The following is a 114138-nucleotide window of genomic DNA, read 5'->3' on the forward strand; positions in this document are numbered from 1 at the left end:
GGTGTTCTTCACCCCCGACGTGCCCTACTGGCTCGAGCCCTACCTGCCCATCGCCGTCGTCGCCGCCCTCGACGCCGTCTTCGGCGCGCTCCGCGCCTTCCTCGACGGCATCTTCGACGACAAGGTCTTCCTCATCTCGTTCGTCAGCAACGTGCTGATCGCGGCGCTCATCGTCTACCTCGGCGACCAGCTCGGCGTCGGCGGCCAGCTCAGCACCGGCGTGGTCGTGGTCCTCGGCATCCGGATCTTCTCCAACGTCGCGGCGATCCGCCGTCACCTGTTCCATGCCTGACCCGACACCGGCCACCACGCCCCCGACCGTCGCCCCGGCCGGGCCGGAGGAGCCACGCCGCCGGGCGCTGCGCGAGCTCCTGCACCCGCGGTGGTCCCGCGGGCAGGCGGTCGCCGCGATCCTGCTGGCCGGGCTCGGCTTCGCGGCGGCCGTGCAGGTGCGCAGCAACGACCAGGACCAGAACTTCACCGGCGCCCGCCAGTCCGACCTCATCGCGCTGATCAACTCGCTCAGCCTGGCCGCGGAGCGTGCGCGCGACGAGATCGACCAGCTCACCCGCACCCGCGACCAGCTGCGGGGCAGCACGAGCAGCGACAGCGCGGCGCTCCGGCTGGCGCGGGAGCAGGAGCGCACCTGGGGGATCCTGGCCGGCACCCTCGCCGTGCGCGGCCCCGGGGTGCGCATCACGGTCGACCCTCGCGGCGCCGGCGTCGGCACCGACCAGATCCTCAACGGCCTGCAGGAGCTGCGCGACGCCGGGGCCGAGTCGATCGAGATCAACGACCGGGTGCGCGTGGTGGCCCAGACCGCGATCACCGACACCTCGGGCGGCGGCGGCCGGGTCGCGGCGATCCGCGTCGACGGCGTGACGCTGCAGCCGCCGTACGTCATCGACGTGATCGGGGACCCCGACACCCTGTCCTCGGGCGTGGACTTCCAGGGCGGATTCGTCACGGAGGTCGAGGACGTCGGGGGCGCGGTCCGCGTCGAGCGGGCCCAGCGCATCGAGATCACCAGCCTGCACGCCACGCAGCGGCTGCGCTACGCCACGCCCGACCCTCAGGACCCGGAGGGCTCGGGGGAGTAGCCTGCGGCCACCACCGATCCGACCCCACCACCCCGCCAGGAGGACCCGACGTGTTTCCCGACGACCTGAGGTACACCGCCGAGCACGAGTGGGTCCGCGGCCCCGAGGGCGACGGTGACGTCGTCCGGATCGGCATCACCGACTACGCCCAGGAGCAGCTCGGCGACATCGTCTACGTCTCGCTGCCGGCGGTCGGCGAGCAGGTCGAGGAGGGCGCGTCGGTGGGCGAGCTGGAGTCGACCAAGTCGGTCTCCGACGTCTACGCACCGCTGTCCGGCGAGGTGGTCGCGGTCAACGAGGCCCTCGACGACCACCCCGAGATGGTCAACGCCGAGGCGTTCGGCGCGGGCTGGCTGTTCGAGCTGAGGCTCGCCGACCCCGCCGCCCTCGACGGACTGCTCGACGCGGCCGCCTACCAGGCCGGCGTCGAGTCCTGACCCGAGGCGGGCCCGGCGGGCCCGGTGGGCCCGGTGGGCCCGGTGGGCCTGCGTGGGCCCGGCGCGGGTTTGCCAGGACGGTTGCCCCGACTGGTAGATTCGCCGAACCATCAACCTCGACCTGTACGTGAAGGTTGAGGCCCCGGTGGTCGCAGGCAGGACCCCCGTCCGAACCCCGTACGAACAGCGCCATCCACCCCCGTCGTCCCAGGAGGACCTCGATGCCGTTCTGCACCGCGTGCGGTCGCCAGAACCCCGACGACGCCCGCTTCTGCGCCCAGTGCGGCACGCGTCTGGTGCAGCTGGACGACACCGGCAGCCAGCCGGCGGTCGGAGGCGGCTCGGGGTCGACCAGCGACTCGACGATCACCTTCCGTGCGCCGGTCAAGGGCGACGCGGAGGAGCGGGCGCTCAACCCGGGCGACGCCGCCGCGGTCGACGCGCTGCCGTCCGGGCACGCGCTCCTGGTGGTCCAGCGCGGCCCCAGCGCCGGGAGCCGCTTCCTGCTGGACACCGACACGGTGACCGCGGGGCGCTCGCCCGACAGCGAGATCTTCCTCGACGACGTCACCGTCTCGCGCCGGCACGCGGAGTTCCGTCGCACCGGTGAGGGGTTCACCGTGCGCGACGTGGGCAGCCTCAACGGCACCTACGTCAACCGCGACCGCATCGACGCGGTGCTCCTGCAGGGCGGCGACGAGGTCCAGATCGGCAAGTTCCGTCTGGTCTACTTCGCCAGCCAGGCCGGTTTCGGCGGCCAGTGACCCGCCCGGGAACCAGCGTGACCGAGGCCGGCGCCGCCCAGGCGCGGATGAACATCGGCGAGGTGCACGCCGCGCTGCGCGAGGAGTTCCCCTCGCTGCTGCTGAGCAAGCTGCGCTACTTCGAGGCCGAGGGCCTGGTCGTGCCCACGCGCACCCCGTCGGGCTACCGCAAGTACTCCTCCGACGACGTCGAGCGGCTCCGCACGGCCCTGGTGCTCCAGCGTGACCACCACCTGCCGCTCAAGATCATCAAGGAGCACCTCGACGCGATGGACCGCGGCCTCGAGCCGCCGGCCCTCTCGTCCGGTCCGCGGGTGCCACGGCTGGTGCTCGCCCCCGACGGTGCCCCCTCCTCGGAGACCTTCGCCACCGACGGCTCGACGCTGCGGCTGACCCGCCGCGAGCTGTGCGCGGCAGCCGAGGTCGACGAGGCGCTGCTCGACGACCTGGAGTCCTACGGCCTGGTCGTCCCCCGGCCCGGGTCGGCGCCCTACGACAACGACGCGATCGTGATCGCCCGGACCGCGGCAGAGCTGGCCTCGTTCGGCATCGAGCCGCGCCACCTGCGGGCCTTCAAGACGGCCGCCGACCGCGAGGTCGGGCTGGTCGAGCAGGTCGCGGCCCCCATCCGGCGCAGCCGCGAACGCGGTGCGGAGGGCCGCGCCGAGGAGGTCACCGGCCAGATCGCCGCCCTCTCGGTGCGCCTGCACGCCACGCTCGTGCGCGTCGGCCTGCGCCGCCTCCGGTGAGTCCTCGCGGCTGGTGCACCGGGGGAGCGAAACCCCGACGTCCGGCCTGATCGCCGGGAGTAGGCTGGCCAGGTGCGCGAAGTCGATGTGGTGGGAGTCCGGGTCGAGATGCCGGCCAACCGGCCGATCGTGCTGCTGCGCGAGTCCCACGGGGACCGCTACCTGCCGATCTGGATCGGCGCGGGGGAGGCGACCGCGATCGCCTTCGCCCAGCAGGGCGTCGTACCCCCTCGCCCCCTGACCCACGACCTGCTCAAGGACGTCCTGGGGGCCACCGGCAACGAGCTCACCGAGGTGCGCATCACCGAGGTCAGCGACGGGGTCTTCTACGCCCTGCTCGTGCTGTCGTCCGGCGCCGAGGTCAGCGCCCGGCCCTCGGACTCGATCGCCCTGGCGCTGCGCACCGGCTCGCGCATCGTCTGCGCCGAGGACGTGCTCGACGAGGCCGGCATCGAGGTGCCCGAGGAAGAGGAGGAGGAGGTCGAGAAGTTCCGCGAGTTCCTCGACTCCGTCTCTCCCGAGGACTTCGAGTCCCCCGACGACGACGCCCCGTCCGACCCTCCGCCGGGCGCCCCACCCGCCTGATCCCGGCGCACTCCGGGCGTGGTCCGGGCGTGATCCGGGCGTGATCCGCGCCGGGTCTCGCGCTCCCGGCGATTAACCTTCACGTTGAGGTTGAAGGTTGCGACACGCCGGGCGCAGACCTTCAAGGTCTTTGACCACGCGAGGGTTCGCGCGTACGGTCGATCTCACTTCGTCGTAGTTCCACCGCTGTAGCCCACTCCGGGCCCCAACGGCTTCCCCTCGGGACTACGCACGACGGAGGCACAGAGCGGAGGACACCGTGACTGGCACGAGCGATCAGGCGCCGGGCACCGACGAGAGCGTGGCGCAGGCGCAGGTCGCCGCCGGGGAGCAGGGTCTGCTCTTCGACGACGAGCTGTCCCCGCTGCCCGGTGACGTCGGCTACCGCGGCCCCACCGCCTGCAAGGCCGCCGGCATCACCTACCGCCAGCTGGACTACTGGGCCCGCACCGGCCTCGTCGAGCCCACCGTCCGCGGCGCCTCCGGCTCCGGGTCCCAGCGGCTCTACTCCTTCCGCGACATCCTGCTGCTCAAGGTGATCAAGCGGCTGCTCGATGCCGGCATCTCGCTGCAGCAGATCCGCACCGCCGTCCAGCACCTGCGTGCGCGCGGCACCGACGACCTGACCCGCGTGACGCTGATGAGCGACGGCGCCAGCGTCTACGAGTGCACCTCCAGCGACGAGGTCATCGACCTGCTCAGCGGCGGCCAGGGCGTCTTCGGCATCGCGATCGGCGGCGTCTGGCGCGAGATCGAGGGCTCGCTGTCCGAGCTGCCCTCGGAGAAGGCAGGGGAGGAGCCGGGCGAGGGGCCCGACGAGCTCTCCAGCCGCCGCGCGGCCAAGCTCACGGGCTGACCGCTCCCCGTCCACACAGCGAGGGCCGGGTCGACCAGGTGGTCGACCCGGCCCTGGTGCGTTCCGGGGTGTCGGCGCTCAGGCGTCGGTGGTCTCCGCGGAGTCCGCGCCGTGGTGGGCGGCCTCGAGCAGCGAGGAGATGAACGCCGGCAGGTCGTCGGGGTTGCGGCTGGTGATGAGGTTGCCGTCCACGACGACCCGGTCGTCCTTCCACTCGCCACCGGCGTTGCGGATGTCGGTCTGCAGGCTCGGCCACGAGGTGAGGGTGCGGCCCTTGAGGACGTCGGCCTCCACGAGGGTCCACGGGGCGTGGCAGATCGCCGCCACGGGCTTGCCCGAGCGTACGAAGTCACCGACGAAGGCGACCGCGGTCTCGTCCATGCGCAGGGCGTCGGGGTTGGCCACCCCGCCCGGCAGGACCAGGACGTCGAAGTCGTCGACGGACACGTCGCCGACGAGCTCGTCGACCGGGCGCGTCTCGGCCTTGTCGAGGTGGTCGAAGGTCTGCACGTCGCCCTCGGCGGTGCTGAGCAGCACGGCCTCGTGACCGGCGTCGCGCACGGCGTCCCACGGGTCGGTCAGCTCCACGCGCTCGATGCCCTCGGGAGCGACGAGGAACGCGAACCGCTGGGTGGACTGCTGGCTGGGGCTGGACTGGTGCTGGGTCTCGGTCATGACCTCATCGTTCCCGGACGGTTGACACGTCATTCCCCCCCGAGGGGGTGGTGCCCCCGCTCGTCGGTGGCCCGTCGGTGGCCCGTCGGGGGCACGGCGGGCTGGTAGCCTGACGGTGCCGTGATGCTGTGCGCGAGAGTCTCGCCGGGCCACGCTCGGTGGGCGCCGAAGGGGCAATTCCTCCCCGGAACCTCTCAGGCACCAGGAGCGCACAGTCAGGCACTCTGGAGCGACGGGTCCCCCTGCCGTGACAGAGGGGGAGGCTGACCGACACCCGCATCCACAGGGAGCCAGCCTCGTGACCCAGATCCCGTCCGCCTCCGGCCGCCTGCCGTTCGTGGCCCGTCACATCGGGCCGTCCGAGGACGAGCAGCGCGCGATGCTCGCCGAGCTGGGCTACGCCTCCCTCGAGGAGCTCATGGACGCAGCGGTGCCCGGTGGCATCCGCTCGGCCGACCAGCTCGACCTCCCGCCTGCGGCCGACGAGGAGGAGGCCGCCGCCGACCTCCGTCGTCTCGCGGCGACCAACCGTCCGCTCGAGCCGATGATCGGCCTGGGCTACCACGGCACCGTCACCCCGGCGGTCGTCCGGCGCAACGTGCTCGAGGACCCCGCCTGGTACACCGCCTACACGCCCTACCAGCCCGAGATCTCCCAGGGCCGGCTCGAGGCGCTGCTCAACTTCCAGACCATGGTCGGCGACCTCACCGGCCTGCCCACCGCCAACGCCTCCCTGCTCGACGAGGGCACCGCGGCGGCCGAGGCGATGACGCTGGTGCGCCGCGCGGTGCGCGGGGCGACCGGCCCGTTCGTCGTCGACGTCGACGCGCTCCCGCAGACGATCGCGGTCGTGCGCACCCGGGCCGAGGCGATGGGCATCGAGGTGGTCGTGGCCGACGTGTCGGCCGGGCTCCCCTCCGACCTGGAGTCGGTGAGCGGGGTGCTCGTGCAGTACCCCGGCGCCTCGGGTGCCGTCCGCGACCCCCGCCCGGCCATCGAGGCCGCCCACGCCGCGGGGGGCCTGGCCGTCGTGGCTGCCGACATCCTCGCCCTCACGCTGCTCGAGTCGCCCGGCGCGCTCGGCGCCGACGTGGTGGTCGGCAGCACCCAGCGCTTCGGCGTCCCGCTGTTCTACGGCGGCCCGCACGCCGGCTACATGGCCGTCCGCGCCGGGCTCGAGCGCCACCTGCCCGGTCGCCTGGTCGGGGTGTCGGTCGACGCCGAGGGCCGTCCGGCCTACCGCCTGGCTCTGCAGACGCGCGAGCAGCACATCCGCCGCGACAAGGCGACCTCCAACATCTGCACCGCCCAGGTGCTGCTGGCCGTCGTCGCCGGGATGTACGCCGTCTACCACGGTCCCGACGGGCTGCGCGCGATCGCGCAGGCGGTCAACCGGCGGGCGGTCGGGTTCGCGGCATGGCTGCGCACCGGCGACGTCGAGGTCGTCAACGACACCGTCTTCGACACCCTGACCGTCCGTGTCCCCGGCCGTGCGACGGAGGTCGTGGCTGCCGCGCGCGAGGGCGGGATCCACCTGCGCCTGGTGGACGAGGACCAGGTCGGCGTCGCCTTCTCCGAGACCACCACCGACGCCCACGTCGCGACGCTGGGACAGGTCTTCGGCCTGGCGCCGACCGGGTGGTTCGGCTACGCCGGGGTGCCGGGCGACCTGGAGCGCACCACGCCGTTCCTCACCCACGAGGTGTTCAACAGCCACCGGTCCGAGACCTCGATGCTGCGCTACCTCGGGCGGCTCGCCCGGCGCGACTACGCCCTGGACCGCGGGATGATCCCGCTCGGCTCCTGCACCATGAAGCTCAACGCCACCACCGAGATGGAGCCGATCGGCCTGCCGGGCTTTGCGAACCTGCACCCGTTCGCGCCTGCCGAGGACGCGCTCGGCTACACCGAGCTGGTCCACCAGCTGCAGCGGTGGCTCGCCGAGGTCACCGGCTACGACGAGGTGTCGATCCAGCCCAACGCAGGCTCCCAGGGCGAGCTGTCCGGGCTGCTCGCGATCCGCGGCTACCACCACGCCAACGGGGACACCGAGCGCGACGTCTGCCTGATCCCGTCCTCCGCCCACGGCACCAACGCCGCCAGCGCGGTGATGGCCGGCATGCGGGTCGTCGTGGTCAAGGCCTCCGACGACGGCTCGGTCGACCTCGACGACCTGCGTGCCCAGTGCGAGAAGCACGCCGACCGGCTCGCCGCGATCATGGTCACCTACCCCTCGACCCACGGCGCCTACGAGGACGGCATCGGCGAGCTGTGCCGCATCGTCCACGAGCACGGCGGCCAGGTCTACGTCGACGGCGCCAACCTCAACGCCCTGCTCGGCTACGCCAAGCCCGGCGAGTTCGGCGGCGACGTCTCCCACCTCAACCTGCACAAGACGTTCTGCATCCCCCACGGTGGTGGGGGACCCGGCGTCGGGCCCGTGGCGGTGCGGGCGCACCTGGCGCCGTACCTCCCGAGCCACCCGGGCCACCCCGAGGAGGACCGGCGCGACGGCATCGGCCCGATCAGCGCGGCGCCCTACGGCTCGGCGGGCATCCTGCCGATCAGCTGGGCCTACGTCCGGATGATGGGCGCCGAGGGTCTCACCCGGGCGACCGCGGTCGCGGTGCTCAGCGCCAACTACGTCGCCCACCGGCTGCGCGAGCACTACCCGGTGCTCTACCGCGGCCACAACGACCTGGTCGCGCACGAGTGCATCCTCGACCTGCGCGAGCTGACCCGCAGCAGCGGCGTGACCGTCGACGACGTCGCCAAGCGGCTGGTCGACTACGGCTTCCACTCCCCGACGATGAGCTTCCCGGTCGCGGGCACGCTCATGGTCGAGCCGACCGAGTCCGAGGACCTCGGCGAGCTGGACCGCTTCGTCGAGGCGATGATCGCGATCCGTCGCGAGATCGAGCGGGTCGAGGCGGGGGAGTGGCCGGTGGTGGACTCGCCGCTGCGCAACGCCCCGCACACCGCCGACGCCGTCCTCTCCGAGAAGTGGGAGCGGCCCTACTCCCGCGACCTCGGCGCGCAGCCGACCGGTCACGACCCCGACAAGTACTGGCCGCCGGTCGCCCGGATCGACCAGGCCTACGGCGACCGCAACCTGGTGTGCTCCTGCCCCTCGCCGGAGGCCTTCGCCCAGGACTGAGCACGTCGGGCCGGTGCGCACCGGGGCGCGTGCCATCCTGGCCGGGTGCCCGTCACCGAGCCCACCGCCCGACGCCTGCGCGTGACCCTCGCCGAGGAGCAGGTCCGCGGCCGGGTGCCGTCGCTGGTCGCGGCGATCACCCGCGACGGCGTGCTGGAGTGGCGCGGCTCCTACGGCGAGGCCACGGGCGCCGCCGACACCCCGGCGGTCGACCTGCAGTACCGCATCGGCTCGATCACCAAGACGATGACGGCCGTGCTGGTCCTCCAGCTCGAGGACGAGGGGCGGCTGTCGCTGTCCGACCCGCTCGGCAAGCACCTGCCCGGCACGGCGTACGCCGACCGCACGCTGCGCGAGCTGCTCGCCCACGCCGGCGGACTGCCGGCCGAGCCCCCGGGCGACTGGTGGGAGCGGGTCGACGGCGGCCCGTTCGACGCCCTGGCCGAGTCGCTCGGCGAGGGCTCGGCCGCGTTCGCGTCCGGGGAGACCTTCCACTACAGCAACCTGGGGTTCGGGCTGCTCGGCGAGGTGGTCGCCCGGCAGCGCGGCCGGACCTGGTGGGAGGCGCTGTGCGCACACCTGCTCGAGCCGTTGGGCATGCTGCGCACGACCTACGACCCGTTCGAGCCCCACGCCCAGGGCTGGTCGGTCCACCCGGGCACGGGAGAGCTGGTCCAGGAACCGCACACCGACACCGGCGCGATGGCCGCGGCCGGCCAGGTGTGGAGCACCGTCATGGACCTGGCGACCTTCGCCGACCTGCTCGTGCGGGGGCACCGGGAGGTGCTGCCGTCTGCGGCGCTGGAGCGGATGTGCACCCCGCAGTCCGGCACGGCCGCGGGTGGTCTCGCCTCGGCGTACGGACTGGGCGTGCGGCTCTTCGCCGGTGGCTCCGGGACCCTGGTGGGCCACACGGGCTCGATGCCCGGCTTCCAGGCCACCCTGCTCGTCGACCGTCCGCGACTCACCGGCGGGGTGGCGCTGACCAACAGCACCACCGGCGCCCGCCTGCCGGCCCTGGTGCTGGCCCTCCTCGACCGGCTCCACGACGAGGAGCCTCGGCTGCCCGAGCCGTGGCTGCCGAGCGTCGAGGTCCCCGACCCCGTGCGCGAGGTGGTCGGCACGTGGCACTGGGGCAACACCCCGCTGGACCTCGTCTGGCAGGGCGACACGCTGGTCTCGCGCTACCGCACCGGCGAGGTGCACGGCACCTGGCGGCTCGAGCAGGGTCGGTTCGTGGGCGCCACCGGCTACCACCACGGCGAGGCGATCGAGGTGGTCCGGCGGCCCGACGGCTCGGTGAGCCACCTGGTCGTGTCCACCTTCGTGCTCACGCGCACGCCGTATGACCCCGCGGCGCCGATCCCCGGTGGCGTCCCCCCGACGCACTGAGCGGCCTCAGAGCGCCGCGCTCACCGAGCTCATGTGGAAGTCGGGGACGCGGAGGGCGGGCGTCGCGGTGCGGCTGAACACGTCGCCCCACTCGCGACCGAACGACGGCACCGTGGCGCCGGCGGCGGAGAAGCGCGCGAGGAGGTCGAGCGGGCTCTCGTTGAACCGGAAGTTGTTGACCGCGCCCACCACCTCGCCGCCCTCGACGAGGTAGACGCCGTCCCGGGTCAGGCCGGTGAGCAGGAGCGTCTGGGCGTCGACGGTGCGCATGTACCACAGGCAGGTCAGCAGCAGGCCGTGCTCGAGGTCGCCCACCAGCTCGGCCTCCCCGCCCGTCGCACCGTCGACCGAGAGCAGCAGGTTGTCGATCGCGGGCGTGACCGGCTGCCCGGTCAGCGCCGCGGTCTCGCGGGTCTGCAGCAGCGAGGTGAGCCGGCCCTCGCTGATCCAGGAGGTCTCCTCCAGCGGCAGGCCGTTGTCGAACACGCTGCTGACCTCGCTGCTGGAGGACGCGACCACGAACGGGCGTGACTCGAGCCCGGGGTGACGCGGGTCGCTCCACAGGTGGACCGACGGGTGGGCCAGCTGCTCGCCGATGCGGGTGCCGCCACCGGGCCGGGCGTAGGCCGAGCGACCGTCGTCCGCAGCGCGGGCCGAGGAGTCCCAGTAGGCATGGATCATCAGGTCGGCCACCGCCCCGGGAGGCAGGACCGTGTCGTAGCGTCCGGCCGGCAGGTCGACCCGGCGCTGCGCCCAGGCCAGCCTGCGCTCGAGGGTGCGCTCCATCGCGTCCACGTCGACGTCGCTGAAGTCGCGGGTCGCGCCACCGACCCAGGCGCTGGCCGAGAGGTCGTCCGGCTTGGCGGTGCAGCCCCAGTGACCGCTGGGCTGCACGTGGCGCAGCCGCAGGCCGGTGGAGGAGCCGAGGTAGGTGGTGGTCACCTCGTGGTCGACGAAGCCGTAGAGCACCCGCCCGCCGCTGGTCGCGCGTGCGAAGGCCTGTCCGAGCGCGGGCGCGACGTCGCGGTAGACGTCGATGTCGGTCTGCTCGGGCAGGTCGTGCCAGTCGAGCGAGGCCGGTCCCTGCACGAGAGGCGCCGCGTCGGGCGCGGCCTCGGACTGCGCCGCGGCGGCGTCGGCCTGCGCGACCAGGGCGAGCACCTGCTCGGTGGTCGCCGCGGTGCCGGTGACCGACGCGGAGGCGACGCCCTCGTCGCGCTCGACGAAGGACACCACGGTCACGTCGCTGCGGCCCATCACGCCGTTGGTGGTGAGGGTGCTGTTGGCCCAGCGCAGGTTGGCGCTGGTCGAGGCGTCGACGACGACGAGGCAGTCGTCAGCGGTCGAGGCGGCCAGGGCGTCCTCGACGAGGTGCTGGGGGACCCACTGCGCGGGCGGAGGGGTGGGGGAGGTCGTCATCGCGTGTCTCCCGGCCTCAGTGGGCCGACTCGTCGTTGGTGTTGAGGATGCGGACCCCGCGGAAGAGCGCGGCGGGGCAGCCGTGCGAGACCGGGGCGACCTGCCCGGGTTGGGCCTTGCCGCAGTTGACCGCGCCACCGAGCTCCCAGGTCTGCGGTCCGCCCACGGCCTCCATCGAGCCCCAGAAGTCGGTGGTGGTGGCCTGGTAGGCGACGTCGCGCACCTGGCCGGCCAGCCGGCCGTCCTCGATGCGGAAGAACCGCTGCCCCGTGAACTGGAAGTTCTTGCGCTGCATGTCGATCGACCACGACTTGTCGCCCACGACGTAGAGCCCCCGCTCGACCTGCGCGACGAGGTCGTCGACGTCGGGCCCGTCGGGCGCGGGCTGCAGCGACACGTTGGCCATGCGCTGGATCGGCACGTGACCGGGGGAGTCGGCGTAGGCGCAGCCGTTGGACCGGCCACCCTCCAGGCCCGGGTTGAGCTCGGGGTGCATCGCGGCCATCGACCGGTCGAGCTGGTAGCCCACGAGCACCCCGTCGCGCACGATGTCCCACGACTGCGTCGCGACGCCCTCGTCGTCGTAGCCGATCGTGGACAGGCCGTGCTCGACGGTGCGGTCGCCGGTGACGTGCATGACCGGCGAGCCGTAGCGCAGGCTGCCGAGCTGGTCGATCGTCGCGAACGACGTGCCGGCGTAGGACGCCTCGTAGCCCAGCGCACGGTCGAGCTCGGTGGCGTGGCCGATCGACTCGTGGATGGTGAGCCACAGGTTGCTCGGGTGGATCACCAGGTCGTGCCGGCCGGCCTCCACGGTCGGGGCGTGCAGCTTGTCCTCGAGCAGGCCGGGCAGCGAGGCGAGGTCGGCGACCCAGTCGTGGCCGGTGCCGGAGAGGTACTCCCAACCGCGGCCCGCGGGCGGGCCGATCGTGCGCATGGTGTCGAACAGGCCGCGCCGGGTGTCGCTGCCCGAGACCTCGACCTCGGGGTGCACGCGGATGCGCTGCTGGGTGGTGCTGGTGCCGTGCAGGTCGGCGTAGAACTTCGCGTCGCGCCACATCCCGAGCGACCCGTGCGCGTGGTCGACCCGCGGGTCGGCGGACAGCTCACGGGTCCAGTCGGCGAGCAGGCCGACCTTGTCGCGGACCGGCACGTCGAACGGGTCGACCTCGTAGGAGGACACCCAGAACGCGTCGGCGTGCACCGGCTCGTCGGCCAGGTGAACGGCCCTGGTGGTCATGGTCGAGGCGACCTCGGCGGCCCGGACCGCTGCCGCGGCGAGACGCTCGGCCTCGACGGTGTCGAGCACGACGCCGGAGGCGAAACCCCACGCGCCGCGATGGACGACCCGCACCGCCATGCCGAGGTCGACCGAGTCGGCGACGCCCAGCACCTGTCCGTCGCGCACGGAGACGCGCTGGAACCGGTTGCGCTCGAGGCGGAAGTCGGCGTGCTGCACGCCCAGGGCGCGCGCCCGGTCGAGGGCCGCCTCCGCGAGCCGGTGCCGGGGGAGCGCCAGGAGGTCGGGGTCGATCAGGTCCTCAGCGTCGGCCATGGGCCGACCCTATGCGTCGGCGTGGGCGATGGCGACGTGTGAGCCCGTGCGCGTCGGCTGGACGTGGAGCTGGGTGGTGATGCGGGTGCGCAGCTCGCTGACGTGGCTGACCACCCCGACCGCGCGGCCGCCGGTGCGCAGGTCGTCGATGCGGTCCATCACCTGGTCGAGGGTCTCGGGGTCGAGCGTGCCGAAGCCCTCGTCGATGAACAGGGTGTCGACCTCCACCCCGCCCGACTCCTCGCCGATCACGTCGGCCAGCCCCAGGGCGAGCGCGAGGGAGACCACGAAGCACTCGCCGCCGGACAGCGAGGAGGGCGCACGCACCTCGCCGGTCCACTCGTCGAGGACCTCGAGATCGAGCCCCGCCTGGGAGTTGGCCCGTCGACCGCGCTGGGTGCGTCGCAGGAGGTAGCGGGTGTCCCGCATGTGGGAGAGCCGCGCGTTGGCGGCGTCGAGGACCTGGTCGAGGCGGGTCGCCAGGACGTAGGAGGACAGCCTCATGTGCAGACGGTTGCTGCCGGTGCCACGGACGAGGCTCGCCAGGTCGACCACCGTCGCGGCGTCGGCCTCGACGGGGGCCCACCTGTCGACCGCCACCGCGAGCTGGTCGACCTGGGCGCGCAGACCGGTGAGCTGCTGCCGGGCGTGGTCGCGCAGCGCCGAGACCCGGGCGTGCTCGTGGCGGGCCTGGCGCGCAGCCGCCTCGACGAGCGCGAGGTCGAGCCTGGTGGGGGCGGCGCCGGGGTCGGCGGGGTCGGCGGGGTCGGCGAGTTCGGCGGGTTCGTCGAGGTGGTCGGGGAGCGCGGCGACGTCGGGCTCGGCCAGGACCCCCTCGGCCTGCAGCCGGACGGACTCCCGCTCGCGCGCGGCGCGTTCGAGGGCGGCGCGCGTGGCCGGCTCGAGGAGAGCCGCCCGGGCCTCGTCGAGGTCGGCGAACCCCGCGGCCCACGCCGCGTCCTCGGCCTCGTGCTGGGCCTCGGCCAGCGCGGCACGGGCCGAGGCGTGCGCGGCGGTCGCCTCGACCAGCGCCCGGGTGAGGGTCGAGGTGCGGCTCACCGCGGCGAGGCGGTGCTCGAGGGCGGCGGCCAGCTCGTCCGGGCTCCTCGGGTCGGCCGTGTCCTGGTCGAGATCGGCAGCACCGGGGTCACCAGCACTGGGGCCGGAGGACGTGGAGCCGGCGGAGGCGGGGTCGGCGGGGTCGGCGGGGTCGAGCGCGCGACGCAGGTCGGCCGCCGCCGCGTCGCGGTCGCGCCGCAGCCCGTCGAGCCGTGCCGTGAGACCGGCGACCTCGGCGGTGGCGGCGTCGTGGTCGAGGGCTGCCTGGTCCAGCCGGTGGCGCAGGTCGTCGAGGCGGGTGGCGAGCGAGCGCCGTGCGGACTCCGCCTCACGGGCCACGTGGACGGCGCTGTCGGCCTCGCGGAGGGCGCGCTCGGCCTCGTCGCGGTCGAGACCGCCGGAGGCCTGCCGCGCGGTCGAGACGCGGGAACGCAGCTCCTCGGAGGTCCGCCGGGCGCTGTCGTGGAGCAGTCGCGCTCGGTCGGCCGCCGCCTGCGCCTCGGACTGGTCGGCCTCGGTGACGGCCGCCTGGGACGGGGCCGCCGGGGCGGGGTGGTCCGTGCTCCCGCAGACCTGGCAGGCCTCGCCGTCGACGAGGGCGCCGGCGAGCTCGGCGGCGATGCCCTCGAGCCGCCGGGCGACCAGGTCGAGGGCGTGGCCACGGGCGTCGTTGGCCGCGCTGTGAGCGTCTCGTTCGGCCTGCTCCGCGGCCTCGAGCCGGGGCAGGAGCTCGGCGTGCTGGATGGCCGACTGCAGCTGCCGGGTGGCCTCCTCGTGCCGCTCGAGGGCGGTGGGGAGACCGGCGGCGACCACCGTGACCTCCGCGAGCCGGCCCTCGAGGTCCGCGCGCTCGGCGGGCAGCGCGCCCCGCTCCTCGGCGACGGCGGACAGGACGGCCCTCGCCGCGTCGAGCGCGGACTCGGCCTCCTCACCGGCCTCCGACAGGCGGCGCAGGTCCTCCGCGCGCGAGCGCAGCCCGCGCAGGTGGTGCTCCTGCTCGGCGAGCCGTGCCAGGAGGGCGGCAGCGTCGCGGGCGCCGTCGAGGCTCTCGTCAGCCGGGAGGTCGTCGGCGAGCGCGTGGTCGGGGAGCAGGGCGGGAGCCGCGGCGAGCACACGACGCGCGGAGTCCTCGGCGACCCCGGCCGCGGCCGCCCGGGAGAACGCACGGTCGCGGGGGGCGAGCAGCGGCGCGACCAGGCGGGCCCGGCGGTCGGCGTCGAGGGTGGCGGCGTCGCGGTCCGCGGCGTCCGCACCGGCCTCGAGCGCCGCGAGGTCGGCGCGGGCCCGGTCGCGTCGCCGCAGGAGCACATCGGTGCGCCGGGCGTCGTCCGCCTCGCTCTCGGCGGCGTCGGCAGCGAGGGCGGACGCCTCGGCCTCGACCCCGAGCTCGTCGACCCGGGCCGCCGCGGCCGCGACGAGGGACTCGGCCCACTCGTGCAGAGCAGGTGCGTCCTGCGGAGCGAGGTCGCCCTGCAGCGCCTCGGGCAGCTCGGCGCCGGACCGGTCGCGGAGGACGGCCAGCAGCGTGCGCAGCTCGGCCAGGGAGGTCTGGGCCTGGTCGCGGACCGTGCGGGCCCGGTCGTGCATCCACTGCTCGATGCGGCTGAAGCGCTGGGTGGCGAACAGTCGCTCGAGGACGTCCCGGCGCTCGTCGGAGCGCGCCTTGAGGAACGTCTGGAAACCGCTCTGGGGCAGCAGGACCACCTGCATGAACTGCTCGGAGGTCATCCCCAGGAGGAGACCCAGCTCGTGTCCGACCTCCTGGGCCCGGTCGGAGACCAGCCGCTCGGTGCCGTCGGGCTCGATCTCGAACAACCGCGCCGAGGCCTGCTCCCGGGTGGTGCCCTCTCCTCGCCGCTTGGGACGGCGCCACTCCGGGGTGCGCACGACGCGCAGGCGCCGGCCGCGGAGGGTGAGCTCGAGCTCGACCCGGGGGGTCCGGTCGGCCGGGGCGTGGTCGGAGCGCAGGCCCCGGACCTCGCGGTCGCCGGGCACCACGGAGTAGAGGGCGAAGCAGACCGCGTCGAGCAGGCTGGTCTTGCCCGCGCCGGTGGGGCCGGTGAGCAGGAAGACCCCCGCCTCGTTGAGCGCGTCGAAGTTGACGACCTGGGTGTCGGCATAGGGACCGAAGGCGGTGACCTCGAGCCGGTGCAGCCGCATCACGCCACCCCGGTGTCGGGTCGCCCGAGCGGGTCGGCGTCGGGGTCCTCCTCGCGCAGGGCGCAGGTGCAGGCGAGCTGGAGCAGGAGCTCCTCCTCGGTGGTGGGCTCGAGGTCGCGGACGTCCTGGACGAACCCCAGGGCGACGTCGAGGTCGGACCGGCCGGTCACGTGCGGCACGACCGGGGCCCGGGTCACCGCCACGCCCTCGGGGTCGAAGTCGAGGGTCAGGGTGTGGGGGAAACGAGCGCGCAGCCGCTCGAGGGGAGCGGCCGGCCTGGCGGGGTCGGTGAGCGTGACCGCGAGGTAGAGCTGCTCGGCCGCCGCCAGCGACGGGTCGAGGAGCAGGTCGTCGAGCCGCCCGCGCACCCGCTGCAGCCCGCGGTGGACGGGCGCCGGGACGAGGTCGACCCGCTCGACCCCGTCGCGGCCCAGCTCCACCAGCCAGGACCCCTTGGCGTGGCCCTCCTCGGAGAAGGAGTAGGCCACCGGCGACCCGCTGTAGCGCACCGTCGGGGTCAGCTCGCGCGCTCCGTGGAGGTGGCCCAGGGCGACGTAGGACGGACGGGTGAACAACGACGTCGGGGCGATCGCGAGCCCACCCACGGCCAGCTCGCGCTCGCTGTCGCTGCGCATCGCGTCGGCCGACTCGGCCGACCCGGCCACGAACGCGTGGGCCATCACCACCGACCGGCCGCCGCGCCGGTCGAGGTCGGCGTGGACGCGCTCCATCGCCTCACCCAGGGCGGCCGCGTGGGTGCGCTGCTCGAGGCCCCAGGCCTGCCGCACGGCGTCGGGCTCGAGGTAGGGGATGCCGTGCACCGCGACCGTGCCCCAGTCGTCCTCGACCAGGACCGGTGTGCCGACGTCCTGCCACCGCGTGCGCAGGTGGACGCCCGCGGAGTCGACGAGCCGGGCGTTGCTGCCGAGCCGGATCGCGGAGTCGTGGTTGCCGCTGGTCACCACGACGCGGACCCCGAGACCGGCCAGCCGGCCCAGCACGTCGGAGGCGAGCTCGACCGCGCCCACCGGGGGCAGCGCCCGGTCGTGCACGTCGCCGGAGACGACGACGAGGTCCACCTGCTCGACGCGCACCGTCTCGACGAGGTGGTCGAGGTGGGCCGCCTGCGCCGGGAGCAGGTCGACCCCGTGGAACGACCGGCCCAGGTGCCAGTCGGAGGTGTGGAGGATGCGCACACCCTGACCGTAGGAAAGGGCTCCGACAGAACCCCGTCACCACGCCGGGCGCCTGTGGAGCAGCCGGTGCGGGCCGGGTCACACCAGCCGGGTCACACCAGGCGGTGCGCGCCGGCGTACGCCACGAAGCGCTCGTCGCGCGTGAACCCGACCAGGGTCTGACCCGCCTCGCGCGCCAGGCGCACGGCCAGGGAGGTCGGCGCGCCGACCGCGACCACCACGGGGATCCGCGCGGCCACGGCCTTCTGGACGACCTCGAAGCCGAGCCGCCCGCTCACGCAGAGGACGGCGTCGGGGTGGGTGCGAGGGTCCACGCCGGCGAGCAGCCGGTGGCCCACCACCTTGTCGACGGCGTTGTGGCGACCGACGTCCTCACGGACGACCACCGTCGCGCCGTCGACGGCGAAGAGGCCCGCGGCGTGCACGCCGCCCGTGCGGTCGAACAGGCCCTGGGACGCGCGCAGCGCCTCCGGCAGCCGGCGTACGACGGCCGGGGAGACCGCGACCGCGTCACCACCGGGGGCGTCGTGACCGCAGACCGCCAGGTCGAGCACGTCGCGCACGCTCTCTGCCCCGCAGACCCCGCACGCCGAGGACGCGGCGGTCAACGTGCCCCGCCGGGCCATCGGGGAGCGCGGAGGTGGCGAGTCGAGGTGGACGGTGACGACGTTGAGCTCCTCCTCGGGGGCGAGCGTCTCGTCGGTGCAATAGGCGATCGTGTCGACGTGGCCGGGCACCAGCACCCCCTCGGCGTGCAGCAGGCCGGCGGCGAGCTCGAAGTCGTGCCCAGGGGTGCGCATCGTGACGGCCACGCGCTCGGCGGGCCGGCCGGGCCAGGCCAGCCTCACCTCGAGCGGCTCCTCGGTGGCGACCTCGTCCTCGTGACGGCGGGTCCCGTCGGTCAGGTGCTCCTGGACGCGCAGGCGCGCGACCCGCCCGGGGCGGCGGGGTCGGATGCCCGAGGTGCTCACGTCGCCCAGGCTAGTCTCACCACGTGCAGGGCAATGGCGCAGGCGCAGGTGGGTCCGACGACCTGCCCGTGGTCTCCTACCGCGACTTCGGGGAGCAGTTCTTCTCGCGCGTGGTCACCCAGGAGCGCGTGGTCGGCGCCGTCGACGTGCTGGCGGGCCAGCCGATCGCCTTCGGCCCGATGGGCGTCGGCCCCGGCCGCCTGGTCAAGGTGACCGTCGACGGGGCCATCGGCGCCGCGACCAGCCGACCGGTCTTCGACCCCGAGCTCGTCGTCCACCGCGTCGAGCTGCCCGTGGACCTGCGCTTCGACCTCGACCTGGGGCTCGAGGTCCACACCTTCGAGGGGTCGCTGCAGGTGCCCCTCACGCTGACGGTCCGCGCGATCGACGGGCTGCGGGTGTTCATCGACGTCACCCCACCGCGCCCCAGCGAGGTCGGCATCCGGCTCAAGGCCCAGGGGCTGCGCGCCTCGGTGCTGCAGCGGGTCGCCGGGGTCGAGGGCGAGGTCAAGCGCTTCGTGGCGAAGTACGTCGCCCAGGAGGTCGAGAAGCCCCACATCCGCAAGGCGCGGGTCTTCGACGTGGGGGAGCAGGTCGACCGGGCCTGGGCGAGCATCGCCCCGTCGGGCTCCTCCCCGACGGTGGAGGCGATCCGCGGCGACTTCGTCGACGCGCTCGAGGAGGAGATCCTCGTGACCGCCGCCGGCACCGACGGGGCGGAGCGCGAGCCGTGAGCGGGCCGGCGTACGCCCCGGAGCAGGACCGCGGCGAGATCACCTACGAGGAGTTCGGCCGGCGTCTCTTCCAGCAGGTGCTGCACGCCGAGCGCATCGAGGACTCGATCGCCACCGTGCTGGGCGACCGCATCGAGCTGGGTCCCTTCGGGGCCGGGCCGGGCCGCTTCCTGGCCAAGGTCCGCGCGCTGGGCACCATCGGTCGCCCGACCGCCACGCCGCTGCCGGGTCCGATGGTGGCCTACCGCGTGGACCTGCCGATCGACGTCGCCTTCCACCTCGACCTCGCCGTCGACGTGCACACCTTCCACGCGGCGCTGGGCGTCCCGCTGGTCCTGACCGCGCGGGCCGCGGCGCCGCTGACGATCGTCTGGGACATCACGCCGCCCGAGCTCGACCAGATGCGGGTGCAGGTGCAGGTCGAGCGTCGCAGCAGCGAGCTGCTGCGACGCGTCGCGGGGATCGACGAGGAGCTGCGGCGCTTCATGCGGCGCTACGTCGTCAGGGAGCTGGCCAAGGAGCACGTGGAGCGCGCGACGCACATCCACCTCGGTGAGGTGATCGACGCGTCGTGGCCGATGATCGCAGCGGTGTTCCTCGAGCCGGGACCACGGGTCTGAGGGGGCGGGATGGAGCGGAGCAAGGCGGTCCTCAAGCGGGTCGCGCTGGAGACGGTGGGCTGGGTCCTCGTGGTGGTCGGCATCGCGGCGATCCCGCTGCCGGGGCCCGGGCTGCTCTGTCTGTTCGCGGGGCTCGCGGTGCTGTCCCAGCAGTACGAGTGGGCCGAGAAGCGCGTGCGGCCGGTCGAGAAGGCCGCGATGAAGGCCGCGGCCGACAGCGTGCAGACCTGGCCGCGCATCGTCCTGTCGTTGCTCGGGGTGGCGTGGCTGCACGCGATCGGCACCCTGTGGATCGTCGACCCCGACGCGCCGGGCTGGTGGCCGGTCGACGACAAGTGGTGGCTCTTCGGCGGCTTCTGGACCGGCGTGACGCTGGTCGGGTCCGGGCTGCTCGCGCTCGGCATCATGGTCTACAGCTTCGTGAAGTTCCGCGGGCAGGACGACCCGCGCAGCGCGGCCGGGGACACCGTGGGGTCGAGCAACTAGCCTGCTGCGCGTGAGCCCCTCACCGACCGGGCGCGTCCGCCCCGCGATCAAGGCCCTGATCGTGCGGGACGGTGCCCTGCTGGTCACCGTCAACAGCCACTGGACGCCGTTGTTCTACCTCCTGCCAGGGGGCGGCCAGCAGTTCGGCGAGTCGATGCGGGAGGCGTGCGCCCGGGAGTGCCGCGAGGAGGTCGGCGTCGACGTGACGGTCGGCGAGGTCGCGTTCGTCCGCGACTACATCGGGTCCCGGCACGAGTTCGCCGCCCAGGACAGCCACTACCACCAGATCGAGATCGCGTTCTGGGCCACCCTCGCGCCCGGTGCCGAGCCGGTGCAAGGTCCGGTGGGGGACTCCTTCCAGACCGGCATCCGCTGGCTCCCGCTCGACGAGCTCGACGACGCCCCGCTGTGGCCGCAGGCCCTCAAGGGCTGGCTCGCCGCCGACCCGGCCGACCGGCCCGTCTACCTCGGGGACGTCAACTGACGGTCGCGATCGAGCGGGGCGGGGCACCCAGGCGTCGCCTGACCTCGCCGGCGACCAGCGCCATGGTCCGCCGGGCGCGCGCAGGGTCCTCGGTCAGGAAGTAGTGGTCGACGTGCGGCGTCTCGTCGTAGACCACCTCCACGCCGGCCTCCCGCAGCCGGTCGGCGTAGCGCCGCCCGTCGTCGCGGAGCACGTCGAGCTGCCCGGTCAGCACGACCGCCGGCGGGAGCCCGGCCAGCGAGTCGGCCAGCACGGGGGAGGCGTACGCCGAGCCGCGGGTCAGTGGGTCGGGGAAGTAGACGCGGCGCACCATCCGGCGCAGGGCCGGCGAGATCATCCCGGGGTCGCCGTCCTGCGGCTCCTGCGCGAGGTCGAGGGCGGGACAGCCCAGCACCTGCAGGACCGGCCGGAAGGACCGCCGGTCCCGGGCCTGGAGCGCCACCGAGGCGGCGAGCCCGCCCCCGGAGGAGAAGCCGCTGAGCCCGACCCGGTCGTGCTCCAGCGCCAGCGACGCCGCCACGTCGTGGCACTGCTCGTGCGCGACGGGGAAGGACGTCCGCGGGGCCACGTCGAAGTCCACGTTGACCACGGTCACCCCGGTCTCGGCGACCAGGTAGCGGCACCACCAGTCGTCCATCTGCGGGCGCCGCATGAGGAACGCGCCGCCGTGGAGGTGGACCAGCACGCCCGCCCCGGGACGGCCGGCGTAGACGTGGACCGGCACCCGTCCGTGCCGGGTGTCGATGCGCCGCCGGAGGGGGCGGGGAAGGTCGCTGCCCGCGAAGCGCAACGGCTCGCCGTACCTCACGGTGCGCGCGGTGGCACGCATCGCCCAGACGGCGACGTGGTCCCGAGCGCGCATGCCCGGGGTTCGCGCGTGGGCGGAGGCGGGACGGGTCGACCGACGGGACGCTCAGTCGTCCTGGGCAGGTCGGCCCGTAAAGTCCTCCATCGTGCGGTGCACGCCGATGAGCCGTCCGGCGATGAGGTCGCGGGCCGGCAGGGGCAGGATCCCCTTCATCGTCTCGCCGAGCAGGACTCCCTTGGGCAGCACCAGCATCGGCTTGCCCTTGCGCATCGCCTTCCAGACCTTGGCGCAGACGTCCTCGGGCTCGAGCAGCGGCAGCAGGGGTGCGGACCTGGCGCCCTCGAACATGCCGGTCTTGATGTAGTAGGGCGCGACGGTCGTGATCCGCACGTGGTCGATGCCGGCCTGCTCGAGCTCGAGGCGCACCGAGTCGGAGAAGCCGATCGCCGCCCACTTGGACGCGGCGTAGACCGACATGCGCGGGTTGGCGGTGAACCCGGCGGCCGAGGCCACGTTGACGAGGCGGGCCTCCTCGCCCTGGTCGATCATGGCCGGCAGGAAGGCACGGGTGACGTACATCGGCGCCAGGCTGTTGATCCGCATGGTCAGCTCGGCGTCGACGAGGTCGGCGGGGGTCTCCCAGAAGTAGTCGTTGCCTCGGACGATGCCGGCGTTGTTGATCACCACGTGGGGGACGCCCACCTGCGCCAGGACCTGCTCGGCGACGGAGGTGACGAGCTCCTTGTCGGAGACGTCCACGGCGTAGTCGTGGACCGTTCCGCCCATCTGGCGCAGCTCCTGGGCGGTCTTCTCGAGGGCACCCTCGTCGAGGTCCCACAGGATGACCGCGGCGGCGCCCTCCTCCACGGCGATGCGTGCGTAGATCCTGCCCATGCCCATCGCGCCCCCGGTGATGAGCACCCGCTTGCCGGCCACGTTCTTCACGGTTGGTCCTCTGCTGTCGTGCGGTCGTCGGTCTGGTGGTCCTACCCCGGCGCGTCCCCGCTAGGCCTGGGCGTGCGGCAGGCGCCGGAGGGTCAGGCGACGAAGATGCAGAACGGGTGGCCGGCCGGGTCGACGAGCACGAACAGCGGCTCGTCGGGGTCGTCGCGGCGGTCGTACATCGTGCGGGCCCCGAGCTCCTCGGCCCGCTCCCGCTGACGGTCGAGCTGCTCGACGGAGTCCACGACGGTGTCGAGGTGCATCATCTGGGGCCGCGTCGGCGAGCCCCAGGTGGGCGGGGCCCAGCCCTCGGAGCGCTGGAAGGCGAGCTGGACGCCGTCGGGGTTGCGCAGCACGAGCCAGTCCTGACCCCGCTCGTCCGGCTCCCCGGCCGGCGGCGGCTCGTCGCCGTCGCGGTAGGTCAGTCCGAACAGCTGCCGGTAGAACTCCGCGAGGGCACGCGGGTCGTCGCTGTCGATCACCGTCTGCGCGATCCGGGGAGGGGTCTGGGGGTCTGAGGTCATCGCTCCACCGGTGTCTCGTCGTAGGCCCGGACCACGGTCGGCTCGAACGCGTCCGCGAGGGCGGCGTAGCCCTTGTCGTTGGGGTGGAAACGGTCGGCCGCGACCTTGCCGATCCACGTCCGCGGACCCTCGGCGGTCATGTCGACCACGCGGATCCGGCCTGCCCCCTCCGCCGCACGGATGTGGGCGTTGGAGCGCTGCGCGGCCGCTCGTGGCTGGGGGAGCGTGGAGACCACGCTCCCCTCCGGGAGTCGCGGGAGGAGGTCCTCGAAGCGCCCGGGCAGGTGGGGCCGGTGCGCCTTGTTGAAGAGGTCGTTGCTGCCGACCAGGACGGTGACCACGGCGCTCTGCGCGAGCGGGTCCGACGCCAGGAGCGAGTCCAGCAGGGGGACCTGCTGGTCGAGCACGTCGGAGAGGACCGCGCCCGTGGCCGACAGGTTGACCACGACGAGCCCCCGTCCAGAAGCGGTGAGGCGCTCGTGCAGCTGGTGCACCCAGCCACGGTCCCAGCTCGTGGCCCCCACGCTCTGGGACATCGAGTCACCCAGGACGTACCACCGCCGGCCGGGCTGCGCGAGGGCCGCGCGGTTGTGCGCGACCCACGCCTCGGCGTACGGCGCGACGTGCCGCTGCACGCGGCGCACCCCGGGCAGGACCAGGCCCAGCGCACGCAGCACCCGCCCGGGCTCTCGGCCCGTGCGGTTGTCGTAGGTGAACGGATCCACGCGGCGAACCTACGCGAGCAGGGGAGAGGTCAGGGTGCCGAGCGCGACCCGCTGCCGCCCTGCCTGGTCGAAGTTGTCGGGACCGAGCCACGCCTCGAGCGCACGGCGTACGGCGGGCCAGTCGCGGTCGACGACCGCGAACCAGTCGGTGTCGCGGTTGCGTCCCTTCATCACGAGGTGCTGGCGGAAACGGCCCTCGTAGGTGAAGCCGAGCCGGCGCGCGGCCGCCCGTGACGGCTCGTTGAGGCTGTCGCACTTCCACTCCACCCGGCGGTAGCCGAGGTCGTCGAAGGCGTGGCGCAGCAGGAGGTGGACGGTCTCGGTGGTCGCCGGGGTGCGCTGCACCGGCCGCGCGTGCAGGACGCCGCCGATCTCGACGACGCCGGACGCCGGGTCGGGCCGCATGAGCGAGACGAGACCGCGGGCGTCCCCACCCTGTGGGCACACCGCGAAGGTCTGGGTCGTCGGGTGCTCGACCTCGGCCAGCACCAGGGACAGCAGGTCCTCCTCGCTCCGTGGCCGGTCGACGGACCGGTAGGTCCACAGGGGCTCGTCGTCCGGCGAGCAGACGTGCGCGAGCAGCGCGGGCACGTGCTCAGGACCGAGTGGCTCGAGCCGCACGTGCCGGCCGTGCAGCAGCGTCGGAACGGGCAGGGGGCGGGGCGACCAGTCGGGGACGGGGTCCCCGACCGGCTGCTGCTGGGTGTCGAGAGGCACAGCCGGCACGCTAGCCGTCGGGACGGTCAGCGCATCCGGCGCTCGCCGTCCTTGATCGCTTCACGGATGCGCTGGTAGGTCCCGCAGCGGCAGATGTTGCGGATCTGGTCGAGGTCGGCCTCGGTGATCGAGCGACCCTCGCGACGGGCCCGGCGCACGAGGGCGACGGCCTGCATCACCTGGCCGGGCTGGCAGTAGCCGCACTGCGAGACGTCGTGGTCGATCCATGCCTGCTGCATCGGGTGCAGGTCGCCCGAGCCGCTGTCCGGGGCGTGGTCGGCGAGGCCCTCGATGGTGGTCACCTCGTCGCTCGGGTCGAGCTTGCCGACCGGGATCGAGCAGGGGTTGACCGCCTTGCCGTTGACGTGGGAGGTGCAGGCCTTGCACACGTTGATGCCGCAGCCGTACTTCGGCCCGGTGACACCGAGCCGGTCGCGGAGCACCCAGAGCAGGCGCTCGTGGTCGGGGGCCTTCACGGTCACCTTGCGGCCGTTGAGGATGAAAGTCTGGTCAGGCATGTCGATCTCCTCAGTGGGCCTTGTCGAGACCGTCGGTGGGGGACGGCGGGACAGGGGGCACGAACGACTTGGGCGTGAACGGGAGCGGGTCCCGGTGGTTGATCGGGAAGTACGTCGGGATGCTGCCGGTCGCTGCGCCGTACGCCGAGGCCACCGCGGCGAAGGTCGCCGCGACCCCGGCCTCGCCGGCCCCGCCGGGCTCGGTGCTGTCCGAGGGCATGACGTGCACGTCGACGCGGAGCGGGGTGTTCCACTGGCGCGTGTAGAAGTAGTTGTCCCAGCTGGCCTCGAGGAAGCGGCCGTCCTGCAGGTGGCAGCTCGAGGTGAGCGCGAGCGCGATGCCGTCGTTGATGCCGCCGAGCATCTGCGCCTCGAGCCCGCGCGGGTTGACCACCAGCCCGGCGTCGACGGCGAAGGTCACGCGCCGCACCCGCGGGCCGGTGACCGCCTCCTTCTGCACGTAGCGGCTCACCGTCTCCGGGCGGCAGTCGATCTCGACCAGCGCGGCCGTGACGCCCTTGTACTCCTTGTGGATCGCGATGCCCTGCGCGACGCCGGCGGGCAGGGACCGGCCCCAGCCGCCCTCCTTGGCGACCTTCTCCAGCACCGCCCGAGTGCGGTCGTCCTTGACGAACTTGAGCCGGAACGCCAGGCGGTCCATCTTCATCGCCTTGGCGAGCTTGTCCATGGTGAGCTCGACGGCAACCCGGGAGTCGGGGGAGTAGATGTTGCGCATCGAGCCGGTGTTGAACCGCTCGTCGGTCTCGTTGATCACCTGATCGACGACGCCGAAGTTGAACGGCACCTCCTGCGTGAGGTTCCAGACCGTCTGCGCGTAGCCGAGGTTGCCGAGCGCGCCCGGGGGGAGCTCCGCGGCGTACGCCGAGATGATCTCGCCGAGGCCGTGGCGGAAGTCGGTCTCCACGCTGGTGTGGCGCTGCTCGAGCGAGAGCACCTCGCCGTTGGCGTAGGACGCCCGCACGCGCGAGATCGCCATCGGGTGGCCGCGCCCCTGGCGGGGCTCGTCGGCGCGGTGCCACATCAGCTTGACCGGCTTGCCCATCGCCTTGCTGATCGCGGCGGCCTCGAGGCCGGCGTCGTAGAAGAGCTTGCGGCCGAAGGACCCGCCGCCCTGGGTGACGTGCAGCGTCACCTGGTCCGGCGTGAGGCCGAGCATCGTGGCGATGCGCTCCTGCGCGGTGACCGGCGACTTGAAGGAGCCCCAGATCTCGGCGCGATCGGCGCGCACGTCGGCGATCGCGCAGTTGGGCTCGAGCGAGGAGTTGCTGCGGAAGTAGAAGACCAGCTCGGTCTCGACGGTCTTCGCGATCGGCAGGGCGGGGGCGAGCGGCAGCTGGGCGGCGCGGAGCTCGGCGAGGATCTCCTTGTCGGACTCGCCCTTGACCGGGCCTGCCTTCCACTGCACGTCGAGCGCGCGGACCGCGTCGATGCACTGGCCGAAGGTCGTCGCGCGGACGGCGACGCCGGTGTCGACCATGACCACGTGCGTGACGCCGGGCATCGCCAGGACCGCGGCCCGGTTGTTGATCCGCACCGGTGTGCCGTTGAGGGTCGGCGGCCGGCAGACCATCGTCGGCAGGGCGCCGGGGACCTCGAGGTCCATGGCGAACTTCTTCTGGCCGGTGACGATCGCGCGGGCGTCCTTGCGACCGCGGGCCGTGCCGATGACCGTGAAGTCGGCCGGGTCCTTGAGCGCCACGCGGACGCCCTTGGTGGTCGAGGTCGCGCCGGCCTTGGCGAGCTGGGCGTAGGTGAGGCTGCCGGACGGCCCGGTGACGACCCCGTTGCTCACCGAGAGCTTGTCGATCGCGTCGCCCAGCTGGGCCGAGGCAGCGGCCAGGAGCGCGCCCCTGGCGGCGGCTGCGGCGACCCGGATCGGCGTGAACGTCGAGATCGTCGTGTTGGACCCGCCGGTGAGCTGGTTCCACACCAGCTCGGGTCGCGCGGGCGCGAGGGTCACGTGGACCTTGCTCACCGGGAGGTCGAGCTCCTCGGCGATGATCATCGCCGTCGAGGTCGTCACGCCCTGCCCGACCTCGGCGCGGGGGAGCTCGAACGAGGCGGTCCCGTCCTCGTGGACGACGACCGTGATGAGGTTGGCGGTCGGCCGCGCGGCGTCGGTGAGCAGGTCGTTGAGGTCGTACTGCTCGGGGATCTGCGGCGGGCTCGGGACGACCGCGGCGGCCGGGCGGAACCAGCCCTGCCCGAGGTCGGCCGCGGCCGCGACGGTGGTCGAGGCGACCAGCCAGGCGAGGAAGGTACGGCGGCCAAGGCCACCTCCCACCTCCTCGTCCAGGTGGTCGGTCGGGGTGGGTGGGTTCTCGTCCAGCACGCTGGCTCCTCCTGCTCCCTGGCCGGTGGGGGACGGCCTGACTCACCAACGACCGGGTGTGGCGCCGGTCACGGCTGGTTCGGCCACGATCTGTGACGGGATGGGTGCGAGTTCCTCCCGGAGTGGGACGGTCCCGAAACGGGTAGGTAGGTGACATGTCATCCCAGCTCACCGTCGCCGTGGTCGGCGGCCACGGACAGATCGCCCGCCTCCTCCACCCCCTGCTGCTCGAGGCCGGCCACACGCCGGTCGCCCTGGTCCGGCGCGACGACCAGGCCGAGCGCCTGCAGGCCGAGGGGGTCACCACCCGCCGCCTCGACCTCGAGGCCGACGACGTCGAGACCTTCGCCCGGGCCTTCGAGGGCTGTGACGCCGTCGTCTTCGCAGCCGGGGGAGGGGCCGACGGCAACGCCGCGCGCAAGCGCGCGGTCGACCTCGAGGGCTCGACGAAGTCCGCGGACGCGGCCCGGCAGGCCGGCGTACGACGGTTCGTGCAGGTCTCCGCGATCGACATGGACAAGCCGTTGCCCGCCGACACCGACGAGGTGTGGCGGGCCTACGTCGAGGCCAAGCGTGACGCCGACGCCCACCTGCGCGGCACCGGCCTCGACTGGACGATCATCCGCCCCGGGCGGCTGACCGACGACGGCGCCACCGGCCTGGTCGCCCTCGGCGACGACGTCGCCCGTGGCGACGTCGCCCGCGCCGACGTGGCCGCCGTCCTCCTTGCCGTGCTGGAGGACGACCGGTCGGTCCGGCACCAGTGGAACCTCGTGGGCGGGGACACCCCCGTCGCCGACGCGGTGGAGCACGCCCTGGGCTGAGGGCCTCGGGACCGAGGTCCCGACTTCGGGAGCAGTCGGCAGGAGGTGCAACCTCCTGCGCGGGCGCCGCGTCCTGGGTTCGCAACGGTCACCCGAACCCGAAAGAGGCACTGCCATGACCAGCTCCCGCTCCACCCGCTCCACCCGTCGTACCCCCCTGGCCGTCCCGCGCTCGCGCGCCCTGATGCTGAGCACCGCCTCGGTCGCCGGTGGCGTGGCGCTGATCGCCGGTGGCTACGCCCAGGCCGCAGAACCGACGCGGGCTGCGGCTCCGTCCACCACCTCGGCGGTGTCGACGTCCTCGATGTCCACCACCTCGACGTCCACCGCCGGCCCCGTGCAGGTCGAGCACGAGGTCGGCACCGTGCTCGAGGGATCCGCCGACGCGGGGATCCCCGTCGCGGTGACGCTCTACGAGAACAACCTGCACGGCTCGTCGATCCAGGTGGTCCTCGGTGACCCCGACGCGGACGACATCGGCTACGTCGAGCAGGAGGGCGCCTTCGTCCACGACGGCGTCCTCGACGTGACCGTCGACGTGCAGGGCACTCCGGTGCGCCTCCACGGCACGGTCACCCCGAGCGGCCGCCCGGCCAGGCTGGTCGACCCGATGCAGGACAACGGCGAGCAGATCGTCGTCAAGGGCACCAACACGGCCCTGGCGACCGACGTCGACGTGACCGTCCGCGGCACGAGCGCCCCGGTGCAGTTCGCCCCGGCGTTCTCCTTCGACCTCGAGTCCCGCACGGTCACCCTCTACGGGCGCTGAACCCCAGCCCCCACCCCCGGCAGGGCGGCACCACCGGTGCCGCCCTGCTCGTTTCTGCGGTCCGGCTGCGGGGGTGCGCGCTAGTTTGCGGGGTGGAGGTGGTCCCATGCAGGAGCCGGTTCGTGGTCCGAGGTTGTTGGAGAGCGACGGCGCGACCGCGATCGCCTGGGTCTGGCCGCAGGCCGCCGGGCCCGAGCTCCTGTGGGTCCGCGCACGGAGCCCCGAGTCGCTCCTCACCCCTGCGGCCGCCGTGGCCGTCGCGCGCACGTGCCCGGGGCAGGTCGTCGCCACGGAGGACGTCGCCCTGTCCGCCGCCCTCGCCGACGCGGGCCTGCCGCTCGTGCGGCACCTGCACGCCATGGCCGCCGACCCCCGACAGGTGGCCACCGCCCGGGTCCGCGACGACCTCCGTCTGGCGCCCTTGTCCGAGGCCCCGCTCGACGCGCTCGCGCGACTGCGCCTCGCCGCCTTTCCTCCCGGGCACCCCGACCACAGCGAGGAGACCGTGGAGCAGCGCGTCGCGGCGTTCGGCCACGAGCTGGCCGATCCCGACAACCTGGTCCACCCCTCGAGCCGCTCGGCCTGGCTGGGCGACGACCTGGTCGGCTGCTGCGTGGTCACCGACTCCCGGCACATGCCGGGGTTCGTGGGCCCGTGGGTGATGAACGTGTCGCGCCTGCCGGGGAAGCGGGCCGGGGGAGCGGGGGCGGCGATGCTGGTCGACGCGGCCCGAGCGGTCTCGGACGCGGGTGGCGACTACCTCGGCCTCGCGGTCACCGACACCAACCCGGCACGACGGCTCTACGAGCGGATGGGCTGGTCCGGCCTGGAGATGTGGCTGCACCACGTGCCCGAGGGACAGGGGTGAACCCTGCCGAGCAGTGGGACCTCGACCCGGTGGCGATGCGCGAGCAGCTCAACGCGTGGCCGACCTTCGCGGCCCAGCGCATCGTGGTGGAGGAGATCGCGGCCGACTGGTCGCGAGTGGTGGTGTCGATGCGCGTCGGGTCCGACAACGCCAACTACTTCGGCACGGCGTTCGGGGGGTCGATGTTCGCGATGGTCGACCCGTTCGTCGTCGTGCTGGCCGCCAAGCAGCTCGGGCCGTCGTACGCCGTGTGGGACCAGGCGGCCGAGATCGACTTCCTGCGGCCGGGCACGGGCACGGTGACGGCGGTCGTGGGGATGCCCGCCGAGGTGGTCGGCTCGCTGGCCGACGAGGCGCGGGGCGGCACCAAGGTGCTGCGGTGGTTCGAGGTGCCGGTCCTCGGCGAGGACGGTGCTCCGGTGGCCGTGCAGCGTCGGCGGCTCTACGTCCGGGAGCGCCGCTGACCCGCCTCGGAGGTGTCGGTGGACCGCGACCGGCTGACAGCAGAGCATCATCTGTCATGATGCTATGCTGTCACCATGCGCACGACGGTGACCTTGGACGCCGATACGGAGGCTGAGGTGCGGCGGTTGATGGCAGAGCGGGGAGTCTCGTTCAAGCAGGCCCTCAACGACGCGATCCGGGCGGGGGCCCGGCCCCGACGTGCGGCTCGCTTCGCCACCCGCACGCGCGCCATGGGCACTCCGTCGCTCGACCTCGACAAGGCCCTCGCACTGGCGGGCGAGATCGAGGACGACGAGCTCGTCCGGCGACTGCGCCAAGGGCAGTGACTCCGCTGTGAAGGTCGTCGACGCCAACGTCCTGCTCTACGCGGTCAACTCCGACGCCCCGCAGCACGACGACTCCCGGACGTGGCTGGACGCAGCGTTGAGCGGAGGCGACCGGGTCGGCCTCAGCTGGGTGGTGCTGCTGGCCTTCCTCAGGCTGTCGACGCGGAGCGGCCTCTTCAGCTCGCCCCTGACGCCGACGGAAGCCTTCGACCAGGTCGGCGACTGGACCCAGGCGCCGGGCGGTGAGGTGATCCATCCGTCTCCGACGCACGTCACGACGCTCCAGGGTCTGCTGGCACCGATCGGCCTGGCGGGCAACCTGGTGAACGATGCCCACCTGGCCGCCGTGGCGGTGGAGCACCGGGCCGAGATCGTGTCCTACGACAACGACTTCTCGCGATTCCCCGGCGTGCGCTGGTCGACGCCGGGGGCGCTCCTGGCGTGAGCCTCAGCGCTCGACGACGGCCTTGATCCGCTCGAGGGTCTGGCGCATGCCCTTCTCGTTGGTCCTGCCGCGTGCCCAGCCGAGCAGCGCCCAGTAGACCTTGGTCGGCCCGCTGTCGGACAGACGGAAGGACTCGGTCACCTCGGTGCCGCCCTCGACCGCCTCGAGCGCGTAGTGCCAGTTGTTGATCGGCTTGCCGCCGGCGTACACCGAGAAGCCGAACTCCTTGCCGGGCACGCAGGCGGTCACCTTGCAGGGGGTCCAGTAGACCGGGCCGACGCCGTTGCGCTTGACGTGCCCGCGGAAGCGCGCACCGACAGCCGGGCCGGTCGCGCCGTCGACCCACTCGGCCTCGAACGTCTCCGGGCTGAACTCGCCGATCCTGGTGACGTCGCTGACGAGGTCCCAGACCTGGTCGGCAGGGGCAGCCATGAACACCGTGACGGATCCGCGCATGAGGCCGAACCTATCCAGGGCACCGATAGCGTGGCCGGATGCCTCTCCTGCGGACGCTCGCACGGATCCTGCTGGGCTCGTTCCTGGTGCTCGCCGGGGTGGCTCACCTGACCTTCGGACGCGAGGACTTCCGCGCCCAGGTGCCGAGCTGGTTCCCGCTCGACGTGGACGCCACGATCGTTGCCTCCGGAGTGGTCGAGGTCGTGCTGGGGCTCGCGTTCGTGCTGCTCCCGCGCCACCGCCGCGTGCTCGGCCTCGTCCTGGCGCTGTACTTCGTCGCCGTCCTCCCCGGCAACGTCGCGCAGTACGTCGAACACCGCGACGCCTTCGGCCTCGACACCGACCGCGCCCGCCTCATCCGGCTGTTCTTCCAACCGGTGCTGGTGATCTGGGCGGTCTGGGCGGGGGAGACGCTCGCCGCCCGGCGGTCGACCGACCGCGGTCCCGGGTGACGCGCACCGGACCGCTCACCACCAGCCCTGCCGCTTCGCCCACACCAGCAGGAGGAACGACATCGCGCCCATGAGGAGCACCGCGACTGCGAGCTCGGCTGGTTGGGTCGAGCCGTTGACGATCAGGTTCATCCCCAGGATGGACGAGACCGCGGTGACGGGCAGGGTGACCGCAGCGATCACCGCCAACCTCTCCGCGGCCAGGGTCAGCTCCGTGTTGGTGCGCGCCTGGTAGAACTCGATGGTGCCCTGCAGGTTGTCCTTCTCGACATCGGCCAGCGCACACAGGTGGCCCAGCTGGTCGGCGATGTCCTCGATCCGCTTCTGGGCGGCTCCCTCGCCGAACGCGCCGACCTGCTGCATCCGGGTGAACACCTCACGTGACGTGGCCGCCTGCGTGCGAGCCACGAGGAAGCCGTGGCGCGCGCGGAAGAGCTCGTCCAGGAACTGCTCCGGCTCGCGAAGACGTGCCGACGGGCCTCCTGACACCACCGCCTGGAAGCGGTACTCGAGGTCCCACAGCCCAGCCGTCAGCTCGGCGATGAAGGCACCCAGTCGTTGGGCCACCGTCGAGGTGAGGGCGTAGCACAGCTCGTAGCCGTCCTGGGGGGAGAGGTCGCCGGCTGCGAGCAGGGCGGCGAGGGCGGTGACCTCGACCTGGGCGGCGGCCGGGTCGGCCGCGCTGCTCAGTGGACCGTGCACCGTGACCAGGAACCGCTCACCGACGAACTGGTCCAGCTCGATCGAGTGGACGTGACCTGGCGCGCCGGCGTGGGGGGAGTGCAGCACCAGGAACACGTGGTCGGCGTACACCTCGAACGTCGGCACCCGGTTGCGTTGCGCGCACTGGCTGAGCGCCCGCGGGTGGAAGCCGAACACCTCGCGCAGGAGGTGTTCGGCCTCACCGTCCCACCGCGGGAGGTCCAGCCAGACCACGCCGTCAGGACGCCGGAGCAGCTCCGACACCGCGTCGGTGGGATGCTCTGCGAGCCCGTCCGGCCCGATGAACCGCAGCTGCATGGCTGACTCCTTGCGTAGGGGCCCGCGGGGGGCTCACCTGCTGCAGGATTTTCCCACCTCGTGGCACCAGCGAGCGAGGTGCACGTCTCGGTGTGGCGGCTCACCCGGTGACCGGGGTGAGCGTCCACGTGTAGTGGGTGGTGTTGTCGTGGTCGCCGACGACGTCACGGGTGCCGCCCAGGGTGCCGTCGGCCGGGTCCGGCTCGAAGGGCAGGCCGTCGACCGGCCCGGGCGGTCCCGCGGATCGTCACGGTGAGGCCGTCGCAGGTCAGCGCCGCGGCGTCGGCGGACGGCCCGACGAGTCCCGAGACGACGGCCGACGAAACCAGGACGAGTGCAGCGCCGTTCAGGCGCGTCAGGCGGGTCAGGCGGGTCATGGGGAGATCACCTCCGGTCAGGGCCGCACGGTCGCGGCCGGTGATCTGACTCTGGGTGGTCCCTCTTGCGCTCCACTTGCCCCCGACTTGACCCGGGGAGGGGCTCAGGCGGCGCTAATTGACATAATGTCGATTATCGGCGCAATACTCACGCCTGGGAGCCCCTCTCAGAAGGGGTTGCTGTCGCGCCCCGCTACTGCCGCACGACCTGGCGAGGGACGGGATCGTGCTCGTGGTCCGGGTCGGCGGCGAACATCTTCTCGTAAAGGTCGTAGATGACGCCCGCCTTCTCGTTGTTGTAGAGCATCACGTCGGTGAAGCCGCGCGAGGCGGCGGCGCGCTTGGCCTCGGCGTACTGCTCGCGGTCGTCCTCGTGGGTGCACAGCCAGTCGCGGAAGACGACGTGGCGGCGCGGCTCGACGGCGCTGACCGGCCAGACGTGCACGTTGGCCGGTGGGTCCTCGCCGCGCACGAGACGGTGGCCCTGCCAGTCCGGCTCGCGGACGCGCAGGACGAACCCGGCGTCCTGCAGCGCCGGCAGCCACGAGTCCTCGTCCTCGACGTCGGCGACCGTCACGTCGACGTCGACGACGGGCTTGGCCCACAGGCCGGGCACCGCCGTGGAGCCGACGTGCTCGACCGTCAGCGCCCGGTCGCCGAGGGCGCCCACGACCCGGTCGCGGACGGCCGCGAACCACTCCGACCACGCGCGATCAGGCGGGACGACCTCGACCGACTCCGTGGACCAGCTGTCGTGGTCGACGCGAGCCGCGGCCACCTGCTCCTGCGTCGGCTGCTCGTACGCCGTCCAGAGCGGGTGCCGCCGCGTCACGAGGCGTGGTCGATGCTCTCGGCGAGCTCAGCGAGTCGGTCGATCGAGGCCATCAGCTTGTCCGAGGTGGTGGACCGGGCCCGCTCGAACCGGTGCTCGTCGCTCAGGTTCGTCCAGTCGTAGGTGTGCCGGACCCGCGTGGCCCCGCCCTCCAAAGGCTCGAGCTCCCAGCGCCACTCGTGACCGAGCGGCACTCCTCCGGGCTCCGCGGGACGCCAGGCGATGCGTCGGCCCTCCTCGAAGTCGACGACCTGGTTCTCCCGGACGTTGCCCGAGGTGTTGGTCATGACGAACAGGTCGCCGGAGGACCGGACCCGCTGGCCCGTGGCCGCCTCGGCGAGGTTGTCGTTGCCGTCCCACCGCGGCTGCTGGGCGGGGTCGGCGATCAGCTCGAAGATTGTGGCCGCCGTCGCGTCCACCTCGCGCTCGGCGCTGGTCACCTTGGTCTCGTCGTCAGGTGCGCTCATCACCCCATCGAACCAGACCTGCGGCCTCGACCTGGGCGACGAGGTCGTCGACAGGCCGGACCGTGAACCCCTGCTGGGCGAACGGTTGCGCCGCCATCCACTCCAGGTCGGCGGCACCGATCACTCCTGTCCCGCCCGGGGACAGGACGCGGGCCAGCTCGGCCAGCGGGGACCCCAGGTCGTCGATGAAGTAGACGGTGTTGAGGCTGATCCAGCCGTCGAGCCCGCCGTCGTCGAACGGCAGGCGGTCCATCGCGCCGTGGTGGAGGGTGAGTCGGCCGCTCGCCAGCTCGGTCCTGAAGCCGCGGCGCGCCCGCGCGATCATCGACTCCGAGGGCTCGACCCCGTGCACCCGGGCCGTCGGGCTCGCGTCCAGGAGGAGCCGCAGTCCGATCCCGCCGCCGAAACCGATGTCGGCGACGTTGCCGCCCTCGACTGGACCAAGTGCCTGGACCGCCGCGGCGGTCGGGCCACGGTTGCCCTTGTTCAGCTGCCGCACCACGATGCCGCCGAGGAGGCCGGACGGGTTGCCGAGCTGTGCGGAGAGGGTCCGGAGCCAGGCCGACCTCACGGTGCCACTCATCGTCGCATCAGCCCAGGTAGGTCTTCAGGTGGCGACCGGTGAGCGTCGAGGCGTCGGCGACCAGGTCGGCCGGCGTGCCCTCGAAGACCACGCGACCGCCGTCGTGACCGGCGCCCGGACCGAGGTCGATGATCCAGTCGGCGTGGGCCATCACGGCCTGGTGGTGCTCGATGACGATGACCGTCCTGCCCGCATCGACCAGCCGGTCGAGCAGGGCGAGCAGGTTGGCCACGTCGGCGAGGTGGAGACCGGTGGTCGGCTCGTCGAGGACGAGGACGTCGCCCTTCTCCCCCATCTGCGCGGCCAGCTTGAGTCGCTGGCGCTCGCCGCCCGACAGGGTCGTCAACGGCTGGCCGAGCGAGAGGTAGCCCAGTCCCACGTCGACGAGCCGGTCGAGGATCTTCACCGCCGCGGAGACGTCGGACTGCCCGCCGGCGAAGTGCGCGCGCGCGTCGACGACCGACATCTCGTGCACCTCGGCGATGTCCTTGCCGCCGAGGGTGTGCTCGAGCACCTCGGCCCTGAACCGCCGGCCCTCGCACTCCTCGCACGGCGACTCCACGGTCGCCATCGGGCCGAGCTCGGTGAGGATCACCCCGGCGCCGTTGCAGGTGGGGCACCCGCCCTCGGAGTTGGCGCTGAACAGCGCGGGCTTGACCCCGTTGGCCTTGGCGAACGCCTTGCGGATCGGCTCGAGCAGCCCGGTGTACGTCGCCGGGTTGCTCCGGCGTGAGCCCTTGATCGCGCCCTGGTCGATCACCACCACCTCGTCGCGCGAGGCGAGCGAGCCGTGGATCAGCGAGCTCTTGCCCGACCCCGCGACCCCGGTGACCACGGTCAGCACGCCCAGCGGGACGTCGACGTCGATGTCCTGCAGGTTGTGGGTGGACGCGCCCCTGATCTCCAGGGCGCCGCTGGCCGTGCGGACCTCGGACTTGAGGGCGGCCTTGTCGTCGAGGTGGCGACCGGTGGTCGTCTCGCTGCGACGCAGCTCGTCGACCGTGCCCTCGAAGCAGATGGTGCCGCCGCCCGAGCCGGCCCCGGGTCCGAGGTCGACGGCGTGGTCGGCGATCGCGATGGTCTCGGGCTTGTGCTCGACGACGAGGACGGTGTTGCCCTTGTCGCGCAGCTGGAGCAGCAGGTTGTTCATCCGCTCGATGTCGTGCGGGTGCAGGCCGATCGTGGGCTCGTCGAAGACGTAGGTGACGTCGGTCAGCGACGAGCCGAGGTGGCGGATCATCTTGGTGCGCTGCGCCTCGCCGCCCGACAGCGTGCCGGCCGGACGGTCCAGCGAGAGGTAGCCGAGCCCGATCTCGGAGAACGAGTCGAGCAGGTGCTGCAGCCCCTGGAGCAGCGGCGCCACCGACGACTCGTCGAGCTCGCGCACCCACTCCGCCAGGTCGCTGATCTGCATCGCGCAGAGGTCCGCGATCGACTTCCCGGCGACCTTCGAGCTCCGGGCTTCCTTCGTCAGGCGCGTGCCGTCGCAGTCGGGACACGTCTGGAACGTCACGGCCCGCTCCACGAAGCGGCGCACGTGCGGCTGCATCGCCTCGGGGTCCTTGGAGAGCATCGACTTCTGGATCCGAGGGATCACGCCCTCGAAGGTCAGGTTGACCCCCTCGACCTTGATCTTGGTCGGCTCCGCCCAGAGCATCGTCTCGAGCTGCTTCTTGCTGAACGAGCCGATCGGCTTGTCCATCGGCAGGCCCATGCCGGCGAAGAGTCGGCCGTACCACCCGTCCATCGAGTAGCCCGGCACCGTCAGGGCACCTTCGGACAGCGACTTCTGGTCGTCGTACAGCGCGGTGAGGTCGATGTCGTTGACCCGCCCCATGCCCTCGCAACGGGGGCACATGCCGCCGAGGTAGACCTCCTGGCGCACGACCCTGCGCTCGGTCCGGCCGCCCTTCTCCGTCGTCATCATGCCGCTGGCCTTGCGAGTCGGGACGTTGAAGGAGTACGCCGTCGGCGGGCCGACCCACGGGTCGCCGACGCGACTGAACAGGATCCGCAGCATGGCATTGGCATCGGTCGCAGTGCCGACCGTCGAGCGCGGGTTGGCGCCCATGCGCTCCTGGTCGACGATGATCGCCGTCGTCAGGCCTTCGAGCCGGTCGACGTCGGGACGGGGCAGCGTCGGCATGAAGCCCTGCACGAAGGACGGGTAGGTCTCGTTGATCAGTCGCTGCGACTCAGCGGCGATCGTGGCGAACACCAGCGAGCTCTTGCCCGAGCCGGAGACCCCGGTGAAAACCGTGAGACGCCGCTTCGGCAGGTCGACCGACACGCCCTGGAGGTTGTTCTCCCGGGCTCCGACGACGCGGATCAGGTCATGCGAGTCGGCAGGATGGGTGCGGCTCATGAGGCCATCCTGCCCAACCCGCCGTCAGTCGTCCTGCCCACGGCCGGTCGCCGACTGGAGCCGCTCGATGTGCTCCGAGGCCTCGGCCTTGGTGAGGTCGGCCGAGAGCTCCTCGCCGGCCTGGCGGGCGAGCGTGTCGAGGTAGCTGCGCTGGGCCCCGGTCATCGGCTCGTCCCCGGTGACCCACTCCCCCGGGTCCTTCTCGGTCGTGGTGGGGGCGGGGCCGCCGAGGATGTCGTTCGAATGTGTGTTCGATGCGGTCATGGTGGAGGAGTACCACCCGTGCCGGCGTCGAAACCTCACTCGGCCGTCAGCGTCACGTCCATCCCGAGCCGTTCGGTGCCGCGGCGCCACAGGTGGTCCGCGCCGAGGGCATAGGTGACGTCCACCCGGTCGACCTTGACCTTGCCGGGCCGAGTCGGAGTGACGGTCAGGACGAGGTAGTCACCGCGAGCGCCGTGCTCCTCCGCCCGCCACTGCTCGAGCCGGAAGTCCATGCCGTCGCGCAGCGGCTCGAGGTCCCGGCAGTGGTCGCCGATGTCGCGGATCGCCATCACCGGATCCTCACCCTTGCTCAGGTGGCACACGGAGAACGATGTCGTCGCTGCCGCTGTGTCGATCGCGAAGTGCGCCTCGGCACCGTGGAGCGTGAGCGAGGCGGTGTCACCGTCGCCGGTCTGCGGCAACGTCACGGCCATGGAGGTCGCGGCCCGCGCCACCGGCTGCGAGTGCATGGCCGCACCGCCGTTGTGGTCGTCGAACACTCGTGGGTGCGACCACCACCAGAAGGCGGCCACGAGCGCGGTCGCCGTCGTCAGGGCGAGAGCGGCGCGCCTCGCCCGTGGTGCGCCGTCGCGTGGGGACTGCGCGGACGCGTCGGCCGCCAAGGTCTCGCTCACGGTCGCGCAACGATCCTTCACCGTCCCCAGTTATGCGCGGTTCGGTTGGTGAACCTGGGCCTCGAGGTCAGGATCGCGACCAGCTGACGCCGTACGGACGCGGCCTATCTGCGGCGGTGGAAGCGGATGTCGCCGTTGGGGAGGCGTTGGCTGGTCCAGGTGTGGTCGTGGTGGATGCGGTGGTGGTGGAAGCTGCAGAGCAGGACGCCGTCGTCGATGTCGGAGTCGCCGAGCTTGCCCCAGGGGATCCAGTGGTGGGCCTCTGCCCAGGTGCCGGGGATGGTGCAGCCCTCGGCGCGGCAGGTGCGGTCGCGCAGCAGCATGGCGCGGCGTTGGGCGGCGGAGAACAGCCGTCGGTCGCGGCCGAGGTCGAGGATCTCGGACTTCCCGCCGAGCACGACGGGCAGGATGCGGGCGTTGCAGGCCAGGCGCCGGACCTCACCGGCGGTGACCCGGTCCACGGTGCCGGTCGGGCCAGGGGGCCCGGGGATCGCGGCGGTGGTCAGGATGGTGCCGGCGGCCAGCTCGGTGCAGAGCTCTCGGTAGCCGAGGGTGATCTGCAGCAGGGTCTGGTCCCCGCCGTGTCGGGGCAGGTCCTGGGGGTCCACGCGCTCCAGGAACGCGCGGAGGGCGTGACCGAGCTGCCGCCCGCGCGGGAGTCGTTGGACGGGGTCGGGGTGGGAGGCCAGCGACCCGTCGTCACCCGCCCCGGGATCGACCCCGTCGGCCGGGTCGGCCGGGTCGGTGCCGGCCTCGGGCTCGGCGGACTCGTCGTCCGTGCGCGTCTTGCGGGGGTTGGTGAAGGCCTCGAGGATGACTGCGAAGCGGGTGCCGGTGATCTTGTCCATGGTTGCGTTGAGGCGGATCGAGCCGTCCGCGTGGTGGCGCAGCGTGGCGGTGATCTTGTCCTCGACCGAGGCTTCCTCCTGGGCCAGGCGGCGGGCCTCGACCTCGTCGGCCAGGTCGGGGGCGACCACGGCCAGGATCCGCCCACCCAGCGCGGCGAGCTGACGAGGTCCGTGCTCGGCGGCCAGCTCGACCAGGGCGGTCTCGGCCTCGACCAACACCTCCGGGTCGACCCACCTGGCCAGCGCGTGCAGCGAGCGGGCGATCACCCGGGCCTGGGCCAGGGACACCTCCCCGGTCCGCATCCCCGCCGCCACGACGGTCCACCGCCGGTCGAGGTCGACCGCCAGGGCAGCGTCGACCTTCGCGGTCGCGGGGTCGGTGCGGGTCTGCTGGGCGTACCAGCCGCCGATGTCACGGGCGGCCGCCTCTGCGGCCACGTCGTCGGCATCGGCCATGACCCGCATCCGCAGCTCGACCACCTGCGCCTCGGCCCGCGCCAGCCGGGTCAGGGCCTCCGCCTTGGTCTCGGTGCGCATGAACGAGGGGTTGACCTGCGCCACCGACCCCAGCGCGCCCTCGATCGCCTCCAGCGCCACGAGCACCGGATGCACCGGCACAGCAGACGGGGGCGGAACGGGCAACGACTGAGTCACGAGAGCCCCCTTCGAGTCGACGACGAAGCAGAGGCACGGACGTGCGCATCTGCCGGTCGCCGATCCGGGGCCCCTCACCGGGGCAAGATCACCATTGCGGACCATCACGGCTCGAGCTCAGCACCCCGCGAGGGTCGGCAGGTCACGGGGGACCCTGGGTCGTTCGCCGTTCTCATCGTGTCGAGAGCTCTGCGAGCATCCTACCACCGCCACGCAAATAAGCAAACACCAGTTCGAACAAGGTGGGGACCTGTGAGCCGCGTTCCGGCGCCACCCAACCGGCCAGGGACCCCCGCGCATCTACTGTGCGTGGAGACCGCACTGACGAGCTCGGGGACGGGGGTGGCCGTGGCGCGGACCGGTCCGGACGGCGGCGGCGCGGAGGGGTTCGAGACGTTCTTCCACGCCACGTGGCCGCGCCTGTTCCGCACGACGTACGCCGTGGCCGGTGACGTCGCGAGCGCCGAGGACGCGTTGCAGGCGGCGTACGCCAAGGCCTATGCGTCCTGGCGCCGCGTGCGGTCGGCCGACCACCCCGAGGCCTACGTGCGCCGCATGGCGGTCAACGAGGTGCTCGGCGCGCGGCGTCGGCCGGCCTTCCGGCGCGAGAGGTACGTCGACGCGGAGCCCGACCCCTCGCCCTCCCCCGAGCCGTCCCTCGCCGACCGTGACGCGGTGTGGCGGGCCGTCTCCGCCCTTCCGCCCCGGCAGCGGGCCGTCGTGGTGCTGCGCTACTACGAGGACCTCACCGAGGCGGAGATCGCCGAGGTGCTGGGCTGCAGCCGCGGCACCGTCAAGTCCCAGGCGTCCGACGCCCTCGCGCGGCTGCGCGCCCTCTCGACCAGCGGAGGCCTCTGATGAACCTCACCGACGGGCTCACCGAGCACCTGCACGACCTCACTCCCCCTCCCCCGGACCTCGATCGCGTCGTCCGACGGGGCCGCAACCTGCGACGGGCCCGCCGCACCGCGCAGGTCGCGGCCGGCGTCCTGGTCGTCGTCGTCGTCGGCGCCCTCGGCAGCACTGCGGCGCTGCTGCGGGGCGGCGGCGGGGAGGACCGGGTCAGCGTGCCGCCGATCGCCACCGGCCCGATGGACCTGTCCCACGGCCTGCGGGCGTACGGCGACCTGGGGGGCCAGGTGCGCATGGGCGGCCGGTCGTTCCCGGCGAAGGACATGCAGTGGCTCGACACGGATGCGGCCGCGACCTCGGCGGGACTCGTGTTCTTCCAGGACGGGCGGCCCTTCCTCCTCGGCGGTGACGGCCACCCCAAGGCGTTGTGGGACGGACCGGTCGACGACCCCGAGGGCTGGCACCCGACCGCGAAGAACGACGCCACCTCGCCGGCCGTGGCGTTCGCGGTGCGGGACGGCGACACGGTCACGCTGGTGGTCCGCAACCCGCTGGCCGAGCGCTGGACCACCCTGCCGGTGAGGTGTGACGGCTCGGCCGGCTGCGACGGGCTGGTGGTCGACGGGATCGACTCAGGCGTGGTGTTCGTGCGCACGAGCAGGGGCACGTTCGTGTGGCGCCACACGTCGGAGGAGGCCAAGGGGCTCGAGCCGTTCGCCGGCCCGCGGACGCGCGTGGCCGACGTACGCCACCGGACGGTGCTGTACGACGGGCCGCGGCCGACCGTGACCCTGCCCGGCTGGACCTACGTCGCGGGGGCGATCGACGCCCAGCTGACCTTCGACGGGAAGCACGTCCTCTCCTGGTCCCCGGTGCTGAAGTCGATCGGCAACGACGAGGCGATCACGCTCGACCTGCCGAAGGACGCGCAGTTCTTCACCGTCGACACCGACGGGTCGATCCTCGCCGCGACCACCGGCGACCCCGCGCGGTTCTTCGACTGCGCGCTGCCCGACGGGGTGTGCGAGCCGATCGGTGACCTGCAGATGACCGGCGGCGATCCGCTGTTCATCGGCAACGACATGTGAGCCGGACCCGACGATCGGGCCACGGGACCCGGGCCGGACGGCGGAGGCCGGACCACCCGCCCGTGCCACCCCGTCCGGGCGCCGCCCGCGGACTGCGGCTGGCCCCTGCGTGCCAGGATTAGACCAGTCAGGACTCGTCATGGTTGACCGGGACCTTCGTCGGGGAACATTGGGACCAACGGACGCCTGATTGGGAGGTCGGGCCCGGATTCTGGGAGGCAGAGATGTGTGGATGTGGACGGTGCCCTGAGGCCACCGACGAGCGTTGCTGGACTGCTCACGTGGTGAGCGACCACTCCGAGCAGGGCTGGACCAAGCTGTGCAACGGCGTGATCGTCTTCGACGACGGCTTCTACCTGGCCCCCGACGGCCACAGCGAGCCGATCCTCTCGATGGCGGCCTGACGCACGACAGCAGACCCCGCGCGCGGACCCCTGGTGGGGCCGCGCGCGTCGTCGTTCCGGAGGTCGCTCAGCGGCGGGCGAGGAGGAAGGCCCGGACCGCTGAGGTGAACGCCTCGGGCTTCTCCGAGTGCACCCAGTGGCCGGCGCCCTTGATCGTGACCGACGTGGTCCGTGGGAAGAGCCGCTTCATCACCTCGACGTGCTCGGGCCGCACGTAGTCCGACCGCTCCCCCGCGACCCACAGCACCGGGTGGTCGAAGGTCGCGTCGAGGTCGGGGAACCCGCCGATGATCCCCAGCTCGCGCCGTAGCAGTGCGAGGTTGGCCTGCCAGGTGAAGCCGTCCTTGGTGGTCCGCAGGTTCTGCAGCAGGAAGCCGCGCACGCGCTCGTCTCGGACCCACTGCGCGAGCTGCGCGTCGGCCTCGGCCCGCCGCTCGATCGAGTCCAGGTCGATCCGCGCGAGGCTGTCCAGCAGGTGCTCGAACTCCCCCGCCCCCTCGCTCACGGCCGGCGAGATGTCCGCCACGACCAGTCGGTCGACGAGCTCGGGGCGGCGCAGCGCGAGCACCATCGCGACCTTGCCGCCCATCGAGTGGCCGACCAGGTGGCTCGGGCCGTCGTACGCCGTGGAGAGCCAGTCGGCCACCGAGTCGGCGACCGCTTCGTAGGACGGGTCGTCGGTCCAGGCCGACTTGCCGTGGTTGGGCAGGTCCACGAGCACCGAGCGGAGGTCGGGCGTGAGCGCCTTGGCGATCTGCGTGAAGTTGCGCCCCTGGCCGAACAGGCCGTGCAGCCACACGACGCGGGCACCCGACGTGCCGACCTCCTTCGCGTGGATCGTCGGCGTGGTCACGGGGGTCACCCTAGGACGTGCGCGGCAGCGGGTTCGGCCGGGTGGGAGGGGGTGATCGGTGAGGCCACGGCGGTGGGAGGTGGTCGGGCCAGAGGTCGCGCGCCTCGTCGAGGGTCGCGTAGCCCGGGCTGTTGACGGCGATCCTCGCCAGCACGTCGCGCACGAGCGCCTCGTGGTCGTCGGGGGTCAGCGTGCCGTCCCGAGCGGCCTCGGCGAGAGCGGCCCGGTCGACGTCGTACGACGGGGAGGCGAGCTCGCGCTCGACGATGCGCAGCGCGTGGGCTGCGACCCTGGTCTGGAACGCGTCCCGGCCGGCCAGCGTCGGGAGCAGGTCGTGCTCCAGCCACGCGGCGACCGCGCCCACGAGGTCGGTCGAGGTCGTCATGCCGCCTCCTCCAGCAGGACCAGCAGGTCGAGCTCGCTCTAGGTGACGCGCCGCCCGATCGCCGCGTGCTCGAGCGACGGATGCTCCGGGGTGTGCCGGGCGGCCTGCACCTGGCAGATCACGCCCCACTTGAGCGAGGCGAGCACCTCCCAGAAGTGCAGGCGCTCGGGGTCGACCCCACTCCCGCCGGCCGAGGCGTACGCCGAGAGCAGCTCGTCCCGGGACCCGAGGCCGGCCGCCTCCCCCGGACCGCCGAAGCGCCACGGCCGCGCGCACAGCCAGCCCAGGTCCTCGGCCGGGTCACCGAGGTGGGCAAGCTCCCAGTCGAGGACCGCGACGCGCCCGTCGGGAGCCACGAGCAGGTTGCCCAGCCGGAAGTCACCGTGGACCAGGGCCGGCTCGACCGCCGCCGGCACGTGGCCGCGCAAGCCACCGCAGCGCCAGCTCGAACGCCGGCACCGGGACGCCGAACGACCGGTGCACCCCTTCGAGCAGGTCGAGCTGGTCGGCCGCGCCGAGCACGGGGACGCCCGGATCCCCTTGCACGGCGTGGATCCGGGCGAGAGCCGCTGCCGCCTCGTCGACCAGGGTCGACCGGGCACTCGCGTAGGCCTCGTCGCGCAACAGCCGCCCCGGCAGGGCCTCGCCGTCCAGCCGCTCCATGAGGTAGCCCGCGTCGAGGCCGCCCGTGCCCGCCACCTCGGCCAGCACCCGGGGTGCGGGGACGCCGGCCGCGGTCGCGGCCCGCAGCACGCGTGCCTCCGCCCCGGCGCCGATCGCCATGCCACCGGACTCGGCCCGCGGGCAGCGCAGCACGGCCTCGCCGGCGGGCAGGATCACGTGCCACATCCGGGCGCTCGCCCCACCGCCGGCCGGTGTGGCCGACAGGGCCTCGATCCCCTGTGCACGCAGGGTCTCCGCGACCGCCGCGCTCACCAGTCGCGTCCGGTGGGGCGGCCGTCGACGAGCTGGTCGAGGTACTCCGCCATGCCGACGCCCTCGTGCCCCTCGCAGGTGAACCGGGTCATCGCCTCGGTGATGCGGGTGGTCCGGCCGTCGCGCCGGTTGCGCAGCGGCACCAGCGACATCGACTCCCCCTCGACCACGTAGGTCCGCTCGGCGGTGTCCACCTCGATCCGCTGCCGGCGCGGGTAGTCGCGCTCGTCATACTCGCTGGTGAGGCGCACGTCCTCGATCGGCACGTAGCCGCGGCTCCCCTCCGGGGTCGTCCGCAGCACCATGCCGCCCGCGTGCAGGCCCCCGTCGTGGTCGCCGATGAGCACCGCGCTCATCGCGAGGTCGTCGGAGAAGACCAGCGGGAGGAAGCGGTACCACGACAGGTTCTGCCACAGCCGCGGTCCCCACGAGTGGTCGCGCAGGCCCAGCGCGTCCAGGGAGTACGACGTCCCGTCGACCGTCACGGTGCCGGTGCCGCGGACGTGCTGCTCGTAGTGGCCGCGGGCGAACCCGGCGAGGACGCTGTCCTCCACGCCGTCCACGGGCTCACCACCGAAGGGGGTGACCAGGCCGCGCAGGTCGAGGTCGACCCGTCCCTCCACGAGACGGTTGGTCTCCATCGCCCGGCCGGGGTCGGCGAGCGCGAGCGGGTCGTCGAGCAGGAGCAGCGGGCCGTCGTACGTCATCCGGAGGTGCTCGAAGGGCTCGACCACCTCGAAGGCCGCTCCCCCGGCGGCCAGGGCGTCGTTGGAGTCGCAGGCCGGCCGTCCGAACCCGAACGCCACGCGCCCGTCGGGCAGGTAGACGCAGCACGAGACCTCGCTGTGCCCCTCGTGCGGCCGGTTGCCCACCCGCACCCAGACGCCCAACCTGGCAACGGGATCGAGCACGTTGGCGTACATCGACTCCTGGAAGGTCGGGGCCTCCTCGATCGGGTGGCAGTGCTCGTCGGACGGGCTCAGGCGCAGCTCGGGGGTCACCGGACCAGTCGACCACACGCGTTGTCACTCGACCAGCGCCTCGCCCCGGATCGCCCCCTGCTCGACCGGAGGGGGCGAGGTTCAGAGCAGGTCGAAGGCCTTGACCGCGGTCTCGTAGACGCCGTAGGCCAGCGCGAGTCCGGCGATCCCCCAGGCGATCGGCAGCAGCGCGCCGGAGTGCTCGGTGTGGTCGCGCGTCGCCTTGCCGTGGGTCTCCTTCGACGCGGTGTCGGCGTGGTCGCCGCTCTCGTGGAACTTCTCGGCGACCGGGCGGATCATCAGGTTGGCCACGAAGCCCACGGCCAGCACCGCGACCATGGTGAGCAGCGCGGGGTGGTAGTCGGCAGCGGTCAGCTTGCCGACCTCGCCCTGCGAGTCGAGGATCCCGTTGACGATGAGGGGACCGGCGATCCCGGCGGCCGACCACGCGGTCAGCAGCCGGCCGTGGATCGCGCCGACCTGGAAGGTGCCGAACAGGTCGCGCAGGTAGGCCGGGGCCGTCGAGAAGCCGCCGCCGTAGAAGCTGATGATGATCCCCGCGAACAGCACGAACAGCACGATGCTGCTCGACCCGACGAAGGCGAGCAGGAGGTAGAGCGCGATCCCGGCGCCGAGGTAGAGCGTGTAGTTGTTCTTGCGGCCGAGGTAGTCCGAGGACGTGGACCAGACGAAGCGCCCCGCCATGTTGAACAGCGACAGGACCCCGACGAAGCCGGCTGCGGCCGCGGCGTCGACCGTGCTGTTGCCGTTCGCGCCCCGGAAGAAGTCGCCGACCATCGGAGCGGCCTGCTCGAGGATGCCGATGCCGGCGGTGACGTTGCAGAACAGCGCCACCCACAGCAGCCAGAACGCCGGGGTCCGGAGCGCGTTGGCCGCCGAGACGTTGGCCGTGGTGACGAGGTCCTTCGTCTCGGTGCGGTCGGGCACGAAGCCCTCGGGGGCCCAGCCCTCCGGTGGGACGCGGACCAGCCACGCGCCGAAGAGCATGACGACGAGGTAGACGAGGCCGAGGGTCACGAACATCTTGGCCACGGCCGACCCGCTCGCGATGGCGGACGGGCCGGCGAAGTCGGCGTCGAAGACGCGCAGCAGCTTGCTCTCCAGCGGGCTCGCGATCATCGCGCCGCCCCCGAAGCCCATGATCGCCATGCCGGTGGCGAGGCCGGGCCGGTCGGGGAACCACTTGATCAGCGTCGAGACCGGCGAGATGTAGCCGATGCCGAGACCGATGCCGCCGATGACGCCGTAGCCGAGGTAGAGCAGCCACAGCTGCCCCGTCGCGATGCCGGCGGCGCCGACCAGGAAGCCCACCGACCAGCACGCGGCGGCGGCGGCCATCGCGCGGCGCGGGCCGCCGGTGTCGACCCACGTGCCGAACAGCGCCGCGCTCAGCCCGAGCATCACGATCGCCAGCGAGAACACGAAGCCGACGGCGGTGAGCGAGGAGTCGAAGTGCTTGACCAGGGAGGACTTGTAGACGCTGGTGGCGTAGGCCTGCCCGATGCACAGGTGGACCGCGAGCGCGGCCGGGGGAATGAGCCAGCGGTTGAAGCCGGCGCCGGCGACGGTGCGCTCGCGCTCCAGGACGGCGAGGGACATGGGGGACCTCCCGAGATGTCGTGTGACCCGGGCCACGACTTACCCATCCCGTGACGTCTCAACCAGATCGGTCCTGGAGACCACCGGGGCCTCGCGCCGCGACGTACGCCGCCGGGGTCGTCCCGTGCCACCGCCTGAACGCGTGGATGAAGCTCGACGCCTCGGCGTAGCCCAGCCGCAGGGCGGTGTCCTCGACCCCGAGCCGAGCCCGGGTGAGCAGCTCGGTCGACAACGAGGCGCGCACCTCGTCGAGGAGCTCCTGGTAGGTCGTGCCCTGCTCCGCCAGCCTCCGACGCAGGGTCCGCACGCTCAGGCCCAGGTCGCGCGCCACCCCCTCCATCGGCGCGCCCCGGGCGAGGTGCTGGGTGATGAGCACCCGGGTCTGCTGGGTGACGCCGGTGCGGGCCCGGCGGCGCGACACCACGTCCTCGCACAGCGCCTCGCTCATCGCGCGCGACTGCGGGTTGGCCTGCGGCAGCGGCAGGTCGAGGTGGGCGGGGTCGAGGACGAGCGCGCTCCGCGCCGCGGCGTACGACGGCACGCGGCCGAACACCTCGCGCGCGGCCTCGTCGGTGGTCGGCGACGAGGGGCCCTCGGCGGCGAGGTCGAGGCCGAGCAGCGGGAGCCGGCGCGCGAGCAGCTCCCCCGCCACGCTGTGGATCGCGGCCAGGTCGCGCTCGACCAGGAAGGCCCGCACGTCGGTGGGCAGCCGGTGCTCGTCGACGGCGAGCACGAGGCGACCGTCCTCCAGCGTGGGCTGCGGGATCGCGAAGGTGAAGCTCAGGTCGAGGTAGCGCAGCGCCACGTTGAGCGCGTCGACCAACGTCGGGCTGGACAGCAGCGCGAAGCCGAGGATCCCGAACGTGCTGACGTGGTAGCCGCGCCCGACCGAGACCCCGCTGACCCGAGGGGCCGCCCGCCGCAGGTTGCGCACCACGCGCAGCTCCTGCTCGGCGGTGACCAGCCGCTCGTGGTCGGCGAGCTCCCCGACGCGCAGCCCGGTGCCCGCGAGCAGCGTCGACGAGCCGACCCCCGCCGCGGCCCCGGCCTCGAGCAGGACCGCGATGCCCGCGACGCCGCGCGCGAACGCCCAGTCGTGCGCCGCCGGGCGCTCCAGCACCATGAGCCCCAGTCTGCCGCGGGTTGGCCGGAATTGTGGATCGACTGTCCGCGGAAGACTCCGCACGGAGCCCCCGCGTTCCCTAGGTTTCCTCCCATGACCTCGCACCAGAGCCCCCGAGTGATCGTGATCGGCGCCGGCTTCGGCGGCCTCAGCGTCGCCGCCGAGCTGCTCCGCCGCGGCCACACCGACGTCACCGTGCTGGAGAAGGCCGACGACGTGGGCGGGGTGTGGCGCGAGAACGACTACCCCGGGGCGGCCTGCGACGTCCCCTCCTCGCTCTACTCCTGGTCGTGGGCGCCCAACCCCGACTGGCCCCGCCGCTACTCCGAGCAGGCCGACATCCTCGATTACATCCGTGGTGTCGCCGACCGGGCGGGCCTGCGCGGGCTGGTGCGCACCGGCGTACGCGTGGTGTCGGCGGCGTGGGACGAGGACCGCGCGGTCTGGCTGGTCAGCACCGAGGCCGGCGAGGTGCTCGAGGCCGAGGTACTCGTCCCGGCGCTGGGCCAGCTCTCCGAGCCCGTGGTCCCGGCACTGCCCGGCGCCGAGGAGTTCACCGGGCCGGCCTTCCACTCCGCGCTGTGGGACCACGACGTCGACCTGGCGGGCAAGCGCGTCGCCGTGATCGGCACCGGCGCGAGCGCGATCCAGTTCGTGCCCGCGATCGTGGACCGCGTCGGCTCGATGACCGTCTTCCAGCGCTCGGCGCCGTACGTCGTGCCGAAGCCGGACCGTGCCTACACCTCGCTGCACACCCGCGCCTTCAACCGGCTCCCCCGCACCCAGCAGGCCGGCCGCCGGCTCACCCGTGCCGTGTCGGAGCGGTTCAACGAGTCGCTGATCCAGGGCGGCGACTGGATGACCAAGGTCCAGGAGCAGATCTGGCGGGCGACCCTGCGACGCCAGGTGCCGGACAAGGCGCTGCGCGACAAGCTGCGCCCCGACTACCCCATCGGCTGCAAGCGGCTGCTGTTCTCCAACGAGTGGTACCCCGCCCTCGCCCGCGAGCACGTCGACGTGGTCACCCACGCCGTCACGGGCCTGACCGAGGACGGCGTCCTGGCCGGCGACGGGACCGTGCACCCCGCCGACGTGGTCATCTACGGCACCGGTTTCGCGGCGACGGAGTTCCTGCGCTCGATCGAGGTCACCGGCCGCGACGACGCCGACCTGCACACGGTCTGGAAGGACGGGGCGTTCGCCCACCTCGGCCTGACCGTGAGCGGCTTCCCCAACTTCTTCTGCGTCTACGGGCCCAACACCAACCTGGGCGGCTCGTCGATCATCCAGATGCTCGAGGCACAGGCGGGCTACGTCGGCCAGGCCGTCGACCTGCTCACCTCGGGCCGCGCCGCCGCGCTCGACCTCCGCGAGGAGGTCGGCAAGGCCTACGACGACGAGATGCAGACCCGGCTGGCCGACAGCGTCTGGACCGGCTGCGGGTCGTGGTACGAGGACTCCTCGGGCCGGGTGAGCACCAACTGGCCCGGCCTGGTCGCGGAGTACGAGGAGCGCTGCGCCCACCTCGACCCGGCCGACTTCGACCTCCTCCCCTCCCGGGCGCCGGTCACAGCCTGACGGAGCCCGTCACCACGGTCACGACGTCGCCGCCGACCCAGATCCGGTCGGCGGACTCCGCCTCGACGTGCACGCGGCCGTCGCGGTGGAGCGCGTGTCCCTGCCCCGCGACGTACGACGAGGGGAGGCGTCCGGCGCCGATGAGCCACTGGGCGAGGCCGGCGTTGAGGGAGCCGGTGACCGGGTCCTCCCAGGCGCCGTCGCCGCCGTCGAAGAAGGCGCGGACCTCGACGTCCTTGCCGAGGGCGGGCGCCTCGGCCCAGCGCCCGACGAGCCCCCACTTGAGGCCGCCGGACCGTGACTGGTCGACGCGTGCGGCCAGCACCGCCTGGGCCGAGACCAGCTCGAGGGCCACCCAGCCCGGGCCGTTGTCCACCCAGGCCGCCCCGACCACGTCCTCGCGGCGGATCCCGGAGGCGGCGACGACCCGTTCCAGCGTCACGTCGTCGACCTCGCCCGACCGGACCAGCGGCGGCGCGGCGAACGCGAGCCGCTCGCCGCGGCGTACCTCCACGAGCCCGACGCCGCACTCCTGCACCACGACGTCGTCGCGGGCCGGCACTCCCCCGGCCTCGAACCACGCGTGGGCGGTGCCCAGCGTCGGGTGCCCGGCGAACGGCAGCTCGGTGCTCGTGGTGAAGATGCGGACCGCGTAGTCGGCCGCGGGGTCCGTCGGCGGCAGCAGGAACGTCGTCTCCGACAGGTTGGTCCAGCGGGCGAAGGCCTGCATCGCCTCGTCGTCGAGCCCGTCCGCGTCGTGCACCACCGCGAGGGCGTTGCCGAGACCGGGCACGGCGGAGAAGACGTCGACCTGGCGGAAGGGGCGCATGGGCCGAGTATCCCGCCGGTCCGGTTGGCCGCGATCGAGGAGTAACGTCCCGACCTCGTGACCTCCCCGCTCTCCCGTGCCGTCGACCGGATCGTCCCGCCCCGCCTGGGCCGCGACTTCCGGCTGCTGCTCGGCAGCTCGTGGGTGAGCAACCTCGGTGACGGGATCGCCCTGTCCGCGGCTCCGCTGCTGGTCGCGTCGGTCACGCGCGACCCGCTGCTGGTCTCGCTCGCCGCCCTGCTGCAGCGGCTGCCGTGGCTGGTGGTCGGCCTGTACGCCGGGGTGCTGGCCGACCGCCTCGACCGCCGGGTGATGACCGTGGTCGTCGAGCTCGCCCGGGCCGCGGTGCTCGGGGTCCTGACGCTGAGCATCGTGACCGGCACGGTGCAGGTCTGGCTGGTGCTGGGGGCCTCGTTCCTGCTCGGCGTCACCGAGACCTTCGCCGACACGGCGGCGCCGGCGATGCTGCCGATGCTGGTGGAGCGGCGCGACCTCGGGATCGCCAACGCCCGGCTGATGTTCGGCTTCCTCACGCTCAACCAGCTGGCCGGGCCGCCGATCGGCGCGTTCCTGTTCGCGGCCGGCACGGCCTACCCGTTCGTCGTGCAGGCCGTCGCCGTCGCGCTCGGTGCCCTGCTGGTCGCGCGCCTGCGGCTGCCGGAGCTGCCGGCGCGCCAGCCCAGCCACGTGCGCCGCGACGTGGCTGAGGGGTTCCGCTGGCTGCTCGCCCACCCGCCGGTCCGGACGCTCGCGCTGACGATCCTGGTCTTCAACGTCACCTGGGGATGCTCGTGGGCGGTCCTCGTGCTCTACGCCCAGGAGCGGCTCGGGCTGGGCGACATCGGCTTCGGCCTGCTCACCACGGTCTCGGCCGTCGGCGGGCTGCTGGGCACCGCGTCGTACGGCTTCATCGAGCGGCGCGTCCACCTCGGGGTCGTGATGCGCGTCGGACTCGTCATCGAGACGCTGACCCACCTCGGTCTGGCGCTGACCACCTCGCCGGTGGTGGCGATGGCGATCATGTTCGTCTTCGGTGCGCACGCCTTCATCTGGGGCACGACCTCGCGCACGGTCCGCCAGCGCGCGGTGCCGACCGCGTTCCAGGGCAGGGTGTCCAGCGTCTACATGCTGGGCCTGATGGGCGGCCTGGTGATCGGCCAGGCGCTGGCGGGGCCGATCGCGCGCCTGGGCGGGATCACCGCGCCGTTCTGGTTCGCAGCGGTCGGGTCCGCGCTGATGCTGGTCCTGGTGTGGCGCCGGCTGATGCTCATCGCCCACGCCGAGGCGGACTGACCTCGACAGGCTCGTCCACCGTCAGGAGGATGCCTCCATGGCCCGTCTCGTCGTCGCCCACCTGAGCGACACCCACTTCGGGGTCCCGGGTGCCGCCCGACGCGTGCGCCTGGCGCTCGACCACCTGCACGGCATGTCGCCGGTGCCCGGCCTGCTCGTCGTCTCGGGTGACGTCACCGACCACGGCCTGCCGGAGGAGTACGCCGAGGCGCGGGCCGTGCTCGACACGTGGAGCGGCGTGCTGGCCGTCTGCCCGGGCAACCACGACGTGCGGGCGGCGTACGTCGAGGCCTTCGGCCCGACCGAGACCGTGGTGACCCACTCCGGGCGGCGCTTCGTGCTGCTCGACAGCCTGGTCGACGCGGTCGACGGGGTGCGCACCGACCCGGGCCACCTCGCCGAGGGATCCCTTGCCTGGTTGGAGGAACGGCTCACCGAGGACGACTCCCCCACGTTCGTGGTGCTGCACCACCCGCCGGCCGACCTGGGCCTCGGGCTGATGGACCCGATCAAGCTCGACAACGGGCCGGCGCTCGCCACGGTGGTCGCCCGGCACCCGCACGTCGTCGCGACGCTGGTCGGTCACGCCCACACGATGGGCAGCGCGTCGTTCGCCGGCCGGCCGTTGCTGGTCGGCGGCGGGTGCGTCTCGACGGTCACTCACGACGCCGAGGCGCTGCCGGTGCTCTGGATGGACGCGCCGGTGAGCCTCGCGCTGCACCTCCACGCCGACGACGGCTCGCTGGTCACCCACTGGCGGGCCCTCCCGGCATGAGGCACGACGGTGCCGTGCCCCTCTCGGGTGGCAACGCCTCGGGCGAGGTCGTGCGCGTCGGCGACGAGGTGCACAAGCCGTGGCTGCCCACCTCGGACCGCGTGGTGGCCTTCACCCGGCGGCTCCGCGAGCGCGGTCTCGACGTGCCCGAGCACCGGCGGGGTGACGACGGCTGCCTGGTGCTCGACCACGTCCCGGGCACCCTCGCGCTCGACCTCGCTCCGCTCGACCTCGACACCGTCCGCGCCGTCGGGGCCCTGGTCAGGTCGCTGCACGACACGAGCGAGGGCCTCGAGGTGCCCGACGACTGGGAGGTGCTCCTCCCCGCCGACGACCCCGACCTGCTGTGCCACCACGACGTCGCGACGTGGAACCTCCTGGTCGACGGCTCCCGGCTCGTCCTCGTGGACTGGGACGGGGCCGGGCCGTCCACGCGCCTGTGGGACCTGGCCTACGCCGCGATCTCGTTCGCCCACCTGTTCCCCGGCGCCGACCCGGCCGCCTCCGCCGAGCGGCTCGCCGCGCTCGTCGACGGCTACGACGCGGACGCCGCCCTGCGGACCGCGCTCCCCGATGCGATGGTGCGACGGGCCGGGGCGATGCACGAGCTGCTGCGGTCCTCGCACGGGTTGGGGCGCGAGCCCTGGTCGTCGATGTACGCCGACGGGCACGGCCGGCACTGGCGCGACACGACGGCGTACGTCGCTCGGCACCGTGACGACTGGGTCCGTGCCCTGCGGCCGGCCCCGACGTGCGCCTGCGACCCGTGGAGGACGCCGACCTCGACGTCCTCTTCGCGCACGAGTCCGACCCCGAGGCCGCCGCGATGGCGGGCTTCCCCTCGCGCGACCGGGAGCGGTTCGAGGCGCACTGGGCCAGGCTCCGCAGCGACGAGAGCCTGGTGACCCGCACGGTCGTCGCGGACGGACGGGTGGCCGGCAACATCGGGAGCTGGCCCGACGACGGGCAGCAGATGCTCGGCTACTGGATCGGGCGCGAGTGGTGGGGCCGCGGCGTCGCCACCCGGGCGGTCGCCCTCGTGCTGGAGGAGGTCCGCGTGCGGCCCGTGCGGGCCCACGTCGCGGTGCACAACGTGGCCTCGGTGCGGGTGCTCGAGAAGTGCGGGTTCCGGCGCGAGGAGGAGGGCGAGGAGGAGCTCGTCCTGGTCCTCGACGACTGAGGTCACCCCCGGCGCAGCACCATCCACGTCGCCCCCGACTCGGTCCGCATGGCGCTGACCAGCGTGAGCCGTCGCAGGTCCGGGAAGCCGTCGAACAGCCGTCGGCCCACGGCGACGGGGTCAGCCCGGCCGAGGACACCACGACCTTGTCGACCGAGCTGATGAAGTCGGCGAACGGCTGCTCGCGGAGGTCCGAGGAGCACCGTGCCCGGGCTCGCGACCAGCGAGGCCTCCAGGCGGCGCACCTCAGGAGGCCCGCGACAGGCAGCGGCCGTCGGGCAGCGTGCGTCCCGCGAGCAGGGCGACCGCCGTGCCCGCGTCGTCCCCAGGGCGTACGCCGGCAGGGTCGACCCCGAACCACGTGCCGCCCGAGGCGATGAGCAGCTCAAGCACGGCGGCGAGGGCCTCCGGCGGCGCGACCGGGTCGAGCGCGACGGCCAGCGTGACGTCGAGCGAGTGGATCACCGCGTGCGAGAGGGCGCCACCCGCCCCGCCGCCCGGGGGCTGCCACGCGTGGAGGTCGGGCGATCGCAGCCGGCCCAGCAGGTCGGCGGTGGGCAGGGCCCCGTCGCGCTCCGCCACCGTGTTGGACAGCACCGTGAAGTCGCCGCCGGCCGCGGCCATCTCGGCGCCGTACTGCTCCGGGGTGAGGCGGGCCGGCATGGTGACGTGCGCGACCACGTGCCGGACCTGCCAGAGCTCGCACAGCGACGGCTGCTCCCACAGGTCCGGCGACCCGGACAGCAGGTCGGCGAGGCCGGTGCACGTGGGTGCCACCCAGGACTGGAGGTCGGTCATGCGGGTTCTCCTTGCAGGCGTGCCAGATGGGCGTCGAGCTTGTCCAGCGAGGACAGGAAGCCGGCCTGCGCCTCGGGCGTGCGCATCCACTCGGGGACGTGCCGCTGGTGGATGACGACCTCGGTGGTGCCGTCGCCGAGGTCCTCCAGCGTGCTGGTCGTCTCGACCCCCGACGCCGGGTCGACCCAGACCAGCAGCGAGGGCGCCTGGACCTGGGTGAAGGTGGCGACCATGCGGTGGCTGCCGTGCTCCCCCACCATCAGCGTCTCGAAGCGGCCGCCGGGCCGCAGCTCCACGACGATGCCGTCGAGCGGGGTCGACATGCCGGCCGGCCCCCAGAACTGCGCCAGCTCCGCGGGCTCGGTCAGGCAGCGCCACACCAGCTCACGGGGGGCGCGGAACACCCGCCGGTGCACCAGCTCGCTCACGCTCTCGCTCACCGGTCCTCCTGCAGCCGCTCGAGGTGGGCGTCGAGGCGGTCCATGCGCTCGGCCCAGGTCCGCCGGCTCTCCTCGATCCACGACAGCGCGGTCTCCAGCGCCTCGGGCTCGAGCCGGCACGGGCGCGTCTGCCGGTGGCGTCCCTGGCTGACCAGGCCGCAACGCTCGAGCACGCGGATGTGCTGGGAGACGGCCTGCAGGCTCATCGGGTAGGGCTCGGCGAGCTCCTTGACGGTCGCCTCCCCGGCCCCCAGCCGTCGCACGATGTCGCGCCGGGTGCGGTCGCCCAGCGCGGTGAACACGGAGTCCAGGTGCTCCTCGGTCATCGTCGCCATGCCATTAATCAAGCAGACTCTTGATCAAGCGTCAACTGGAACATCCGGACGCGGGCAGGCCGACGAGGTGGCCCGCGGGCCCACGGACCACCTCTCATCAGGGGCCGGTGCCGTGGGGGGACGGCTCGGCGAACCTGACCTGCCGGACGCCGTCGCGGGTGGGGGGATTTCTGCGAACGGCGCCCTCGTCGGCGCCGGATCCGCCGTCGCGAGACGGGGACCGGCGGCCACGCCCTGTCACCGTAGAGGCTGGTTCGTCCCGGTTCCAGGTGAGATGCCCCGTTCAGGCGAATGTGTCGTGCTCACTCACCCCGAGGGGTGACCCCGGCGGCTCGAGCCGCCGCGGCGTACGCCCTCGCCAGCGAGTCCAGCGTCTCGTGCGCATTGAGCCCGCTCGGGTTGGGCAGCACCCACAGCTCGGCGCCGGCGAGGTCCTCCGGCTGGCGTCCGGCCGTGGCCCGTCGGCGGCCGAAGGCCGTGCGGTAGGCCGTCACCCCGGCCACCGCGACCACCCGCGGACGGCGCTGCGCCACGAGCCGCTCCAGCCGCTGCCCGCCCTCGCGCAGCTCCTCGGCACTGATCTGGTCGGCACGCCGGGTCGCCCTCGCCGCCAGGTTGGTGATGCCGATCCCCCGCGCCTCGAGGTCGGCCAGGTCGCGCTCGTCCATCCCGCACGAGGCGTCGACCAGGCGCGCGGTAAGACCGGCTCGATGCAGCGCGGGCCAGAACCGGTTGCCGGGGCGCGCGAAGTGGGCGTTGACCGCCGCTGTCCACAGCCCGGGGTTGATCCCCACGAACAGCAGGCGCACGTCGGCGGGGAGCACGTCGTCGACCACCTGGTCGGCCGCGGCCTCGAGGGCGGCCGCGTCCGGACGGGTCACGGGGGGTCGCCGGGCAGCGCGCCCACCGACCCGTCGGGCTTGACCAGCACGGTCACGACGCGGTGCAGCTCGGGACGGTCGTGCCGGCCGCCGTGGACCTCGCCGCGCGCCCACCACATCTCCAACCCCTCGGGCTTGACCTCGAGGGTGGCCAGGTTGTTGTCGAACCACGGACCCTCGACCTTGTCCCAGCGGAACGGCGGGTCCTGGACCCCGGCCCGGCGGGCGGCCCGGCGCCACAGGTGCGCACCGATGCCGTGGGACAGCGCGGCGGCGCCCATGCGCACGACGCGGGGCAGCGGGTTGCGGATCGGGGAGCAGACCGCCTGGACGATCGTGCCGGGCCCCGGGCAGTCGCGGACCTGGGAGACGTAGGAGTTGTGCACGTCCCCGGACAGGAAGGTGACCGTGCGCGGCGCGGGGCCGCGACGGCCGACCGCGACCTCGGCCGCCATGTGCGCGACCTGCTGGAAGCCCTGCTGGAAGGCCGCCCAGTGCTCCAGGTCGATGCCCTGCCGGACCACCTCGGCGGCGCGTCCGGCGCGACCACCCCACGCGCCCTCGGCGACGGCCTCGTCGAAGGCCTCGAGGTGGTGCAGCGACTCGGGCAGCAGGAAGGGCAGCGAGGTGCCGATCAGCAGGTGCTCGAAGCCGCCCTGCATCTGCTCGTCGAGCCAGGCCATCTCGTCCTCGTCGAGGATGTTGCGCCGGCCGGGCTCGAGCACGCGCGCGGCGCGCGAGTCGACCATGACGACCCGGCTGCCGTTGAGGTCGCGCGTGAACGACCAGCGGTAGGTGTCGGGCTCGCGGTCGACGCGGTCGGCGAAGTCATCGAGCACCTCGCTCAGGTCGAGCTCGACGTCGCCGTCGTGCTCGAGCACCCGGCGGTAGATCTCGTCCTCGGCGCGCTCGGCCGGGCTGAGGTTGCCCAGGTGCTGGTAGACCCAGTACGACGCGAGGCCGCCGACGATGCGGTCGTGCCACCACGAGGTCTCGGCCATCTGGCGTCGCCAGACGTCGGAGGTGTTCCAGTCGTCGCGGATGTCGTGGTCGTCGAAGATCATCGAGCTGGGCAGCGTGGAGAGCAGCCACCGGTTGACCGGGTCGCTCCAGGCCAGGCAGTAGAGGTGGGCGTACTCCTCGTAGTCCTTGAGCTCCTCCCCCGGTGGCTCGTCGAGCGAGCGCCGCGTCTCGATGAACTCCTGCATCGCCTCGGAGGTGATGTCGGCGTAGACCTGGTCGCCGAGGAAGAGCACGAGGTCGGGCCACGGCAGCTCGTCGGGGTCGAGGGTCACCCCGCCCATGGCCAGGGCGTAGGCCCGCAGCGCGTCCACGCCGTGGATGGCGTTGCCCTTCGCGTCGTGCGGCACGCTCGTGCGGCACGAGCCGAAGGCGATCCTCGGCGGCTTGCCCGGCTTGACGGTGGTGATGACCGGCTCGGGGAGGTCGAGCCCGTCGTAGTCGGCCGGCGGCCACGCGTGCTCCCCGTCGACGTCGAGGGCGTAGGGCGTGATCGTGCCGGGCTCGAGCCCGGTGCACTCCACGAGCGCGTAGTGGTGGTCGTGCACGCGGAAGGTGCGCGCGGACCACGACCCGGCGGCCGTGGTGACGGTGACCGTGCCTGCCGACTCGGTCTCCACCCACACGGCGGCGGAGGTCTCGTCGACGTGGCGCATCAGCGGACCGAGGCGCAGCGGGGTGCTCAGGGCCCCACTCATGGGCGGAGCAGCACCTTGATCGAGCGGCGCTCGTCCATCGCGCGGTAGGCCTCGGCGACGTCGTCGAGCGGCATCGTCGCGTCGAACACCGGGCCGGCGTCGACGGTCCCGGCCAGGGTCCGCTCGAGCAGGTCGGGGAGGTACTTGCGCACCGGCGCCATGCCGCCCGACACGCCCACGTTGCGGCCGAACATCGCGTTGATCGGCAGGTTGACGCCGTGCGGCACGCCGACGTACCCCACCATCGCGCCGGGTCGCGCGGAGCGCAGCGCCTGCTTCATCGAGGAGTCCGTGCCGACGCACTCGAGGACGGCGTCGGCGCCGATGCCGTCGGTGAGGTCCAGGACGCGGGCGACGCCCTCCTGGTCGCGCTCCTCGACGACGTCGGTGGCGCCGAAGAGCCGGGCGATCGCCTGGCGCGGGGCGTGCCGCGACATCGCGATGATGCGCTCCGCCCCGAGCTCGCGCGCGGCGAGGACGCCGCACAGCCCGACCGCCCCGTCGCCGACGACGACGACGCTCGAGCCCGGCTCGACCCGTGCCGAGACCGCGGCGTGCCAGCCGGTGGGGAGCACGTCGGCCAGGGCCATGAGGGCGGCGATGGTGCCGGGGTCGGCCTCCTCCGGCGAGACCGGGATCGTCACCAGGCTGCCGTCGGCCTGGGTGGCGCGCACGACCTCGCCCTGGCCGCCCTGGGTCATGCCGAGGTTCTGGCAGCCGGCCTGCATGCCCTTGAGGCACACCAGGCAGGTGTTGTCGCAGTGGCAGAACGGGATGACGACGAAGTCGCCGGGCGCGACGTGGGAGACCGACGAGCCGACCTCCTCGACGACGCCGATGGTCTCGTGCCCGATCGGGTTGCCCACGGTGATGTCGTTCTCGCCGCGGTAGGGCCACAGGTCCGAGCCGCAGACGCACGCCGCGACCGTGCGGACCAGGGCGTCGGTGGACTGCTGGATGGTGGGGGCGGGGCGCTCCTCGAGACGGATGTCGCGGGTGCCGTGGATGGTGGTGACGCGCATGACGTCAACGTAGCCCCGGGCGGCGGCCCGGCGAGCCAGGAGGCGTTTATCTCATATGTGGCATATAGTGCTACCCGTGCCTGACGCCTACCTGGTCCGCATCGGCGGCATGATCCGCGACGCCCGCAAGCACCGCGGGTGGACCCAAGCCCAGCTCGCCGAGGTCCTCGCGACCAGCCAGAGCGCGGTCAACCGCATCGAGCGCGGCCACCAGAACATCACCCTGGAGATGGTCGCCCGCATCGGCGAGGCCCTCGACTCCGAGCTGGTCACGCTCGGTGCCGCCGGCCCGACGCACCTGCGCGTCCAGGGCCCCACCACGCTCTCCGGCGAGATCGCGGTCAAGACCTCCAAGAACGCCGGGGTGGCGCTGCTCTGCGCGACCCTGCTCAACCGCGGTCGCACCACGCTGCGCCGCGTGGCCCGCATCGAGGAGGTCAACCGCCTGCTCGAGGTGCTGCAGAGCCTGGGGGTCGAGACCCGCTGGCTCAACGCCGACGGCGACCTGGAGATCGTGCCCCCGGCCGAGCTCGACCTGTCCCGCATCGACGAGGAGGCCGCCCGGCGCACCCGGTCGGTGATCATGTTCCTGGGCCCGCTGCTGCACCGTGCGGCGGAGTTCCAGCTCCCCTACGCCGGTGGCTGCGACCTGGGCACCCGCACGGTCGAGCCGCACCTGACCGCACTGCGGCGTTTCGGCCTGGAGGTCAAGGCGACCGAGGGCTTCTACCACGCGATCGTGGACGCCTCGGTCGAGCCGGGCCGCCCGATCGTGCTGACCGAGCGCGGCGACACCGTCACCGAGAACGCCCTGATGGCGGCCGCCCTGCACGACGGCGTGACGGTGATCCGCAACGCCAGCAGCAACTACATGGTCCAGGACCTCTGCTTCTTCCTCGAGCGGCTCGGCGTGCGCGTCGAGGGCATCGGCAGCACCACGCTGACCGTCCACGGCCGCCCCGAGATCGACGTCGAGGTCGACTACGCCCCCTCGGAGGACCCGATCGAGGCCATGTCGCTGCTCGCGGCCGCGATCGTCACCGAGTCCGAGATCACGATCAAGCGTGTCCCGATCGAGTTCCTCGAGATCGAGCTCGCCGTGCTCGAGGAGATGGGCTTCCGCTACGACCGCAGCGAGGAGTACGTCGCGGCCAACGGCCAGACCCGGCTGGTCGACCTCACCACCAAGGTCTCGCCGCTGCACGCCCCGCTCGACAAGATCCACCCGATGCCGTTCCCGGGCCTCAACATCGACAACCTGCCGTTCTTCGCGGTCATCGCCGCGATGGCCGAGGGCAAGACGCTGCTGCACGACTGGGTCTACGAGAACCGCGCGATCTACCTCACCGAGCTCAACCGGCTCGGGGCGCGCGTGCAGCTGCTCGACCCCCACCGGGTGAGCATCGAGGGGCCGACCCGCTGGTCCGGGGCCGAGATCGTCTGCCCTCCGGCGCTGCGGCCGGCGGTGGTGATCCTCCTGGCGATGCTGGCCTCCAAGGGCACCTCGGTGCTGCGCTCGGTCTACGTGATCAACCGTGGCTACGAGGACCTCGCTGCCCGCCTCAACGACCTCGGCGCCTCGATCGAGACCTTCCGCGACAGCTGACGGTGACCGACCTCAGCCACGTGCGCACCGGCTTCGCCTACCTCGACGAGCCTCGTGAGGCCGGTGGGGTCCTGGCGCTCGCCCACCGCGGCGGCGCACGCCACCCCGACCTGCACGGGCTGGAGAACACCCTCACCGCCTTCCGGCACGCGGCAGGGCTCGGCTACCGCTACCTCGAGACCGACGTCCACGCGACCGCCGACGGTCACCTGGTCGCCTTCCACGACGACCGCCTCGACCGGGTGACCGACCGGGTCGGGCCCGTGCTCGGGCTGCCGCTCTCGGAGGTCCTGGGGGCGGTCGTGGGGGCGCGCGCCGGGCTCGACGAGCGGATCCCCCGGCTGACCGACCTGCTCGAGGACCTGCCCGAGGTCCGGTTCAACATCGACCTCAAGGCCCCCACCGCGGTCGAGCCGCTGGCCGACCTGGTGCGTCGCACGGGTCTGCACGACCGGGTCTGCGTGGCCTCGTTCACCGAGCGCACCCTGCGACGGTTCCGCCGGCTGCTCGACCGTCCGGTCGCCACCGCGACCGGACCCGCCTCGGTCGCCGTGCAGGTCTACGCGCCCTTCCCCCTGAGGGTCGGACGGCTGCTCCGCGACGGGGGCGCGGTCCTCCAGGTGCCGCACCGCTTCCGCGGACGCACGGTCGTGGACCGCCGGTTCGTCGAGCTCGCCCACGCCTCGGGTCGGCATGTCCACGTCTGGACCGTCGACGTCCGTGCTGAGATGGAGCACCTGCTCGACCTCGGGGTCGACGGCCTGGTCACCGATCGCACCGACGTGTGCAAGGAGGTCCTCGTGGAGCGTGGGGTCTGGTACTCCGGAGCGGCGACGTGAGCGAGCCGTCGAGCAGCGGGGTCACCGGGATCGCCGACCTCGAGCCGCTGGCCCGGGCCAAGGAGCAGAAGGCGTGGTACTGGTACGACTGGGCCAACTCGGCCTACGTCACCACCACGGCGGCGGTGCTCTTCGCGCCCTACCTCACCTCGGTCGCCACCCGCGCCGCCGGCTGTGCGGTCGGTGACGGCGCCCCCGACTGCACCAAGGACCTCTCGGTCCTCGGGCTCACGGTCTCCCCCGAGTCGCTGGTCTTCTACCTCGTCACCCTCGCGACGATCCTCTCCGCGCTCGTCCTCCCGGTCGTGGGGGCCGGCGCCGACCGGTCGGCCCACAAGACCCGGCTCCTCGGCCGCTACGCCTGGGCGGGCTCGGCCTTCGCCGCGCTGATGTTCTTCGTCACCGGCACCAGCTGGCAGCTCGGCGCGGTGCTGCTGGTCGCCGCGACGCTCTGCCTGGGCGCGTCCCTGGTGGTGTACGACGCGATCCTGTGCGACATCGCCCTGCCCGACGAGCGCGACCGGGTCTCCAGCCGGGGCTGGGCCCGGGGCTACCTCGGCGGCGGGCTGCTGCTGGCGGTCAACTTCGGCCTGCTCAGCGTCATGAGCGACACCGAGCTGGCCGTGCGGATCTCGCTGCTCTCCGCCGCGATCTGGTGGGCGGCGTTCACGATCATCCCGGTCCGCGGCATCCGCGACCGGGTGCCGTTCCACCCCGAGCCCGAGCGGGGCGGCCTGGTCAGGGCGAGCTTCGGGCAGCTGTGGGCGACGCTCAAGGACCTGCGCCACTACCCCCAGACGCTGCTGTTCCTCGTGGCCTACCTGTTCTACAACGACGGCATCCAGACGGTGATCTACGCCGCCTCCGTCTACGGCGAGCGCGAGCTGAAGTTCGAGAAGTCCTCGGTGCTGCTGGCCTTCCTGCTCGTGCAGTTCATCGGCGTGGCCGGGGCGCTCGGCTTCGGCCGCGTCGCGGAGCGCCGTGGGGCGCGGTCGGTGATCATGGCCGGGCTGGTGATCTGGGTCCTCGTGGTGGCGGCCGGCTACCTCACCCCGGCCCGCAACTTCCCGCTGTTCCTCCTCCTCGCCGCCGCGATCGGCATCGTCCTCGGCGGCACGCAGGCGCTCTCGCGCTCGTTCTACAGCCAGCTCATCCCCCAGGGCCGCGAGGCGGAGTACTTCTCGCTCTACCAGGCCGCCGAGCGCGGCACGTCCTGGCTGGGCACGTTGGTCTTCGGCGTCGTCCAGCAGGTCACCGGGTCCTACCGTCCCGCGCTCTTCGCGCTGGCGGCGTTCTTCGTGGTCGGTCTGGCCCTGTTGTCGCGGGTCGACGCGCGCCGTGGCATCACCGAGGCGGGCAACACCCCGCCAGCCGTGGTGTAGGCGCCCAGCGAGGGTGTGACGTGCACCCCGAAGGAGGGGTGGGGAGGTGTATCTCAGGTACCTCCGGGCATGCTTCATCTCGTAGGCGCGCAGCGGAATGATCTCGCCCACCCGATCGTTGGGATGCTGGGCGGTCAGGTGGCGTCATGAACGCCGCCGTGGCACGTCTCACTGATGCCAAGGCCTCACGAGGGCGACGGACACTGAAGGACAGAGGTGAGTACCCATGGCGGAACGCACGCTTCGCGGCGCTCGGCTGGGTGGACAGAGCTTCGAGGACGAGCGCGGCATCGAGTTCGCCGCCCGTCAGCGAGTGGTCTACGTGTGCCCGCAGGGCCACACGTTCGACATCCCCATGGCCGCCGAGGCAGACATCCCGGCGCTGTGGGAGTGCCCGCGCTGCGGCGCCGAGGCGCTGATGAAGGACGGCGAGCGTCCTGAGCCCAAGGCCGAGAAGCCCGTCCGCACGCACTGGGACATGCTGCTCGAGCGTCGCTCGGAGAGCGAGCTGGAGGAGATCCTCGCCGAGCGGCTCGAGATGCTGCGCGGTGGCGAGATCGGCCCGGCCCACCTGCACCGCGGCTCCAAGAGCAAGTCGGCGTAGCGCTCCTACTCCACCACGTCGCCCCGGACCACTTCGTGGTCTCCGGGGCGTCGCTGCGTCCGGGGGTCCTGCGGGTCGTGGGCGTCGGCGTACGACGGCCGCTGCGTGCCCGCCACGCTGACGGTCAGGCGACGCGCGACCATCCGCGCGAGGACGCGGCGGGCCAGTGGCCGGGTCACGGGGAGGATGCAGAACAGCCCGAGCACGTCGCTGAGGAAGCCGGGCGTGATGAGCAGGACGCCACCGACGAGGACCAGTGCCGCGTCGGCCAGCTCGCGGGAGGGCATCCGGCCCGACTGCAGCGCCTCGCTGAGCGCGCGCCAGGCGCGGGCCCCCTCGCGCTTCATCAGCCACGAGCCGAGCGCCCCGTCGGCGATGAGGATGAGGATGGTCCACCAGGGTCCGACGACCTGGCCGAGCTGGATGAGCAGGGAGAGCTCGGCGAGCGGCACCACGACGAACAGCGCCGCGAGCACCCACCACGGGATCCTGCGTCTCATGCCCTCGAGCGTACGCGTGCCATCCCACGGCGGACCTGGGCCCGCCGGCGCTCGACGCCCCAGGCGGTGATGCGGCGCAGGGACTCGGTGGCGATGTCCGGGTTCATCTTGGACTCCCCCCGCTCCCGCTCGAGGAACTCGATCGGGACCTCCCGGACCGTGAGCCCCGCCTCGAGGGTGCGCACGGTGAGGTCGGTCTGGAAGCAGTAGCCGACCGACTCCACCGTGGTCAGGTCGATGGCCCGCAGCGTGCTCGCCCGGAACAGCCGGAACCCCGCGGTGACGTCGCGCACCGGCACCCCGAGCAGCGTGCGGGCGTAGAGGTTGCCGCCGACCGACAGCGCCTTGCGGAACAGGCTCCAGTTGACGACGCTGCCACCTCGGACCCAGCGCGAGCCGATCACCAGGTCGGCGGTCTCGAGGGCCGCCCGCAGCCGGTGCAGCTGCTCGGGCTGGTGGGAGCCATCGGCGTCCATCTCCCCCACGACGTGGTAGCCGCGCTCCAGCGCGACGGCGAACCCGTGGAGGTAGGCCGCGCCGAGACCCGCCTTCTCGGTGCGGTGCACGACCCGGACCCGCTCGTCCTGCGCGGCCAGGCGGTCGGCGATGTCGCCGGTGCCGTCGGGGGACCCGTCGTCGACGACGAGCACGTGCGCGGTCGGCTGAGCTGCGAGCAGCCGCCCGACGATCCACTCCAGGTTGTCGGCCTCGTCGTAGGTCGGCACCACGACCACCATCGGTGCGTCGGGCCCGAGGGGTGCCGGCGCCGGCAGGACCTCGCTCACCGGGGGCTCACCGGGGGCTCACCGCTCGCTCCCGACCCTCTCCCGCTCCGTCTCGTCCGGGTGGTGCGGGGCCACGGCGCGCCCGCGGCCGGAGGCGGCCGGACGTCGCCGGCGTACGACGGCCCCCGCGAGCGCGGTCAGCAGCGCCACGCCGGCGAGGCCCCAGGCGATCGCGTCCCCGGCGCGCACGGCGGGGGTGATCGCGGTCAGCTCCGGCACGTCGGCCTCCCAGGTGCCGGGCTCGCGGACGGGCAGGCGCCGCAGGACCTCGCCGGTGGGCGCGATGAGCCCGGAGACGCCGTTGGTCGCCACCACGGCGACGTAGCGGTCGGTCTCGAGGGCCCGCAGCCGGGCGATGGCGAACTGCTGCTCGATCTGGCCGGTGCCCATGTAGGTGGCGTTGTTGGTCTGGACGACCAGCACCCGGGCGCCCTGGCGCACCACGTCGTGGACCAGGTCGTCGTAGGCCACCTCGAAGCAGATCACGTCGCCGAGCGTCGTGCCCCCGACCTGCAGGGCACCTGACCGGGTGCCGGGGACCATGTCGCGCGGGATCTGGTCGAGCCGGCGGAAGTACGTCGCGAGCTGGTCGCGCATCGGGATGTACTCGCCGAACGGCACCGGGTGACGCTTGGCGTAGTAGTCGCCGGGACCGGGCCTGTCGGCCGAGGCCGGCGACCACACGATGCCGCGGTTCTCGACGTCGTGGGGGCCCGGGCCCGTGACCATGGCGCCGACCAGGACGGGCACGTCGACGGCGTCGACGGCGTTCTGGATGTCGGCGAAGACCGTGCCGTCCTCGAACGGGTCGATGTCGGTGGAGTTCTCGGGCCACAGGACCAGGTCGGGGCGCGGAGTGCTGCCGGCGCTCACCCGGTCGGCGAGCAGGTGGGTCTCGCGCACGTGGTTGTCGAGCACGGCCCGGCGCTCGGCGAACGCCTCGAGCCCCTCCCCCGGCACGTCGCCCTGCACCGCGGCGATCCGCACCGTCGTCGCCTTGGTCTCGGTGGTCGTCCACGGCACGGTCACGGCCGGCACGGTGACCGCGAGGACTCCGATCGGGGCGAGCACGCTCACCACGCGCCGGCGGCCGCCTGCCGGCCACCACTCGAGGGCGAGCCAGCCCAGGGTCGTGCCCGTCAGGGCCACCAGGAAGCCGGTGCCGGCGGTGCCGACGCGGGGCATCGCCTCGGCCCACGGCGTGCCGGCGGTCGCGAACGCCAGGCTCCCCCACGGCAGGCCGCCCCAGGGGACCTCGGAGCGCAGCAGGTCGACGCCGACCCACACCGCGGCCGACCACAGCGGCCACAGCGGCAGGACCCGCACCCAGCGCAGGCCGAGCACGACCAGGACGAAGAAGACCCCCTCGAGGATCGTGAGCCCCACCGCGACGTCGGGTCCGACCACGCGGATCCAGCTGAGCAGGACCCCGCAGAACGCGAGCCCGAAGGCCAGGCCGACCGACGCGACGGCGCGGCGGGGCCGGGTCAGGTCGGCCGTGGGGGTGGCCACCACCAGTCCGGCGGTCGCGATCGGCAAGAGCCACCACACGGCGTACGGCGGGAAGGCGAGCGCGGCGGCCACGCCACTGGCCGCGGCCAGGAGGCACCTCCACCACAGGACTCGCACGGGCCGAGCCTAGTCGGGAGCGGGTGGGTCCGGCCGGGCGCCGGTGGGTGCAGGTGTGCGGGCGCGCGAGAGGCCCGGACCCTTCGGACCAACGATGCCCACGCCGGCTGCGTGGCGCGCTCGCTGTTGTCTACTGGGTCCGGGCCTCCGGCGTGTCTCAACCCCGTGGAGAGGCGACGGTGAGGCAGGTCGACGTTCTCCGCACGTGGCACCCATCCGGGAACCTCGACCCTCCAGTCACCGCGACCTCACTGCGGCCTGCTCGGTGGACTCGGAGAGAGTGCCAAAGGTCCCACGGAGGGGTCAACCACCCTCTGACCTGCGCGTTTCCACAAAGCCGCAGGTCATCGCGCGTGGCGCGCGTCACATCGATTTCACAGAAAGTTCACCCGGTCGGCGTGTCGGGCTCGACACGCCGACTTGGAACGTTCCTTTGTCTGGTCAGGGCTCACCGGCCGGCTCGACGGGGCGGGACCAGGCCGCCCGGGTCGTGCGCCGCGAGCCCGTCGACCAGGCTCAGGGTGCAGCGCGGCGCCTCGGCACCCGGGTCGCAGAGGGCCTCGAGGTCGTCCTCGGTGTCCCACGCCGCGAGGGTCGCCGGCGCGCCCGGCAGGAGGGTGCCGCCGAGCGCCTCGGGCAGGTCCGCGGCGCCGCCCTGGAGCCCGGCGACCCACCCGCCGACCGTGTGCGCGTGCAGGGCCTGCGCCGGGGTCAGGCCGGAGCCGGGCGTGCGGTGGTGGACCGCCGCCCGCAGGCCGCCCCAGGGGTCGAAGGGGGTGACCGGGGTGTCCGAGCCCAGCGCCAGGACCGCGCCCGCGGCCAGGGCGGTGGAGAAGGGGTTCATGGCCGGGGCGCGCTCGCCGACGCGGGCGGCGTACAGGCCCCCGGGGCCGCCCCACAGCGCGTCGAACCTCGGCTGCACGCTCAGCACGACGCCCCAGCGCGCGAGCGCGTCCAGCTGCTCGGCGTCGACCATCTCGAGGTGCTCCAGGCGGTGGCGGGCGGCACGCAGGGCGGGGAGGCCGACGACCTCCTCGGCCGCCCGCAGCCCGTCGAGGACCGCGCCCGCCCCGCGGTCGCCGATGACGTGGAAGCCGCCCTGCAGTCCCGCGCGCGTGCACGCGACCAGGTGTCCGGCCACGTCGTCGGCGTCGAGGTAGAGAGCCCCGCGCACCCCGGGCGCGTCGGCGTAGTCCTCGCGCAGCGCGGCCGTGCGGGACCCGATCGCGCCGTCGACGCACAGGTCGCCGGCCGCGCCGACGAGGCCGAGCCGCAGGGCGACGGCGGTGTCCCGGTCGCCCCAGTAGCCGACCACGTCGGGCACCGCCCTCCCCTCCGACCGTGCCCGCTCGGCGAGCGCCGCCACGGTCGCGAAGTCGTCGGGCGTGCTGAGGTGGGGCGCCCCCATCTCGTGGACCTGGCCGACCCCCGCGGCAGCGGCCGCGGCGAGGGCGGTGGACACCGCCTCGGCCCGGTCCTCGGCCGTCACCAGCGACCGCGCGGCGTCGCGCACCGCGTGGTGGGCGTCCTGCGCGACCGGGCCGCGGGCGCTCCAGCCGGGGAGCGCCGACATCCGCGACTCGCCGCCGGCCGCCTCCACCAGAGCGGTGCTGACCAGGGCGGAGTGCATGTCGACCCGGCTGAGGTACGCCGCCCGCCCGCGCGTGGCGCGGTCGAGGTCCTCGCGGGTGACGACCGTGCCTGCCTCCCAGGCGCTCTCGTCCCAGCCGTGACCGAGCACGACGCCGGGCCGGCCCGAGAGCTCGGCGTGCTCCGCGTGCCCGGCGACCAGCGCCAGCAGGTCGGCCGCCGAGGTCGCCCCGGTCAGGTCGACCGCCATGGCCTGCTGACCCGTCTCCGCGAGGTGCACGTGAGCGTCGACGAAGGCCGGGGTGACCAGCCTGCCGCGGAGGTCGATCCGGACCGCACCGGGAGCGGGGCGCCCGGCCGGGCCGACGGAGACGACCCGGCCCTCCCGGACGAGCAGCGAGCCGGGGTGCGCCGCCGTGCTCGGCCGGCCGGTGGCGTCCAGGCCGGGGACGACCCGCGCGTGGTCCAGAAGCAGCTCCATGCCGCCATCCTCCCCGACGCCACGCCCGGCTCTGCGGCGGGCTGCGGACGAAAGAACGTCCGGCTATGCTGGGTTTCGACCGTTGATCCTGCGGTAATGACTTGGTCAGCCGACAAACACTTCGGAAACGCACCGAGGTTCCCCGCGACCCGGAAGGACCACCCCCGATGACGCCCCTGCTCCACCTGCTCCTGGACGGCCCGGCCGGCGCACCCGTCGCCGCTGCCCTCGTGCGGCTCGGCCGCCGCGGCGTGTGCGTGCACGACCGCACCACGACCTGCCAGGCGCCGGTCGACGTCCTGCTGCGCGTCGGCTCGGCGCCCGCCCTGGACCGGGTCGCCCAGGGCGTCGGGGCCGTCGTCCTCTCCCCCACCCACGAGCACTCGGGGCTGGCCGCGCTCGGGGTCCACCCGGTGCCGGCCGCGCCGGGCCCCTCCGCCGTGCTCGCGGCCGGGGAGGAGGAAACCGGGTCGCTGACCGACGAGGACCTGCTCGCACGCACCGACCTGTCGGCCCTCGTCGCGACGACCGGCCTCGAGCTCTCGCTCGGCGCGGCCCCGCTCCTGCGCTCGGCCGGAGTCCCGGTCGCGGCGCTCGCCACCCACGGGGCCGGCCGCGTGGTCGTCCTCGGGGTGGAGATGACCGATCCCGAGGCCGACGAGCTGCTCACGGCCGCGGTCAGCTTCACCGCCCGGCGCGGCGACCGTCGTACGCCGGGGCCGGCGGAGGTCGCCACCGACCCCGCCTGGGTCGACCTCAAGGCCGCGGTCGTCGAGCTGCAGGGCCTGCAGGTCAAGGACGGCAGCGTGCCGGAGGAGCACCGCGAGTCGGCACTGCCCCTCGTCGACCGGGTCGTCGCGGGCGTCGAGGCGCTCGCCCCCCGCTTCCCGTGGGACACCGACTACCTCCGCGCGGTCGTCAAGGACCTGCGCCGCTGGGCCGACGGCGGGCTCGGGGAGCCCGACTTCCTGGACGCGATGGTCGCCTTCCACCCGGCCGCCGACCGGGTCGACGGCCGGCAGCACCTGGTCGTCTTCCCGATGTACACCCAGAACGGCTCGCCCGACCGCCACGTCGAGGCCGTGCTGCTCGAGGTGCTGTGGCCGGAGTTCGTCGCCGAGCTGGAGGCCGGCGACTACTCCAACAAGCTGTTCCTGCCGATCCGCTTCCTCGACTTCACCCCGGGCTACGACACCAACTCCGCGGTGCTCTTCCCCGAGACGGTCGCGATGCGAGAGCTGCCGAAGTTCACCTGGGGCGGCATCTTCGCCGACCGCGAGGCCGCGAGGTTCCGCGCCGTCGTCCGGGCCGCCGCCGACGTCACCGGGCTCTCCCTGCCCTCGGAGGCCGCGCGCCTGCTGGCCGACCAGCGGCTGGCCGAGGAGACGTTCGTCATGTGGGACCTGATCCACGACCGCACCCACATGCACGGCGACCTGCCGTTCGACCCGTTCATGATCAAGCAGCGGATGCCCTACTTCCTCTACTCCCTGGAGGAGCTGCGCTGCGACCTGACCGCCTTCCGCGAGGCGGTGCGGCTGGAGTCCGAGGGCGGCACGGGCCACGCCCGGCTGGTGCAGTACGCCATCCTCTTCGACCGCATCTTCCGCTTCCCGATCACCGGCACCCGGGTGCGCAACTACGACGGGCTCGGCGGGCAGCTGCTGTTCGCGTGGCTGCACCAGCGCCGGGTGCTCAACTGGACCGACAACCGGCTCTCGGTGAAGTGGGAGCGCGTGGCCGACGCCGTGCTCGAGCTCGGCGCGGCGGTCGACGACCTCTACTGGCGCTCGATCGACCGGCCCAAGGTCGCGCACTGGCTCGCGGCGTACGCCCTCGTCTCCTCCACGCTCACCCCGCACCCGGCCTCGACCTGGGCCAAGGGCCCCGAGGCGCTGCCGCTGGACGGCCCGCTCAAGGGGCTGACCGACGCCGTCCTCGACGACGAGTTCCCCCTGTCGATGTTCTACGAGGCGCTGTCGAGGAAGATGGGTCCCGTGGTCGAGTCGACGAAGGGGATCACTGCATGAGCGTCGTGGTCGTGGGGGCCGGCAGTGCTGCCGGCCGGGCAGTCGTGGACGCGCTGCTGGCGTCGGGTCACAGCGTCGCCGCGGTGGACCTGCGGTCGCCCGAGATCGAGGGCACGTCGTCGTACGCCGTGGACGCCACCGACCACGCGGCCGTCGACGCGGTGGCCGCCGAGCTCCGCGCCGGCGGTCCGGTCACCGGGCTGGTGCACCTGATCGGCGGCTGGCGGGGCGGCAAGGGCTTCACCGACAACAGCGACGCCGACTGGGACTTCCTGTCCTCGATGCTGATCGACACGTTGCGCCACACCACCCGGGCGTTCCACGACGACCTCGTGGCCTCGCAGGGCCGCGTGGTCATCGTCTCCGCGGCGGCGGCCGGCAAGCCGACCGCGGGCAACGCCAACTACGCCACCGCCAAGGCGGCGGCCGAGGCGTGGATGCAGGCGCTCGCGCACTCCTTCGGCGACTCGGGTGCGGCGGCGGTGACCCTCGTGGTCAAGGCGCTGCTCACCCCCCAGATGCGCGAGGAGTCACCGGAGAAGAAGTTCCCCGGCTACACCGACGTCGCCGACCTCGGTGCCGCCGTCGCCGAGACCGTGGGCGGGGCCCACGGCAACGGCGAGCGCGTCGTCCTCGGGTCGTAGGGTCGCACCGTGCCCCTTCACGACACCGAGCTGCGCAGCTTCGCCTCCGACAACTACTCCGGCGTCCACCCCGAGGTCCTCGAGGCGGTCGCCGCGGCCAACGGCGGCCACCAGGTCTCCTACGGCGAGGACGTCTACACCGAGCGGCTCCAGGAGGTCCTGGCCGGCCACTTCGGCAGGCCGGTCGAGGCGTTCCCGGTGTTCAACGGCACCGGCGCCAACGTGGTCGCGCTCCAGTCGATGCTCCCCCGCTGGGGCGCGGTGGTCTGCTCCTCCAACGCCCACATCCACTGCGACGAGAACGGCGCCCCCGAGCGCATGGGCGGCATCAAGCTGCTCACCGTCGACGTGCCCGACGGCAAGCTCACCCCCGACCTGATCGACCAGCAGGCGTGGGGCTGGGGCGACGAGCACCGGGCCCAGCCCCTGGTCGTCTCGATCACGCAGACGACCGAGCTCGGGACGGCGTACACCCCTGACGAGATCGGCGCGATCTGCGACCACGCCCACGAGCGCGGCATGCGCGTGCACCTCGACGGCGCCCGCATCTCCAACGCCGCCGCCTCCCTGGGCGTGCCGATCAGCGTCTTCACCACCGACGTGGGCGTCGACGTGGTGTCCTTCGGTGGCACCAAGAACGGCATGCTCATGGGCGAGGCCGTCGTCGTGCTCGACCCCTCCGCTGCCGAGGGCCTGAAGTACCTCCGCAAGATGTCGATGCAGCTGGCCTCCAAGATGCGTTTCATCTCCGCCCAGCTGATCGCGCTCTACGAGGGCGACCTGTGGCTGCGCTCGGCCTCCCACGCCAACGCGATGGCGACCCGGCTGGCCGACGGCGTCCGCGGGCTCCCCGGGGTCGAGCTCACCCAGCCCGTCGAGGCCAACGGGGTCTTCGTGATCGTCCCTGACGACGTCACCGAGCAGCTGCGCAAGCGGTTCCGGTTCTACGACTGGGACGCCGCCCGCGGCGAGCGCCGCTGGATGTGCTCGTTCGACACCACCGAGGCCGACGTCGACGCCTTCGTGACCGAGCTCCGCTCGCTGCTGTAGTTCGGAGTTGTGGTCGCTCATCTGGTGCTGTGACAGCACTTGTGCGGCCATCACTCCGATTGACAGCTGGCGCGGGACCCAACCGGCAGGGGCCGGCCGACGTTCTACCCATGACAAGGTGCTGAGCACCTGCGACGACGGGGAGGGTGGATGGCCGACCGGGCGGGCTTCACCGAGTACGTCGTCGCGCGCCGCGCGCTGCTGCACCGCACCGCGTGGGTGCTGACCGGCGACCACCACCTGGCCGAGGACCTCGTGCAACAGGTGCTGACGAAGCTCTACCTGCGGTGGCCGCGGGTCGAGCGCATGGACTCGGTCGACGCCTACGTGCGTCGCATGCTCGTCAACGCCAACGTCGACCGCCTCCGGCGACGCCGCCACCTCACGGGTCTCGACTCCGTCGACGCGGTCGCGATCTCGCCTGACAGCGACGCACTGCTCGACCTGCGGCAAGCGCTCGAGTCGCTCGCGCCGGGTCAGCGGCGTGCCGTCGTGCTGCGGCACCTCTGGGGCCTGTCGGTCGAGGAGACCGCCGCCACGCTGGGGGTCTCCGCCGGGACCGTGAAGTCCCAGACCTCCGACGCGCTGCACCGCCTGCGCGACCTGCTCACCACGACAGACCCGAGGAGCCACCGTGACCGATCGTGACCTCGACGAGCTGCTCGGCCGGATCCCCGTCCCCGCGTACGACGTCCGCGACGACGTCGCGCGCGGCACCACCCGTCTGCGGCGTCGCAACGGGACCCTGAGCGCCGCCGGACTCGTGCTCGCTGCGACCGTCGGCACAGCCCTGGTGCTGCACGGCGGCACCGGTCCGAGCACCGCACCGCACTACGCCGGCCGGCCGTCGGTCAGCGCGACACCGGAGCAGCCCTCGCCGAGCCCCGTCACCTCGTCCGAGCCTGCGGTGGTCCGGCCCTCGCCCGAGGCTCGTGCGATCCCGCCCGCGAACTACGACGAGGCGGTCCCGGTCCTGCGTGCCTGGCGCAACGTGCTGGCCGAGCACCTCGGGGACCGGGTCCGCTGGGCGCAGAACTCGCAGTCCGGAGGTGAGGCGATCGGCTCGAAGTACGACTGGGCCGGTGGCGGGATGCTCGAGCTCATGGTCGGACGACGGTGGGACGACATCGCCGGCTTCGTCGGGTTCGTCGGCAACGAGCGGACGACGTTCCGTGGCCTGCAGGCGCGCACCTGGACCGACGGGTCGGACCGCCTGGTGTCGGTCAGGCACCGCGACGGCACCGTCGTCTCGCTCTACGCCTCCACCAGCTTCGGCAACAACGGCACCTCCACCGACACACTGGGGGTGACCCAGCAGGCGCTCCTGAGGGCCGCGGCCGACCCGAGGCTGCGTCTGCCGTGAGGGGGCGCCGTCGAGCTGGTCGGAGGCCCTGCGAGCCGAGAACGTGCAGATCAGCCGCAGCGCCGGCAGGTCAGAGGTCGGTCAGCGTCTCCACCAGCCGCGCGACGGGGCTGTCGAGGCCCCAGCGGGCGGACAGCTCGACCAGCCGGTCGGGGTCGGCCGGGGTGCGCGGCAGCCCCAGCTCGACGTCGCCGAGGTCCAGGTCGCGGGCCACCCGCACCACCTGGGGCGCGACGGCGAGGTAGTCCGCGGCGTCGGCGAGCTTGCGGCGCGGCCCCGGCGCCAGGTCGGAGCCTGGGTCGGCGACCGCGGCGGTGAGGGCGTCGATGTCCGGGAAGCGCCCCAGCAGGGTCGCGGCGGTCTTGTCCCCCACGCCGGCCACCCCGGGCAGCCCGTCGGAGGCGTCCCCGCGCAGGGTGGCGAAGTCGGCGTACTGGCGGGCGTGGACGCCGTACTTGTCCTTGACCCAGGCGTCGTCGACCCGCTCGTGCAGGCGCACGCCGCGGGCGACGTAGAGCACGCGCACGCCGCGCTCGTCGTCGACGAGCTGGAACAGGTCGCGGTCGCCGGTGACGATGTCGACCGGCATCGACGCCTGCGTCGCGAGCGACCCGATCACGTCGTCGGCCTCGTAGCCGTCGGCGCCGACGACCGCGATGCCGAACGCCTCGAGGACCTCGAGGATCACCGGGACCTGCGCCTGCAGCGGGTCGGGCACCTCCTCGACGTCGGGGGCGCCGGTGCGCTCCGCCTCCACGCGGTGCATCTTGTACGACGGCAGCAGGTCCACGCGCCACTGCGGGCGCCAGTCGTTGTCCCAGCAGCAGGCCAGGTGGGTGGGGGCGTACTCCCCTGTCAGGCGGCTGATGAAGTCCAGCAGCCCCCGCACCGCGTTGACCGGGGTGCCGTCGGGGGCGGTCACCGAGTCGGGGACGCCGTAGAACGCGCGGAAGTAGAGCGAGGCGGTGTCGAGCAGCATGAGGCGCTGGGGACGGTCCGGGCCGTGGGTGGGCATGGCCGGAGCATAGGCGGCGTGGACGGGCTCCCCAGGCAGGCACGGGATCGCTAGGGTGACGGCCGTGGAAGACACCGATCGGGCGATCCTCGGGCTGCTCGCAGCCGACGGGCGCATGTCGTTCACCGACCTCGGCAAGGCCACCGGGCTGTCGACGTCGGCGGTGCACCAGCGCGTGAAGCGGCTCGAGGGCCGGGGCCTGATCCGGTCCTACACCGCGGTGCTGGACTACGACGCGATCGGGCTGCCGCTCACGGCGTTCATCTCGATCCGGCCGATCGACGCCTCCCAGCCCGACGACTCCCCCGAGCGGCTCAGGGACATCACCGAGATCGAGTCGTGCTGGTCGGTGGCCGGCGACTCGTCGTACCTCCTCAAGATCCGGGTCGCCACGCCTCACGACCTGGAGAACCTGCTGGCCCGCATCCGCGCGGCGGCCAACGTCACGACGCGTACGACGATCGTGCTCTCCACGCCCTACGAGGGCCGCCCGGTCGCCGACTGAGGCTGGTCGGCGCTCCCCGCCGGCGCGTGACTCGTCGCCGAACCCCGAGAAGTAGATCGGGGTGATGGACGCTTGGCACGTGCCACAACGCCAGATGAGCGACCGTAACCCCGATCTACAGCTGGGGGGTGGCGGTCACTCGGTCATCGAGGAGTAGGCCACGACCCCGCGGCGCAGGGCGCCGACCGTCTCGCGGGCGGTGGCACGGAGCTCGGGCGTGGGGGCGGCGTCGGCCACCTGGCCGGCCAGGTCGAGCAGCTGCTTCATCCAGCGCACGAAGTCGCCCGCGGCGAGGTCGGTCTCGGTGAGCACCTCGTCGAGGTGGGCCCCCGCCGCCCAGCGTTGGGAAGCCCAGGCGAAGCCGAGGTCGGGCTCGCGCAGGAAGTCGACCCGATGGTCCTTCTCGGTGCGCGAGAGGCGCCCCCACAGGGTGATCATGGAGGCGATCACCTCGCGGACCTGGCCGTGGGGCGGGCGGGGCGAGCTCTGGTCGTCGGCCCGGCGCGACTCGTAGACCAGCACCGAGAGGGCGGCGGCGAGGTCGGGGGCGGACAGGCCGTCCCACAGGCCGGTGCGCAGGGACTCGGCGACGACGAGGTCGAGCTCGGTGTAGACGCGCATCAGCACCCGGCCGGCGTCGGTGACCTCGTGGTCGGTGGAGAGGTAGCCCAGCGAGGTGAGTACGTCGCAGATGCGGTCGAACTGCCGCGCGATCGTGTTGGTGCGCGACTCGATCCGGCGCCGCATCGTCTCGGTCTCGCGCGAGAGCTTGTGGTAGCGCTCGGCCCAGCGGGCGTGCGACTCGCGGTCCTCGCAGGCGTGGCAGGGGTGGGCGCGCAGCTCGGCCCGGATCCGCGAGATCTCCTCCTCCGTCGCACCCCGGGTCGGGTCCGCGGCGGCGGCGCGCTTGCGGCGCTGGTTGGGTGAGCCCGGGTCGAGCGTCCTCGTGCGCTCCTTGAGCGCGTTGGCCAGGTCGTTGCGCGACTTGGCGTTGCGGCCGTTGAAGTTCCTCGGCACGCGCATGCGGTCCGCGGCGCGCACCGGCCGGTCGAAGTCGATCATGCCCAGCCGCCGTGCCTGCTTGCCGACCGTCACGACGTAGGGGCGCGGGTCCTCCCGGTCGGCCCGTTGGCCGGGATCGACCACGACCGCCCAGCCGGAGAACTTGCCGGTGGGCACCTGGATCACGTCGCCGGGACGCAGCGCGTCGAGGGACTCCACCACCTCGTCGCGGCGGTCGCGCCGGCGCGACCGGGCGGCCTCCGCCTCGGTGTCGCTCAACCGGCGCCTCAGGGCGGCGTACTCCATGAAGTCGCCGAGGTGGCAGGTCGCGGCCTCGGCATAGCCGCTGAGCCCCTCCTCGGCCTTGCGGAGCTGCCGGGCGAGCCCGACGACCGCCTTGTCGGCCTGGAACTGCGCGAACGAGGACTCCAGCAGCTCGCGCGCGGTGGCGCGGCCGAACTGGTGCACGAGGTTGACCGCCATGTTGTACGACGGCCGGAACGACGAGCGGAGCGGGTAGGTCCGCGTCGACGCGAGACCGGCGACCTGGCGGGGCTCGAGACCGGGTGCCCAGAGGACGACGCCGTGACCCTCGACGTCGATGCCGCGGCGGCCGGCGCGACCGGTGAGCTGGGTGTACTCCCCCGGCGAGATGTCGGCGTGGGTCTCGCCGTTCCACTTCACCAGCTTCTCGAGCACGACCGAGCGGGCGGGCATGTTGATGCCGAGCGCGAGGGTCTCGGTGGCGAACACGACGCGGCAGCGGCCGGCGGCGAACAGCTCCTCCACGCACTCCTTGAACCGAGGCAGCATGCCGGCGTGGTGGGCGGCGATGCCGCGGGTCAGCCCGTCGAGGAAGTCGTGGTAGCCCAGGACGGCGAGGTCCTCCTCGGGCAGGTCGGCGCAGCGCTCCTCGACGAAGCGGAAGATCTCGTCGCGCTCCTGGGGCGTGGTCAGGCGCAGGTTGGCGCTGAGGCACTGGGTGACCGCGGCGTCGCAGCCCACCCGGCTGAAGATGAAGTAGATCGCCGGCAGCAGCCCGTCGCGGTCGAGCCGGTCGACCACGTCGAAGCGTGAGGGCATCATCGCGCGACCGGGACGGCCGTTGCCCGCGTGGCGGGGCGTCTTGCCGCGACCCTTGGGCGTGCGGTGGTCGCGCACCCGCCGGTGGACCAGGTCGTCGCGGGCGACGCGGGTCAGCTCGGGGTTGACCCGGGCCTCGGGGCCGGTGTCGCCGGACTCGTCGAACAGGTCGTACATCCGTCGCCCGACCATCACGTGCTGGTAGAGCGGGACCGGCCGCGTCTCCTCGACGATCGTCGTGGTCGACCCGCGCACGGTGGCCAGCCAGTCGCCGAACTCCTCGGCGTTGGAGACCGTCGCGCTCAGCGAGATCAGCGCCACCGACTCGGGCAGGTGGATGATCACCTCCTCCCACACCGCGCCCCGGGAGCGGTCGGCGAGGTAGTGCACCTCGTCCATCACCACGAACCCGAGGTCGAGCAGCGTGCGCGACCCGGCGTAGAGCATGTTGCGCAGCACCTCGGTGGTCATCACCACGACCGGCGCCTCGCCGTTGACCGAGTTGTCGCCGGTCAGCAGGCCGACCTTGTCGGCGCCGTAGCGGCGCACCAGGTCGGCGTACTTCTGGTTGGACAGCGCCTTGATCGGCGTGGTGTAGAACGCCTTGCGTCCCTGCGAGAGCGCCAGGTGCACGGCGAACTCGCCGACCAGCGTCTTGCCCGACCCGGTCGGCGCCGCCACGAGGACGCCGTCGCCGTCCTCGACCGCCTCGCAGGCGCGGACCTGGAAGTCGTCGAGGGGGAAGTCGTAGAGCTCGCGGAAGTCCGCCAGCACCGGGTGGGGCTGCTCGCGGCGGAACCGCGCGTAGCGCTCGGCGTGCGACTCGGTCTCAGTCATGCTCAGCCCCTACCCAGTCGTGCCCGACGAGGACCTTCAGCGCCGCCGGCTCGGCGGTCACGGTCAGCGGCAGCGGGCCCAGGCGCTCGCCGTCGGCGTACGCCGTGATGCCGGCCGCGGCGATGCTCACCGTGTGCACCCGGTGGTGCTCGAACGCCGGGTGGTCGCGGTGGGTGGCGTTGAACAGCGTGGGGTAGGTCCGCACCAGGTCGGGCTTGGAGATCGGGTGGAAGAACACCACGTCGAGCAGGCCGTCGGTGACCGAGGCACCCTCGGTGATCCGCAGCCCGCCGCCGAACGACGGGCCGTTGCCCACCGCGACCATCATCGCCCTGACCCGGCGGACGTCGCCGTCGAGGTCGAGGGTGTAGTCGATCGGGCGGAACACCCGCAGCTCGGCGAGCGTGGCGAGGTTGTAGCGCATCTGGCCCCGCGGCCACCGCATCGCGTTGGCCCGCTCGTTGACGATCGCGTCGAAGCCCGCCGACAGCACGCACAGGAAGCGCCGGCCGCCCGTCCGGGCGAGGTCGATCGTGCGCACCCGGCTGGCGACCACGACGTCGGCGGCCCGTTGCGGGTCGGTGCGCGGCACCCCGAGCATGCGGGCGGCGTCGTTGCCGGTGCCGGCCGGGACGACGCCCAGGGCGGTGTCGCTGTGCGCCAGCGCCTGGACCGCGAGGTGGACGAGACCGTCACCGCCCACGACGACCAGGGACTCCACCCCGTCGGCGACCGCCTGCCGCGCCAGGTCCTCGGTCTCGGAGGCGTCGCGGCCCTCGACCTGCCGGACGTGGAAGCCGGCCTCGGTCAGCCGGGGCACGACGATCGCCGCCGTGCGGCGCGCCGTCCCCCTGCCCGAGACCGGGTTGGTCAGGAGGACGATCTCGCGGGCCACGACCTCAGCCTAGGAGAGCCGGGCACACCGGCGCGCGCGACGCCTCGGGAGGACCTACGTCCCGCAGATCGAGGACCTCGGCGGGCCGACATCACTCTCAAGGGGGACGCCCCCACCCGAGGCGCGTCCCTAGCGTCCTCCCATGCGTCGCTCGGGAATGCTCTCCGCCCTCGTCCTGCTCCTCGGCCTCGGCCTGGTGGTGGGGCCCGGGTCACGCACGGCGCAGGCGCTCTCCTCGGCCAACGTGGCCCTCATCGTGTCGATCACCGGGGTCCAGGTCGGCAACCCGATGACCACCGAGTCGTGCGGGATGGACGGCACCTCCCAGGTGATCCCGGTGACCATCCAGGCCGACTTCTTCCCGGCCCGGCCCGACGTCGACGTGGTGGGGCCCTACGCGACCGTGACCTGGGACGGCGGGTTCGGCAGCTTCGACGACCACTACCCCGACGACAGCAAGCACCAGGTCTTCCACGTCCTGGTCCGGCCCTCCGACAACGACTGGCACGGCCAGGGCACCTACTCCTTCCGCGCCACGGTCCAGGACGTCGGGATCGGCATGGGCTCGGACTCGGTCGTCGTCGACGCCGACCTGTCGGAGATGTCACCCCTGGCGTGGCCGCGCGAGGTCAAGTGCCCGATGGGCGCCAAGCCGGTGGACCCGAGCTCCTACCTCAAGAGCGTCGGGCTGGCCGCCGGCAAGATCGTCTGCGAGTTCTGCACCAGCGCGCTCGAGCTGCTCGACCAGGTCAACGGGTACGGCGAGATGTCCGGCAACCTGCTCCGTCGCGGGGTGCTCGAGGACCCGCCGGACCCGGCCTTCCGCACGATCCCCACCCCGGCGACTCCACCGGTCCTCCCCGTCCCGGACGGGCTCACCTCCGAGCAGTCCACCGCCGCCCTCGCGCTCGAGGCGACCTACGCGTCGTACGTCGCCGACCTGCGGGGGCTGGTCGACGCCGGCAACCGCGCCTGGGGGGCGGCCAACGCGGGCAGCCGGACGTGGTACCTCGCGCAGCGGCAGGCGCTGGCCCGGTTCGCCTCCGCAGCCGCCGCCGACGCCCGCTCCCTCGCCACCCGGCACGCGGCGCTGGCCGCGACGTTCACCGGGGCCTCGGCGCTCCCGACCCACACCGTCACCCGCGCCGACGTCGACGGGGTGCTCGGCGAGCTCAGCCGGACCCACCTCCCGCCCGCCGGTGAGCGCGCGGTGCTCACCGCGCTCGGGGCGACCGAGGCCGACCAGCGCGAGATCGCCCTGATGCTCCAGCAGGGCTACCCCGAGCGTGTCCTCGGCAAGGTCACCGGGGCACAGCTGTTCACGACCACGCCCGACCTCGCCGCGATCTCCTCCGGCCTGCTCTCGCTCTCGCAGTGGGCGCGCGCCACGAAGGACGTCGCTCCGCCCGTCGTGACCGGTCTCAGCACGCACCGGGCGCCGAGCGGTGGCGCGCGCTGGATCGCGGTCACCGGCACCAACCTCGCGAGCGTCACCGGGCTGTCGTTCGGCGCCTCGACGCCGACCACCGGGCAGGGTCGCGACCTGAGCTGCTCCGAGACCCGGTGCGACGCCGTCGTGCCCGCCGGGCACGGCACGGTCCACGTGAGCGCGTTCGGCCCCGGCGGACCGTCCGCCCGCACCGACGCCGACCTGCTCACCTACGTCACCCCGGTCGCACCCCAGGTCACCCGGGTCTTCCCGTCCAGCGGTCCGCTTCTCGGCGGGACGCAGGTGAGCATCTGGGGCACCGGCCTCTCGGACAGCCTGGTGCGCTTCGGTCCACAGCTCGCCCTCGACTGGACCTGCAGCGACACCCGCTGCACCGCGCGGGCCCCGCAGAGCGAGCACGACGGCCGCGTCGACGTCCGCGTGTCCACCGACGCGGGCACCTCGCCCGCGGTCGCCGACGACGGCTTCACCTACCTCGCCGGGGAGCCGCCCCCGCCGCCCGCACCCACGGTGTCCGGCCTGTCGGCCACCCACGGCAGCCGGTCCGGCGGGGACCGGGTCACGGTCACCGGCACCGGGTTCACCGGGGCCACCGACGTCCTGTTCGGCACCAGCGCCGGCACGGACGTCGAGGTCGTCGACGCCACGCACCTGCAGGTCACCACCCCGGACCACGCCCCCGGGCAGGTCCACGTGAGCGTGTCGGGACCGGGCGGGTCCTCGGCGGCCGTCGCCGCCGACCGCTTCACCTTCGACAGCCTCGTGCCCAGCATCACCGCGCTCAGCGCGGCGTCCGGCCCGTCGACCGGCGGCAACACCCTCACCGTGACCGGCAAGGCGCTCAACCAGGGCATGGTCGTCCTCGACGACGGGGCGCCGGCCGAGGGCACGTGCACGGCCACGGCCTGCGTGGTGACGATGCCGCCCCACGCCGAGGACGACGTCGACGTCACCGTCGAGACGGCCAGCGGGGTGTCGGTCATCTCCACGGCCACGCGCTACCACTACGCCCTCGCCTCGGCCCCGCTCGTGCGCTCCCTCACGCCCGACACCGGGTCGACGGCGGGTGGGGACACCCTCGCGGTCACCGGGCTCCGGCTCGACGGTGGCCAGGTGACCGTCGGGGGCGCCGACGCCGACCCCGTCTCGGGCCTCGGCTGCGAGCCGACGCTGTGCGTGGTCACCGTCCCGCCGGGCTCGGCCGGTGACCGCTCGGTGGTGGTGACCCGCGTCGACGGGACCCGGTCGGCGGCGTCCGCCGCGGCGACGTACTCCTACGTCCGGCCGGGTGCGCCCCGGGTCACCTCGGTCTCCCCCGCCACCGGCTGGGTCCACGGGCTCGACACCGTCAACGTGTACGGCGACAACCTGCTCGGCGGGACCGTGCGGTTCGGTGGGGCCGAGGCCCATGGCTGGACGGGCGTGGACTGCACCCAGTCGGTGTGCACGGTCGCGCCGGCCTGGCGCGACACGACCGGCTCGGTCGACGTCACCGTCCGCACCCCGGGCGGCACCTCCCCGGTGACCGCGGCCGGTCGCTTCACCTACGTCAGGCCGACCGTCACGGCCGTGACCCCGAGCAAGGGCTGGACCATCGGGGGCACGACGGTCACCGTGACCGGCTCGCACCTGCGGGGGGCCGACCTGTCCTTCGACGGCGTGCCGGGCACCCAGGTGGCCTGCGAAGAGACCTCCTGCACCGCCGTGGCGCCGGCCGGGGCCGCGGGCCCGGTGCACGTCGTCGCGACGGCGAACGACGGCATGGTCGAGTCCGTGCCCTCCTCGGCCGACGTGTTCACCTACCAGCAGCTGCCCGTGCCGACGGTCTCGTCGGTCTCGCCCAACCGCGGCTCGGACGCCGGCGGCGACACCATCGTGGTCACCGGGACCGACCTCGACGCGGGCATCGTGCGCATCGACGGCGACCAGCTGCAGGGGACCTGCTTGCCGACGCGCTGCGAGGTGGTCACCCTGTGGCACGCCGACGGCGCCGCGCCGCTGACCGTGACCACCGACGGCGGCACCTCGGCGCCGCGGACCTACACCTTCGCCACGCCCGCCGTCCCGACGGTCACCGGCGTCACCCCCAGCGGCGGCCGCGCCGGGGGCGGTGACGTGGTGACGGTCACCGGCAGCGACCTGACCAACGGCTCGGTCACCTTCGGGGGCACCGACGGGCTGGTGGCCGGCTGCACCTTCACCTCCTGCCGCGTGACCGTCCCGGCCCACGCGCCGGGCGCCGTGCACGTCCAGGTCACCACGCCGGCCGGCACCTCGGCGACGTCCACCGCCGACCGGTTCACCTATGCCACGCCTCCCACGCCGGTCGTCACCGCCCTCTCCCCGCGCAGCGGCCCGCGCTCCGGCGGGAGCGCCGTGCGCCTCACCGGCACCGACCTCGACGGCGCGACGGTCGACTTCGGCGGGGTCCCCGCAGCGGCCCAGCAGTGCACCCGGACGTGGTGCGAGGCCACGGCGCCCCCCGGCACCCCGTCCACCGTCCACGTCCGCGCCACGACGTACGGCGGCACCTCGGCCGCCACGGCCGCCGACACCTTCACCTGGAGCCCAGTGCAGGTCGACCGGGTCCCGATCGAGGGCCTGTCCGACGGGGCCGCCGCCGGTGGCGGGCACCTCGTGGCCGCACCCGACGGCTCGGTCGACTTCGTGATGCCCCAGCAGGACGCGGTCGGGCACGTCACCGCGGGCGGCACCACGACGTCGTACGCCGTCCCGGACGCGAGCTCGCTGCCGGTCTCGGTGACCCGGACCGCCGACGGGACGGTCTGGTACACCGAGCAGACGCCCAACGTCGTCGTCGAGCACCGGACCGACGGCACGGAGGTGCGCCACGACCTGCCCGGCCAGCACGAGGACGTGCGCGACCTCGTCGCAGGCCCGGACGGCCGCGTGTGGTTCGCACTCGCCGCCTCCGACGCCATCGGGGCGATCGACCCGGCGACCGGCAGGGTCGAGGTGCACGCCCTCCCGACCGTGGCGGCGTTCCCGGTCAACCTCACCGTCGGTCCCGACGACCGGATCTGGTTCACCGAGGGGCACGCCGGCCGGGTCGGGGCCATCACCACCGACGGCGAGGTCTCGGAGTACGCCCTGCCCTCGGGCAACAGCTCGCCCTGGGACATCACGACCGGGCCCGACGGGAGGCTGTGGTTCACCGAGTCCGGCGGTCACGCGCTGGGCGCGGTCACGACCGGCGGCGCGGTGACGGAGTACCCCGTCGCCGGGCTCGGCGGCTCGCCGTACGCCCTGACCTCCGGCGCCGACGGACGCGTGTGGTTCACCCGGGCGGCGATGGAGCAGGTCTCGGCGATGGATCCCGCGACCGGCACGGTCACCGACCACCCCCTGCCGCCCGACCCCGGCGGGGTGGTCGCGCACGGCGACGAGCCCCGCTACCTCACCACCGCGACCGACGGGAGCATCTGGGCCACCGAGCTCAACGGCAACGACCTCGTCCACGTCACCGGGACGACGACCGGGGTGACGCCCGCGGTCACCGCGCTGAGCCCGGCCTGGGCCGCGCCGGGCGCGACCGTCACCGTCACCGGCGCCCACCTCCAGGGAGCGACCGCGGTCAGCTTCGGCGGCACGCCGGCGACCGGCCTCCAGCAGGTCGACGCCGCCCACGTGCGCGTCGTGGTGCCGGCCGGCTCGGGCACGCCGACCGTCACGGTGACGACCCCCGCCGGGACCACGGCCGCCGCACCCGCGGCGGTGTTCCACTACGGCACCCGGCCCCCGGAGACCCCCGTCGTCGAGACCCTGTCACCGCCGTCGGGCCCGGGCGGCACCGTCGTGGAGCTCACCGGCCGCCACCTGACGGGCGCGACCGTCCGGGTGGGCGGCGTGGCCGCCACCGCCACGACGTGCCTCGCCACCCGGTGCACCGCCACGGTCCCGGCGGGGTCGGGCACCGACCCGGTCACGGTCACGACCCCGGGCGGACAGGCGACCGCGTCGCAGAGGTTCACCTACGACACGTCCCCGCCCGCCCGTCCCGCCGTGAGCAGGATCAGCCCCACCAGCGGCACCACCACGGGGGGCACCAAGGTCACGGTCACCGGCACCGGCCTCGCCGGCGGTCGGGTGCAGATCGGCCTGCGTCAGGTCGACGCGACCTGCTCGGCCACGACCTGCACCTTCACCACGCCCGTCTCGGGCACGGGGCCGGTGCACGTCCGGGTCACCGGCGACGGGGGCACCAGCCTCCGCTCCTCCGCCGACGTGTTCACCTTCGCCGCTCCGGTGACCCCGGTGACCCTCGCGCTCACCTCGGCGCCGAGCGTCGTCACCGCGGGTGGCACGGGCACGGTCAAGGGCACGCTCACCACCACCTCCGGGGCCCGTCCGGTCGCCGGCACCCGGGTCTGGCTGCAGACCCGCACGCCGGGCACGAGCACCTGGAAGGACACGGTGTCGGCGCTCACCACCTCCACCGGCACGGTCGCGCTGGCCCTCAAACCGGTCCGCACCCTCGAGGTCCAGCTGCGCACCGGCGCCGTCGACGGGCACACCGCCGCGACCTCCGGCCGTCGTACGGTCGGGTGCCGGGCGGTGGTCACGGCCACCTTCTCGGCCACGACGATCACGAAGGGCTCCTCGAGCCGCCTGAGCGGCAAGGTCACTCCGTCGTACGCCGGCCACCAGGTGTTCCTGCAGCGCCGCACCAGCTCCGGCTGGACCACGGTGACCTCGCGGACCCTGAGCTCGACCAGCGGCTACACGTTCACGATCAAGCCGACGACGAGGGGCACGTTCACCTACCGGGTCCGGCTGCCCAAGGACACGAGATTCTGGCAGTCGCTGAGCCGCGAGCGGAGCCTCAAGGTGACCTGAGCCGCGGCCCGTTCAGAGCCGGACGAGCGCGGCGAACCGGTCAGGGCGTGCGCCCACCGACCGCGCCAGCCGGCGCAGCGCCTCCAGCGCGACGTCCACGCTCACGTCGACCCCCGGGACGACCAGCGTGAGGCGCCCGTCGACCTCGACCAGCAGCACCTGGGCCAGTGCCCAGGCGTGGTGGGCCTCGCGACGCCAGTGCTCGGGCAGCACCGGCTCGGGGTGGGCGCGGTCGCAGGCCTGGAGGTCGCAGGGCAGCTCGTGGCCTGCGGCCTGGAGGCTGCCTGGGACCAGGGGCGTGCCGACGGTGGCCGCCGTGGTCCACACCACCTCGGACTCACCGAGCCAGTCGGGCAGCTCGAAGGCGTCGACCGGCTCGACCGTGGGGGTCGCCACTCAGTCGTCCTCGTCGAGGTCGGAGGGGCGCACGTCGTCGTGCCGCAGGTCGAGCACCGACATCTCGTCGTCAGCGATGTCGCCACCCAGGGCGTCACGGGCGGCCCTGTCGCGGCGCCGGTCGATCACGCGGGTGACCGCCTCGGAGAGGAAGAACAGCAACGTCATCGGCAGCGCCAGCATGAGCATGGAGAACGGGTCGGTCGAGGGGGTCGCGACCGCGGCGAACACGAAGGTCCCGATCACGATCCACGGGCGGTGCTCGGCCAGCGACTTGGCCCGGACGATCCCGGCGAGGTTGAGCAGCACCACGAACAGCGGGATCTCGAAGGCGACGCCGAAGACCAGCAGCATCCGGGTGAAGAAGGAGAAGTACTCGCCGAACTCGACCAGGTTCTCCAGCTTGCCCGGGGTGAAGCCGATCAGGACCTCGAGCCCGCGCGGCAGGACGTAGTAGCCGACCGCAACGCCGAGGACGAACAGCGGGCCGGCGATCGCGACGAAGACCCGCGACCACTTGCGCTCGTGGGAGTGCAGCCCCGGCAGGATGAACGCCCAGATCTGGTAGAGCCAGTAGGGGCTGGTCGCCACGACCCCGGCGATGCCGGCCAGCTTGAAGTGGAGCAGCAGCGGGCCGCCGGCGCCCTTGATGTAGGCCTTGGTCGTCACCTCGCCGGTCAGCTTGGTGGCGGCCGACTGGTAGGGCTCGAGGACGAGGTCGAGCAGCCGGTCGAAGAAGAAGAGGCCCAGCACCATGCCGACCGTCACCACCAGGACCGACCGCAGCAGCCGGGCCCGCAGCTCGCGCAGGTGATCGACCAGCGCCATCGTGCCGTCGGCGCCGACGGGTGACTGGGGCGTCGCCCGGAACATCCGGACGACGCTGGAGGCGACGCTCACGCCGGTCTCGTGTGGGTCAGGGGATCAGGCTCAGCGGTCGGTCTCGGGGCGTCGCTGGTCGTCGTAGGAGACGTCGGTGCGCACCGAGTCGGCCTGGACGGGGCCGCGGTCGATCTCGCGGCGGTCGGGCTGCGAGGGGTCCTGGGCGTCGCGCTTGGCGGCCTTGTCCTCGTCGTCGTCGTCGCCGATCAGGCCCTTGGTCTCCGCCTTGAAGATGCGCAGGGCGCGGCCGGACCCCCGCGCGAGCTCCGGCAGCTTCTTCGCGCCGAACAGCAGCACGAGGACGACGAGGATGAGGAGGATCTCGGGAGCGCCAAGGTTGCCCATGAGGTGTCTGCCTTCGTGTGGTGGAGAAGCGTGTGCCCAGCGTGTGCCCAGCGTGTGCCCGGCGTCCCCATCGTACGCGGGGGCCGTCGGTCCGGGTCAGGAGTACGCCGCCAGCGCGCGTCGCGCGGCCTCGCGGACCCGCTCCTCCAGCTGCGGAGGGTCGACCACGACGGCCTCGCCGCCGATGCCGAGCAGCAGGCCGACCAGCCAGTCGGCGTCGCCCAGGGGCAGGGTGAGGTCCAGTCCGCCGGCGAACGGGCCCTCGGTCACGGGCTCGGCGTGCTCGACGGGGTAGTACTCCCCCACCCAGGCCGCGCTCGCGGCGACCCGTACGACGGCGCGGGGCGCGGTCTCGTCGGGCCGGAACGCACCGCGCGAGAGGTCCTGGGCCGCCGCCTCGTTCTCGACCGTCGTCTCGAGCACCTCGGCCCCCACGACGCGGTCGAGCCGGAACAGCCGCTGCTCCCCCGACCGGTGGTCCCAGGCGTCGAGGTAGAGGTGGCCCTCGGCCGCGGACACCGCGACCGGGTCCACCACGCGGGTGGTGACCTCGTCCCGCACCGCGGAGGCGTGCTGGAGCCGCACCTGGCGCCGCGACTGGACCGCGCCGCCCAGCCGGTCGGCCAGGTCGCGCTCGGCCTGGGAGACCAGCGGCTCCACGCGGACGGTCTCGGCGACGCCTCCGACGGCCGCGCTGATCTTGGCCAGCGTGCGGTCGACGACCTCGCGCTCGGCCTCGCCGCTGCCCTCGCGCAGGGCGCGGAGCGCGGCGACGAGCGCCACGGCCTCGAGGTTGCCCAGGCGGAGCGGACGGGTGAGGAACTCGGCGTCGCGGATGCGGATCACCCGGTCGTCCTCGAGCGCCTCGAAGTCGAAGTCGATGATCTCGCCGGGCAGCAGGCCGGGCAGGCCGCACATCATCAGCACGCTCAGGTCGCGCTCGATGACCCGCTCGCTCACCTTGAAGCGTGCGGCGGCCTCGGCGACGGAGACCTCGCCCTTGCGCTGGAGGTAGGGCACCAGTGCGAGCAGCCGCTCGATCTGGTCGGTCGAGGTGGTCATCGCGGACCTCCCGCCACCGCGGTCAGCCGCTGGACCAGCGCGTCCCGCACGTCCTGGGGGGTGAGCACGACGGCCTGGTCGCCCAGGCGGGCGACCTCCGAGACCAGCGCGCTGACCCGGCCCAGCGGCACGGTGACGCGCTCCCAGCCGTCCCCGTCGGGCTCGACCGCGACCGCGCGCCGTCGCAGGGTCACCCCGCGCCCCTCACGCACCCGCAGCACGGCCTCCCGCTCGGGCACGTCGGCGGCCAGGTGGCGGGTCATGGACTCGGTGTCGACGTCGGGCACCGAGAAGGCGTCGGGCTCGCCGACCAGCTCGACCTCCCCGGTCACCCGGCCGATGCGGAAGGTGCGCTGGGCCTCGCGGTCGCGGTCGCGCCCGACGACGTACCACCGGCCGCGGTAGCTGACCAGCCGCCAGGGCTCGAGCCGGCGGTCCTCGCGCGGCGCGGCCGGGCTCTTGCGGTAGCCGAAGTGGACGACCCGACGCTCGGAGACCGCCTGCATGAAGAGCTCGACCGACGGCTCGTCGGCGTCGAGCTGGGGCGCGATCAGCGCCTGGGCGGACCGGTCGGTCTCGACGCCGTCGGCGGCGAGCTTGCGCAGGGCGGTCTCGGTGCTGTCGGCCAGGCCGGCGTGCTGCCACACCCGAGCCGCGAGCCCGCAGACCGCGGCCTCGTCGGCCTCCAGCTGGATCGGCGGCAGCTCGAACTCGCGACGCGGGATGCGGTAGCCGGGCTCGTCCTCGAAGTAGGCGTCGTGGCTGCCCACCTCGATCGGCACCCCGAGCGCGCGCAGGTCGTCCTTGTCACGCTCGAACATCTTCTCGAACGCCTCGTCGGTGCGCGCGGCGGCGTACTCCGGGAAGCTCTCGCGCAGCTTCTGCTTGGTGACGTAGCCGCGCGCGTTGAGCAGCATGATCAGCAGGTTCATCAGCCGCTCGGTCTTGCGCGCCGACATGCCGCCCCTCCTGTGTCGGGGCCCTCGCGGGCCCGGCCCCCGTCAGCCGGCGCTGAGGACGTCGATGACGAACACGAGCGTGGCGCCACCGGGGATCTTCGGCGGCTGGCCCTGGGAACCGTAACCGAGGCTCGCGGGGATCACCAGCATCACGCGGCTGCCCTGCTTGACCCCGACCAGGCCCTTGACCCAGCCGTCGATCAGGCTGCCCTTGCTGAGCTGGAAGGTCGCCGGCGTCCCACGGGAGTACGACGAGTCGAAGGGCGTGCTGCCCTTGCCCCACACGGTGCCGAAGTAGTTGACCGTGATGTTGGCGTTCTCCTTGACCGCCGGGCCCGTGCCCTCGACCAGGGGGATGACCTTGAACTGGGTCGGCTGCTTCTTGGGCGCCGAGGAGAAGTCGAGCCCGGTCACCTTGTCGCCCTCGGTCTCGACCTTGGGGGCGTCGGCCGGGGGGTCGACCTTCTTGCCGCTGGGGCCGGTGGCGACCGGGGGCAGGATCTTGAGGACGTCGAAGACGAACAGCATGCTCTCGTCGGGGTCGAGCCCGGCCTGGGGAGCGCCCTTGGGCCCGGCCACGTCGGTGACGGGGGCGGCGACCGCGACGCGGCTGCCGGCGTGGGTGCCGAGCAGCGCCTGCACGGCCGGGCCGGTGTCGGAGCCCATGTTGATCTGCTGCGGCTCGTTCTGGTCGTAGTTGCCCTGGACCAGCTTGCCGTCGCTGTCGAAGATGCCGATGCGAGCCGAGACGACCGACTTCTTGTCGATCGTCTTGCCGTCGCCGACGATGATCTCGGCGCTGGTCAGCTTCTTGACCTTGAACTTGGAGGTCGTGACCTTGGGCTCCTTGCCCAGGTCGCCCTTGACCGAGACCCCGGTGATGGAGCCGGCCTCGTCCTTGTTCTTGCTGTCGTCACCGCAGGCGGCGGTGCCGGTGAGGACGAGGGCAGCAACGAGGCCCGCGGCGAGACGGCGGCGCATGAATCAGCTCCAGAGAGGGTCGGGGAAGGCTCGACCGCCCACCCTAACCGGCGTCGGCAAAGGGCGGTTACATGCCCTCGATCAGCTTCTGCACCCGCTCGTCGTGGGCGCGGAAGGGGTCCTTGCACAGGATCGTGCGCTGGGCCTGGTCGTTGAGCTTGAGGTGCACCCAGTCGACGGTGAAGTCGCGGCGACGCTCCTGGGCCCGCTTGATGAACTCCCCGCGCAGCCGCGCGCGGGTGTCCTGCGGGGGGCGGCTCTTGGCCTCGAAGATCGCCAGGTCGTTGGTCACCCGGGCCACCGCGCCGCGGTTCTGCAGCAGGTAGAACAGCCCGCGACCGCGGTGGATGTCGTGGTAGGCGAGGTCGAGCTGGGCGACCCGCGGGTGGCTCAGCGGCAGGCCGTGCTGGGCGCGGTAGCGCTCGATCAGCTTCCACTTGATCACCCAGTCGATCTCGCGCTCCACCAGCCCGAGGTCACCGGACTCCACCGCCTTGAGCCCGCGCTCCCACAGGTCGAGCGCCTGCTCGATCACCGGGGTGTGCAGCTCGCGCCGGTCGACGAACGCCCGCGCCCGGCTGAGGTAGTCGTGCTGGATGTCGAGCGCGCTGGCCTCGCGGCCGTTGGCCAGGCGGACCTTGCGGCGGCCGGTCATGTCGTGGCTGATCTCGCGGATCGCGCGGATCGGGTTGTCCATGGTGAGGTCGCGCATCACCACGCCCTCCTCGATCATCCGCAGCACCAGGTCGCAGGTGGCGACCTTGAGCAGGGTGGTCGTCTCGGACATGTTGGAGTCGCCCACGATCACGTGCAGCCGGCGGTAGCGCTCGGCGTCGGCGTGGGGCTCGTCGCGGGTGTTGATGATCGGCCGGCTGCGGGTGGTGGCGCTCGAGACGCCCTCCCAGATGTGCTCCGCGCGCTGGGAGACCGAGTACATCGCCCCGCGCGGGGTCTGGATCACCTTGCCGGCCCCGACGATGATCTGCCGGGTCACCAGGAACGGGATGAGCACGTCGGCGAGCTTGCTGAACTCGCCGTGCCGGGCGACCAGGTAGTTCTCGTGGCAGCCGTAGGAGTTGCCGGCCGAGTCGGTGTTGTTCTTGAACAGGTAGACGTCGCCGAGGATGCCCTCCTCGCGCAGCCGTCGCTCGGCGTCGACGAGCAGGCCCTCGAGCACCCGCTCCCCTGCCTTGTCGTGGGTGACCAGCTCGACGATGTCGTCGCACTCGGGGGTGGCGTACTCCGGGTGGGAGCCGACGTCGAGGTAGAGCCGGGCGCCGTTGCGCAGGAAGACGTTGCTGCTGCGGCCCCAGGACACGACCTTGCGGAAGAGGTAGCGCGCGACCTCGTCGGGGCTCAGCCTGCGCTGCCCCTTGAACGTGCACGTGACGCCGTACTCGTTCTCGATGCCGAAGATCCGCCGGTCCACGTCCCCACCCTACGGGCGGGGCGCGTGAATGTGGCCGAACCGCGCGGTCGGTGCGGCCTCAGGCCGGACGCCGGCCCAGGACGAAGGCGCGCTCGGTGCTCTCGCCCCTGCCGGCCACCGGTCCGCGCAGGTGCCAGGTGACCTCGGTCAGTCCCGCGGCCTCGAGGGCCCGCGCGACGGCACGCGGCTCGTGCAGCACGACGTCGAGGTCGACGTCCTGGTCGAACCACCGGTCCAGGTGGACGACGCCGGTGCCGGCATGGAAGGCCAGCACCAGCTGCCCACCGGGTGCCAGCGGCCGCACCAGCGCCTGGAGCGCCGCGGGCAGCTCGCCCGGGGTCAGGTGGATCAGGGAGTACCACGCCACGACAGCGCCCCAGCCGGCCGCGGCCCGAGGGCGCATCAGGGACCGCAGGTCGCCGACGGCGTAGGACGCCTGCGGGAACCGGGCGGCCGCCTGCTCGACCATCGCGGGGCTGAGGTCGATGCCGGTCGCGGTCGCGCCCTGGTCGGCGAGGTGGGCCGCGACGTGTCCGGGACCGGTGCCCGCCTCGACCACGGGCAGTCCGGCGGCCATCGCGTCGGCGGCGACCCGGTCGAGCAGCCACCGCTCGAACGGCAGCGCGTCGAGCTCGTCGGTGAACCGGTCGGCGTAGGTCGCCGCGACGGCGGCGTAGGAGGCCCGCACGCGCTCGTCACGGGTGCCCAGGTCGACCTCCACCGGTGCCGTCGCCGCCGGTGGCTCCGACGACGCCTGCGGAGGCGCCTCGCCCAGCAGGTGCACCCAGCGGGCGTCGCGCTCCCCCGGGCGTCGGGCGAGCTGCCGGACCAGGGGGTCCTCGCGCGCGGCCATGGCGGCCAGCGTCGTCTCGACCTCGCCCCGGTCGGCGAACGCGTGCAGGCGCTCGGTGCGGGTCCGGAGCTCACCCGGTGCCTGAGGCCCGCGCAGCAGCATCACCGTGAGCACGGCCCGCTCGTCGTCGCCGAGGTCGAGCACCTCGGTGAGCGTCTGGAGGTACTTCAGGGTGCGGCGGCCGGTGTCGGACCAGACGATCCGGACCAGGCCCCGGTCCTTGAGCGCCCGTGCGGTCGTCTCGACGAACCGCTCGTCGTAGTCGGTCACCGGCTCGCGGCTCGAGGTCTGGTTGCAGGCGGTGCGCAGCGCGTTGGCCGACAGCGGGTAGGACGCCGGGACCGTGCGCTCCTTCTCCAGCAGCGACCCGACGACCCGCTGCTCCTCGGGTGTCAGGACCGGGAGGCTCATGACCGGCTCCGACCGCGTCGGCTCACGAGCCGAGGATGCCGGCCAGCTCCTCGTCGGGGAGACGCCGGAACTTGCGCTGCTGGGTGCGGGTGCGGTCGAGCACGGCGACCTCGAGGGACTCCACGGGGATCTCCCGCTCGCCCGCCTCGCTGGACCCCAGCCCCTCGACCGCCACCTTGACCGCCTCGGCCAGGGAGAGCCCCTCGCGGTAGTGGTCCTTGATGTGGGTGGTGACCGCCTCGGCCGAGCCACCCATCGCGCCGTAGCCCTGCACGTCGGCGACCTGGCCGTCGTAGGTCAGCCGGAAGATCTGGTCGCCTGCCGCGGTGTCCCCGACCTCGCCGACGAAGATCTCGACCTCGTAGGGCTTCTCGCCACCGGAGGAGAAGATCGAGCCCAGCGTCTGGGCGTAGGCGTTGGCCAGCCCGCGACCGGTCACGTCGCTGCGGTCGTAGGAGTAGCCGCGCATGTCGGCCAGGCGCACCCCGGCGATGCGGAGGTTCTCGAACTCGTTGTAGCGGCCGACCGCGGCGAAGGCGATGCGGTCGTAGATCTCGCTGATCTTGTGCAGGGCCGCCGAGGGGTTCTCCGAGACGAAGACGATGCCGTCGGAGTACTGCAGGACGGCCACCGAGCGGCCCCGCGCGATGCCCTTGCGGGCGAAGTCCGCCCGGTCCTTCATCAGCTGCTCGGGCGAGACGTAGAACGGCATGCTCATGAGATCAGCCCCGCAGCCGGGCCGTCGGGTCGTTGCATGCGGCCACCGACGACGCGGTCCGCGATCGCGGCGACCTCGTCCTGGGCCATGCGGCGGTAGCCGTCGGCGGTGATGACCCCGACCACCGGGAAGATGCGGCGGGTGAGGTCGGGGCCACCGGTGGCCGAGTCGTCGTCGGCGGCGTCGTAGAGCGCCTGGAGCAGCACGGTCACGCAGCCCTCGGCGTCGAGGTCGTCGCGGTAGAGCTTCTTGAGCGCGCCGCGGGCGAACAGCGAGCCGCTGCCCACCGAGTGGAACGCGGTCTCCTCGTAGCGGCCGCCGGTGACGTCGTAGCTGAAGATGCGCCCGTGGCCCAGGGCCAGGTCGAAGCCGGCGAAGAGCGGGACGACCGCGAGGCCCTGCATCGCCATCGCGAGGTTGGACCGGATCAGCGCGGAGAGCCGGTTGGACTTGCCGTCCATCGACAGCGGCGAGCCCTCGATCTTCTCGTAGTGCTCGAGCTCGGTCTGGAACAGGCGGACCATCTCGACGGCGAGGCCGGCGGTGCCGGCGATGCCGACGCAGGAGAACTCGTCGGCGGGGAAGACCTTCTCGATGTCGCGCTGGGCGATGACGTTGCCCATCGTCGCGCGGCGGTCGCCCGCCATCACGACGCCACCGTCGAAGGTGGCCGCCACGATCGTGGTCGCGTGGGGTGCCAGGTCACCGGCCCCGGCCGGCGTGCTGCGGCGCGACGGGAGGAGGTCAGGGGCCTGCTCGGCGAGGAAGTCGGCGAACGAGGACGAGCCGGGGGTGAGGTAGGACGCCGGAAGTCGTGGGGAGGAGGTCACTGGCCGCCCTTCTGGATGAACGACTTCACGAAGTCCTCGGCGTTGGACTCCAGCACCTCGTCGATCTCGTCGAGGATCGCGTCGATGTCCTCGTCGAGCTGTTCCTTGCGCTCGGTGACCGAGGACTCGGGGGCCTCCTGGGCCTGCTCGGCGTCCTCCGACCCCTTCTTGGGGTGGATCTGCTCCTGTGCCATGCAGCCAACCTAGCGCTCGACACCGACAAAGGTCAGGAAGGCGTCAGGACGGTTGCGTCAGGGCGCGGAACAGCGCCTCGGCGGTGTCGCAACGGTCCAACAGGTCCCCCACGTGGCTGCGGCTGCCCCGCAGCGGGTCGATGGTCGGCACCCGCTGGAGCGACTCGCGCCCCGGCAGGTCGAAGATCACCGAGTCCCAGGACGCCGCGGCGATGCGGTCGGCGTACTTCTCCAGGCAGCGCCCACGGAAGTACGCGCGGGTGTCGGTCGGCGGCTGGTGCACGGCCTCGGCGACCTCGTCGTCGGTGAGCAGGCGGTCCATCTGCCCCATCGAGACCAGCTTGTTGTAGAGCCCGCGGCCGGGACGGATGTCGGAGTACTGCAGGTCGACCAGCTGCAGCTTGGCATCCGACCAGTCCAGGCCGTCCCGGTCGCGGTAGCGGTTGAGCAGCGCCAGCTTGGCGACCCAGTCGAGCTCGCGCTTGAGCGACATCGGGTCGCGCTCGAGCCGGTCGAGCACCGACTCCCAGCGGTCGAGCACGTCGACGGTCTGCTCGTCGGCGTCGGAGCCGTAGCGGTCCTCGACGTACTTGCGGGCCAGGGAGAGGTACTCCATCTGGAGCTGGACGGCCGTGATCGAGCGACCGCTGCGCATGGTGAGCAGGTGCGTGAGCGTCGGGTCGTGGCTGACCGCCCGCAGCGAGCGCACGGGCTGGTCGACAGTGAGGTCCTGTGCGATGAAGCCGTCCTCGATCATCGCCAGCACCAACGAGGTCGTGCCGACCTTGAGGTAGGTGCTGATCTCGGACAGGTTGGCGTCGCCGATGATCACGTGCAGCCGGCGCCACTTCTCAGGGTCGGCGTGCGGCTCGTCGCGGGTGTTGATGATCGGCCGCTTGAGCGTGGTCTCCAGCCCCACCTCGACCTCGAAGAAGTCGGCGCGCTGGGAGATCTGGAAGTCGTCCTCGCGACCGTCCTGGCCCTTGCCGACCCGGCCGGAGCCCGCCACGACCTGCCGGGACACGAAGAAGGGGGTCAGGTGGCGCACGATGTCGCCGAACGGGGTCGAGCGGCGCATCAGGTAGTTCTCGTGGCAGCCGTAGGAGGCGCCCTTGTTGTCGGTGTTGTTCTTGTAGAGCTGGATCGGGGTGGACCCCGGCACCGCAGCGGCGAAGCGGCACGCGTCCTGCATGACGACCTCGCCGGCCTTGTCCCACAGCACGGCGTCGCGCGGGTTGGTCACCTCCGGCGAGGAGTACTCCGGGTGGGCGTGGTCGACGTAGAGCCGCGCGCCGTTGGTGAGGATCACGTTGGCCAGGCCGAGGTCCTCGTCGGTGAGCTGCGAGGCGTCGGCGAGGTCGCGGGACAGGTCGAAGCCGCGGGCGTCGCGCAGCGGCGACTCCTCCTCGAAGTCCCAGCGGGCGCGGCGGGCCTTGAGCGTCGAGGAGGCATAGGCGTTGACGATCTGCGACGAGGCCACCATCGGGTTGGCCTGGGGCTGCTGGGCGACGCTGATCCCGAACTCGGTCTCGATGCCCATCACGCGTCGCACGCTCATGCGTCCACCGCCTCCTCGCTCATGCCTCCACCCTACGCATCGGGCACTCCGAAAAAACTTCTGCGGAACCCGCGTCACGATCCGCGAGGTGCCACGTCCCATTCCCGAGCGCGACGGAGACCGGGACTGGGAGGCCCGGTCACCGACTCGCGGGGGGTCGGAAAGGGACGCGTGAAGCGGCCGGTGCTGGGAGGACCGGCCGCTCCGCGATGCCCTGGTCACGGGAGAGCCGCCGGAGGCGGCGGTGCCGGGTCGCGCCGCCCCCGGGGACGCCCTGCCCCTCGGGGCCCGAGGGGTAACGTCCCGACCGTGACCTCAGCGGAACCCATCGAGCTCGTCGGCCTCGTCGACGACCAGGGCCGTCCGGCCGGCAGCGCCCCACGTGACGTCGTACGCCGTGACAACCTGCGGCACCGCTCGACCGCGGTGCTGGTGCGCCGGCCCTCCGACGGCGCGGTCTACGTGCACCTCCGCTCCCCCGGCAAGGACTGGGCCCCGTCGCACCACGACGCCGCGGCCGGCGGCGTCCTCGGCCCCGAGGAGGACCCCGCCGAGGGCGCCCGGCGGGAGCTGGCCGAGGAGCTCGGCATCGAGGACGTCGAGCTCACGCCCCTCCTCGTCGCGGCGTACGACGACGAGCAGGTCCGCACGGTCGCCCACGTCTTCGAGGTCTGGTACGACGGCCCGGTGCGGCACGCCGACGGCGAGGTCGTCTCCGGGGAGTGGAGGTCGCTGCCCGACCTGGTCGACCACCTCGCCGACCCGGGCTGGGCGTTCGTGCCCGACACCCGGGCCCTGCTCGACCGTCTGGCCGACGACGCGACCGGTGACTGGGGCCTGCTCCGGGCCCTGCGTCACGCCCGGCGCCTCGGCCTCGACGTCGAGGTGCGTCGGCACGGCCCGGTCTCGTCGCTCGCCGAGGCGGCCGCGGCCCGCGGGGTCGACCCGGCCTCGTTGGTCAAGACGCTGGTGGTGCGGCTCTCCGACGACGACCACCGGCTGGTGCTCGTGCCGGGTGGCCGCAAGATCTCCTGGCCGCCCCTGCGGGCGCTGTGGGGGGTCAACCGCACCTCGATGCCCGACGCGGCGGCGGCGCTGGCCGTGACCGGCTACCCCCGCGGCACGATCACGCCGCTGGGCACCCGCACCGACCTCCCGGTGGTCGCCGACTCGCACGTCACCGGCACGGTCTCGATCGGCGGCGGTGCCCACGGGGTCGGTCTGACCGTCGACGCCGGGGCGCTGGTCGCGGCTCTGGGGGCGACGGTGGCCGACGTGACGGAGCCCGAGTGAGGCCCGAGTGAGCTGGTGGGAGGACCGCGTCGTCCCGCACCTGGTCGAGGCGACCTGCGGCACCGGCGCCGTCCGCTGGCACCGGCGGCCCGTCGTGGCCGGGGTCCACGGCACGGTCCTCGAGATCGGCTTCGGGTCCGGCCTCAACGTGCCCCTCTACCCCGACGCGGTGAGGCGGGTGCACGCGGTCGAGCCCAGCGACCGGGCGTGGGCGCTCGCCGCCGACCGGCTCGCGGCCTCGCCGGTCGAGGTGGTCCGCTCCGGTCTGGACGGACAGCGGCTCGAGGAGCCGGACGACTCCTTCGACTGCGCGCTGGTCACCTTCAGCCTGTGCACCATCCCCGACCAGCGCGCCGCGCTGGCGGAGGTACGCCGGGTGCTCGCCCCGGGCGGCACGCTCCACTTCCTCGAGCACGGCCTCTCCCCCGACCCGGGCGTGGTGCGCTGGCAGCGCCGGCTCGAACCCGTCCAGCGACGGCTCGGCGGCGGGTGCCACCTGACCCGTGACCCGGTGGCCGACCTCGAGGCGACGGGGTTCGAGGTCAGGTCCCTCCAGCAGGAGTACCTCCGCGGTCCGCGGGTCGCCCGGCCGTGGGCCCACCTCTCACGCGGCACGGCCACGGCGACCTGACTCAGCCGCCCGTCCCGAGCCGGTCCCACACGTCGACGCCGCAGGAGCCGGCGATCATCCCCTGGGGGTAGGGCAGGACGCCGGGGGCGCTGACCTCGCCGAGCAGGCGCAGGTCGTCGGCGTCGAGCTCGAGCGAGCCGGCGTCGAGGGCCTGCGAGAGCTGGTCGAGGGTGCGGGCGCCGGCGATCACGGAGGCGACACCGGGCCGGGTGAGCAGCCAGGCCAGCGCCACCTGCGGCATCGGCCGGTCGTGCTTGTCCGCGACCTGCTCGACGGCGTCGACCACCCGCCACGTGCGGTCGGTGTTGCGCGTGTCGTAGGCCTCGACGCCCCGCCCGGGGTCCTCCCCGAGCCGCGTGGCGCCGGTGGGCCGGGTGTCGCGGGAGTACTTCCCGGTCAGCCAGCCCCCGCCCAGCGGCGACCACGGGGTGACCGCGAGGCCCTCCTCCAGGGCGCAGGGCAGGACCTCGTGCTCGATGCCGCGGTCGAGCAGGTTGTACTGCGGCTGGATCGCCGTCGGCACGACGAAGCCGCCGAGCCGGGCGGTGGCCATCAGGCGCGCCAGCTGCCACCCGGTCACGTTGGACCAGCCGATCGAGTGGAGGCGCCCCTGGCGGGCGAAGCCGGAGAGGACGTCGAGGGTCTCCTCGACCGGGGTGACGGGGTCCCAGCCGTGGACGAGGTAGAGGTCGACCGCCTCGACGCCGAGCCGGTCGAGGGACGCCTCCAGGCTCCGCACCAGCGAGCGACGGGACGCTCCCGCGGAGCCGGGCGGCGGGGCGAAGCGGCCCTTGGTCGCCAGGACGACGTCCACGCCGGGGTTGTCGGCGAGCCAGCGCCCGACGATGCGCTCGGACTGGCCACCACCGTAGACGTCGGCGGTGTCGACCATCGTGCCGCCGGCCCCGACGAAGGCGTCGAGCTGGCGGTGGGCCTCCGGCTCGTCGGTCTCGACGCCGAAGGTCATCGTGCCCAGCGCGATCGTCGACACCGAGGGCCCACGAGCCCCCAGCGGCCTGGTCGCCAGCATGCTCAGAGGTACTGGCCGGTGTTGGCGACCGTGTCGATCGAGCGCCCCGGCTCGGTGCCCTGCTTGCCGGTGATGAGCGTGCGGATGAAGACGATGCGCTCGCCCTTCTTGCCGGAGATGCGCGCCCAGTCGTCGGGGTTGGTGGTGTTGGGCAGGTCCTCGTTCTCCTTGAACTCGTCGACGCAGGCCTGGAGCAGGTGGTCGACGCTGATGCCCTTCTGGTCGTGGTCGAGCAGGTCCTTGATCGCCATCTTCTTGGCGCGGTCGACGATGTTCTGGATCATCGCGCCCGAGTTGAAGTCCTTGAAGTAGAGGACCTCCTTGTCGCCGTTGGCGTAGGTGACCTCGAGGAAGCGGTTCTCCTCGGACTCGGTGTACATCCGCTCGACGACGGCCCGGATCATCCCGGCGACGCACGCGTCCTTGTCGCCGTTGAACTCCTCGAGGTCGCGGGCGTGCAGCGGGAGGTTGGCGGTGAGGTACTTGCTGAAGATGTCGCGCGCGGACTCGGCGTCGGGGCGCTCGATCTTGATCTTCACGTCGAGGCGGCCGGGCCGCAGGATCGCCGGGTCGATCATGTCCTCACGGTTGGAGGCGCCGATGACCAGGACGTTCTCCAGCGTCTCGACGCCGTCGATCTCGCTGAGCAGCTGCGGGACGATGGTGTTCTCCACGTCGGAGGAGACCCCCGAGCCGCGTGTGCGGAACAGCGAGTCCATCTCGTCGAAGAACACGATCACCGGGGTGCCGTGGCTGGCCTTCTCCCGCGCCCGCTGGAAGACCAGGCGGATGTGGCGCTCGGTCTCGCCGACGTACTTGTTGAGCAGCTCGGGGCCCTTGATGTTGAGGAAGTAGGACTTGCCCTCCTGCCCCGTCTTGGCCGCGACCTTCTTGGCCAGCGAGTTGGCCACCGCCTTGGCGATGAGCGTCTTGCCGCAGCCGGGCGGGCCGTAGAGGAGCACGCCCTTGGGCGGCTTGAGCTCGTGCTCGAGGAACAGGTCGGGGTGGAGGTAGGGCAGCTCGACGGCGTCGCGGATCGCGTCGATCTGGTTCTTGAGGCCGCCGATCGAGTCGTAGGCGATGTCGGGCACCTCCTCCAGGACGAGCTCCTCGACCTCGCTCTTGGGGATGCGCTCGAAGACGTAGCCGGACTTGGCGTCGTGCAGCAGCAGGTCGCCGGCGCGCAGCGGCTGCTCGCGCAGGGTGTCGGCCAGCCGCACCACGCGCTCCTCGTCGGCGTTGGCGATGCACAGGGCGCGCTCGCCGTCGGCGAGCAGCTCCTTGAGCATCACGGTCTCGCCGACGGTCTCGAAATCGAGGGCGGCGACGACGTTGAGCGCCTCGTTGAGCATGACCTCCTGGCCCTTGCGGAGCTCCTCGAGCTCGACGTTGGGGCTGACGCTGACCCGCAGCTTGCGGCCGGAGGTGAACACGTCGACCGTGTCGTCCTCGTTGCGCTGGAGGAACACCCCGAAGCCGGACGGCGGCTGCGCCAGCCGGTCGACCTCCTCCTTGAGCGTGAGGATCTGCTCCTTGGCGTCGCGCAGCGTCTGCGCCAGGCGCTCGTTCTGGGCCGTCACCCCCGCCAGCGAGCGTTGGGTCTCGGCCAGTCTCTGCTCCAGCGCGCGGGCGGACCCGGGTGCCTCGGCCAGGCGACGGCGCAGGGCGGTCACCTCACGCTCGAGGTAGGCGACCTGCGCCTCCCAGTCCTGAGGAGTCCTCGACCCACCGTCGAAACCACTGTCGGACGTCATCTCACATCACCTCCAGCTGGTGTGTGCTCGTCCTTCCAACCTACTCGTGACGAGAAGGTGCGGCGCCACTCATTCTCCCGTGTCGGGACGAAAGGGCTAGAGTCCGCACTCGTGCCCGCCGCCGCCCGACCCTCCGGGTTCCTCTCCGGTCTGGCGCCGGTGACGGCCGGGGTGCTGGCCGCAGGCGCCTTCTCCTTCGCCTTCCTCAGCATCGCCGGCCGCGTGCTGGGTCCGGTCGACTTCGCGCCGGTGTCGTCCCTGTGGGCGATGGTCTTCATCGTCGGGCCCGGCGTCTTCCTGCCGCTGCAGCAGGAGCTCGCCCGGGTGCTGGGCAGCCAGCGGGCGCGAGGCGGCGGGGGCGCCGCCGTACGCCGCGCGCTCGTGGTCGCCGCCACCCTCGTCGTCGTGCTTGCCATCGCGACCCTCGCGGTCGGTCCGTGGCTGGTCTCCTCGTTCCTCGACGGGCGCTGGTCGATGCTGTGGTGCTTCCTCGGTGCGGTGGTCGCCTACGCCTTCGCGTTCACGGCGCGCGGGGTCCTGTCGGGCGCGGGGGCCTACACCCAGCTGGGCCAGATGGTCGCCCTGGAGTCGCTCATGCGTCTCCTGCTCGCCGGCGCGTTCGCGCTGGCGGGCCTCCGCTCGCCGACCGCGTTCGGAGCCGCCATCGCGCTCGGTCCCGCCCTCTCGACGGTGCTGGTCTGGTGGGGGTCGCGGGAGCGGGTCCGGCTGGCCCCCGGGCACACCGTGGCGTGGCGCGAGCTCACCCGCGCGTTCGGGTGGCTGGTCCTGGCCGCCCTCCTCATGCAGCTCCTGGCCAACGCCGGGCCGCTCGCCGTCCAGGTCCTCGAGCCGCCCGCGCAGGACGGCAGGGCGGGCCTCTACCTGGGAGCGCTGATGATCGCGCGGATCGGCCTCTACCTCTTCCAGGCCGTGCAGGCCACGCTCCTGCCCAACCTCGCCGAGCTCGCGGCCACGGGTCGGCTCGACGACCTGAGGTGGGCGCTGCGACGCATCGTCGTGGTGTCCGTGGTCCTGGTCGTCGTCTCCTTCCTGGGGGGCCTGGCTCTCGGGCCGCTGGGCGTGCGGTTGCTGTTCGGTGGGGACTTCCGGATCGGCGCCATGACCATGGCCGTCCTCGCGTCCGCGAGCGCGGTCTACATGCTGGCCGCGGCGCTCAACGGCGCGGCGCTCTCCGTCGGGGCCCACCGGCTCAGCGCTCTCGCGTGGCTGGCGGGGTGCGTGGTCCTCGTCCTGGCGTTCGAGCTCCCGGGCGACCTGTTCACCAGGGTCGACACCGCCTACGCTCTCGGCGCCTGCACCTCTGCCGGTGTGCTCCTGCTCCGGATGCCGGCAGCGCTGAGGGGCTACGAACCGGTCCTTGCCACGCCGACGAGCGGACCGGTGTGAGGATCTCCCGGAGCGATTTGACAAGGTTCGGACCAACGGCACATCTCGGAAGGACCCCGCATGCTCGACCATGAGGCTCGCTGGCTGGCACACCAGCTGGACCTGATCCCCGTGTCCGAGCTGTCTCCCATGCTCGCCGTGGCGAGCCACACCAACCGGTCCGCCCAGTCGCCGGCCGGACGCCTCGTCGCCCATCTGGAGCAGCGGGGGGTCGAGGTCGTCGGCCTCGACGTCGTCGGGGACCTCACCGACCCCGAGCGCCTCGAGGGCCTGCGTGCGCGGGGGTTCCGCAGCGTGCTGTGCAGCCACGTGCTCGAGCACGTGCCCGAACCCCGCCTGCTGGCGCGCAACCTGGCCTCCATCCCCGGCCCGGGCGGCCACCTGGTCTTCTCGGGTCCGCGCCGCTCCTCCCGACGCGCCGAGGCCCTCGCCGGCGCCCCCCGCCCCGAGCCCCATGAGGTGCCGGCACTCTTCCCCGGCACCCAGGTGGTGGCGGCCGACGAGATCGAGGTGCAGCGGGGACGTCGCGACGCACGCACGCTCCTCCACCTGCTCCTGCCCTGGCTCGTGCGCAGGCTCACGGTGACCTGCGCGGTCCTGCGGACCGGGTCCGTGTCGCCGGTGCCAGGCGGCGCCCGGCCGGACCACCGTCCCCTGCGCGTCCTCTACGTCACCAAGCTCTCACCCGAGCTGGGACTGCCGCACATCCTGGAGCCCGGTCGCCGGTTGGCGCAGCGCGGTCACCAGGTCGACGTGCTGTGCGCGCGGACCCGCAGGGACCAGCCGCGTCGCCGCCTCGTGGACGGCCTGCGCATCCGGACCGTGGCGACGGCCCCGGGGTGGCTGCGCGAGAGGGGCGCGATGGGGTTCTTCGCCAGCCGCCTGCCGTTCTACCTCGTCGCACCCAGGATCGTGCGCCGGGAGTACGCCGACGTGGACGTCGTCATCGAGGACATGGCCCCGCTCCGCTCGCCGCGGCTGCCCGCCGTGACGCGGCGCCTGGGGCTTCCCCTCGTCTACCACACCCACAACGCCTACCCGACCCTCGCGTCGTGGACGGGTTCCTACGGTCCACTGGGCACCCTCGGCTGGGTCTGGGACCAGTGGTTCCGTCGGCGCCCCCAGTGCCAGGTGCTGTTCACCGCCGCGCGCTACACCGCCGAGAGCTACGAGGGGATCGGCTGCGACGTGCAGTGGCTGCCCAACGGCATCGACACCTCGCGCTTCGCCCTGCCCGAGGGGCCCCGACCCGAGGGCGCCCCGCTGCGCCTGCTCAGTGTCGGGCGCGTGGTCGACATCAAGAACCACCAGCTGCTGGTCGAGGCGATGGCGGCCTCGCGCGGCACCGCCACGCTCCGCATCGTCGGCGACGGGCCCGCACGCCCCTACCTCGAGTCGTTGGTCCGCCTGCGCGGGCTGGAGGACCGGGTGACCTTCACCGGTCACGTCGCCGCCGGCCAGGTCGCGGCGGAGTACCGCCACGGCGACCTGTTCGTCATGCCGTCGCTGTGGGAGGGGCTGCCGCACGTCCTCCTCGAGGCGATGGCCTCCGGCCTGCCGATCGCGATCAGCGACATCGACGCGGCGAAGGGGATCGTGGAGCCGGAGTACGGCTGGATCCTGCCGACCCGCTCCAGCGCACCGTGGACGGCGCTGTTCGACCGGCTCGAGAGCGACCCGACGCCACTCGCGGAGATGGGCCCGCGCGCGAGGAAGGCCGCCGTGGCCTGGGCGGACTGGGACCACATCACCGACCGCGTCGAGCTGACCCTGCGCGGACTGTGTGACTGTGTCGGCTAGCCGGACCCGGCCCCAGGGAGGACATCACGACCCGGGGTTGACCGTCGCCGTCGCCCTGGTCACCCTGACGCTCACCGGCCTCGCACGGCTGCCCTGGGCCGAGGGCGTCAGCTCCGTCCCGGCGGCGGGGCTCCTCCTGGTCTGGCCCACGCTGGTCGGAGGCTGGCCGAGGTGGAGGACGACCTGGGCGTGGGGACCCGAGCTCGCGCTGCGCTTCGCCATCGGCAGCCTGACCCAGGTCGCCCTGGCCCTCGGACTCACCGGTCTCGGCCAGTTCACGATCGGGCGAGTGATGACCGTCGCCCTGGTGATGGCGGTCCCTGGGCTCGCGCTCGACTGCCTGGGGTCGAGAGGCGCGGGCGGACCCACCGCGCTCGTCGGTCGGCTGGGGTGGAACAGGGTCACCGCAGCCTGGCTCGCGGTCGGTGTGGTCGGCGTGGAGGCGGCGATCGGCTACTGGCGCGCGTGGTCGCCGTACCCCTTCTTCACGACGTGGGACGGGTTCCTCCAGGTCTCGATCGTGCGACGGATGCTCGAGCGGGACCAGTTCTCGCTGTCCTTGCAGCACCTCTCTCCGGCGTTCACCTTCGACGCCTACCTGCCGACGTTCCACCTCGACCTGGCGGCCGCGAGCCGGTTGTCAGGCGTCCCGCCGCTGGGACTGCTCTGGGGCGGGCCGTTCGTGGCGGGTCTCCTCGTGGCGTGCGGCATGTTCGCGCTCGTCCGTGCGGCCGGCCGGACCCTCCCCTCCGCCGGCCTGACCGTTGCCGTGACCGGGCTCCTGCTCACCACGCGCAAGTCGACCAATCCCCTGCTCGACACGCTTCCTGCCTCCGTCCTGATGTCGATGGCGCCCCTGGTCCTGCTCACGCTCGCGGACCGTGATCCCCGCCGCGGTCTCCGGCGTGGTCTGGTCGTCGCCGTGCTCTTGCTGGGCCTGCACGGACTGGTCGCCGCGCTGCTCGTCGGCGTGCTCCTCGCGAGCCGGGCCCTCGCCGCCACGACCAACCGTCAGGCGGTCGGCCGGAGCCCGATGCTCGCCGCGTTCCTCGGAGTGGTCGGAACGGTCGCGGCCGTGCTCTTCGCCCTCCCACGCGCCGCCCGACAGCCCCTCCAGCACGTCGTGCTGGACCCGACCACGTTCTACGCGCGCCTGACCCCGAGCTCGGACCTCCAGCAGCGACTCTCGCTGGCCAACAACAGCTATCCCTACGGCAGCCTGGGCGCCCTCACCGCGGTCGCGGTCGTGCTCATCGTGCTCCGTGCCCGTCGCGCGTCGGTCACCCCGCTCGTCGCGATGCCGCTGGTCGTCCTGGTCGGCTTCGTCACGCCGGTGATCGGCCTGGAGCGCCTCGAGGGCTTCCTCTGGGTCGCTGCCGGCCTCACGATCGGCGTCGTGCTCGACGCGGTCGCGGACGGTGCGCGTCGGCTCCGGGCTCGCGGACGACCCGTCCCCGCGCCGGTCGTCGCCTCGACCCTGGTGGTCATCGTCCTGCTGCCGCTGCTGTCCCGCCCTCTCCACGCCCTCCACACGCTGCAGCTCACCGACACCACCGAGCACCACCTGCAGAGCAGCTTCACGCCCTACGAGCTGCATGCCCTCGAGGCCTATGCCGAGCGCTACGGCCGATCCGAGCGCATCCTGTCCGACCCGATGACCCAGCAGGCGGCCGAGGGCCTGGCGATGCTCGACTCGATCGGCGGCGTGGCCACGAAGCCCCTGTCGCAGCTCCGGATCGCCTTGGCCCTCACCGCTCGGAAGCCGCCAGTCGCCCGGCAGTACCTCTCTGCGCTCCAGCACAGCTACGGGTCCTTCGTGCTGGTCGTGACCGGGCGCACCGAGCGGTGGGCGCACCTGTACCGAGCGCGCTACCTCGACGGGGAGTCCCTCGAGGACCTCCAGTTCGCCGCGATCTACCGGCCGTGGAGCCTGACCGAGACCCAGGACGACGAGGACGTGGGGAAGCCGGCCGACAAGCTGCTGGCGCCCGTGCGGGCGTCAGGCTGCGTGCAGGACGAGCTCGGCGGTCCGGAGATCGCGATCTTCCGGATCGACTGCACGGCTCAGCCGTCCAGCGGCTCCTCGGCGGACTGAGGGGGCAGACCCTCGGGGCGCGGGCCCGTGTAGTCGACGCCGTAGGCACCGGGGGCGGGACGCCGCCGCTTGGTGGGCGGCCGCTCCCCCGGCGCCATGCGGCGCGCCGTCACCAGGAAGCCGGTGTGCCCCACCATCGAGTGGCCGGGGCGCACCGCGAGGCCCTCGACGTGCCAGTCGCGCACCAGGGTCTCCCAGGCCTGCGGCTCGGTGAACCCGCCGTGCACCCGCAGCGTCTCGACCGTCTTGCTGAGCTGGGTGGTGGTCGCGACGTAGGCGCAGACCATCCCGCCGGGCACCAGCACCCGCGCCACCGACTCGACGCAGTCCCAGGGCGCCAGCATGTCCAGGATCACCCGGTCCACCTCGGCGTCCTGGCCGTCCGGCCCGGGGAGCGCGTCGGCGAGGTCGCCGATCGTGAGGGACCAGGCGGGGTGCTCGCCGGCGTACCACTGGGTGACGTTGCGCCGCGCGACGTCGGCGAACTCCTCACGCCGCTCGTACGACGACACGCGGCCGGTCGGGCCGACCGCGCGCAGCAGGTAGCAGGTGAGCGCCCCGGAACCGACCCCCGCCTCCACCACCCGTGCGCCGGGGAACACGTCGGCCATGGCCACGATCTGGGCGGCGTCCTTGGGGTAGACCACCGCCGCACCGCGCGGCATCGACACGACGAACTCGTTGAGCAGGGGCCGGAAGACGAGGTACTCCGCGCCGAGCGAGGAGGTGACCGTGAAGCCCTCCGGGCGGCCGATCAGCTCGCCGTGGTCGACGTGGCCCTTGTTGCTGAAGAACTTCTTGCCGACCTCGAGGCAGAAGTTGTTGCGGCGGCCCTTGCTGTCGGTCAGCCGCACCCACTCCCCTGCGCGCAGCGGACCGGTGTGGACGCCGGAGAGGGAGGGCTGCTGCGGCGAGGGGGGCGTCGGGGACATGGGTCCTGAGTCTAGGAGTGCCTCACTCGCGCGAGAACGCCGCGTCGACGTCGGTGGCGACCAGGACGCCGAAGACCGAGCCGTCGGGCTCGAGCAGGAGGTACTCGCTGGCCGGGCGGCGGGCCATCGCGGTGATGAGCTGCTCGCCGGAGATGTCGGCGGGCAGCGAGAGGTCGGGCTGGAGGGTGCGGCTGACCGAGCTGACCGGCACCCACGCCCGGCGGTCCTCCGGGGTCGCCAGCACGGCGTCCTCGCTGACCAGGCCCGAGGGCCGGCCGGAGTGGTCGAGGGTGATGATCGAGCCCGCCTGGGCCTCGCGTGCCCGGCGTACGGCGTCCGCGACGGGCACGTCCTCGGCGAGCGCCACGCTGCGCCGGGCGAGGCGCCGGGCGTCGAGCCTGGGCAGGCGGGCGCGCACCTTGGCGGCGAGGATGGCTCCGGACGCGGCGGTCCACAGGAACCACCCGATGACGACGGCGAAGACGAAGTCGAAGACGTCGGGCTGGGTGCCGAAGGCGGCCATGAGCAGCGGCGAGCCGAGCATGAGGACGGCGACGCCGCGGCCGGCCCAGCCCGCGGCGAGGAGCCCGCGGTTGGGGTCACCGCTGACCTTCCACACGACCGCGCGGAGCACCCGTCCGCCGTCCAGCGGCATGCCGGGCACCAGGTTGAGCACGCCGACGACGAGGTTGGCCCACGCCAGCCCGCCCACGACCACGGAGAGGAGCGTCTGGTCGGGCATCACCTGCAGCAGCGCGTAGGCCGCCCCGCCGACCCCCAGCGACGTGACGGGACCGATCGCGGAGATCGCGAACTCCTGGCGGGGCGTCGCGGGCTCCGCCTCCATGGCGGTCACGCCCCCGATGAAGTGCAGCGTGATGGAGCGGACGGGGATGCCGAAGTGCTTGGACATCAGCGCGTGGGAGAGCTCGTGCAGCAGCAGCGAGAGGGTGAGCAGGACGGCGAAGGCCGCCCCGGCGACGTACTTCAGGTTCCCGAGGCCGGGCTGCACCTGCTCGAAGGCCGGAGCGACGAGGTAGGCGATCAGCGCGGCGATGAGGAACCAGGAGGAGCGGACCAGGACGTCCACACCGCCCAGCGACCCCACCCGGATCGTGCCGGGGTCGTTGACGCGGGCCGGACCGCCCATTCCTTCGCTCACACCTCCAACGTACCGGGGTCGGCTCCACGGAAATGTCGGGCCTCACGCCTAGGGTGCCTTGCATGACAGCAGTGGTGGAGGGTCCCGTGGCCGAGATCCCGCTCGACCGCCCGGCTCGCAAGCAGCGCGGCGACAACGCCCGCACGGTCGACGGCGTCGAGGTGGTCGGCTCGTTGTCCCCGAGCCGGGCCGGCGACTTCATGACCTGCCCGCTGCTCTACCGCTACCGCACGATCGACAAGCTGCCCGAGGAGAGCTCGCCCGCCGCCGTGCGCGGGACGCTGGTCCACAAGGTCCTCGAGGACCTCTTCGACCTTCCCGCGGCCGAGCGCACGCCCGACCGGGCCCTGTCGATGGTCGAGCCCGCCTGGGCCGACCTGCTCGGCTCCGAGCCCGGGCTGGCCGAGATGTTCGCCGACGGGACCGACGGGGCCGACGAGTCCGACGGGGCCGACGGGACCGCGCAGGCCGTCGACCTGGTCGCCTGGCTGGGGTCCTGCCGCGAGAGCGTCCAGCGCTACTTCACCCTGGAGGACCCCAGCCGCCTCGAGCCGGCCGAGCGCGAGCTCTACGTCGAGACCGTCCTCGACAGCCGGCTGCTGCTGCGAGGGTTCGTCGACCGCATCGACGTGGCGCCGACGGGCGAGGTGCGAGTCGTCGACTACAAGACCGGCCGGGCGCCGGGGCCGATGTGGGAGGCCAAGGCGCTGTTCCAGATGAAGTTCTACGCCCTGGTGCTCTGGCGCCTGCGGGGCGAGATCCCCACGATGCTCCAGCTGATCTACCTCGGCTCCGGCGAGGTCCTGCGCTACCGCCCCGACGAGGCCGACCTGCGCGCCGTCGAGCGCAAGGTCGACGCCCTGTGGGGGGCGATCAGCCGTGCGGCCGAGTCCCGAGACTGGCGTCCCAACCGGACGCCCCTCTGCGCGTGGTGCTCCCACCAGGCGATCTGCCCCGAGTGGGGCGGCACTCCCCCGCCGCTGCCCGAGGTGACCGCCCAGCAGATCGCCGACCCCGGCCTCTCGCCGGAGGACGTCGACTGAGCCGGCGCGGCGCGCGCCGGCTCAGTGGGGCTCAGTCGGGCTCACCGCTCGGCGGTGGGTGACCCGGACGACTCGTCGGCGTACAGCACGCAGGCGACGTCGACGCCGCCTGCCCTCCGCAGCGCCGGGTCCTCGCCCTCCGCGAAGCGGACGGTGACCCCGGAGGCTCCGGACGAGATGTCCTCGACGCCCTTCCACAGCGGCTCGTCGGGGCGCTCGGACCGGATCTCCTCGACCAGCCGCCTGGCCCCGTCTGGGTCGGCGCCGCCGAAGGTGACCTCCGTGGCCGGCCGGTCGAACACCTCCAGGTCACCGACCAGGCTGCGCTCGCGGAGGTAGACCTCGGAGTCGCGCCGGGTCCAGTGCTCCTCCAGCAGGGCCCGCAGGTCCCGCGACTCCCAGCCGCAGGTCGAGGTCGCCTCCGGGCAGCGCGGGTGGAACGAGCACCCGAGCGGCGGGCTGGCGGCGTCGGGGATCTCCCCGCGGGGCAGGTCGCGCGGCACCATGCGGGTGGGGTCGGGCTCGGGGATGGCCTTGAGCAGCGCCTTGGTGTAGGGGTGCTTGGGGTCCTCGAAGATCTCCTGGGTCGGCCCGATCTCGACGATGCGGCCGAGGTACATGATCGCGACGCGGTCGCAGAAGAACTTCGCGGTGGCCAGGTCGTGGGTGATGTAGACGTAGGTGAGCCCGAGGTCGTCCTTGAGGTCGAGCATGAGCTGGAGGATCTTGGCGCGCACGCTCATGTCGAGCATGGAGATCGGCTCGTCGGCCACGAGCAGCTCGGGGTCGAGGATCACGGCCCGGGCGATGACGGCACGCTGCTTCTGGCCCCCGGACAGGTCGGAGGGGTACTTGCGGAGGAACTGCTCCGCGGGCGCGAGGCCCACGCGTTCCAGCGCGGCGACGACGCGCCGTCGCAGCTCGTCGCCCGAGGCGATGCCGTGGATCCTGAGCGGGTGGCCCACCGCGGTCTCGAGGTCCATCGACGGGTTGAGCGCCGCGTGGGGGTCCTGGAAGACCATCTGGAGGTCGGTGCGCAGCTCGCGCAGCCGCTTGGCCGAGCACTCGGCCAGGTCGGTGGTGCCGCCGTCCCCGTGGTGGTAGCGGATCGCCCCCTGGGTGGGCCGCACCAGGCCGAGCAGGGCGCGCCCGAGGGTGGTCTTGCCGGACCCGGACTCCCCCACCAGGCCCAGCACCTCTCCCTTGCGCAGGTCGATGTCGACGCCGTCCACCGCCTTGACCGTGCCGGTGTCGCGACCCAGCAGGCGCGCCAGGCTGCCGCCGCGGAGCTGGTAGTGCACGGCCAGGTCGTCGAGCTCCATCAGCACGTCGTCGGTGCGCGCGGGGGCGCTCGCGGTCTCAGGCTTCGTCGGCAACGGAGAGCTCCTTCTGCTCGAGGGGCTCGTCGCGACCGGCAGGGATCGTGGCGAGACCGGCGTCACGGGCCGCCACCCAGCACTCGACGCGGGTGCCGGAGTCGAGGGTCTCGACCGGCGGGTCCTCCAGGCACTGCTGGAGCGCCTGCGGGCAGCGCGGGTGGAAGTGGCAGCCCTGCGGCGGGGTGACCAGGTCCGGCGGGGCGCCCGGGATGTAGTGCAGGCCCGTCGTCGAGAGCGAGATCGTCGAACGCAGCAGCTCCTGGGTGTAGGGGTGCTGCGGGTGGGCGAAGACCTCCCGGGCGTCGCCGATCTCCACGATGCGGCCGGCGTACATCACCGCGACCCGGTCGCAGGCCTCGGCGATGATGCCGAGGTTGTGGGTGATCAGCAGCAGCGAGGTGTCGAACTCGCGGCGCAGGTCGTGCAGGATCCGGATGATCTGGGCCTCGACGAGGACGTCGAGCGCGGTGGTCGGCTCGTCGGCGACCACGAACCGCGGTCGCAGCACGAGGGCGAGCGCGATCATCAGGCGCTGGCGCATGCCGCCGGAGAACTCGTGCGGGTAGGAGCGCCAGCGGGTGGGCGGGATGCCCATGCGCCGCAGCACGTCGAGCGAGCGCTTCTCCATGTCCTCCTTGCGCAGGTCGGGCTCGTGCGTGCGCAGCGTCTCCAGGAAGTGCTCGCTGACCCGCATCAGCGGGTTGAGCCGGGTCAGGGGCTCCTGGAAGATCATCCCGAGCTCCTGGCCGCGGCGCTTGTAGAGCTGCTTGGGGTCGATCGCGAGCAGGTCCTCACCGCCGAAGGTGAGCCCGCCGTCCATCGCCGCCCCGTCGGGCAGCAGGCCGAGGAGGCCCCGCCCGAGGGTCGACTTGCCGCAGCCGGACTCCCCCACCAGGCCGAGGATCTCGCCCTGCCGCACCGAGAAGGAGACCCCGTCGACGGCGCGGACGGGGCCGCGGTCGGTGGCGTACCAGACGCGGATGTCATCGGCCCGGATCACCTCCTCGCGGGCGGGTGCGGACGCGCTGGTGCTGGTCACTGGCCGACCTCCGTCGTCTCTCGGTCACGCGGCGGCAGGACCACCTTGCGCAGCCGGCGCTTGCGCAGCACCGGGTTGATCGTCTCGTTGAGCCCCTCGCCGACCAGAGTCAGGCCGACGATGAGCAGGACGATGGCGGCGCCCGGGAACGCCGCGGTCCACCAGATCCCCGCCGACACGTCGTCCAGGGCGCGGTCGAGGTCGTAGCCCCACTCCGCGGCCTCGGTCGGCTGGATGCCGAAGCCGAGGAAGCCGAGGGCCGCGAGCGTGCCGAGCGCGTCGGCGGCGTTGAGGGTGCCGATCACCGGGACCGAGCCGATCACGTTGCCGAACAGGTAGCGCCACATGATCGTGGAGTCCTTCGCGCCGATCGCGCGCGCGGCCTCGACGTACGTCGCCTCGCGGGCCGAGACGGTCGTGTTGCGGACCACGCGGAAGTACTGCGGGATGTAGATGACCGTCAGCGAGATCGCGGCGGCCAGCACGCCGCCGCCCAGCTTCCCGCTGAGCAGGAAGCTGAAGACGATCGCCAGGAGCAGCGTGGGGAACGCGTAGATCGCGTCGGTGAAGAACACCAGCAGCCGGTCGGTCCAGCCACCGACGTAGCCGGAGACCAGGCCCAGCACGACGCCGGCCACCACCGAGAGCAGCACCGAGAGCACCACGACCGTGAGGCCCGTGCGCGCACCCCAGATGACGCGGGACAGGACGTCGTAGAACTGGTCGTTGGTGCCGAAGACGTGGGCTCCCGACGGCGCCTGCAGCTTGGGCAGCTTGACCCCGTCGACCTTGGACTGGGAGAAGTCGGTGGGCGCGATCCAGGGGGCGAAGATCGCGACCACGATGAAGGCGAGCGTGATCAGCAACCCGGTGACCAGCAGCCAGCGGGCCGGTCCGCTGGTCGTCCGGAACGGACTGGTCAGCCGGGAGAGAGCGCGGTTGGCCATCAGTAGCTCACTCTCGGGTCGATCAGGGCGTTGAGGATGTCGACCAGCACGCTCATCACCACGACGATGAGGGCGAAGAACGTGACCAGCCCCTGCACCGCCGCGTAGTCACGCGCGTTGAGGTAGTCGATCAGCTCCGTGCCCAGCCCCGGCCAGTTGAAGGTGCTCTCGGTGAGCACCGCCCCCGAGAGCGTGAGCGCCACCTGCAGGCCGATGACGGTGACCACCGGCACCAGCGCGTTGCGGAACGCGTGGCGACGGATGACGTAGCGCTCGGGGATGCCGCGGGCACGGGCGGCCTCGACGTAGTCGCCCTTGAGGGTCTGGAGCAGGTTGACCCGCACGAGCCGGATGAAGACGCCGCAGAGCAGCAGACCGAGGGTGAAGCAGGGCAGGACGTGGTGCTTCAGCACGTCGGTGACGGCCGCTCCGTTGCCGGACAGGACGGCGTCGAGCAGCAGGATGTGGGTCTTGGGCTGGACGGTGAACTTGGTGACCGGCGAGGCGATGTCGTACGTCGGCCACCCCGTGCCGGCGCTGGCGACGATGAGGACGAGCACCAGGCCCACGACGAAGATCGGGGCGGCGTAGGTGACGATGCCGAACAGGCGGATCACGATGTCGGCGAAGGAGTCGCGGCGCCGCCCGGCCATGAGGCCCAGCGGGATGCCGATGACCAGGGCGAAGAGGAAGGCCCCGATCGTGAGCGTCAGGGTCGCCCCGCCGTTGTCGCGGATGATGTCGATGACCGGACGGTTGTCGGACAGGGCCTTGCCCAGGTTGAGGTGCGCGACCTGGCCGAGGTACTCGAGGTACTGCACCCACAGCGGCCGGTCGAGCCCGAGCGACGCACGACGCCGGTCGAGCTCGTCCTCGCTGAGCCGGCCGCCCACGGCGGCGCTGACCGGGTCACCAGGGGCCACGCGGAGCATGAGGAACACCAGCGTGAGCACGAGCCAGATCATCGGGACCAGCAGCACCAGCCGCTGTCCGATGTAGCGCGGCAGCGAGCCGCCCGCGACAGCCATCGGGGTCTCCTAGGAGGGGAGGTCAGTGGACCTCGGGGTGGGCACACGTGCGTGAAGGGCCCGGGAGTGTCCCCCGGGCCCTCCACACGAGATCAGGACGACTTGCTGATCGTCCAGAGGCGGAAGATGTACGTCGGGTCGAGGGTCTCCTTGACCCCCTGCATCCCCGGGCCGGCCACGGCGACGTTCTTGCCGAACCACGACGGGATGTAGGGCACGTCCTCGGCAGCGATGTCCTGCAGCTGCCCGATGATCTCGTCGCGCTTGTTGGTGTCGGTCTCGGCGAGCTCCTGCTCGAGGAGCTTGTTCACCTCGGGGTTGCTGTAGCCGTTGGCGAAGAAGCCACCGTCCTTGATGAACGGCGTCAGGTAGTTGTCGGCGTCCAGGATGTCGGGGTACCAGCCGAGCGCGAAGAGGTCGTAGGCGTTCTTCTTGTAGAGCGTCTGGTACTGCTCCCACTCCGCGCTCTTGAGCGCGACCTTGAACAGGCCGCTCTCGTTGAGCTGGTCGGAGAGGTCCTTGGCCTCGTCGACCAGGTTGGGGCCGTAGTGGGTCGGCGTCCAGCCGATGGTCAGGTCGACCGGTGTCTTCACGCCGGCCTGGCTGAGGATCTGCTTGGCCTTGGCGGTGTCGGGTGCGGCGCCGTACTTCTCCTTGAAGGAGTCCTTCTGGCCGCCGAAGCCGGGCGGGACGATGGAGTAGGCCGGGGCGGTGGTGCCGTCGTAGGCGTCCTGGGTGATGGCGTCGCGGTCGATCAGCTGGGCGACGGCCTGGCGGACGGCCTTCTGCTTGCCCGTGGCGGTGCCGAGCTGGAAGACCCAGTAGCGGAACTCAGCGCCGCCGCCCTCGAGGACCTGGGCGTTGCTGTTGTCCTTGAGGTCCTGCAGGTCCGTCGGGGACAGCGTGCGCCAGGCGATGTCGACCTGACCGGTCTTGATCGCCTCCTTGAGGGGGGCCGGGTCCTTGAAGTACTGGACGAAGATCTGTGACGACTTGGACTTCTTCTCGCCCTTGTAGGAGGCGTTGGCCTCGAGGACCGCCTGCTCGCCGGGCTTGTACTGCGACAGCTTGAGCGGGCCGGAGCCGATCACCTTGTCGTCGTCGAGC

Annotated in this window: 108 protein-coding genes, 1 pseudogene and 1 riboswitch (2 of these 110 only partly in view); of the genes and pseudogenes, 45 read left to right on the forward strand and 64 right to left on the reverse strand. The window is 72.9% G+C overall.

Annotation, left to right across the window (positions count from 1 at the left end; genetic code table 11):
• The 7 genes from J2S63_RS19400 to J2S63_RS19430 form a co-directional block, all read left to right on the forward strand.
• Positions 1–292 carry the 3' portion of a small basic family protein gene (locus J2S63_RS19400; RefSeq protein WP_310305812.1) on the forward strand. The gene continues 41 nt to the left of window position 1, outside the view, so only the last 292 of its 333 coding nucleotides appear in the window; the start codon falls outside the window, past its left edge; it ends in the stop codon at positions 290–292.
• A complete protein-coding gene (locus J2S63_RS19405) occupies positions 285–1100 on the forward strand; it encodes a DUF881 domain-containing protein (protein ID WP_310305814.1) in 816 nt (271 codons plus the stop codon). The genes J2S63_RS19400 and J2S63_RS19405 overlap by 8 nt, the downstream gene beginning before the upstream one ends.
• Before the next feature lie 50 nt (positions 1101–1150).
• Entirely contained in the window at positions 1151–1537 is a 387-nt protein-coding gene (gcvH, locus tag J2S63_RS19410) for a glycine cleavage system protein GcvH (protein ID WP_310305816.1), read from the forward strand.
• A gap of 221 nt (positions 1538–1758) precedes the next feature.
• Positions 1759–2301, forward strand: coding sequence for a zinc-ribbon and FHA domain-containing protein (locus tag J2S63_RS19415; protein WP_310305818.1), 543 nt, complete (start codon positions 1759–1761; stop codon positions 2299–2301).
• 17 nt (positions 2302–2318) lie between these two features.
• A complete protein-coding gene (ftsR, locus tag J2S63_RS19420) occupies positions 2319–3050 on the forward strand; it encodes a transcriptional regulator FtsR (protein WP_310305820.1) in 732 nt (243 codons plus the stop codon).
• Between the two features lie 72 nt (positions 3051–3122).
• Positions 3123–3635: a bifunctional nuclease family protein gene (locus tag J2S63_RS19425; protein ID WP_310305822.1), complete on the forward strand. Its 513-nt coding sequence runs from the start codon at positions 3123–3125 to the stop codon at positions 3633–3635.
• A gap of 301 nt (positions 3636–3936) precedes the next feature.
• Positions 3937–4491 (forward strand): MerR family transcriptional regulator, encoded by a 555-nt coding sequence (locus J2S63_RS19430; protein ID WP_310306752.1) that lies wholly within the window; start codon positions 3937–3939, stop codon positions 4489–4491.
• 78 nt (positions 4492–4569) lie between these two features.
• Here J2S63_RS19430 and J2S63_RS19435 read toward each other — a convergent pair whose 3' ends face one another.
• On the reverse strand, positions 4570–5166 hold the full coding sequence (locus tag J2S63_RS19435; protein ID WP_310305825.1) for a type 1 glutamine amidotransferase domain-containing protein: 597 nt from the start codon (positions 5164–5166) through the stop codon (positions 4570–4572).
• A 121-nt stretch (positions 5167–5287) separates the two neighbouring features.
• Positions 5288–5386, forward strand: a riboswitch (glycine riboswitch).
• A 159-nt stretch (positions 5387–5545) separates the two neighbouring features.
• On the opposite strand from J2S63_RS19435, the gene gcvP reads away from it, so the two are divergent.
• Both gcvP and J2S63_RS19445 read left to right on the forward strand, forming a co-directional pair.
• Entirely contained in the window at positions 5546–8323 is a 2778-nt protein-coding gene (gcvP, locus tag J2S63_RS19440; RefSeq protein WP_374725147.1) for an aminomethyl-transferring glycine dehydrogenase, read from the forward strand.
• Positions 8324–8368: 45 nt separating this feature from the next.
• The gene (locus J2S63_RS19445) at positions 8369–9715 is read left to right on the forward strand and encodes a serine hydrolase domain-containing protein (protein ID WP_310305831.1); all 1347 of its coding nucleotides are present in this window, start codon (positions 8369–8371) and stop codon (positions 9713–9715) included.
• Positions 9716–9721: 6 nt separating this feature from the next.
• On the opposite strand, the gene J2S63_RS19450 is transcribed toward J2S63_RS19445, so the two are convergent.
• The 5 genes from J2S63_RS19450 to J2S63_RS19470 all read right to left on the reverse strand — a co-directional run bounded on the left by J2S63_RS19450 (position 9722) and on the right by J2S63_RS19470 (position 18075).
• A complete protein-coding gene (locus tag J2S63_RS19450; protein WP_310305834.1) occupies positions 9722–11134 on the reverse strand; it encodes a metallopeptidase TldD-related protein in 1413 nt (470 codons plus the stop codon).
• Between the two features lie 16 nt (positions 11135–11150).
• Positions 11151–12689 carry a TldD/PmbA family protein gene (locus tag J2S63_RS19455; RefSeq protein WP_310305838.1) on the reverse strand — a complete coding sequence of 513 codons (1539 nt, stop codon included), beginning with the start codon at positions 12687–12689 and terminating at the stop codon, positions 11151–11153.
• 9 nt (positions 12690–12698) lie between these two features.
• The gene (locus J2S63_RS19460; RefSeq protein ID WP_310305840.1) at positions 12699–15908 is read right to left on the reverse strand and encodes an AAA family ATPase; all 3210 of its coding nucleotides are present in this window, start codon (positions 15906–15908) and stop codon (positions 12699–12701) included.
• Entirely contained in the window at positions 15908–17104 is a 1197-nt protein-coding gene (locus tag J2S63_RS19465) for a metallophosphoesterase family protein (protein WP_310305843.1), read from the reverse strand. Before J2S63_RS19465 ends, J2S63_RS19460 begins: the two co-directional genes overlap by 1 nt.
• A 92-nt stretch (positions 17105–17196) precedes the next feature.
• Positions 17197–18075 carry a formate dehydrogenase accessory sulfurtransferase FdhD gene (locus J2S63_RS19470; protein WP_310305846.1) on the reverse strand — a complete coding sequence of 293 codons (879 nt, stop codon included), beginning with the start codon at positions 18073–18075 and terminating at the stop codon, positions 17197–17199.
• 23 nt (positions 18076–18098) lie between these two features.
• On the opposite strand from J2S63_RS19470, the gene J2S63_RS19475 reads away from it, so the two are divergent.
• The 4 genes from J2S63_RS19475 to J2S63_RS19490 are packed head-to-tail and all read left to right on the forward strand — an operon-like array spanning position 18099 to position 20399.
• Complete coding sequence (locus tag J2S63_RS19475; protein WP_310305848.1) at positions 18099–18809, forward strand: hypothetical protein; 711 nt, start codon at positions 18099–18101, stop codon at positions 18807–18809.
• Complete coding sequence (locus J2S63_RS19480; RefSeq protein WP_310305851.1) at positions 18806–19429, forward strand: hypothetical protein; 624 nt, start codon at positions 18806–18808, stop codon at positions 19427–19429. The genes J2S63_RS19475 and J2S63_RS19480 overlap by 4 nt, the downstream gene beginning before the upstream one ends.
• A gap of 9 nt (positions 19430–19438) precedes the next feature.
• Positions 19439–19915 carry a PGPGW domain-containing protein gene (locus J2S63_RS19485; protein WP_310305853.1) on the forward strand — a complete coding sequence of 159 codons (477 nt, stop codon included), beginning with the start codon at positions 19439–19441 and terminating at the stop codon, positions 19913–19915.
• Positions 19916–19925: 10 nt separating this feature from the next.
• Positions 19926–20399, forward strand: coding sequence for an NUDIX domain-containing protein (locus J2S63_RS19490; RefSeq protein ID WP_310305856.1), 474 nt, complete (start codon positions 19926–19928; stop codon positions 20397–20399).
• Here J2S63_RS19490 and J2S63_RS19495 read toward each other — a convergent pair.
• The 7 genes from J2S63_RS19495 to J2S63_RS19525 all read right to left on the reverse strand — a co-directional run bounded on the left by J2S63_RS19495 (position 20392) and on the right by J2S63_RS19525 (position 26986).
• Positions 20392–21261, reverse strand: a complete 870-nt coding sequence (locus tag J2S63_RS19495; protein ID WP_310305860.1) for an alpha/beta hydrolase fold domain-containing protein — start codon at positions 21259–21261, stop codon at positions 20392–20394. The genes J2S63_RS19490 and J2S63_RS19495 overlap by 8 nt on opposite strands.
• Before the next feature lie 51 nt (positions 21262–21312).
• On the reverse strand, positions 21313–22152 hold the full coding sequence (locus J2S63_RS19500; protein ID WP_310305863.1) for an SDR family oxidoreductase: 840 nt from the start codon (positions 22150–22152) through the stop codon (positions 21313–21315).
• A gap of 92 nt (positions 22153–22244) precedes the next feature.
• Positions 22245–22673, reverse strand: a complete 429-nt coding sequence (locus J2S63_RS19505) for a VOC family protein (RefSeq protein ID WP_310305864.1) — start codon at positions 22671–22673, stop codon at positions 22245–22247.
• Positions 22670–23398: an SGNH/GDSL hydrolase family protein gene (locus J2S63_RS19510; protein WP_310305866.1), complete on the reverse strand. Its 729-nt coding sequence runs from the start codon at positions 23396–23398 to the stop codon at positions 22670–22672. The genes J2S63_RS19505 and J2S63_RS19510 overlap by 4 nt, the downstream gene beginning before the upstream one ends.
• A gap of 9 nt (positions 23399–23407) precedes the next feature.
• Positions 23408–24115, reverse strand: coding sequence for a GNAT family N-acetyltransferase (locus J2S63_RS19515; RefSeq protein WP_310305869.1), 708 nt, complete (start codon positions 24113–24115; stop codon positions 23408–23410).
• Between the two features lie 26 nt (positions 24116–24141).
• Positions 24142–24633 carry a (2Fe-2S)-binding protein gene (locus tag J2S63_RS19520; protein ID WP_310305871.1) on the reverse strand — a complete coding sequence of 164 codons (492 nt, stop codon included), beginning with the start codon at positions 24631–24633 and terminating at the stop codon, positions 24142–24144.
• Between the two features lie 10 nt (positions 24634–24643).
• Entirely contained in the window at positions 24644–26986 is a 2343-nt protein-coding gene (locus tag J2S63_RS19525) for a molybdopterin cofactor-binding domain-containing protein (RefSeq protein ID WP_310305874.1), read from the reverse strand.
• A gap of 155 nt (positions 26987–27141) precedes the next feature.
• Between J2S63_RS19525 and J2S63_RS19530 the strand changes: the two genes are divergently transcribed.
• From J2S63_RS19530 to J2S63_RS19555, 6 genes are all read left to right on the forward strand, one after another.
• Entirely contained in the window at positions 27142–27810 is a 669-nt protein-coding gene (locus J2S63_RS19530; protein ID WP_310305877.1) for an SDR family oxidoreductase, read from the forward strand.
• Positions 27811–27925: 115 nt separating this feature from the next.
• Positions 27926–28579 carry a hypothetical protein gene (locus J2S63_RS19535; RefSeq protein WP_310305882.1) on the forward strand — a complete coding sequence of 218 codons (654 nt, stop codon included), beginning with the start codon at positions 27926–27928 and terminating at the stop codon, positions 28577–28579.
• Positions 28580–28685: 106 nt separating this feature from the next.
• Positions 28686–29447 carry a GNAT family N-acetyltransferase gene (locus J2S63_RS19540; RefSeq protein ID WP_310305885.1) on the forward strand — a complete coding sequence of 254 codons (762 nt, stop codon included), beginning with the start codon at positions 28686–28688 and terminating at the stop codon, positions 29445–29447.
• The gene (locus J2S63_RS19545) at positions 29444–29911 is read left to right on the forward strand and encodes a PaaI family thioesterase (protein WP_310305887.1); all 468 of its coding nucleotides are present in this window, start codon (positions 29444–29446) and stop codon (positions 29909–29911) included. The genes J2S63_RS19540 and J2S63_RS19545 overlap by 4 nt, the downstream gene beginning before the upstream one ends.
• Positions 29912–30040: 129 nt before the next feature.
• Positions 30041–30238: a hypothetical protein gene (locus tag J2S63_RS19550; protein WP_310305889.1), complete on the forward strand. Its 198-nt coding sequence runs from the start codon at positions 30041–30043 to the stop codon at positions 30236–30238.
• 7 nt (positions 30239–30245) lie between these two features.
• A complete protein-coding gene (locus J2S63_RS19555; protein WP_310305891.1) occupies positions 30246–30683 on the forward strand; it encodes a type II toxin-antitoxin system VapC family toxin in 438 nt (145 codons plus the stop codon).
• Between the two features lie 3 nt (positions 30684–30686).
• Here the strand turns inward: J2S63_RS19555 and J2S63_RS19560 are convergent, their stop codons facing one another.
• Positions 30687–31139: an SRPBCC family protein gene (locus J2S63_RS19560; RefSeq protein WP_310305893.1), complete on the reverse strand. Its 453-nt coding sequence runs from the start codon at positions 31137–31139 to the stop codon at positions 30687–30689.
• A 38-nt stretch (positions 31140–31177) separates the two neighbouring features.
• Between J2S63_RS19560 and J2S63_RS19565 the strand changes: the two genes are divergently transcribed.
• Positions 31178–31591, forward strand: coding sequence for a DoxX family protein (locus J2S63_RS19565; RefSeq protein WP_310305895.1), 414 nt, complete (start codon positions 31178–31180; stop codon positions 31589–31591).
• A gap of 15 nt (positions 31592–31606) precedes the next feature.
• Here J2S63_RS19565 and J2S63_RS19570 read toward each other — a convergent pair whose 3' ends face one another.
• The 8 genes from J2S63_RS19570 to J2S63_RS19605 form a co-directional block, all read right to left on the reverse strand.
• Entirely contained in the window at positions 31607–32611 is a 1005-nt protein-coding gene (locus J2S63_RS19570; protein WP_310305897.1) for a magnesium transporter CorA family protein, read from the reverse strand.
• 570 nt (positions 32612–33181) lie between these two features.
• Positions 33182–33820: a GrpB family protein gene (locus J2S63_RS19575; RefSeq protein ID WP_310305899.1), complete on the reverse strand. Its 639-nt coding sequence runs from the start codon at positions 33818–33820 to the stop codon at positions 33182–33184.
• Positions 33817–34287 carry an SRPBCC family protein gene (locus J2S63_RS19580; protein ID WP_310305901.1) on the reverse strand — a complete coding sequence of 157 codons (471 nt, stop codon included), beginning with the start codon at positions 34285–34287 and terminating at the stop codon, positions 33817–33819. Before J2S63_RS19580 ends, J2S63_RS19575 begins: the two co-directional genes overlap by 4 nt.
• Positions 34274–34870 carry a methyltransferase domain-containing protein gene (locus J2S63_RS19585; RefSeq protein WP_310305903.1) on the reverse strand — a complete coding sequence of 199 codons (597 nt, stop codon included), beginning with the start codon at positions 34868–34870 and terminating at the stop codon, positions 34274–34276. The genes J2S63_RS19580 and J2S63_RS19585 overlap by 14 nt, the downstream gene beginning before the upstream one ends.
• A gap of 7 nt (positions 34871–34877) precedes the next feature.
• The gene (locus J2S63_RS19590; protein WP_310305907.1) at positions 34878–37235 is read right to left on the reverse strand and encodes an ATP-binding cassette domain-containing protein; all 2358 of its coding nucleotides are present in this window, start codon (positions 37233–37235) and stop codon (positions 34878–34880) included.
• 24 nt (positions 37236–37259) lie between these two features.
• Entirely contained in the window at positions 37260–37499 is a 240-nt protein-coding gene (locus J2S63_RS19595; RefSeq protein WP_310305909.1) for a DUF3072 domain-containing protein, read from the reverse strand.
• A gap of 35 nt (positions 37500–37534) precedes the next feature.
• Positions 37535–38134 carry a hypothetical protein gene (locus J2S63_RS19600; protein WP_310305911.1) on the reverse strand — a complete coding sequence of 200 codons (600 nt, stop codon included), beginning with the start codon at positions 38132–38134 and terminating at the stop codon, positions 37535–37537.
• A gap of 104 nt (positions 38135–38238) precedes the next feature.
• Positions 38239–39594: an HNH endonuclease signature motif containing protein gene (locus J2S63_RS19605; RefSeq protein ID WP_310305912.1), complete on the reverse strand. Its 1356-nt coding sequence runs from the start codon at positions 39592–39594 to the stop codon at positions 38239–38241.
• Positions 39595–39945: 351 nt separating this feature from the next.
• Here J2S63_RS19605 and J2S63_RS19610 point away from each other — a divergent pair, with 351 nt between their 5' ends.
• The 3 genes from J2S63_RS19610 (at position 39946) to J2S63_RS19620 (ending at position 41980) form a co-directional block, all read left to right on the forward strand.
• Positions 39946–40494, forward strand: a complete 549-nt coding sequence (locus J2S63_RS19610) for a SigE family RNA polymerase sigma factor (protein WP_310305914.1) — start codon at positions 39946–39948, stop codon at positions 40492–40494.
• The gene (locus J2S63_RS19615; RefSeq protein ID WP_310305916.1) at positions 40494–41576 is read left to right on the forward strand and encodes a hypothetical protein; all 1083 of its coding nucleotides are present in this window, start codon (positions 40494–40496) and stop codon (positions 41574–41576) included. Before J2S63_RS19610 ends, J2S63_RS19615 begins: the two co-directional genes overlap by 1 nt.
• Positions 41577–41800: 224 nt before the next feature.
• Positions 41801–41980 carry a DUF5999 family protein gene (locus J2S63_RS19620; RefSeq protein WP_310305918.1) on the forward strand — a complete coding sequence of 60 codons (180 nt, stop codon included), beginning with the start codon at positions 41801–41803 and terminating at the stop codon, positions 41978–41980.
• 67 nt (positions 41981–42047) lie between these two features.
• Here J2S63_RS19620 and J2S63_RS19625 read toward each other — a convergent pair whose 3' ends face one another.
• The 7 genes from J2S63_RS19625 to J2S63_RS19655 form a co-directional block, all read right to left on the reverse strand.
• Positions 42048–42833 (reverse strand): alpha/beta fold hydrolase, encoded by a 786-nt coding sequence (locus J2S63_RS19625; protein WP_310305920.1) that lies wholly within the window; start codon positions 42831–42833, stop codon positions 42048–42050.
• Between the two features lie 10 nt (positions 42834–42843).
• Positions 42844–43218, reverse strand: a complete 375-nt coding sequence (locus tag J2S63_RS19630; protein WP_310305922.1) for a DUF6285 domain-containing protein — start codon at positions 43216–43218, stop codon at positions 42844–42846.
• A gap of 38 nt (positions 43219–43256) precedes the next feature.
• On the reverse strand, positions 43257–43634 hold the full coding sequence (locus J2S63_RS19635; RefSeq protein ID WP_310305924.1) for a phosphotransferase: 378 nt from the start codon (positions 43632–43634) through the stop codon (positions 43257–43259).
• The gene (locus tag J2S63_RS19640) at positions 43597–44154 is read right to left on the reverse strand and encodes a phosphotransferase (RefSeq protein WP_310305926.1); all 558 of its coding nucleotides are present in this window, start codon (positions 44152–44154) and stop codon (positions 43597–43599) included. Before J2S63_RS19640 ends, J2S63_RS19635 begins: the two co-directional genes overlap by 38 nt.
• A complete protein-coding gene (locus J2S63_RS19645; RefSeq protein ID WP_310305928.1) occupies positions 44151–45155 on the reverse strand; it encodes a DUF7064 domain-containing protein in 1005 nt (334 codons plus the stop codon). Before J2S63_RS19645 ends, J2S63_RS19640 begins: the two co-directional genes overlap by 4 nt.
• Positions 45156–45236: 81 nt before the next feature.
• Positions 45237–46754 (reverse strand): OFA family MFS transporter, encoded by a 1518-nt coding sequence (locus J2S63_RS19650; RefSeq protein ID WP_310305930.1) that lies wholly within the window; start codon positions 46752–46754, stop codon positions 45237–45239.
• Between the two features lie 58 nt (positions 46755–46812).
• Positions 46813–47877, reverse strand: coding sequence for an AraC family transcriptional regulator (locus J2S63_RS19655; protein WP_310305932.1), 1065 nt, complete (start codon positions 47875–47877; stop codon positions 46813–46815).
• 93 nt (positions 47878–47970) lie between these two features.
• On the opposite strand from J2S63_RS19655, the gene J2S63_RS19660 reads away from it, so the two are divergent.
• On the forward strand, positions 47971–49455 hold the full coding sequence (locus J2S63_RS19660) for a flavin-containing monooxygenase (RefSeq protein ID WP_310305934.1): 1485 nt from the start codon (positions 47971–47973) through the stop codon (positions 49453–49455).
• On the opposite strand, the gene J2S63_RS19665 is transcribed toward J2S63_RS19660, so the two are convergent.
• The gene (locus J2S63_RS19665; protein ID WP_310305936.1) at positions 49445–50284 is read right to left on the reverse strand and encodes a PhzF family protein; all 840 of its coding nucleotides are present in this window, start codon (positions 50282–50284) and stop codon (positions 49445–49447) included. The two genes, J2S63_RS19660 and J2S63_RS19665, sit on opposite strands and share 11 nt — an antisense overlap.
• A 57-nt stretch (positions 50285–50341) precedes the next feature.
• Here J2S63_RS19665 and J2S63_RS19670 point away from each other — a divergent pair, with 57 nt between their 5' ends.
• The 4 genes and pseudogenes from J2S63_RS19670 to J2S63_RS19685 all read left to right on the forward strand — a co-directional run bounded on the left by J2S63_RS19670 (position 50342) and on the right by J2S63_RS19685 (position 53532).
• Positions 50342–51577, forward strand: a complete 1236-nt coding sequence (locus J2S63_RS19670; RefSeq protein WP_310305938.1) for an MFS transporter — start codon at positions 50342–50344, stop codon at positions 51575–51577.
• Positions 51578–51614: 37 nt separating this feature from the next.
• The gene (locus J2S63_RS19675) at positions 51615–52352 is read left to right on the forward strand and encodes a metallophosphoesterase (RefSeq protein ID WP_310305940.1); all 738 of its coding nucleotides are present in this window, start codon (positions 51615–51617) and stop codon (positions 52350–52352) included.
• Positions 52349–52885, forward strand: a pseudogene (locus tag J2S63_RS19680) (phosphotransferase); the annotation flags it as partial. The gene J2S63_RS19675 and the pseudogene J2S63_RS19680, both read left to right, overlap by 4 nt.
• Before the next feature lie 233 nt (positions 52886–53118).
• On the forward strand, positions 53119–53532 hold the full coding sequence (locus tag J2S63_RS19685; RefSeq protein ID WP_310305943.1) for a GNAT family N-acetyltransferase: 414 nt from the start codon (positions 53119–53121) through the stop codon (positions 53530–53532).
• Positions 53533–53778: 246 nt separating this feature from the next.
• Here the strand turns inward: J2S63_RS19685 and J2S63_RS19690 are convergent, their stop codons facing one another.
• From J2S63_RS19690 to J2S63_RS19715, 6 genes are all read right to left on the reverse strand, one after another.
• The gene (locus J2S63_RS19690; RefSeq protein ID WP_310305945.1) at positions 53779–54330 is read right to left on the reverse strand and encodes a maleylpyruvate isomerase N-terminal domain-containing protein; all 552 of its coding nucleotides are present in this window, start codon (positions 54328–54330) and stop codon (positions 53779–53781) included.
• Positions 54327–54770 (reverse strand): SRPBCC family protein, encoded by a 444-nt coding sequence (locus J2S63_RS19695; protein ID WP_310305947.1) that lies wholly within the window; start codon positions 54768–54770, stop codon positions 54327–54329. The genes J2S63_RS19690 and J2S63_RS19695 overlap by 4 nt, the downstream gene beginning before the upstream one ends.
• Positions 54767–55105: an ArsR/SmtB family transcription factor gene (locus J2S63_RS19700; protein WP_310305949.1), complete on the reverse strand. Its 339-nt coding sequence runs from the start codon at positions 55103–55105 to the stop codon at positions 54767–54769. Before J2S63_RS19700 ends, J2S63_RS19695 begins: the two co-directional genes overlap by 4 nt.
• A 302-nt stretch (positions 55106–55407) precedes the next feature.
• Positions 55408–55986 carry a mismatch-specific DNA-glycosylase gene (locus J2S63_RS19705; RefSeq protein ID WP_310305951.1) on the reverse strand — a complete coding sequence of 193 codons (579 nt, stop codon included), beginning with the start codon at positions 55984–55986 and terminating at the stop codon, positions 55408–55410.
• The gene (locus J2S63_RS19710; RefSeq protein ID WP_310305953.1) at positions 55983–57704 is read right to left on the reverse strand and encodes an alkaline phosphatase D family protein; all 1722 of its coding nucleotides are present in this window, start codon (positions 57702–57704) and stop codon (positions 55983–55985) included. The genes J2S63_RS19705 and J2S63_RS19710 overlap by 4 nt, the downstream gene beginning before the upstream one ends.
• Positions 57701–58726 carry a zinc-dependent alcohol dehydrogenase family protein gene (locus tag J2S63_RS19715; RefSeq protein WP_310305955.1) on the reverse strand — a complete coding sequence of 342 codons (1026 nt, stop codon included), beginning with the start codon at positions 58724–58726 and terminating at the stop codon, positions 57701–57703. The genes J2S63_RS19710 and J2S63_RS19715 overlap by 4 nt, the downstream gene beginning before the upstream one ends.
• Positions 58727–58781: 55 nt before the next feature.
• On the opposite strand from J2S63_RS19715, the gene J2S63_RS19720 reads away from it, so the two are divergent.
• The 4 genes from J2S63_RS19720 to J2S63_RS19735 all read left to right on the forward strand — a co-directional run bounded on the left by J2S63_RS19720 (position 58782) and on the right by J2S63_RS19735 (position 63157).
• Entirely contained in the window at positions 58782–60332 is a 1551-nt protein-coding gene (locus J2S63_RS19720; protein WP_310305957.1) for a UDP-N-acetylglucosamine 1-carboxyvinyltransferase, read from the forward strand.
• Between the two features lie 2 nt (positions 60333–60334).
• Positions 60335–61171 (forward strand): glycerophosphodiester phosphodiesterase family protein, encoded by an 837-nt coding sequence (locus J2S63_RS19725; protein WP_310305959.1) that lies wholly within the window; start codon positions 60335–60337, stop codon positions 61169–61171.
• Complete coding sequence (locus J2S63_RS19730) at positions 61168–62553, forward strand: MFS transporter (RefSeq protein ID WP_310305961.1); 1386 nt, start codon at positions 61168–61170, stop codon at positions 62551–62553. The genes J2S63_RS19725 and J2S63_RS19730 overlap by 4 nt, the downstream gene beginning before the upstream one ends.
• 226 nt (positions 62554–62779) lie before the next feature.
• Complete coding sequence (locus tag J2S63_RS19735; protein ID WP_310305963.1) at positions 62780–63157, forward strand: RNA polymerase-binding protein RbpA; 378 nt, start codon at positions 62780–62782, stop codon at positions 63155–63157.
• A gap of 5 nt (positions 63158–63162) precedes the next feature.
• On the opposite strand, the gene J2S63_RS19740 is transcribed toward J2S63_RS19735, so the two are convergent.
• The 4 genes from J2S63_RS19740 to J2S63_RS19755 all read right to left on the reverse strand — a co-directional run bounded on the left by J2S63_RS19740 (position 63163) and on the right by J2S63_RS19755 (position 68142).
• Positions 63163–63657, reverse strand: a complete 495-nt coding sequence (locus J2S63_RS19740; RefSeq protein WP_310305964.1) for an FxsA family protein — start codon at positions 63655–63657, stop codon at positions 63163–63165.
• Complete coding sequence (locus tag J2S63_RS19745) at positions 63654–64442, reverse strand: polyprenol monophosphomannose synthase (protein ID WP_310305966.1); 789 nt, start codon at positions 64440–64442, stop codon at positions 63654–63656. The genes J2S63_RS19740 and J2S63_RS19745 overlap by 4 nt, the downstream gene beginning before the upstream one ends.
• Positions 64443–64460: 18 nt before the next feature.
• Positions 64461–66071, reverse strand: a complete 1611-nt coding sequence (gene lnt / locus J2S63_RS19750; RefSeq protein WP_310305968.1) for an apolipoprotein N-acyltransferase — start codon at positions 66069–66071, stop codon at positions 64461–64463.
• Positions 66072–66519: 448 nt separating this feature from the next.
• Positions 66520–68142 (reverse strand): amidohydrolase, encoded by a 1623-nt coding sequence (locus J2S63_RS19755; RefSeq protein ID WP_310305970.1) that lies wholly within the window; start codon positions 68140–68142, stop codon positions 66520–66522.
• A 167-nt stretch (positions 68143–68309) separates the two neighbouring features.
• Between J2S63_RS19755 and J2S63_RS19760 the strand changes: the two genes are divergently transcribed.
• The 5 genes from J2S63_RS19760 to J2S63_RS19780 all read left to right on the forward strand — a co-directional run bounded on the left by J2S63_RS19760 (position 68310) and on the right by J2S63_RS19780 (position 73229).
• On the forward strand, positions 68310–70172 hold the full coding sequence (locus tag J2S63_RS19760) for a DUF6421 family protein (protein ID WP_310305972.1): 1863 nt from the start codon (positions 68310–68312) through the stop codon (positions 70170–70172).
• Positions 70169–70816 carry an SDR family NAD(P)-dependent oxidoreductase gene (locus J2S63_RS19765; RefSeq protein ID WP_310305974.1) on the forward strand — a complete coding sequence of 216 codons (648 nt, stop codon included), beginning with the start codon at positions 70169–70171 and terminating at the stop codon, positions 70814–70816. Before J2S63_RS19760 ends, J2S63_RS19765 begins: the two co-directional genes overlap by 4 nt.
• A gap of 9 nt (positions 70817–70825) precedes the next feature.
• Complete coding sequence (locus J2S63_RS19770; RefSeq protein ID WP_310305976.1) at positions 70826–71866, forward strand: threonine aldolase family protein; 1041 nt, start codon at positions 70826–70828, stop codon at positions 71864–71866.
• Between the two features lie 150 nt (positions 71867–72016).
• The gene (locus tag J2S63_RS19775) at positions 72017–72514 is read left to right on the forward strand and encodes a SigE family RNA polymerase sigma factor (protein ID WP_310305978.1); all 498 of its coding nucleotides are present in this window, start codon (positions 72017–72019) and stop codon (positions 72512–72514) included.
• The gene (locus tag J2S63_RS19780; protein WP_310305980.1) at positions 72501–73229 is read left to right on the forward strand and encodes a hypothetical protein; all 729 of its coding nucleotides are present in this window, start codon (positions 72501–72503) and stop codon (positions 73227–73229) included. The genes J2S63_RS19775 and J2S63_RS19780 overlap by 14 nt, the downstream gene beginning before the upstream one ends.
• Positions 73230–73299: 70 nt before the next feature.
• Here J2S63_RS19780 and J2S63_RS19785 read toward each other — a convergent pair whose 3' ends face one another.
• The gene (locus J2S63_RS19785; RefSeq protein WP_310305983.1) at positions 73300–74244 is read right to left on the reverse strand and encodes a 5'-3' exonuclease; all 945 of its coding nucleotides are present in this window, start codon (positions 74242–74244) and stop codon (positions 73300–73302) included.
• A gap of 64 nt (positions 74245–74308) precedes the next feature.
• On the opposite strand from J2S63_RS19785, the gene J2S63_RS19790 reads away from it, so the two are divergent.
• Positions 74309–74749 (forward strand): Lrp/AsnC family transcriptional regulator, encoded by a 441-nt coding sequence (locus tag J2S63_RS19790; protein ID WP_310305985.1) that lies wholly within the window; start codon positions 74309–74311, stop codon positions 74747–74749.
• Positions 74750–74884: 135 nt separating this feature from the next.
• Here J2S63_RS19790 and J2S63_RS19795 read toward each other — a convergent pair whose 3' ends face one another.
• Both J2S63_RS19795 and J2S63_RS19800 read right to left on the reverse strand, forming a co-directional pair.
• A complete protein-coding gene (locus tag J2S63_RS19795; protein WP_310305988.1) occupies positions 74885–77671 on the reverse strand; it encodes a DEAD/DEAH box helicase in 2787 nt (928 codons plus the stop codon).
• Positions 77664–78566 carry a diacylglycerol/lipid kinase family protein gene (locus J2S63_RS19800; protein WP_310305990.1) on the reverse strand — a complete coding sequence of 301 codons (903 nt, stop codon included), beginning with the start codon at positions 78564–78566 and terminating at the stop codon, positions 77664–77666. The genes J2S63_RS19795 and J2S63_RS19800 overlap by 8 nt, the downstream gene beginning before the upstream one ends.
• Positions 78567–78708: 142 nt before the next feature.
• Between J2S63_RS19800 and J2S63_RS19805 the strand changes: the two genes are divergently transcribed.
• Entirely contained in the window at positions 78709–84873 is a 6165-nt protein-coding gene (locus J2S63_RS19805; protein WP_310305992.1) for an IPT/TIG domain-containing protein, read from the forward strand.
• A gap of 12 nt (positions 84874–84885) precedes the next feature.
• Here the strand turns inward: J2S63_RS19805 and J2S63_RS19810 are convergent, their stop codons facing one another.
• The 12 genes from J2S63_RS19810 to dop form a co-directional block, all read right to left on the reverse strand.
• Positions 84886–85269 carry a hypothetical protein gene (locus tag J2S63_RS19810; protein WP_310305994.1) on the reverse strand — a complete coding sequence of 128 codons (384 nt, stop codon included), beginning with the start codon at positions 85267–85269 and terminating at the stop codon, positions 84886–84888.
• The gene (gene tatC, locus J2S63_RS19815) at positions 85270–86169 is read right to left on the reverse strand and encodes a twin-arginine translocase subunit TatC (RefSeq protein WP_310305996.1); all 900 of its coding nucleotides are present in this window, start codon (positions 86167–86169) and stop codon (positions 85270–85272) included. It lies immediately after the preceding gene.
• Between the two features lie 30 nt (positions 86170–86199).
• Positions 86200–86496: a Sec-independent protein translocase subunit TatA gene (gene tatA, locus J2S63_RS19820; protein ID WP_310305998.1), complete on the reverse strand. Its 297-nt coding sequence runs from the start codon at positions 86494–86496 to the stop codon at positions 86200–86202.
• 96 nt (positions 86497–86592) lie between these two features.
• Positions 86593–87558, reverse strand: coding sequence for a helix-turn-helix transcriptional regulator (locus tag J2S63_RS19825; RefSeq protein WP_310306000.1), 966 nt, complete (start codon positions 87556–87558; stop codon positions 86593–86595).
• Positions 87555–88517, reverse strand: a complete 963-nt coding sequence (locus J2S63_RS19830; protein WP_310306002.1) for a helix-turn-helix transcriptional regulator — start codon at positions 88515–88517, stop codon at positions 87555–87557. The genes J2S63_RS19825 and J2S63_RS19830 overlap by 4 nt, the downstream gene beginning before the upstream one ends.
• A gap of 42 nt (positions 88518–88559) precedes the next feature.
• A complete protein-coding gene (locus tag J2S63_RS19835) occupies positions 88560–89498 on the reverse strand; it encodes an FKBP-type peptidyl-prolyl cis-trans isomerase (protein WP_310306005.1) in 939 nt (312 codons plus the stop codon).
• Between the two features lie 67 nt (positions 89499–89565).
• Positions 89566–90927 (reverse strand): Pup--protein ligase, encoded by a 1362-nt coding sequence (gene pafA, locus J2S63_RS19840; RefSeq protein WP_310306007.1) that lies wholly within the window; start codon positions 90925–90927, stop codon positions 89566–89568.
• A gap of 58 nt (positions 90928–90985) precedes the next feature.
• Positions 90986–92191, reverse strand: a complete 1206-nt coding sequence (locus tag J2S63_RS19845) for a DUF480 domain-containing protein (RefSeq protein ID WP_310306008.1) — start codon at positions 92189–92191, stop codon at positions 90986–90988.
• 22 nt (positions 92192–92213) lie between these two features.
• On the reverse strand, positions 92214–92909 hold the full coding sequence (gene prcA, locus J2S63_RS19850) for a proteasome subunit alpha (protein WP_310306010.1): 696 nt from the start codon (positions 92907–92909) through the stop codon (positions 92214–92216).
• Positions 92906–93739 (reverse strand): proteasome subunit beta, encoded by an 834-nt coding sequence (gene prcB, locus J2S63_RS19855; RefSeq protein WP_310306012.1) that lies wholly within the window; start codon positions 93737–93739, stop codon positions 92906–92908. The genes prcA and prcB overlap by 4 nt, the downstream gene beginning before the upstream one ends.
• On the reverse strand, positions 93736–93933 hold the full coding sequence (locus J2S63_RS19860; protein WP_310306014.1) for a ubiquitin-like protein Pup: 198 nt from the start codon (positions 93931–93933) through the stop codon (positions 93736–93738). Before J2S63_RS19860 ends, prcB begins: the two co-directional genes overlap by 4 nt.
• Positions 93934–93976: 43 nt before the next feature.
• Positions 93977–95491, reverse strand: coding sequence for a depupylase/deamidase Dop (dop, locus tag J2S63_RS19865; protein ID WP_310306015.1), 1515 nt, complete (start codon positions 95489–95491; stop codon positions 93977–93979).
• 309 nt (positions 95492–95800) lie between these two features.
• Here dop and J2S63_RS19870 point away from each other — a divergent pair, with 309 nt between their 5' ends.
• On the forward strand, positions 95801–96784 hold the full coding sequence (locus tag J2S63_RS19870) for a YbaK/EbsC family protein (RefSeq protein ID WP_310306017.1): 984 nt from the start codon (positions 95801–95803) through the stop codon (positions 96782–96784).
• A 7-nt stretch (positions 96785–96791) separates the two neighbouring features.
• Positions 96792–97415, forward strand: coding sequence for a class I SAM-dependent methyltransferase (locus J2S63_RS19875; RefSeq protein ID WP_310306019.1), 624 nt, complete (start codon positions 96792–96794; stop codon positions 97413–97415).
• Position 97416: 1 nt separating this feature from the next.
• On the opposite strand, the gene J2S63_RS19880 is transcribed toward J2S63_RS19875, so the two are convergent.
• Complete coding sequence (locus J2S63_RS19880; protein ID WP_310306021.1) at positions 97417–98445, reverse strand: aldo/keto reductase; 1029 nt, start codon at positions 98443–98445, stop codon at positions 97417–97419.
• Positions 98446–98447: 2 nt separating this feature from the next.
• Positions 98448–100199 carry a proteasome ATPase gene (arc, locus tag J2S63_RS19885; RefSeq protein ID WP_310306024.1) on the reverse strand — a complete coding sequence of 584 codons (1752 nt, stop codon included), beginning with the start codon at positions 100197–100199 and terminating at the stop codon, positions 98448–98450.
• Between the two features lie 111 nt (positions 100200–100310).
• Here arc and J2S63_RS19890 point away from each other — a divergent pair, with 111 nt between their 5' ends.
• From J2S63_RS19890 to J2S63_RS19900, 3 genes are read left to right on the forward strand one after another with little or no spacing between them, the layout of a single operon-like run.
• Complete coding sequence (locus tag J2S63_RS19890; RefSeq protein WP_310306026.1) at positions 100311–101606, forward strand: polysaccharide biosynthesis protein; 1296 nt, start codon at positions 100311–100313, stop codon at positions 101604–101606.
• A gap of 60 nt (positions 101607–101666) precedes the next feature.
• Entirely contained in the window at positions 101667–103406 is a 1740-nt protein-coding gene (locus J2S63_RS19895) for a glycosyltransferase (RefSeq protein ID WP_310306028.1), read from the forward strand.
• A 37-nt stretch (positions 103407–103443) separates the two neighbouring features.
• Positions 103444–105501 carry a hypothetical protein gene (locus J2S63_RS19900; protein WP_310306030.1) on the forward strand — a complete coding sequence of 686 codons (2058 nt, stop codon included), beginning with the start codon at positions 103444–103446 and terminating at the stop codon, positions 105499–105501.
• Here J2S63_RS19900 and J2S63_RS19905 read toward each other — a convergent pair.
• Both J2S63_RS19905 and J2S63_RS19910 read right to left on the reverse strand, forming a co-directional pair.
• Positions 105471–106433: a tRNA (adenine-N1)-methyltransferase gene (locus J2S63_RS19905; protein WP_310306032.1), complete on the reverse strand. Its 963-nt coding sequence runs from the start codon at positions 106431–106433 to the stop codon at positions 105471–105473. The genes J2S63_RS19900 and J2S63_RS19905 overlap by 31 nt on opposite strands.
• Before the next feature lie 22 nt (positions 106434–106455).
• Positions 106456–107595, reverse strand: coding sequence for a site-2 protease family protein (locus J2S63_RS19910; protein WP_310306034.1), 1140 nt, complete (start codon positions 107593–107595; stop codon positions 106456–106458).
• 62 nt (positions 107596–107657) lie between these two features.
• On the opposite strand from J2S63_RS19910, the gene J2S63_RS19915 reads away from it, so the two are divergent.
• On the forward strand, positions 107658–108638 hold the full coding sequence (locus tag J2S63_RS19915) for a RecB family exonuclease (RefSeq protein WP_310306036.1): 981 nt from the start codon (positions 107658–107660) through the stop codon (positions 108636–108638).
• A 41-nt stretch (positions 108639–108679) separates the two neighbouring features.
• On the opposite strand, the gene J2S63_RS19920 is transcribed toward J2S63_RS19915, so the two are convergent.
• The 5 genes from J2S63_RS19920 to J2S63_RS19940 all read right to left on the reverse strand — a co-directional run.
• Positions 108680–110014, reverse strand: coding sequence for an ABC transporter ATP-binding protein (locus J2S63_RS19920; RefSeq protein WP_310306038.1), 1335 nt, complete (start codon positions 110012–110014; stop codon positions 108680–108682).
• Entirely contained in the window at positions 109998–111056 is a 1059-nt protein-coding gene (locus tag J2S63_RS19925; protein WP_310306040.1) for an ABC transporter ATP-binding protein, read from the reverse strand. The genes J2S63_RS19920 and J2S63_RS19925 overlap by 17 nt, the downstream gene beginning before the upstream one ends.
• Positions 111053–112003: an ABC transporter permease gene (locus J2S63_RS19930; RefSeq protein ID WP_310306043.1), complete on the reverse strand. Its 951-nt coding sequence runs from the start codon at positions 112001–112003 to the stop codon at positions 111053–111055. Before J2S63_RS19930 ends, J2S63_RS19925 begins: the two co-directional genes overlap by 4 nt.
• The gene (locus J2S63_RS19935; RefSeq protein WP_310306046.1) at positions 112003–113031 is read right to left on the reverse strand and encodes an ABC transporter permease; all 1029 of its coding nucleotides are present in this window, start codon (positions 113029–113031) and stop codon (positions 112003–112005) included. Before J2S63_RS19935 ends, J2S63_RS19930 begins: the two co-directional genes overlap by 1 nt.
• Before the next feature lie 92 nt (positions 113032–113123).
• Positions 113124–114138: the 3' portion of an ABC transporter substrate-binding protein gene (locus J2S63_RS19940; protein ID WP_310306048.1), read on the reverse strand. The gene runs 590 nt beyond the window's last position; 1015 of the gene's 1605 nt are visible here — the last part of the coding sequence; its start codon lies beyond the right edge, outside the window; its stop codon occupies positions 113124–113126.

Origin of the sequence: Nocardioides marmoribigeumensis (assembly GCF_031458325.1) — a bacterium.
GTDB classification, from domain to species: domain Bacteria; phylum Actinomycetota; class Actinomycetes; order Propionibacteriales; family Nocardioidaceae; genus Marmoricola_A; species Marmoricola_A marmoribigeumensis.

Coding starts and splice junctions, on each gene's coding strand:
- arc (WP_310306024.1), bottom strand. CDS start 100,199: ATGACGTCCGACAGTGGTTTCGACGGTGGGTCGAGGACTCCTCAGGAC.
- J2S63_RS19930 (WP_310306043.1), bottom strand. CDS start 112,003: ATGGCCAACCGCGCTCTCTCCCGGCTGACCAGTCCGTTCCGGACGACC.
- J2S63_RS19720 (WP_310305957.1), top strand. CDS start 58,782: ATGTGGCATATAGTGCTACCCGTGCCTGACGCCTACCTGGTCCGCATC.
- J2S63_RS19620 (WP_310305918.1), top strand. CDS start 41,801: ATGTGTGGATGTGGACGGTGCCCTGAGGCCACCGACGAGCGTTGCTGG.
- J2S63_RS19880 (WP_310306021.1), bottom strand. CDS start 98,445: ATGCTGGCGACCAGGCCGCTGGGGGCTCGTGGGCCCTCGGTGTCGACG.
- J2S63_RS19585 (WP_310305903.1), bottom strand. CDS start 34,870: ATGAGTGGCACCGTGAGGTCGGCCTGGCTCCGGACCCTCTCCGCACAG.
- J2S63_RS19655 (WP_310305932.1), bottom strand. CDS start 47,877: ATGGTGCTGGAGCGCCCGGCGGCGCACGACTGGGCGTTCGCGCGCGGC.
- J2S63_RS19570 (WP_310305897.1), bottom strand. CDS start 32,611: ATGCAGCTGCGGTTCATCGGGCCGGACGGGCTCGCAGAGCATCCCACC.
- J2S63_RS19520 (WP_310305871.1), bottom strand. CDS start 24,633: ATGCCTGACCAGACTTTCATCCTCAACGGCCGCAAGGTGACCGTGAAG.
- J2S63_RS19785 (WP_310305983.1), bottom strand. CDS start 74,244: ATGCCCACCCACGGCCCGGACCGTCCCCAGCGCCTCATGCTGCTCGAC.
- J2S63_RS19860 (WP_310306014.1), bottom strand. CDS start 93,933: ATGGCACAGGAGCAGATCCACCCCAAGAAGGGGTCGGAGGACGCCGAG.
- J2S63_RS19915 (WP_310306036.1), top strand. CDS start 107,658: ATGACAGCAGTGGTGGAGGGTCCCGTGGCCGAGATCCCGCTCGACCGC.
- J2S63_RS19835 (WP_310306005.1), bottom strand. CDS start 89,498: ATGCGCCGCCGTCTCGCCGCGGGCCTCGTTGCTGCCCTCGTCCTCACC.
- J2S63_RS19435 (WP_310305825.1), bottom strand. CDS start 5,166: ATGACCGAGACCCAGCACCAGTCCAGCCCCAGCCAGCAGTCCACCCAG.
- J2S63_RS19795 (WP_310305988.1), bottom strand. CDS start 77,671: ATGACTGAGACCGAGTCGCACGCCGAGCGCTACGCGCGGTTCCGCCGC.
- J2S63_RS19650 (WP_310305930.1), bottom strand. CDS start 46,754: ATGTCCCTCGCCGTCCTGGAGCGCGAGCGCACCGTCGCCGGCGCCGGC.
- J2S63_RS19415 (WP_310305818.1), top strand. CDS start 1,759: ATGCCGTTCTGCACCGCGTGCGGTCGCCAGAACCCCGACGACGCCCGC.
- J2S63_RS19505 (WP_310305864.1), bottom strand. CDS start 22,673: ATGACCTCAGACCCCCAGACCCCTCCCCGGATCGCGCAGACGGTGATC.
- J2S63_RS19560 (WP_310305893.1), bottom strand. CDS start 31,139: ATGCGCGGATCCGTCACGGTGTTCATGGCTGCCCCTGCCGACCAGGTC.
- J2S63_RS19755 (WP_310305970.1), bottom strand. CDS start 68,142: ATGGAGCTGCTTCTGGACCACGCGCGGGTCGTCCCCGGCCTGGACGCC.
- J2S63_RS19895 (WP_310306028.1), top strand. CDS start 101,667: ATGCTCGACCATGAGGCTCGCTGGCTGGCACACCAGCTGGACCTGATC.
- tatA (WP_310305998.1), bottom strand. CDS start 86,496: ATGGGCAACCTTGGCGCTCCCGAGATCCTCCTCATCCTCGTCGTCCTC.
- J2S63_RS19595 (WP_310305909.1), bottom strand. CDS start 37,499: ATGACCGCATCGAACACACATTCGAACGACATCCTCGGCGGCCCCGCC.
- prcA (WP_310306010.1), bottom strand. CDS start 92,909: ATGAGCATGCCGTTCTACGTCTCGCCCGAGCAGCTGATGAAGGACCGG.
- J2S63_RS19460 (WP_310305840.1), bottom strand. CDS start 15,908: ATGCGGCTGCACCGGCTCGAGGTCACCGCCTTCGGTCCCTATGCCGAC.
- J2S63_RS19845 (WP_310306008.1), bottom strand. CDS start 92,191: ATGAGCCTCCCGGTCCTGACACCCGAGGAGCAGCGGGTCGTCGGGTCG.
- J2S63_RS19450 (WP_310305834.1), bottom strand. CDS start 11,134: ATGACGACCTCCCCCACCCCTCCGCCCGCGCAGTGGGTCCCCCAGCAC.
- J2S63_RS19690 (WP_310305945.1), bottom strand. CDS start 54,330: ATGACCGACCTCCAGTCCTGGGTGGCACCCACGTGCACCGGCCTCGCC.
- J2S63_RS19830 (WP_310306002.1), bottom strand. CDS start 88,517: ATGTCGGCGCGCAAGACCGAGCGGCTGATGAACCTGCTGATCATGCTG.
- J2S63_RS19905 (WP_310306032.1), bottom strand. CDS start 106,433: ATGTCCCCGACGCCCCCCTCGCCGCAGCAGCCCTCCCTCTCCGGCGTC.
- J2S63_RS19495 (WP_310305860.1), bottom strand. CDS start 21,261: ATGCGCGCTCGGGACCACGTCGCCGTCTGGGCGATGCGTGCCACCGCG.
- gcvP (WP_374725147.1), top strand. CDS start 5,546: ATGCTCGCCGAGCTGGGCTACGCCTCCCTCGAGGAGCTCATGGACGCA.
- J2S63_RS19530 (WP_310305877.1), top strand. CDS start 27,142: ATGTCATCCCAGCTCACCGTCGCCGTGGTCGGCGGCCACGGACAGATC.
- J2S63_RS19765 (WP_310305974.1), top strand. CDS start 70,169: ATGAGCGTCGTGGTCGTGGGGGCCGGCAGTGCTGCCGGCCGGGCAGTC.
- J2S63_RS19935 (WP_310306046.1), bottom strand. CDS start 113,031: ATGGCTGTCGCGGGCGGCTCGCTGCCGCGCTACATCGGACAGCGGCTG.
- J2S63_RS19805 (WP_310305992.1), top strand. CDS start 78,709: ATGCGTCGCTCGGGAATGCTCTCCGCCCTCGTCCTGCTCCTCGGCCTC.
- J2S63_RS19760 (WP_310305972.1), top strand. CDS start 68,310: ATGACGCCCCTGCTCCACCTGCTCCTGGACGGCCCGGCCGGCGCACCC.
- dop (WP_310306015.1), bottom strand. CDS start 95,491: ATGAGCGTGCGACGCGTGATGGGCATCGAGACCGAGTTCGGGATCAGC.
- J2S63_RS19455 (WP_310305838.1), bottom strand. CDS start 12,689: ATGGCCGACGCTGAGGACCTGATCGACCCCGACCTCCTGGCGCTCCCC.
- J2S63_RS19675 (WP_310305940.1), top strand. CDS start 51,615: ATGGCCCGTCTCGTCGTCGCCCACCTGAGCGACACCCACTTCGGGGTC.
- J2S63_RS19700 (WP_310305949.1), bottom strand. CDS start 55,105: ATGGCGACGATGACCGAGGAGCACCTGGACTCCGTGTTCACCGCGCTG.
- J2S63_RS19710 (WP_310305953.1), bottom strand. CDS start 57,704: ATGAGTGGGGCCCTGAGCACCCCGCTGCGCCTCGGTCCGCTGATGCGC.
- J2S63_RS19405 (WP_310305814.1), top strand. CDS start 285: ATGCCTGACCCGACACCGGCCACCACGCCCCCGACCGTCGCCCCGGCC.
- J2S63_RS19615 (WP_310305916.1), top strand. CDS start 40,494: ATGAACCTCACCGACGGGCTCACCGAGCACCTGCACGACCTCACTCCC.
- J2S63_RS19485 (WP_310305853.1), top strand. CDS start 19,439: ATGGAGCGGAGCAAGGCGGTCCTCAAGCGGGTCGCGCTGGAGACGGTG.
- J2S63_RS19665 (WP_310305936.1), bottom strand. CDS start 50,284: ATGCGCCCCTTCCGCCAGGTCGACGTCTTCTCCGCCGTGCCCGGTCTC.
- J2S63_RS19740 (WP_310305964.1), bottom strand. CDS start 63,657: ATGAGACGCAGGATCCCGTGGTGGGTGCTCGCGGCGCTGTTCGTCGTG.
- J2S63_RS19735 (WP_310305963.1), top strand. CDS start 62,780: ATGGCGGAACGCACGCTTCGCGGCGCTCGGCTGGGTGGACAGAGCTTC.
- J2S63_RS19580 (WP_310305901.1), bottom strand. CDS start 34,287: ATGAGCGCACCTGACGACGAGACCAAGGTGACCAGCGCCGAGCGCGAG.
- J2S63_RS19660 (WP_310305934.1), top strand. CDS start 47,971: ATGACCTCGCACCAGAGCCCCCGAGTGATCGTGATCGGCGCCGGCTTC.
- J2S63_RS19540 (WP_310305885.1), top strand. CDS start 28,686: ATGCAGGAGCCGGTTCGTGGTCCGAGGTTGTTGGAGAGCGACGGCGCG.
- J2S63_RS19825 (WP_310306000.1), bottom strand. CDS start 87,558: ATGACCACCTCGACCGACCAGATCGAGCGGCTGCTCGCACTGGTGCCC.
- J2S63_RS19590 (WP_310305907.1), bottom strand. CDS start 37,235: ATGAGCCGCACCCATCCTGCCGACTCGCATGACCTGATCCGCGTCGTC.
- J2S63_RS19565 (WP_310305895.1), top strand. CDS start 31,178: ATGCCTCTCCTGCGGACGCTCGCACGGATCCTGCTGGGCTCGTTCCTG.
- J2S63_RS19535 (WP_310305882.1), top strand. CDS start 27,926: ATGACCAGCTCCCGCTCCACCCGCTCCACCCGTCGTACCCCCCTGGCC.
- J2S63_RS19550 (WP_310305889.1), top strand. CDS start 30,041: ATGGCAGAGCGGGGAGTCTCGTTCAAGCAGGCCCTCAACGACGCGATC.
- J2S63_RS19715 (WP_310305955.1), bottom strand. CDS start 58,726: ATGCGCGTCACCACCATCCACGGCACCCGCGACATCCGTCTCGAGGAG.
- J2S63_RS19630 (WP_310305922.1), bottom strand. CDS start 43,218: ATGACGACCTCGACCGACCTCGTGGGCGCGGTCGCCGCGTGGCTGGAG.
- J2S63_RS19775 (WP_310305978.1), top strand. CDS start 72,017: ATGGCCGACCGGGCGGGCTTCACCGAGTACGTCGTCGCGCGCCGCGCG.